Origin of the sequence: Streptomyces sp. NPDC051582 (assembly GCF_040681715.1) — a bacterium.
Lineage (GTDB): Bacteria > Actinomycetota > Actinomycetes > Streptomycetales > Streptomycetaceae > Streptomyces.
In genome coordinates this window covers 1-112,903 of sequence record NZ_JBFAZJ010000004.1, presented here as the reverse complement: position 1 = coordinate 112,903, position 112,903 = coordinate 1, and the positions used below count along the sequence as shown (strand labels likewise).

The following is a 112,903-nucleotide window of genomic DNA, read 5'->3' as shown; positions in this document are numbered from 1 at the left end:
GGAAGGCGTCGTACGCCTCCTGGTAGTGCAGGACCGGCCCGCTGTTGCGGACGATCACCGCGTCGAAGTCCGCCATGACGGCCGCCGCGTCCAGCGGATGGCACAGGGCGAGCGGGAAGTGCTCGCGCAGGCGGGAGGTGAGGAAGATGTCCTCGTCGCAGTAGCGGCGGCCGCGCGCCGGGTACGCCAGGTCGGTCACATAGAGCAGGGGCATGACGGCAACCTATCGCGGGCATCGATCCGGGCATGAAATACCTGGTTCGGGACAAAATGCTGGCCGTCGGGGACGACTACTGGATCGAGGACGAGGACGGCAGGCACGCCTTCCTCGTCGACGGCAAGGCACTGCGCATCCGGGACACGCTGGAGCTGAAGGACCCGGACGGGCACATCCTGATCACGCTGCGGGAGAAGCTGTTCAGCCTGCGCGACGCGATGACCCTGGAACGCGACGAGCGGCGGCTCGCCGTGATCCGCCGCAAGCGGCTCTCCCTGCTGCGGGGCCACTACCTCGTCACGCTGGTCGAGGGCACCGAACTGGACGTGAGCGGGCGGCTCCTGGACCGGGAGTTCAAGATCGAGTACGAAGGGGAGCTGCTCGCGCTGATCTCCCGCCAGTGGTACCGGATCCGCGAGACGTACGCCGTCGACGTGATCCGGGAGGACGCGGACGCGGCGCTGCTGATCGCGGTCGCCGTGTGCGTCATCCGGCTGGCGGAGAAGGAGCGGGAGGGCGGGACCGGTCCCGATGGTGGTTCCGGGCCGTGAGCTGGCCCTGGACGTAGGCGTCGGTGTCCGGTGCGTACGGGCCTCCGTGGTCGAGCAGGAGGTCGGCGATGCGCTGCCATTCGGCGGCCTCGGCGCGGACGGCGGCGTCCGCGGACTCCAGGCCGCCGGCGCCGGCGTCTGCACCGGCGTCTGCACCGGCGTCCGAGAGCACGGCTTCCAGGGCGGCCTGCGCCTCGTGGTGGGTCATTCCGGTGGCCCGGTCCCGCACGCGCCGGCGGGCCTCGATCTCCGCCGCGTCGGGCTCGTGCGGCTCCAGGGCGGCCTCCAGCACGTCCTCCGCCTCGTTCGTCACGGCGCACCCGCCTCCTCGTCGCTTCGTCGTCACCTCGTCGCGGAAGCGGCGTCCGGCGCCGCCCGCTCCTCCCCTCTGCCCGCGAACCCCGGCGTCAACCGGGGCCTTCCGGGGACCCGCGGCCCGCGGGCCCCGGGGCGACGATCAGTGCAGCCGGCGGTCCTTCAGGGCCGGGAACTGCTCGCGGGTCTCGGCCACCTTCGCCGGGTCCAGTTCGACGGTGAGGACGTCCTCGCCGGGGCCCGCCTCGGCCAGGACCTCGCCCCACGGGTCCACGACCAGGCTGTGCCCGGCCTGCTCGACGCCCGCGTGCGTACCGGCCAGCCCGCAGGCGAGCACGTACGACTGGTCCTCGACGGCCCGTGCCCGGTTCAGCAGGGTCCAGTGGGCCCGGCGGCGGGCCGGCCAGCCCGCGGCCACGACCATCGTGGTGGCCCCGGCGTCCACCAGGCCGCGGAACAGCTCGGGGAAGCGCAGGTCGTAACAGGTGGCGATGCCGAGGACCTGCTCCGGCAGGGTCACGGTGGTCAGGGACTCCCCGGCCGACATCAGGACGGCCTCGCCCTGGTCGAAGCCGAAGCGGTGGATCTTGCGGTACGTGGCGGCCAGCTCGCCGGCCGGGGAGAGGACGAGGGCGGTGTTGTAGAGGGAGCCGTCGCCCGCGCGCTCCACGACCGAGCCGGCGTGCAGCCAGACCCCGGCGTCGCTCGCCGCCTTCGACATCGCCTCGTAGGTCGGGCCGTCCAGCGGCTCGGCCTCGGTTTCGAACTGCTCGTAGGCGAAGGCGCCCACCGTCCACAGTTCGGGCAGCACGACCAGGTCCGAGCCGGACTGCTCCCGTACGATATCGGCCACTCGGGCTCGGCGTGAGGCGACCGACTCCCCGTCGGACACCGCGATTTGGATCAGCGAGGCGCGCACAGTACCACCGTCCTGGCATTCAAGCCGTCAACTCCGGCCTACGATCGTCACACGAAAGCACTGCCGGGGTGCTCACCGGCAGCGTAGTTTTGGGAGCAGTCCACACGCTTCCAGAAAACGCGCCACTGAACAGCACGCGAGGGGTCCCGTTGACCGTCCAGCCGCATCCCAGCCTCCAGCCCTATGCCGACGCGTGGACCCACTCCATCGAGGCGATATCCGAGCTGGTCCTCCCCTTGGCGGAGGGCGAGTGGAACCGGGCGACCCCGTGCCCCGGCTGGTCCGTCCGTGATGTGGTGTCACACATCATCGGCATCGAGTGCGAGCAGCTGGGAGATCCGCGGCCGATCCACACCGTGGCGCGGGATCTGCGGCACGTGGTCGACGAGTTCAGCCGGTACATGGAGGTCCAGGTTGACGTCCGGCGCCACCACACCGCGCCGGAGATGACCTCGGAGCTCGAATACACCGTCATCCGGCGGTCGCGGCAGCTGCGCAACGAGAAGCGGGATCCGGACACGATGGTGCGGGGGCCGCTGGGCGACCAGGTGACCCTGGAGCACGCGCTGCGGCTGCGGGCGTTCGACGTGTGGATCCACGAGCAGGACCTGCGGGCGGCGCTGGGCGCGCCGGGGAACTGGGACTCGCCGGGGGCCTACGTGGCGCGGGACATCCTGCTGGCCGGGCTGCCGAAGGTGGTCGCGAAGCTGGCCGGGGCGCCGGCGAACTCGGCGGTCGTGATCGACGTGCACGGGCCGGTGGAGTTCATGCGGACGGTACGCGTGGACGCGGAGGGGCGCGGGACGGTGGACGGGACCCCCTCGCTGGGCCCGGCCGTGACGCTGACGATGGACTGGGAGACGTACGTACGCCTCGCGGCGGGCCGGGTGCGCGCGGGCGCGGGCTCCGTCGCGGACCGGGTGAAGGTCGAGGGTGACGCCGAGCTGGCGGACGCGATCCTGGCCCACTTCGCGGTGACCCCGTGACCTCCTGACCTCGTGACCCCGTGACCCCGTGACCTCCTGACCCCGTGACCCCGCAGCCACCGGGCGGCGCGGGCCGCGCACCGCGATCCCTCCCACCCGGCCGTCACCCGGGCCGAGAACCAGTCCTGCCGCCACCACGTCCTTGTCATGGACTGGACAGCGCAGAGCGGGAGAGGGAGGTTCCGGGGTGTGGTCAAGGATGTCGGCCGCCGCGGTACCGGCGTCGGAGCGGCTCGACTGGTTCACCGACGTGATCGCGCAGGAGCTCGTGCCCACGGCGATCCGCAGCGAACGCGTCCGGGACTTCTGGGCCGAGGCGTCCGTCCTGGACCTCGGCGGCGCGCAGGTGTCCTCGTTCGAGTTCAGCTCGCTGCACTCCCTGCGCACCGCCGCCCACGTGCGGCGCAGCGATCCCGAGCAGTACCAGCTGGGGCTCGTGACCACCGGAGCCATGTCGCTCGCCCAGAACCGGAACGAATCGGGTCTGTTCACCGGGGACATGGTGCTCTGGGACACCTCGCTGCCCATGGAGTCGGACGCCGTCCCGGATGCGGATGCGGATGCGGACGGCGACGGGGGCCGGGTCCGGGCGATCGTCCTGTCCTTCCCCCGCGCCGCGATGCCGCTGCGCGGCGCCCGGGTCGAACGGCTGCTGGCCCACCGGATCCCGGGCGGCCACGGCATGGGGGCGATCCTCGCCCAGTACATGCGGTCGCTGGCGGCGCACGCGGCCGACTGCGGGCCGGCGGAGCTGAACCGGCTGGGAACGGTCGCCCGCGACCTGGTCGGCGCCTGCCTGGCCGGGCAGCTCGGCGCGCAGGAGGAGCTCTCGCCCGAAGCCCGCACCCGCGCCCTGCTGGAGCGGATCGAGGTCTTCGTCCACCACAACCTCGGCGATCCGGAGCTGACGCCGTCCGCCGTCGCCGCCCGGCACGGCATCTCGCTGCGCCACCTCCAGCAGCTGTTCCGCGACCGGGGCGAAACGGTGGCGGCCGGGATCCGGCGGCGCAGGCTGGAGGGGTGCCGCTCCGATCTCGCGGACCCGGGGCTCCTGACCAGCCCCGTCCACGCCGTGGCGAGGCGGTGGGGGTTCACCAACGCCTCCGTGTTCAGCCGGACGTTCCGGGAGGCGTACGGGACGAGCCCCACCGAGTTCCGGCACCGGGCGGTCCGGGACGCCCTTGCGCGCAAGATCAACGAGCCCTGCGCGCAGTGCACATCCGGGGGTCTCGCCCGGCCCTAGGGTCGGCTGTGCCGTACCGGCAGGGGGAGGTTCGGCGGGACTGGACGGGGGTCTGTCCCGCCGGACCCCTGCCGGGGAGCGGATCCGCACGGAGCGCCGGCGTGCGCTCTACGCGGGCGCCGGCCTCGGGGAGTCCGCCGGGGCCGCCGGTGCGGCGGCCTCCTCAGGTGCCGCGGACGGTGCGGGGGCCGCGGCGGCCGCGGCGGCGGACGGGGCCCGGGTCGCGGCCAGGCGGGTGCGCTCGCGGGCCAGGGCCCGGGGCCGCAGGCGCAGGATCTGGGTCAGGCCCAGGAGTTCCACCGCGAAGACCGACGAGAAGGCGATCCGGTAGTCGTCGCCGGTGGCGTCCAGGAGGAGGCCGATCGCCAGGAGGGTCGTCATCGACGCCAGGAAGCCGCCCATGTTGGTGATGCCCGACGCCGTGCCCTGGCGGTCCGGCGGGTTCGCGGGACGGGCGAAGTCGAAGCCGATCATCGAGGCGGGACCGCAGGTGCCCAGGACGACGCACAAGGCGACGAGGAGCCACATCGGGGCCTGCGGGCCCGGGTAGGCCAGGGTCGAGGCCCACAGCAGCGCCGTGAGCGCCACCGTGCCCAGCGCCAGCGGGATCCGCGCCGACTGGCGGCGGCCGATCAGCTGGCCGTAGAGGAGGCCGAAGCCCATGTTCGAGGCCACCACCAGGGTCAGCAGCCCCGCCGCGGTGGTCCGCGCCAGCCCCTGGTCCTCGACCAGGAACGGCATGCCCCACAGCAGCAGGAACACCATCGCCGGGAACTGCGTCGTGAAGTGCACCCACAGGCCCAGGCGGGTGCCGGGCTCCTGCCAGGAGTCGCGTATCTGGCGGCGTACGAAGCCCCCGTCCCCCGCACGCACCGCCGGTTCGTGGCCTTCCGGGTGGTCCTCCAGGAAGAGGACCAGCGGGACCAGCACCACCACGCCCGCCACCGCGCTGCCCGCGAACGCCTGCACCCAGCCGACCCCGTGCAGGACGGGCGCCAGCACCAGCGTGGAGACCAGGTTGCCGGCCATGCCGACCAGCCCCGCCAGCTGGGCCATCAGCGGACCGCGCCGGGCCGGGAACCACCGGGTGCCCAGCCGCAGCACGGAGATGAAGGTCATCGCGTCGCCGCAGCCCAGCAGGGCGCGGGCCGCGAGGGCCATCCCGTACGAGGGCGAGAGCGCGAAGCCGACCTGGCCGGCGGTGAAGAGGACCGCGCCCAGCGTCAGCACCTTCTTGGTGCCGAGCCGGTCCACCATCAGCCCCACCGGCACCTGCATGCCCGCGTAGACCAGGAGTTGGAGGATGGAGAAGGTCGAGAGCGCGGAGGCGTTGACGTGGAAGCGGTCCGCCGCCTCCAGTCCGGCCACGCCCAGGCTCGTACGGAAGATCACCGCGACGAAGTAGACCGCGACCCCGATGGACCAGACGGCCACCGCCTTCCGGCCGCCCGGTGGATCGCGGAAGACGCCGTTCCCGCTCACCGGCCCGACCCCCGCACCAGGGCCTCGACCCGGCCCACGTGACCCCGTACGGCGGCCGCCGCCGTCTCCGCGTCCCCGGCCCGCAGGGCGTCCAGGATCTCCGCGTGCTCGGCGATCGAGCGCTCCGCCCTCTCGGGGTGCGCGTGCAGCAGGGCCACGCCCATCCGCAGCTGCCGATCGCGGAGCTGGTCGTAGAGGCGGCACAGGATCGCGTTGCCGGCGCTGCGCACGATCTCGGCGTGGAAGCCCCGGTCGGAGGCCATCATCGCCGCGAGGTCGCCCCCGGCGGCGTGCCGGCGCTGTTCCTCCAGCAGTTCCGCGAGCCGCTCCAGCAGCCCGGGCGGGGCCGGTACGGCCCTGCGCACCGTGAACTCCTCGACCAGCAGCCGGGTTTCTATGACATCGGCGATCTCCTGCGCGGAGACCGGCAGCACCAGCGCGCCCTTCTTCGGGTACAGCTTCAGCAGCCCCTCGGTCTCCAGCCGCAGCAGCGCCTCGCGGACCGGCGTACGGGACACCCCGACGGCGTCGGCGAGTTCGCCCTCGGTGAGGAGGGTGCCGCCCTCGTAGCGGCGGTCCACCAGCACGGCCTGCTTGACGTGTCGGTACACGCGCTCGGCGGCGGGGACGGCGGCGGTCGGCGGAGCGGCGGAGGCGGTCCCGGAGGAGGGCGCGGAAGAGGTCGCGGACGGGGGCGCGGAGGGGGCGGCTGGCGGCATGCGCACAGGATAGATACATGAAGGGTGCACGGGTCCCCCCGTCCGGGATGTGGACAGCCGCCCGCCGCCGCTGCATCGAAGGATGTACCGGGGCTTCGTCCGGCCGCAGGAGGCAACGGGCCACCGGCGCCGGGACGCTGGGGTCATGGCCCACACCGTCCACACCGCCGTCGTCGCCCCGGGGACGACCTCGACCCGGCTGCCCCTCCTCGACGTCCTGCGCGGCGCCGCCATCCTCGGCACGCTCATGACCAACGTCTGGATCTTCGCCTCGCCCGGCTCCGAACGGGCCGTACTGAACGGCGGTCTGGACGCACCCGACCCGCTCGCCGACCCCTCCGCCGCGAACATCGCCGAGAGCGTCTTCCGCTTCCTCGCCGACGGGAAGTTCCTCTCCCTGCTGACGATCCTGTTCGGGGTGGGCCTGGCCGTCCAGTACGACTCCGCCGCCCGCCGCGGCGAGCCCTGGCCCGGGCGCTACCCGCGGCGGGCCGCGTTCCTCTTCCTCGAAGGGACCGTCCACTTCGTCCTGGTCTTCGCCTGGGACGTGCTGATGGGGTACGCCGTCACCGCCCTGCTGGTGGCCCGGCTGCTGACCCGCTCCGAGAAGGTCCGCCGGGCCGCGATGTGGACGGCGGGCGGGCTGCACCTGGCCCTGATCGGCCTCGTGACGCTCGGAGACCTGGCCAAGGCGGATTCCGGACCGGGGACCCCGGATCCGGCCGCGGTCCGGCTGTACGCCCACGGCGGCTACCTCGACCAGATCTCCTTCCGGCTCGACCACGCCCTCGCACTGCGCATCGAGCCCGTCTTCACCTTCGGGCTGCTGGTCTTCCTCTTCCTCCTCGGCGTCCGGCTGCACCGCGCGGGGGCCTTCGGGGCGAGCGCCGCGGGGCGCCGGATCCGGGTCCGGATGGCCGCGTGGGGGCTCGGCCTCGGGCTGCCGCTCGGCGCCGCCGCCGCGCTGGGCGGCCCCGACTTCTTCGTCCTGGGCCGGTACGGGATCGCCCCGCTGATCGCCGTCGGGTACATCGGGCTCATCGGCTGCGCCCTGGACCGCTTCCGGATCCCGGGGGCCGGCGCCCTCGGCTCCGTCGGGCGCACCGCCCTGTCCTGCTACGTCGGCCAGAACCTGCTCTGCATGCTGCTCTGCTACGGGATCGGGCTCGGGCTCGCCGACCGACTGGCCGGAAGCGGGCCCTGGTGGGTGATGGGCCTGTGGGCGGGGGTCGGCCTGGTCCTGGTCGCCGCGTCGAGGCTGTGGCTGCGCCGCTTCGCACGGGGCCCGCTGGAAGCCGTGCAGCACCGGGCGCTCAGCCCCCGTCCCGCCCGGGGGCCGCGGCCGTGACCTCCACCTCCAGGACGAACTCGTCGTACGGGGCCTCCTGCGGGTACGGCGGCCGGATCTGCGCGAAGCGGATCGTGGCGCGCCCGCCCGGGCAGCGGCCCCGGACGAGGTACGTCCGCTCCAGCGCGGCGCCGGGCAGCACCTGCGCGGGCGGCTGCGGGGGTCCGCTCACGTCGCCGGCATCGCGGACATCGCCGGCATCGCGGACATCGCCGGCATCGCTGACGTCGCTCACCGAGACGGCGTCCGCGTCCCCGGTGACCTGCCAGGTCCACACGTACCCGCGCGCCCCGCGCCCGGTGAGCCGCAGCTCGTACGACTCACCCGCGCCCAGGGCGATGCTGCGTACCTCCACCCGCGAACACCTCCCGGCTCAGGCGGGGCCGATCACCGGCCCCTCGTGCCAGCCTGCCGAGTCCCGCCAGTAGTGCTGCAGCTGCCGGTCGGTGCGCAGGACGATGACTTCCAGGTTGAACCCGAAACTCCCCTGGAGCATCCCGGTGACGGCGAGCGCGTCGTGGCCGAAGACGGCGCCGCGGCTCCAGGCGGAGCCGGCGGCGTTGCCGCGCCACCAGTGCTCGACGCGGCCGCCCCCGCCGACCGCGCAGAGCTCGTAGTTCCCGGCGGTGTCCTCGTCGGCCGCCCCGTACTGGGCCTCGATCAGACAGGGCGCGGAGGTGATCGCGCTGCCGAAGACCTCCCCGGGGCGCCAGGCGAAGCCGTTCGGGTCGTCCCGCCACCACAGCTGCATCCGCCCGTCCGTACGGGTGGCGACGAGGTCGAGGTGGCGGCTGCGGGTCTGGACGAGGGCGGGGCCGTAGTGGGCGATGCCGGAGCCGAAGCGGCCGCCGTCGTTCCAGGTCCAGGGGGCGCCGTTGATCCGCCACCAGTGGTTCAGGCGGCCGTCGGCGGTGCGGACGACCGCCTCGAAGTTGCCCGGCTTGCCGTAGTCGCTCTGGATGAACCCCGGCGTCGAACCGATCGCCGCGTCGCCCGGCCCGAACGCGCCGCCGTCGCGCCAGACGCCGGCGGACTGCTCGTAGTACCAGTGGCGCAGCCGACCGCCGGTGGTCACGTGCAGGGACTCCATGTTCCGGTTGTACGTGGTGCCGGTGAAGGCGGGCTGGCCGGAGGCGTCGTTCGCGTACGACCGGGCGCGGGCCCACGCGAAGGGGGCGTCGCCCTCGCGCCACCAGTGCTGGAGACGGCCCCCGCCGGCGGCCGCGCACAGCTCGAAGTTGCGGTGGGCGCGGCCGTTGCCGCTCTCGTAGACGTTGCCGGCGTGCAGGCGGCGCTTGCTCCACGGGTCGATGTTCGTGCCGCGCAGACCGCACTTGGCCCAGTGGTCGATGTTGACCTCGCCGTAGGCGATCCGGCCGTGGCCGCCGACGTGGTATCCGGTTCCCCAGGAGTTCTTGAACAGCCAGCAGCCCGCGGCGTCGTCGTAACCGGTGATCAGGACGCAGTGGCCGCCCGCGAGGTGGTCGGCGGTGCGGTGGTAGACGCCGGAGCCGAGGCCGAAGAAGTCGTCGTACACGTCGAAGCAGGCGGTGAGCGGGCCGACGGTGTCGAGCCAGACCTTCTGCTGCTCGACGTCGCCCAGGCGTACGTAGTCGGTGATCCGGACGGTCCGGCCGGACCGGTCCCAGCTGGGCGTGTACTCGGCGCGCCAGGCGTCGCGGCGATCGGCCGGGACGGTGGGCGGGGGCGGGGAGTAGGGCCAGCAGTCGGGATCGGCGAGTCCGCCGTTGTCCTTGACCCAGTCGAGGGCGGTCTCGGGGTTGGAACCCTGGCCGCAGGTGAACTTCAGACCGTCGTGGACGTCCCCCTCGGAGCGCTCCGCCCAGACGTTGTGCTCGATGCGGGCCATGGACTCGACGAGGGCCGCGGCCCCGAAGGCCCAGCAGGAACCGCACGGGTTCTGGTCCTTGACCTTGGTGATCCAGGGCCAGCCCCAGCGAACGCGCCAGTCGACGGCGGCGGGGCGGGCGACGGGCCCCGCGGACGGCGCGGCGGGCAGCAGGCCGTGGGCGGCGCGGCGGCGGGTGAGGTGCGGATTGGCGCTCTCGTGGCCGATGAGCGCCCGCAGGTCGATGGCGCCGATCTGCGCCGCGGGCGTGAGGTTCGCGCCCGGTTCCAGGCCGAGGGAGGGCCGGGGTACGGGCTCCTCGTCGGCGAGGTGCTCGATGACGGACCACCGCGCTCGCCGCGCCGCGAGCCGCGCGCGCAGCTCCCCCGCCGTCTGGACAGACTGCTCCGGCATGACCGGCCCCCCAGCGTCAACCGTTGTGTGCAGACCCGGGAGCGTCCATCGGGCGGCGGGGCGCGTCAAGGGAGTCCGCACGGTCGCGCGGTCGCACAGGGGGTCGTACGGGACAGCCGTCCGCCCCCGGCGTCGGAGGGACGCCGGGGGCGGGGGCGGGGCCGAGTGGCCGAACGGGGCCTATTCCGCCGGGGCGGGGGCGGCAGCCGGCATTCCGGGCATGCCGAGGCCGGTGAAGAGGGCGACCATGGTGGCGCCGAGGTCGTTCACGACGTCTTTGGCCTCTGCCTTGGCGTCGGCCTTGGCGTCGGTGGTGCCGGCGGCCTTGACGACTTCGTCGACGGAGGCCTTGAGGTGGTCGACGGCGGCGATGACGAGGTCCACGCGGGCGCGGTCGACGGCCCGGGGCTTGGCCGCGGCGACCGGGGCGACGGCCGGCAGCGTGACGGGCTGCGCGATGGCGGCCGGCGGCTTGACCGCGGGGGCGGCCGGCTTGGCAGCCTCGACCGGAGGCTTCGCAGCCTCCACGGGCGGCTTCGCAGCCTCCACCGGAGGCTTCGCAGCCTCCACGGGCGGCTTCGCAGCCTCCACCGGCGGCTTCGCGGCCTCCACGGGCGGCTTGGCGGCTTCCACCGGAGGCTTCGCGGCCTCCACGGGCGGCTTCGCAGCCTCCACCGGCGGCTTCGCAGCTTCCACGGGCGGCTTGGCGGCTTCCACCGGCGGCTTCGCAGCCTCCACGGGCGGCTTCGCAGCCTCCACGGGCGGCTTGGCAGCCTCCACCGGCGGCTTCGCAGCCTCCACCGGCGGCTTCGCAGCCTCCGCCGGAGGCTTCGCCACCGCTCCCGGAGGCTCGTCCGCCGGCTGCTTCGGCAGGACCACCGGGGTCACCGGCACGGTCGCCGGCGGCTTGACCGCCGCCTCCGGTACGGCCGGAGCAGCCGGGGCCGCCGCCGGAGCCGCCGCCGCGAAGGTCTTCTTCATGGAGGCCAGTGCCGCGTCGATCTTCTGCTTGTGCGCGGCCAGGTCAGCCTCCGGCAGCTTCCCGTCCGGGGACTTCAGCACCTCCCCGAGGAAGTTCGTGACGGGGGTGATCATGCTGCCGGCGGCCCCCAGGGAAGCCACCTGCGCGGTCAGCGCCTCGGCACCGGGGACGGCCTTCTTGGAGACCGGCGCCGGCGCCTTCGCCGGGGCGTCGGCCGCACCGGCCAGACCGGGGGTCACGGAGATCAGCGTCACGCACAGGGCGGCGGGGAGGGTGTAGCGGGTGATGCGGTGCAAGATTTCTCTCCTGTTCAGAGTCGCGGGGCAGGGGGTGTGCCCCTGTCCACTCACCGCCACCCGGTCACATTCGGCAACCGCAAACCGGCCCGCGCACCCCCGAAACCACCGCCTCCACGCCCGCCACCTGCATGGATGCCTTCCCCGTTCAGCTCCACCGCCGGTGCTGCACCCTCGTGAATCCCTCACCCTGAGTGACGGCCCTACGCGATGATCACAGCGTGCGCGCGAAGGCCGCCCAAACGGTGTCGGTGACCTCGATCGCGGGCCCGTCGCCCCGCTTGCTGTCCCGGACCGCGACGGTCCCGGCCACGTTCGTGGCCACCTCGACGCATTCCGAGTCGGTCGTGACGCTGCTGTAGGTGGACTTCACGAATTCAAACCGGCTCATGAGCCCGTATACCCCTTGCCGATGGCCTCGATCAGGTTCAGGGAGTCATGCGGCGAGAGGCTCATCCGTGACACACGGTCAAACGCGCGGGCATACGCCTCGTTGCCGTCCGCACCCTCGACCCACACAGTAGTCGCGATTCCTTCTGAATAGCCGACGTCCAGGGCTCCGGGTTCATCGAACGACACGATGCTGAACCCACTCGCGACCGCGTGGTGCGACCCGACCCGGAACGGCAGTACCTGTACGTGGACATGGGGCCGCTTGGCCATGTCCAGCAAGTGGTTCAGCTGCCCGCACATCACCTCGGGACCGCCGATCCGCTGGCGCAAGGCGGCCTCCCAGACAATCGCGTGGAATTCAAGCGGCTTGTCGTCCCAGAGCCTCGCCTGCCGTTTGATCCGCGACGTCACCAAGACTTCGATCTCATCGGGGTGTTGCCACGATTCCGAACTGACGCCCAAGGCACGGATGTAGTCGGCCGTCTGAAGCAGTCCCGGGATCAGCGCCGGTTGCCAGGTACGGATGCGGGTGGCGATGTCCTCCATCGCCACGTATTCGGCCAGGCTGCCCATGGAGGGCACCTGCCGCCACCAACCCTTCGCCTTGCGGCGCTCACGGTCCAGTCGGGCAAGGTCCAACAGCCCGCCCACGACCTGTTCGTCCGTCACGCCGTAGAACTCGCAGAGCACGCGGATGTCCGGGTCTCGCATCGGCACCCAGCCGCTCTCCATCTTCACGATCTTCGTCGCCGTGGCGGTGATCTCCCGGGCCGCCTGCAACTGGGTCTTGCCCGCCGCCGTGCGCAGCCTGTTCAGCTCGCCACCCAGCCTGCGCCCCAGCACCGTCGACACCCGGTTGCCCTGGCCTTCTCGCATCCCCTGGTTCACCGGCTCAGTTTTGCGCCCCTCCGTGGTCGAAGTCGACACCGTAATCCCTTCGGGGAACATCTTCCCCGAAGCACTTGCCCCGGTACTTCAACGCTCCTACCGTCGGTGACGAACTGCTCACTGCTCAGCCACAGTTGGCGGAAGTGCACCGTGCTGCCCGCACGGCGGAGCCACCGCCCCATCGGAGGTGCACGTACAGATGAACGAGCCGACGCGAAGCGACGTACGGAACTACCCGCCCCGACAGGACTCGGTGCCGGCGGCGCGGCGGCGGGCCGCGTGGCTCGCGGTGGCGTGGGGGCTGCCCCAGCTGGCTTCGGACGCGGCCCTGCTGACCAGCGAGCTCACCACCAACGCACTGCTCCACGGCTCGCTGCGGGACCGGTACCTGCGGGTCGAGGTGCAGCTCACGGAAGCAGTGCTCCGCATCGCGGTCACCGATCCGAAAGGCGAGCGGCACCCCGAACCGCGAGCGGCGGCCGACGACGAGCAGTACGGCCGGGGACTGCACATCGTGGGCGCCGTCGCCGAGCGGTGGGGGGCCGCCGAGAGGACCGTCGGCAAGACGGTATGGGCCGAGCTCGGGCTCGGAGGGCCCCGTTAGGGTTTCCCGCATGGGGACCTGGATCGCGCCGAGCGCCATCGAACGAGAGCTGTACGAGGCCAAGCTCGGCAACGACTGGCCCGCCTACTTCGACACCCTGGCCGGCGCCTGGCTGTTCATACCCGTGGCCCGCGGCTACGTCGACGCGCACCCCACCTCGGTACCCCTCGAACCCGCGTACTTCCCGCAGGCCCGCGCCCGCTGCTACGTCGCCTACACGGCCGGCATGCTGCCCGCCCCCACCGCCGACGTGGTCTTCAAGCGCCAGAGCCTCGCCTGGTTCGCCGCCAATCTGGAGCCCGGCGATCCGCCGTTCCTGGCCGTCAACCCCGGCAGCCCCTGCGAGGCCTTCCTGCCCTCCTCCCCCGCCGACCGCGCCGTGTGGAACGCCCACTGGGACCGGGCGCCCCGCTACGGCCTGGAGCAGAACAAGGTCCACGCCCTGCACGTCGGGGGCCCGCTGCGCGGCCCCGCCGCCTTCGGGCTCGCCTGCGGCGCGCACCTCTCGGTACGCAACGGGCTCTTCTGGAACGCCCTCGGCTACCACGGCGAGGGCTACACGAAGGAGCGCGAGAAGCTCAAGGAGTACTGGGGGATCACCACCCGCGAGGAGTGGCTCGTCAGCATCGAGCAGCTGCTGACGGCGGACATGGTCAGCGCGGTGTGGGAGTTCACGCTCCGGATCCGCACGGCCCTCGCCAAGGAGTTCGCCGGGCCGGTGGACATCGAGCACTGGCGGCACGCCACGGAGGCGACCCTGCGGGCCAACGCCGAACGGGCGGCCGAGCCCCGGATCACCCCCGAGGGCGTCACCGTCGCCCGGCCCCGCTCCACGGCCGAGATCGAAGGCGAGGTCGCCGGCGTACAGCGGGTCATCGGCCGCATCGCGCGCTACGAGCAGCGCTTCCGGGCCGACGGGATCCTGGGCGAGGGCCGGTACGTCCGGTCCGTCGAGGCCTGGGACTACGGGCGGGCCTCCCAGATGGCCCGCTGGGGACTCGGCGCCCGCCTGTGCACGCTCCAGGAGGCCGAGGACGCCGTGGTGAGGGCCGGGAGGGTCTGCCGGCTCGCCTACCGCTCCTGGGAGGACCTCTCCGCCGGTTTCATCCTCGGACGCTGCCTCCAGTTCGACGAGGAGGAGTACGGCCACTGGTACACCGAGATGGCCGCCACCCACCAGGCGCTGATGAGCGACCCGGGCAGTCCCTGGCTCAACATCCCCTGGGACTAGCGGAAATCGGGGCAGATGACGCCGTTCGCCGACTTTTCCCAGTCGCGGAGAAATCTTGGACGGGTCCGGAATACCCCAACTAGCCTCGCCCTCATGACCATTGTTCTGAACGACACGGTACGCAAGCTGCTCGACTCCCCGCACCCGGCGGTGCTGACCACGCTCAACCCCGACGGCGGCCCGCAGAGTTCGGTGGTCTGGGTGGCCCGGGACGGCGACGAACTGCTGATCTCCACCGAGCAGGGGCGCCGCAAGGAGCGCAACATCGCCCGTGACGCGCGGGTCGGTCTGACCGTTTTCGACACCGCCAACCCCTTCTCCTACGTCGAGGTCCGCGGCACGGCCACCCTCGCCGAGGACACGGGCCGCGAGGTCGCCGTCCTCATCGCGGAGCAGTACATGGGACCGGGCGGCGGCAAGGAGTACGCCGAGGCCCCGGCCGAGAACGTGCGCCTCGTCGTGCGCATCACCCCGACCAAGGTGCTCGGCAACGCGGCCAAGGCCGGCTAGCGGAACTCCCTCCCGGCACTACGGCAGCTGCGGGCGGACCTCCGACCAGGCGTCGACCGCCGCCGCGAGCGGGTCGCCGTCCGCGAGGTGGGGCCGTACGAGGGCCGTCCACGGCAGCAGGAGCTTGATGCGCCGCAGGTGCTGGATGCGCGGTCGCGGCAGGTCGCGCCAGGTGCGGGCCTCCGCGGCCGCCTCCGCCGGGGTCAGGTCGACCAGCGCCAGCGCGTCCCGGCACAGCTCCGCCGGGTCGCCGCCGCGGCCCGGGCCGAACTGCCCGATCAGGTAGCCGCGTACGGCGGCCATCTCGACCGCGCGGTCCAGCGGGTGCGAGCCCTCCCACTCCGCCCTGCGGTGCGTCGCGGCCAGCGCCACCGCGCCCCAGCGCAGCCGGATCTCCTCGGGCAGCCAGTCCCCTTGCATCCGGCCCACGGCCAGCGTCCGCAGGGTCAGCGGATGCGGCTCGTCCAGCAGCGGCGGGTCGGTGGCCAGCCAGGCCTCGATGTCCTCCAGCGCGTGCCCGCCGGGCGGGACGGCGGTCAGCACCTGGCCCCGGGTGAGGAGCGCGACCAGGGCTCCCGTGAGGTGCACCTTGGCCACGTGGCCCGCGTCGAAGAAGGCCACGGTGCGCCCGTACCGCTCGATCCGGCGCAGCCCGAGCCGCAGCTCCCCGACGGCGTAGACCTGCCCGGCGCGCGCGACCCCGCCGAGGCACCGCACCACGCACACCCCGCCCGTGACGTCGGCCTCCTCGACGGAATACACCTGCAACTCGGCGATGGCCACTCCCGCCCCCCTTCCCCGGCGGGGAGGCTACCGCCTACCGGTGTCAGGGCGCCCCTCGGAGCCCGACCCGGACCCGGGTCACCCGCGACCCGGCCGCCGAGAAGCGGATCGAGCGCGTCCCGCCGGCCATCGCCACCTCCACCCGGCCCGGGGCCGTCCCGGTGATGCGGACCTCGTGTTCGGCTTCGGCGCGGATCCCCGAGATCCGCAGGTCCCGTACGCCGGTGAACACCAGCGTGAAGTAGAGGGTGTTGTACGCCGCTCCCGGCTCGCCCCATTCGGGCAGGGGATGGTCGGGGAGGCTCGCCGTCTCGAAGCCGAAGGTGACGGAGGTGTCCCGCTCGTCGATGTGGACGTCGTAGAGGTCACAGGAGCCCAGCTCCGGCGGGACCTCGTAGAGCGCCGCCAACCCGGTCCGGGCGCTCATCCCATGACCCGTACGTAGTAGGTGTTCTCGTACGTCGGCGGCACCGTCGGGTACCGGCGCTGCCAGAACGCGTTCGTGCGCCGGTGCGGTCCGTCGTCGGCGCCGTCGCCGGAGCGGGTGAACACGCTCAGGGTGCCGGCCAGGAGCGACGCGCTCGCCGTGAACGACACGTCCGCGCCCGCCGCCGTGATCCGTACGGCCAGCCGGTGCCGGGGCAGGGCGGTCAGGGCGATGTCGGCGGTGACCGGCGGCTGCCAGCCCGCCATCTCGAAGTCCTCCACGTGCGAGAACGCGAGCTGGCACTGCAGGGTGTCGCCGGGCTCGCCGCCGTCCCCGCGGTCCGGGCACCTCGGCAGGTCGAGCCGCAGGACGACGGCCGGGGCCCAGCCGTCCAGGTGCACCGACCGCAGCCGGACGCCGACCAGATCGGGCACCTCGTCGTAGTACGGCGCGAAGACGTCGCCGTTCGCGATGAAGCGGTCCCACCGCACGGCCTAGGCCTCCGGCTCCAGGACCAGGCGGATCTCCGTGACCTCGTAGCCGGCGCGGTCGAAGGCCGCGGCCATCGGGGTGTTGACGGTGTCCGTCGTCGCGGTGATGCGCTCGGCGCCCGCGGCCGCGTGGAAGCGGGTGATCTCCGCCAGGACCTCGTCGATCAGGCCGCGGCCGCGCTGCTCCGGGACGACGCCCAGGTACCCGACGTTGCGGTGGTACGGGGTCGCGGACGGGATGGCCATGCCCGCGAGGGTGCCGTCCGGGAGCTCGGCCAGGCGCCACCAGGAGCGCTCGCCGGGGCAGTCGAGGTAGAACGCGACGTCCTCCCGGGCCAGCTGCCCGGCGTCCATCGAGCCCAGCTCGTTCTGCGTGTGCAGGTCCAGGCTGCCGGCCGAGAGGCGGGCGAAGGCGTCGAGGAACTCCTCGTCCGTGCCCTCGCGGAAGACCAGCCGCCCGGTGGGCCCGGCGGTGCCCGCCGCCGGGGTCCACTCGTAGCGCAGCCGCTCGATCTCCCGGGTCAGCCCCGCCCCGTACGCGGCCTTCTGCCGCCAGGCGACGGCCCCGACGAGGTCGGGGCGGGCCCGCCAGTCGCCGGGCAGCGAGACGTTGTAGAGCGGGAGCGTCCCGAAGGCCGCGTGCCCGGCGGCGAGCAGGGCGGCGGCGAGCGCGGCCGGGTCGGCGACGGATTCCCGTACCTGGAGGCAGTCGAGCGCGATGGGCCGCTCGCTGTCCGCACGGCCCCACCACAGCGCGCGGCCCAGGACCTCGCCGTCCTCGTCCTCGGCGAACCAGACCCACTCGGGCCGCAGCCGGTTCCCGGCGAGCTCCTCGCGGATCCGCTCGGCGGACAGTGCCGCGACGGGCCCGTCGGCCGCGTAGGCGAGGGCGCGGTCGACGCCGGCGGGGTCTGCGGAGGCGGCGCGGAATCTCATACGTTGATCATCTCCCGGGGCGGGGCATCTGGCCAGGACCCTTCCGTACGCTTCCGGGCCCTTCAGGCACGCCGAAGCCCCCCTCGCGGTGCGGTGGCGAGGGGGGCTCCGGTACCGGTCGGGACGGGGCTACGCCCAGGTGACCAGGCGGCGCGGGTGTTCCAGGACGGCCGCGATGTCCGCCAGGAACTTCGAACCGAGCGCACCGTCGATGAGGCGGTGGTCGAACGACAGCGCCAGGGTGGTGACGTGACGCGGCTTCACCTTGCCCTTGTGGACCCACGGCTGGAGCTTGATCGCGCCGACCGCGAGGATCGCGGACTCGCCGGGGTTCAGGATGGGCGTACCGGTGTCGACGCCGAAGACGCCGACGTTGGTGATGGTGATGGTGCCGTTCTGCATGTCGGCCGGGGAGGTCTTGCCGTCGCGGGCCGTGGCGACCAGCTCGGACAGGGCCGTCGACAGCTCGCCGAGGCTCTTGGCGTGCGCGTCCTTGATGTTCGGGACGATCAGGCCGCGGGGGGTGGCCGCCGCGATGCCCAGGTTGACGTAGTGCTTGAGCACGATCTCCTGGGCCGCCTCGTCCCAGGACGCGTTGACGTCCGGGTTGCGGCGGATGGCCACCAGCACCGCCTTGGCGATGAGCAGCAGCGGGTTGATCCGGAGCCCCGCGAGGTCCGGGTCCGCCTTGAGCTCCTGGACCAGCTTCATCGTGCGGGTCACGTCGAAGGTGATGAACTCGGTGACGTGGGGCGCGGTGAACGCCGAGTTGACCATCGCCTGGGCGGTGACCTTGCGGACGCCCTTGACCGGGATGCGGGTCTCGCGGGCTTCCCCGGCCGCCGATGCCGACACCGACGCCGAGGCCTCTGCCCGGGCCGGGACCGCGACCGGTGCGGCCGGAGCCGGCGCGGACGCCGCGGCCTGCGGGGTGATCGCGGCCGCCGCGGCCGCGTGCACGTCCTCGCGGGTCACGACCCCGCCCTCGCCCGTGGGCACCACGGAGGCGAGGTCGATGCCGAGGTCCTTGGCCAGCTTGCGCACCGGCGGCTTCGCCAGCGGACGCTCCCCGGCGGCGGGAGCGCCGCCGTTGCCGTTCAGCGCGGCGGGAGCGGCCGGCGCGGCCGCGGCCGCCTCCGGCTGGGCCGGTACGGCCGGCAGGGCCACCGGGGCGCTGCCGTTCTGCGCGGCCGGCGCGGCCTTGCGCGGGCGGCGCTTCGTCGAGGCCTGGGAGACCCCGTAGCCGACCAGGACGGGCTGGCGGGCGGCGGCGGCAGGCTCCTCGGCGGCCTCGGCCGCGACGGGAGCCGCGGCGGCGGCCGGGGCCGTGGCCTCGACGGCGGCGGCGGCCGCGGGGGCCTCCGCCTCACCCGTCTGCACCGAGATGATCACCTGGCCGACGTCGACCGTGGTGCCCTCCTCGAAGAGGAGGGCGTGCACGGTCCCGTCGAACGGGATCGGCAGCTCCACGGCCGCCTTCGCCGTCTCGACCTCGCAGACGACCTGGCCGTCGGTGACGGTGTCACCCGGCTGGACGTACCACTTGAGGATCTCGGCCTCGGTCAGGCCCTCGCCCACATCGGGCATCTTGAATTCGCGGATCGTCACGGGAACGCTCTCCTCAGTACGCAAGCGAGCGGTCGACGGCGTCGAGCACCCTGTCCAGGCCCGGCAGGTACTCGTCCTCCAGGCGGGCCGGCGGGTACGGGGCGTGGAAGCCGCCCACGCGCAGCACCGGCGCCTCCAGGTGGTAGAAGCACCGCTCCGTGATGCGGGCGGCGATCTCCGCGCCCGTACCGAGGAACACCGGGGCCTCGTGGACGACCACGAGCCGGCGGGTCTTCTCCACCGAGACCTGCAGCCCGTCGAAGTCGATCGGGGACATCGAGCGCAGGTCCACGACCTCCACCGACTTGCCCTCCTCGGCCGCCGCGGCCGCAGCCTCCATGCAGACCTTCACCATCGGGCCGTAGGCCGCCAGGGTGATGTCGGAGCCCTCGCGCGTCACGCGCGCCTTGTGCAGCTCGCCGGGGATGGCGTCGGTGTCGACCTCGCCCTTGTCCCAGTAGCGCCGCTTCGGCTCGAAGAAGATCACCGGGTCGTCGCTGAGGATCGCCTGCTGGAGCATCCAGTACGCGTCGCTCGCGTTCGAGGGCGAGACCACCTTCAGGCCCGGGACGTGCGCGAACAGCGTCTCGGGGGATTCCGAGTGGTGCTCGACCGCGCCGATGCCGCCTGCGTACGGGATGCGCACGACGACCGGCATCTTGACCTTGCCCAGCGCCCGCGCGTGCATCTTCGCGAGCTGCGTGACGATCTGGTCGTACGCGGGGAAGACGAACCCGTCGAACTGGATCTCCACCACGGGCCGGTAGCCGCGCAGGGCCAGGCCGATCGCCGTGCCGACGATGCCGGACTCGGCGAGCGGGGTGTCGATGACCCGCTCCTCGCCGAAGTCCTTCTGCAGGCCGTCGGTGATCCGGAAGACACCGCCCAGCTTGCCGACGTCCTCGCCCATGATCAGGACCTTCGGGTCCTGCTCCAGGGCCTTGCGCAGGGACTCGTTGAGCGCCTTCGCGATCGACATCTTCTCGACGGCCATCAGTGACCCTCCTCGGCCTCGAAGGATGCGAGGTAGGCGGCGAACTGGGCGCGCTCCTCGTCGACGAGCGCGTGCCCGTCCGCATAGACGTTCTCGAAGATCGCCATGGTGTCCGGGTCGGGCATGGCGCGCACGACCTCGCGCACCCGCTTGCCCAGCGTCTCGCTCTCGGCTTCCAGCGACTCGAAGAAGGCCTCGTCGGCCCCGCCGCTGGCCAGCAGGTACGTCTTCAGGCGCAGGATCGGGTCCTTCGCCTCCCACGCCTGCGTCTCCTCGTCCCGGCGGTACTTCGTCGGGTCGTCGGAGGTGGTGTGCGCGCCCATGCGGTACGTGAACGCCTCGACCAGGGTCGGGCCCTCGCCCGCGCGGGCCCGTGCCAGCGCCCAGCGGGTGACCGCGAGGCAGGCCAGGACGTCGTTGCCGTCCACGCGGACGCCCGGGAAGCCGAAGCCCTGGGCGCGCTGGTACAGCGGCACGCGCATCTGGCGCTCGGTCGGCTCGGAGATCGCCCACTGGTTGTTCTGGCAGAAGAACACCACGGGGGAGTTGTAGACGGCCGAGAAGGTGAACGCCTCGGCAACGTCGCCCTGGCTGGACGCGCCGTCGCCGAAGTAGGCGATGACCGCGGAGTCCGCGCCGTCCTTGGCCACGCCCATCGCGTAACCGGTCGCGTGCAGCGTCTGCGAGCCGATCACGATCGTGTACAGGTGGAAGTTGTTCGTGTTCGGGTCCCAGCCGCCGTGGTTCACGCCGCGGAACATGCCGAGCAGGTTCGTCGGGTCGACGCCGCGGCACCAGGCCACACCGTGCTCGCGGTACGTCGGGAAGACGTAGTCGTCGTCGCGCAGCGCGCGGCCGGAGCCGATCTGGGCGGCCTCCTGGCCGAGCAGCGAGGCCCACAGGCCCAGCTCGCCCTGGCGCTGGAGGGCGGTCGCCTCGCCGTCGAAGCGGCGGGTCAGGACCATGTCGCGGTAGAGCCCGCGCAGGTCCTCGGTGGTGATGTCCTCGACGAAGGAGAGGAACTCCGCGGCGTCGGGATTGTCCGCTGCGCTGACCCGTTCACCCTCGGGCGTCAGCAGCTGTACGAGCTGGGGCTCGGCGTTCTGCGCGGTGGCGGCAGCCTTGGCAGCGGGGGCCTTGGCGGCGCTCGCCGCGCCTGCCGCCCGCTTGGTGCCGCCGCTGCGTCGCGGCTTGCGCGCGGCAGTGCTCTCCACGGTCACGTGTTGCTCCTCCGTCGGTCCGGCTCCCGGGTTCTCCGGGGTCCAGTGCGGCTCACCCGGATTCGTACCAGCGCACAAGGGTGGGTGCGCGTCATGTACGGATTCGGGCGTGACAGGTGCCCCGGCAAGTGCCCTGCGCAATGCACGTTACCCAGTGCGCCGCATAACTGCGAAACCCCACTTGACCTGCGTTTTTGCTTGGATTTCCAAGTAAATCCGCCGGGTGGGGAACAAGCACTGGTCACAGCCTTGCAGGGGGCCGGAACAACGGCACGTTATCCCGGGTAACGACGCCAGGGAAGGGGTGAGTGTGTGAAACTGAGTTCGTGCGCGAAGACGGAAAAATCAAGGTATTCCTCCTGGACGACCACGAAGTGGTACGTCGGGGTGTCCATGAGCTCCTTTCGGTCGAAGAGGACATCGAGATCGTCGGCGAGGCGGGTACCGCCGCGGACGCCTTGGTGCGCATCCCCGCCACCCGTCCCGACGTCGCCGTGCTCGACGTGCGCCTGCCCGACGGCAGCGGGGTGGAGGTCTGCCGCGAGGTCCGCTCGCAGAACGAGGACATCAAGTGCCTGATGCTGACCTCGTTCGCGGACGACGAGGCACTGTTCGACGCGATCATGGCCGGAGCCTCCGGTTACGTGCTCAAGGCGATCCGCGGCAATGAGCTGCTCAGCGCCGTGCGGGACGTCGCGGCCGGCAAGTCGCTGCTGGATCCGGTGGCCACGGCGCGGGTGCTGGAGCGCCTGCGCGACGGCAAGAACGGCAAGGGCGACGACCGCCTGGCCAACCTCACGGATCAGGAGCGCAAGATCCTCGACCTGATCGGCGAGGGCCTGACCAACCGGGTCATCGGCGAGCGTCTGCACCTGGCCGAGAAGACCATCAAGAACTACGTCTCCAGCCTGCTGTCCAAGCTGGGCATGGAGCGCCGCTCGCAGGCCGCCGCGTACGTGGCCCGCCTCCAGGCCGAGAAGCGCGCCTGAGCCTCGGTACGACAGGAGCCGCGAGCCGGCCCACGGTCCGGCGTACGGCCTGAACTGGCCGTTTCGCCGGCGGCCCCGTTCATTCGGGACCAACGTCCCCGATCGTCGGGGCGGCCTCCTCTTTTCGGACGAGTGTCCGTACCGGACAGTGGACGCATGTCTCCGGAGGAACTCCACGCCATCGAACTGCTGCGCCGGGTGCCGTACGGCAGGGTGGCGACCAGCATGCGCGCGCTGCCCTTCCTCGCCCTCGCCCGCCACATCGTGGTGGACGGCAACGTCGTGCTGAGAATGCACGCGGGCTTCGGCTACCACCAGGCGTGCAACGGCAGCGTGGTGGCCTACGGCGCCGACAACTTCAATTCCGGCGACCCGCGCCTGTGGTCGGTGCAGTTCACCGGAACGGCCCAGATCATCGAGCCCGGGACCCGGGAACTGGAACTGTTCGGACCGGTTCCGCATTTCGTGGACGGCGCGGTCTTCGACCCCGTCTACATGCGCATCGAGCCCCAGTTCGTCACCGTGCACTCCCTGGTCGGAAATCCGGACAGGGAGTATCAGCACGCCCTCTGATCACGCCCTCCGAGTACGCACTCCGAGTACGCCTCTGAGCTGCTGAGCTGCTGAGCTGCTGAGCTGCTGAGCTGCGAATTCCCCTACTGGTCGTCCAGCGGGTTGTTCGGCGGGTCCACCGGCGGGCTCACGCTCTTCGACGCCGACGGAGACGGCGACTTCGACTTCGAAGCACTGCTCGACGGCGAGCTCGACGGGCTGTTGGACGGCGAGTTCGACGGGCTCGCGCTCTGCGAGAACCTGCTGCGGCTCGGCGACGGCGTGAACTCGTCCGACTGGCGCGTCGACGGCGTCTCCTGCGAGGGCGTGACCTGCTGGTCGGACGGGCTGCTCGGCTGGCCGCTCGAAGAACTCTGGACGGCGGGCGGAGTGCTGTCGTCGTTGTTCCTGCCCGAAGACATCGAGTTGACGGCGTACGCCACGCCGCCCGCGATCGCGATGATCGCCAGGACCGCGAACAGCCACAGCTTCCAGCGGCTGCCGCCGCGGTCGTCGTAGCCCTCGTACCCGTCGCGGCCGCCCTGCCCGCCGCCGTGGCCGCGGTTGTCGTACCCGCCCCCGCCGGGGAAGGCCGAGCCGTCGTCCGGGTTCAGCGGCGGCACCATCGGCTGCTGGAACTGCGAGGTCGTGGAGTGCGCCGCGTACGGCTGCTGCCCGCCGGGCTGCCCCATCGGCATCGCCGTGGTCTGCGCCGCCCCGCCCCGCCCGTGCGGCAGGGCCATGGTGACCGGTCCGGTGTTCCAGGTGCCGGTGTTCGCACCCTGGTCGTGCAGCATCTGGAGCGCGTACTGGACCAGCCCGCGCATCTCCTCGGCGCTCTGGAACCGGTCGTCCGGGTCCTTGGCGAGGGAGCGCATGACGAGCCCGTCGAGCTCCTGCGGGATGTGGTGGCCCTCCGGCAGCTGCGAGGGCGGGACCGGCGCGTCCTGTACGTGCTGGTAGACCACCGACAGCGGGGTCTCGCCGGTGAACGGGGGCCGCAGCGAGAGCAGTTCGTACAGCAGGCAGCCGGTGGCGTACAGGTCGGAGCGGTGGTCCACCGCCTTGCCGAGCGCCTGCTCGGGCGAGAGGTACTGCGGGGTGCCCATGACCATGCCGGTCTGGGTCATCGTCGACTGGACGCCGTGCAGGGCGCGCGCGATGCCGAAGTCCATCACCTTGACCGCGCCGGTCTCGGTGATGATGACGTTGGCGGGCTTGATGTCGCGGTGCACGATGCCGTGCTGGTGCGAGTACGCGAGGGCTTCCAGCACGCCCGAGGTGATGATGAGCGCCTGCTCCGGGCCCGGGGCCTCGGCGCTGATCAGCAGATCGCGGATGGTGCGGCCCTCGACGAGCTCCATCACGATGTACGGGACGGTATTGGGTCCGACCCTGTCCTCGCCGGAGTCGTACACGGCGACGACGGCGTGGTGGTTGAGCCCGGCGACCGACTGCGCCTCGCGCGTGAAGCGGGCCTTGGAGACCGGGTCCTCCGCGAGGTCGGCGCGCAGCAGCTTCACGGCGACGGTCCGGCCCAGCCGCACGTCCTCGGCGGCGAACACCTCCGCCATGCCGCCGCGGCCCAGGCGGTGGGTGAGCCGGTAGCGGCCGTCGCCGACCAGGCCGCCGGCGCCCCAATGCTCAGGACCATCGGCCATCCCGGCGCCGTTTCCCTCGGGTTCGGGTGCCATCAGTCCTCGCCGTCGTCTCTCTCGGCCGCCGCTCAGCGGTAGGTCCTCTTCGGGTGCTCCGATGAACGCTACAGCCTCGGAACAGGTCGCCGTTCGGACTATGGCGCGCCGTGGCCCCGTGGTCACGGAACGGGCACCTGGCTTGACGTGTGCTTGCCCTCCGGCAGACTGGGCGCCACATGCGCTCAGCCAGAGGCGTTGGGACACATCCCGAGGGGAAGCAACAGTCATGAGCCAGGACGGCACTCAGGGCCAGTACGCGGGCGGCTCTTTGGCCGGTGGCCGTTACCAGCTAAGGGACTTGCTGGGTGCGGGCGGCATGGCGTCCGTCTACCTGGCGTACGACTCGGCGCTCGACCGGCAGGTCGCCATCAAGACCCTGCACAGTGATCTGGGACGGGAGCAGTCGTTCCGCGAGCGCTTCCGCCGTGAGGCGCAGGCTGTTGCCAAACTGTCGCACACGAACATCGTCTCGGTATTCGACACGGGCGAGGGCGAGGTCACGTTCAGCGGCCCCGGGGCGGGCGACGCGGCGGTGATGCCGTACATCGTCATGGAGTACGTGGAGGGACAGCCGCTCGGCTCGGTGCTGGAGGCGGACGTCCGCCAGTACGGGGCGATGCCGGCCGACAAGGCGCTGAAGGTGACGGCCGACGTGCTGGCGGCGCTGGAGGTCAGCCACGAGATGGGCCTGGTCCACCGCGACATCAAGCCCGGCAACGTGATGATGACCAAGCGCGGCCTGGTCAAGGTGATGGACTTCGGCATCGCCCGTGCCATGCAGTCGGGGGTCACCTCGATGACGCAGACCGGCATGGTCGTCGGCACCCCCCAGTACCTCTCGCCCGAGCAGGCGCTGGGGCGCGGGGTCGACGCCCGGTCCGACCTGTACTCGGTCGGCATCATGCTGTTCCAGCTGCTGACGGGCCGGATCCCGTTCGACGCGGACTCGCCGCTGGCCATCGCGTACGCGCACGTCCAGGAGGAGCCGGTCGCCCCGTCCTCCATCAACCGCTCGGTCACCCCGGCGATGGACGCGCTGGTGGCGCGGGCCCTGAAGAAGAACCCGAACGAGCGCTTCCCCACGGCCGCCGCCATGCGCGACGAGGTCGCGCGGGTGATGTCGGCCGGTCAGACCGGGGCGCCGGCCATCGTGCCCGGCTCGCACGCGGGCGGCAGCGGGGCGGGCGTGGGCTCGGCCGTGTTCCCGCCGGTGGACTCCGGGTTCCAGGCGCCGCCGGCCCAGTCCGTGCAGCAGCCGTACGCGCCGACGCCGGCGCCGTCCCCGTACGCGCCGACCCCGGCGCCGGTGGCGCACCAGCACGCGCAGGGCGGGTACGCGTACCCGCCGCAGCACCAGGTCGCGCACCAGCAGCAGTACGGGCCGCAGACCCCGCCGCCGTTCACCATCTCTCCGGCCTCGACGACCGCGTCCGGCGGGGGCGGCGGCGACAGGCGGAACATGCCGGTGGTCATCGGCGCGATCGCGGTGGCGCTGCTGGCCATCGGCGGTCTGATCGCGGTGATCTCTATGAACGGCGACGACGATTCGGGCAAGTCCGGCGACACGGCCTCGTCGCCCGGGGCCTCCACGGCCGCGTCGGGCTCGCCCAAGGCCAACTTCAAGGGTCCCGACACTTCGCGCACGATCGACGCCGCGAAGTGCAAGGAGCCGAGCAAGCACTACAGCGACGCCACCAAGTACACGGCGCCGGACCTGCGCTACAAGAACCTGCTGTCGGTCAAGGCGTGCATCCAGGCCTCCGGCGGCAAGTACAAGATCGTCGAAAAGGACGAGGCCGTGTACGGCAAGGACACCGTGCTCGACCAGAACCCGCGGCCCGGGGACAAGATCGACAAGGAAGGCACGGAGTACACGCTGACCGTGTCGACCGGCAACCCGGAGTAGGCCCACCGAGGCACCGGAAGGTCCTCCCGCGACACACCCGGCATCCCGGGCGACCCTGACGGGGCGCCCGGGATGCCGGTTTTGCCCCACTATGTAAACCTGAGCGCAACGTCGGCTGCTCGGGACGGGAGGGGCTCCCCGTGACTCAACGCCTCCGCGCGCAGCGCTGGCTGGCCGGGGCCGCAGTGGCCGCCGCCGCGCTCTCTCCCGCCGCCCCCGCGGCTTCCGCCGCTTCCGCCGCCCGGGCCGCCGCACCGCCCCCGGCCGGCCGGGCCGCGGCCGTCCGCTTCCTCGCACCGGTCCTGCCCGGCAGGGTCCTGCCCGGCAGGGTCCTGCCCGGCAGGGCTCCCGCCGCCGCGCCGAAGGCCGACGAGACCGATCCCGGTGCCGCCGACCCCGACCAGGTGGCCGACGTACCGCACGAGGCGTACGAGGAGCTCGCCGGCAGCGCCGCCGGAGTCGGTCGGGAGCGGCCCGGGCGGCCGGCCGCCGAGCCCGCGAACCCGGAGACCGTCCTCGCCGCCCGCCCCCTCCTCCCGGTCGGCCCGCACCACCGGCCGGACCGTCCGAACCATCCGGACCATCCGGCAGATCCGGCCCATCCCGTCGCTCCCGTCGCTCCGGTTGCTCCGGTTGCTCCGGTCGCTCCGGTCGCTCCGGTCGCTCCGGTCGCTCCGGACGGTCCGGCCAGTCCGCAGTCCGTGCCGCCGGGGACGGCGAGCCCCCCGCCCGTGGTCACCGCGATCGGCACCGGTCCGAACGAGCGCGCCGCCGACCTGGCCGCCCACATACTGCCGCTCGGCACGGGATTCGCCCTGATGGGACTGGGTCTGGGCTACCTGGGGATGCGACTGCGCAAGGGTCTGTAAGACCCCCGCGCCCCCGTCCGCAGCCGGACCGGAGGGCGCCCGTCCCCCCTCCGGCGTACTCCTCAGGATGGTTGCGCGTACCTGCATACTCGGTATACATACTGAGTATGTCGATCCGCCACGGCCTTCTCGCCCTGCTGGAAAGGGGTCCTCGGTACGGCTCTCAGCTGCGTACCGAGTTCGAATCCCGCACCGGCTCCACCTGGCCGCTCAACGTCGGGCAGGTGTACACCACCCTCGCCCGCCTGGAACGCGACGGCCTCGTCGCACCCGGTGGCGAGGACGCCGCAGGGCACACCCTCTACGCCATCACCGACTCCGGACGCGCCGAACTGCACCAGTGGTACGAGCGTCCCGTGGACCGCACCAACCCGCCCCGTGACGAGCTGTCCATCAAGCTCGCCATGGCCGTGGGCGCCCCCGGCGTGGACATCCGCGCCGTCATCCAGTCCCAGCGGCACGCCACGATCAAGGCGATGCAGGACTACACCCGGCTCAAGGCGCAGGCGCTCGCCGCGATCGAGAGCGGGAAGTCCCGTGAACGCGACGACGTGGCCTGGCTGCTGGTCCTGGAGCAGCTGATCTTCCAGACCGAAGCCGAGGCCCGCTGGCTCGACCACTCGGAATCACGGCTCGTACGGCTCTCCCTGCCGGCCGACCGGAGAGCCGAGCCCGATCCGACCCAGGCCACAGACACCGACGCCCCCGCGGCCGCCGCCGCATCGAAGCCCCGCGCCTTCCGCACCCCGCGGGGCTGAAGCCACCACCGTCCCAGGGGGGACCTCCATGCCTGACCAGCACTCCGCACCCCGCATACAGCCCGGACAGCCCGCACCGCATGCGCCCTCCGCGCCCTCCGCACAGCCCGTGCTCCGGCTCGACAGACTCGTCCGCACGCACGGCAGCGGCGCCACCGAAGTGCACGCACTGCGCGGCATCGACCTGTCCGTGTACCCCGGCGAACTCGTCGCCGTCATGGGCCCCTCCGGCTCCGGCAAGTCCACGCTGCTCACCCTGGCCGGCGGCCTCGACACGCCCACCAGCGGCCACGTCGTCGTCGAGGGCACCGACATCACCACCGCGAGCCGGGGGCAGCTGGCCGCGCTGCGCCGCCGCAGCATCGGGTACGTCTTCCAGGACTACAACCTGATCCCGGCCCTCACCGCCGCCGAGAACGTGGCGCTGCCCCGGGAACTCGACGGGACCTCCGCCCGCAAGGCCCGGGTCTCGGCCCTGGCCGCGCTGGAGGAGATGGGCCTCGCCCAGCTCGCCGACCGCTTCCCCGACGAGATGTCCGGTGGCCAGCAGCAGCGCGTGGCCATCGCCCGCGCCCTCGTCGGCGACCGCCGCCTGGTCCTCGCGGACGAGCCCACCGGCGCGCTCGACTCCGAGACCGGCGAATCCGTACTCGCCCTGCTGCGCTCGCGCTGCGACGCGGGCGCCGCGGGCATCCTCGTCACCCACGAACCGCGGTTCGCCGCCTGGGCGGACCGCGTGGTCTTCCTGCGCGACGGCAGCGTGGTCGACGAGACCCTGCGCAGCCAGGCCGACTCGCTGCTCTCGGGGCAGGCGGCCAGCCGGTGAAGTCCTCGTACCACTCCTGGATCGCGGCCATCCGGATCGCCCGCCGCGACGCCTGGCGCGCGAAGGGCCGCAGCGCCCTCGTCCTCGCGATGATCGCCCTGCCGATCGTCGGCGTCAGCGCCGCCGACCTCACCGTGCGCAGCGCCGAGCTCTCGCCCGGGCAGAAGGTGACCCGTCAGATCGGTGCGGCGGACGCCCGGCTGAGCGACTCCCAGCTCACGGGGCCCGTCTTCCAGGACGTCGAGGGCAGGAACTCCATGCCCGTCGGCGGCTACGACAAGTACGTGCCCGGCTCCGAGCCCAATCCGAACCTGCTGGCCTCGGTGATCCCTGCGGGCTCCGAATCCCTCAAGGACAGCACGGCGCACACCAAGATCCGGACCCGCTACGGGCTGCTGGAAGCCGATCTGCGTGAGATCGACGCGGCCAGCCCCCTGGTCAAGGGCATGATCGAGATGAAGCGCGGGCGCCCGGCCCAGGAGGCGGGCGAGGTCGTCGCCACCACCGCCTTCCTGAAGGAGTCCGGGTTCTTCGTGGGCTCCGAGTTCCGCGCACGCGGCTCGGAGACCTGGTACCGGATCGTGGGTGCCTACGAGCTGCCCTCCGAGCTCAGCAAGACCGAGGTCCTCGCCCCGCCCGGCACCCTGCTGGCCCCCCTCGACAAGGCCTTCCAGGCCGCGGGGGTCCCCGGGGTGGTGGCCACCGACAGCTACCTGGTCAAGGTCGGCGGCGATGGTTTCACGTGGAACATGATCAAGGCGCTCAACGCGAAGAGCGTTCAGGTGGTCTCGCGCGCGGTGTTCCTGAACCCGCCGGCCGAGTCCGAGGTGCCGTACATCGCCCAGCAGAAGGAAATGGGCTACTACTCCGCCGACAAGGGGCTCCCGACCACCGAACTGGCCGTCCTGGCCACCGTCGTCGGCCTCGCGATGCTGGAGATCTGCCTGCTGGCAGGGCCCGCCTTCGCGGTCGGAGCCCGGCGCTCGCGCCGCCAGCTCGGCCTGGTCGGCGCCAACGGCGGTGACCGGCGCCACATCCGGGCCATCGTGCTCTCCGGCGGCCTCGTCATCGGCGTCGCGGCCGCGGTCATCGGCACGATCCTGGGCATCGCCCTCACCCTGGGGCTGCGGCCGGTACTGGAGGAGTATCTCGGCGCGCGCTTCGGCGGGTTCACGCTGCAGCCTCTGGAGATCCTCGGCATCGGCCTGCTCGCCGTCGTGACCGGCCTGCTGGCCGCGATCGCCCCGGCCGTCACCGCGTCCCGGCAGACCGTCCTGGCCTCGCTGACCGGCCGTCGCGGGGTCCGCCGGGCCAACCGGGTGCTGCCCGTCCTCGGCCTGATCGCCCTCGCCACCGGCGCCGCGATCGCCCTCTACGGCACGGCCTCCGCCATGGGCTCCACCGTGGTCGCGGGCGGCAGCGCCATCGCCGAGCTCGGCATCGTCGCCCTCACCCCCGTGCTGGTCGGCCTGTTCGGGCGGCTCGGGCGCTGGCTGCCGCTGTCGCCGCGGCTCGCGCTGCGTGACGCCGTCCGCAACCGGGGGCGTACGGCACCCGCCGTCGCCGCCGTCCTCGCCGCCGTCGCCGGCACCGTCGCGGTGGCCACGTACCAGCACAGCACGGAGATCCAGGCGCGCCACGAGTACGTCGCCGACCTCCCGGACGGCTCGGGCTACGTGTCCGTCAACGAGCTCGGCCGCAGCAAGGACATGGGCGCCGTCCGCGAGGCCGTGTCGCAGGAACTCCCGCTGGCCGTAAGGGCGGACGTGGACCAGATCTCGTACGGCAAGCCCGGCTGCGAGCGGTTCACCGGCAACGAGGGCTGCGGCCGGGTCGACATCATGCGGCCCAAGGAGCAGCGCTGCCCGCTCTACGAGGCCAAGAACGGGGCGGACTCGTTCCCTCCCGCGGAGAGGAAGGCGCTGCGCAAGGACCCGCGGTGCACGTACAACCGCCACTCCGTGCAGTTCGGCGTGGTCGTCGCCGACGAGAAACTGCTGACGGCGCTCGCGGTCACCGATCCGGGCGCCGTCGCCGCCCTGAAGGAGGGCAAGGGCGTCTCGTTCGACAAGCGCAACGTCAAGGACGGCAAGGTCACCGTCCGGCTGATCGACAACAAGGACGAGATCTACGAGCCGGGGGTCGATCCCAAGGGCGTGGACAAGGTCTTCGCCGTACACCAGACGCCCGACACCGCCGAGGGCTACGGCCTGGAGCTCGTCCTGCCGCCGACCGCGGCCAAGAGCGCCGGGCTGACCACCCTGCCGTTCGCCTCGTACTTCACCCTGGACGGCAAGGCCACCAGCCGGCAGAAGCAGCGGGTGGCCGAGCGGATCGACCAGATCGGCGTGGAGGCCCCCGTCGCCATCGAGGCGGGCTACCAGGGTGGGGCGGACATCACGGGGCTGGCCCTGACCGTCTTCGCGGGCCTGGTCACCATCGGCGCGGCCGGCATCGCCACCGGACTCGCGCAGGCCGATGCCGAAGCCGATCTGAAGACCCTGGCGGCGGTCGGCGCCCCGCCGCGGGTGCGGCGCACGCTCAGCGGGTTCCAGTGCGGAGTGGTGGCCCTGATGGGCGTGGTGCTGGGCTCGGCGGCGGGCATCCTGCCGGCGGTGGGGCTGCGGCTCGTGCAGCGGCAGGAGACGCAACACCTCATGGAGATGGCCGGCGACGCGAACGACCGGCTGTTCGTGCCGATCGCGGTGCCCTGGGACACCCTCGGCGGGCTGCTCGTCGTGGTCCCGCTCGGAGCGGCCCTGCTGGCCGCCCTGGTCACCAAGTCCAGCGGCGCGATGGCGCGGCGCGAGGCGGGCTGACGGTCACTCTGTGTTCTCGCCCCCGTACAGGGTGGATCACGCCCGTACGGGGGCACACCGTGTGAGTAGGACGGTGTGCGAGAGAATGACGGCATGGAGATGCCGAGGAGTGAACGGTCGCAGGACAGCCCCCCGCCCGGCCTGATCGTGGGACAGGACGGGATGCCGGTCGGCGGCGCCGATGACGAGTCGCGCGAGGTCCCGGTGACGGAGATGGTCGAACAGCCCGCCAAGGTCATGCGGATCGGCAGCATGATCAAGCAACTTCTGGAAGAGGTCCGCGCCGCACCTCTGGACGAGGCCAGCCGGGTCCGTCTGAAGGACATCCACGCAGCGTCCGTGAAGGAGCTGGAGGACGGTCTGGCTCCGGAGCTGGTGGAGGAACTGGAGCGCCTGTCGCTCCCGTTCACCGAGGAGGCGATCCCCTCCGAGGCGGAACTGCGGATCGCCCAGGCCCAGTTGGTGGGCTGGCTGGAAGGCCTCTTCCACGGCATCCAGACGGCGCTGTTCGCGCAGCAGATGGCCGCGCGGGCGCAGCTGGAGCAGATGCGCCGCGCCCTGCCGCCGGGCGCCCCGACGGACGAGGAAGACGGCCACGGAGCCATCCGCTCGGGCCCCTACCTGTAAGCGGCGATGTGACATCAGACCCGGGGTACCGGGGCTTCGGCCCCGGGACCCCGGTCCCGTTTATAAGCACCCGGTAAGTGCGGCCCCCCGCAGGGCACATGGGCCGCGCATACTCATGGGTATGACCTACGACGCGATCGTCCTGGCCGGCGGCGCCGCGAGACGCCTCGGAGGCGCGGACAAGCCCGCCCTCCAGGTCGGCGGACGGGCACTCCTCGACCGCGTCCTGGACGCCTGCGCCGATGCCGCCACCACCGTCGTGGTCGGCGGCCGCCGCCCCACCGCCCGCCCGGTCCGCTGGACCCGGGAGGACCCGCCCGGCGCCGGCCCCGTCGCCGCCCTGGACGCCGGGCTGCGCGCGACCACCGCCGAGCTGGTCCTCGTCCTCTCCGCCGACCTGCCGTTCCTCGACCGGGACACCGTCCGGACACTGCTGCGGGCCCCGTCCGCCGGCGGGGACGGCGCCCTGCTGCGCGACCCCACCGGCCGCGACCAGCCCCTCGTCGCGGCCTACCGCGCCGAACCGCTGCGCCGGGAGATCGCCCTCCTGGCGACCGAGCACGGCACCCTCTCCGGCCTCCCCCTGCGCGCCCTCACCGCCGAGCTCGACCTGGCCAAGGTGACGGATTCCGCGTCGCTCGCCTCCTTCGACTGCGACACCTGGGAGGATCTCGCGGTCGCCAGAGCCCGGATCAGGGAGCATGGAAGCGTGCTGGACCAATGGATCACCGCCGTCAAGACCGAGCTGGACATCGACGTCGCCGTCGACACCAAGATCCTGCTCGACCTCGCCCGTGACGCCGCACACGGCGTCGCCCGGCCCGCCGCCCCCTTGACCACATTCCTGGTCGGCTACGCGGCCGCGCAGGCCGAAGCCGCCGGCGCAGACCCCGCCACCGCCGTCGCCGAGGCCTCCCGCAAGGCCGCCGAGCTGGCCCTGCGCTGGGCCGCCGAAGCCGAGACCGAGGCCCGAGAGAACGGCTCAGGATGACCCCCACCGACGCCGACCACGCCCTCCAGGCCCTCGACGAGGCCCTGGCCCTGGTCAGCCGCGACCCGCGCTCCTGCGAGGCCACCGGCACCGGTGCCTCCGGAAGCCGCCACCGGGCCACCGGCTGGCCGCAGGCCCGGGAGGCCTCGGCCCGGGCCGGATCCGGCATCCGGCCCCGCACCCACCGGGTCCCCCTCGCGGACGCGCTCGGCGAGGTGCTGGCCCAGTCCCTGGAGGCCCTCACCGACCTGCCGTCCTTCGACAGCTCCGCCATGGACGGCTGGGCCGTCTCCGGGCCCGGCCCCTGGACCGTCCGCCCCGGCGGCGGGGTGCTGGCCGGGTCCGAACGCCCCGAGCCGCTGGCCGACGGGGAGGCCGTACGGATCGCCACCGGCGCCCGGATCCCCGCCGACACCACCGCCGTCATCCGCAGCGAACACTCGCGCGAGTCCGGTACCCAGCTCCACGCCGACCGGGCCGTGCTCACCGGCCAGGACATCCGCCCGCGCGGCCAGGAATGCCGCTCCGGCGACCTGCTGCTGCCCGCCGGCTCCCTCGTCACCCCGGCCGTCCTGGGCCTCGCCGCGGCCGCCGGGTACGACGAGCTCACCACCCGGCCGCGGCCCCGCGTGGAGATCCTGGTGCTCGGGGACGAGCTGCTGACCGAAGGGCGCCCGCACGACGGGCTGATCCGCGACGCCCTCAGCCCCATGCTCGCCCCCTGGCTCACCCGGCTCGGCGCCGAGGTCATCGCCACCCGGCGGCTCGGCGACGACCCGGCCGGGGCCAAGGCCCTGCTGGCGGCCGTCACGGACTCCGACGCCGACCTGGTCATCACCACCGGCGGCACCGCCTCCGGACCCGTCGACCACGTCCACCCCGTCCTGCGCGAGGCCGGCGCCGAACTGCTGGTCGACGGGGTCGCCGTACGCCCGGGGCACCCCATGCTGCTGGCCCGGCTCGGCGACCGCGCCGACGGACGCCACCTGGTCGGCCTGCCCGGCAATCCGCTCGCCGCCGTCTCCGGGCTGCTGACCCTCGCCGAACCGCTGCTGCGCGCCCTGGCCGGCCGCCGCCAGCGGCCCCGGTACACGGTTCCGGTGCAGGGCGAGGTGCCGGGCCACCCGTACGACACCCGGCTCGTGCCCGTCCTGCTGACCGACGAGCACGCCGTACCGCTGCGCTACAACGGTCCCGCGATGCTGCGCGGCGTGGCCGCCGCCGACGGGCTGGCCGTCGTACCGCCGCACGGGGCGCGGGACGGACAGGACCTGGAGATCCTGGACCTGCCGTGGGTCTCCGGAGGATGTTTCACGTGAAACTTCACGGCCACGACGCGATGGCCCGGGGCGCCGACGAGAAACTCGTCTCACGGCGCATCAAACTGCCCAAGCGCGTGGTGGAGAAACCTCTCCGGCAGGTCGGCAAACGCCTGTTGATGGCCCTGTTCGTGCTGTTCCTGACGGTCCTGATCGTGTGGCTCGACCGGGCCGGCTATCACGACAACGCCAACCAGACGGTCGACCTCCTCGACTGCGTCTACTACGCCACGGTGACCCTGTCGACGACCGGCTACGGCGACATCGTCCCGTACAGCGACAGCGCGCGGCTGACCAACATCCTGCTGATCACCCCGCTGCGCGTGCTGTTCCTGATCATCCTGGTCGGAACGACCCTGGAAGTGCTGACCGAGAAGACCCGGGAAGAGTGGCGGTTGAACCGCTGGAGGAAGAACTTGCGCGAGCACACGGTAGTCGTCGGCTTCGGCACCAAGGGCCGTTCGGCCCTCCAGACGCTGCTGGCCACCGGCCTCCGCAAGGACCAGGTCGTCATCGTGGACCCGAGCGCCAAGGTGATCGACATGGCCAACGCGGAGGGGTTCACCGGCGTGGTCGGCGACGCCACCCGCTCCGAGGTGCTGCTCCGCGCCGAGCTGCAGAAAGCCCGTCAGATCGTCATCGCCACGCAGCGGGACGACACGGCCGTCCTGGTGACGCTGACGGCGCGGCAGATGAACCGCGGCGCGAAGATCGTCACGGCGGTCCGCGAGGAGGAGAACGCGCCGCTGCTGCGCCAGTCGGGCGCCGACGCGGTCATCACGAGCGCGAGCGCGGCGGGCCGGCTGCTGGGCCTGTCGGTGCTGAGCCCGAGCGCGGGCACGGTGATGGAGGACCTGATCCAGCAGGGCAGCGGACTCGACCTGATCGAACGGCCGGTGCGCAAGGCCGAGGCCGGCAAGGGCGTACGGGAGACGGAGGACCTGGTGGTGAGCGTGCTGCGCGGCCACCGGCTGCTCGCGTACGACGACCCGCACGCCAGCCCGCTCCAGCTGACGGACCGTCTCATCACCATCGTGCGCGCCGCGCCGCCCGCCTCGCCGAAGGTAACGCTCGGGCCCGCCGATTGAGCGCTGTCGTTCGCGGAGGTGGCGTACCCTCCGGGCCATGCATGCGATCACCATCGAAGAGCCCGGCGGCCCCGAGGCCCTCGTCTGGGCCGAGGTAGCCGATCCGGTGGCCGGCGAGGGCGAGGTCCTCGTCGACGTCGCGGCGAGCGCCGTGAACCGCGCCGACGTCCTCCAGCGCCAGGGGTTCTACGATCCCCCGCCCGGCGCCTCCCGCCACCCCGGCCTGGAGTGCTCGGGGCGCATCGCCGCCCTCGGCCCGGGCGTGTCCGGCTGGGCCGTGGGCGACGAGGTGTGCGCCCTGCTCGGCGGGGGCGGGTACTCGGAGCGCGTGGCCGTCCCGGCGGGCCAGCTGCTGCCGGTCCCGGCCGGTGTGGACCTGGTGACGGCGGCGGCGCTGCCCGAGGTGGTCTGCACGGTCTGGTCCAACGTGTTCATGGTGGCCGGTCTGCGCCCCGGCGAGACTCTGCTGGTGCACGGCGGCTCCAGCGGCATCGGCACGATGGCGATCCAGCTCGCGAAGGCGGTGGGCGCGAGGGTGGCGGTGACCGCGGGCGGCCCCGAGAAGCTGGCCCGCTGCAAGGAGCTGGGCGCGGACGTCCTGATCGACTACCGCGAGCAGGACTTCGTCGCCGAGGTGCGGACCGCGACGGGCGGCTCCGGGGCGGACGTGATCCTGGACATCATGGGAGCGAAGTACCTGGCGCGGAACCTGGACGCGCTGGCCGTGAACGGCCGGCTCGCGGTGATCGGGCTCCAGGGCGGCGTGAAGGCGGAGCTCAACCTGGGGGCGCTGCTGGCGAAGCGGGCGGCCATCACCGCCACGTCCCTGCGGGCGCGCCCGCTGGAGGAGAAGGCCGCCATCGTCGCGGCCGTACGGGAGCACGTCTGGCCGCTGGTGGCCGCGGGCCGGGTGAATCCGGTCGTGCACGGGTCGTTCCCGATGCGCGAGGCCCCGGAGGCCCACCGCACGCTGGAATCGAGCACGCACGTGGGCAAGCTGCTCCTGACGACCTGAGCACGGGAATGCGCCCCCCACCTCGCGCGAGGTGGGGGGCGCACCGTTACGGCGAGCGCGTCACAGCGAGCGCAGCAGTACCGCCGGGGACTCCACGCAGTCGGCCACGTAGCGGAGGAAGCCGCCCGCCGTGCCGCCGTCGCAGACGCGGTGGTCGAACGTCAGCGAGAGCTGGACGACCTGGCGGACCGCCAGCTCGCCCTGGTGGACCCACGGCTTCGCCATGATCCGGCCGACGCCGAGCATCGCCGCCTCCGGGTGGTTGATGATCGGCGTGGAGCCGTCCACGCCGAACACCCCGTAGTTGTTCAGGGTGAACGTGCCCCCGGTGAGGTCCGCGGGAGCCAGCTTCCCGGTCCGCGCCACCTCGGTGAGGCGGGCGAACTCCGCCGACAGGGACTCGGCTCCGCGCGCGTGCGCGTCCCGGACCACCGGAACCACCAGCCCGCGCTCCGTCTGCGCCGCGAAGCCCAGGTGCACGGACGGCAGCCGTACGATCTCGTTCGCCGCGAGGTCCACGGTCGAGTTGAGCTCGGGATACTTGGCCAGCGCGGCCGTGCAGATCCGGGCCAGCAGCGCCAGCACCGAGATCTTCGGTCCGCCCACGGCGTTCATCGCGGCCCGCGCCGCCATCAGCTCGGTCGCATCGGCGTCGACCCAGCACGTGGCGTCGGGGATCTCCCGGCGGCTGCGCGACAGCTTCTCGGCCACCGCGCCCCGCAGGCCCTTCAGCGGCACCCGCTCGCCCGCGCCCGCGGCCGCCACCGGAGCGCCGACGGGTGCCGGCGACGGCGCCTCGGGAACACGGAGCGCCGCCTCGACGTCCGCGCGCAGGATCAGGCCTTCGGGCCCGGATCCGCGCAGCCCGCGCAGGTCGACCCCGTTGTCCCGGGCCAGCTTGCGCACCAGCGGCGAGATGACCGCCACCGGACCGGTCACGGCGGCAGCGGGAGCGGGTGCGGGAGCGGTGGCAACGGCCGGCGCTGCGGAGCCGGGTCGCACCCGCCTCCGACGCGCCGTGCGCGAGTGGTCCGTCCCGTAGCCCACCAGGACGTTGCCCGAGCCGGAATCCTCGGGCTCCGCCTCGGGGGCCGTCTCCGCACCCACCGCCACCGTGATCAGCGGTGCTCCGACGGGGAGTTCCGTGCCCTCCTCCCCGAACCTGGCGGTGACCACACCGCCGTACGGGCACGGCACCTCCACCATCGCCTTGGCCGTCTCGACCTCGACCACCGGCTGGTCGATGGCCACGACGTCGCCCACCGCCACCAGCCAGCGGACGATCTCGGCCTCGGTCAGTCCCTCCCCGAGGTCGGGGAGCTTGAACTCCATTACCTGCGGCATCAGTTCTCCCACTGCAGGCGGGCCACGGTGTCCAGGATCCGGTCCACACCGGGCAGATGGTGCTTCTCCAGCATCGGCGGCGGGTACGGGATGTCGAAGCCCGTCACCCGCAGCACCGGCGCCTCCAGGTGGTGGAAGCACTTCTCCTGGATGCGGGCGACGAGCTCCGCGCCCGGTCCGGCGAAGCCGTTCGCCTCGTGGACCACCACCGCGCGCCCCGTACGGCGCACGGAGGCCATGACCGTCTCCTCGTCGAACGGGACGAGCGAGCGCAGGTCCACGACCTCCAGGTCCCAGCCCTCCTCGCGCGCCGCCTCGGCGGCCTCCAGGCACACCGGCAGCGAGGGCCCGTACGTGATCAGGGTGGCGCTCGCGCCGGTACGCCGGACGAGTGCCTTCCCGATCCCCGGCACGGCCGCCGGCTCCGCGGGGTCCCACTGCGCCTTCGACCAGTACAGCCGCTTCGGCTCCAGGAAGATCACCGGGTCGTCGCTCGCGATCGAGGCGCGCAGCAGCCCGTACGCGTCCTCGACGGTCGCCGGGGTCACCACGTGCAGGCCGGGGGTGGCCACGTAGTACGCCTCGGAGGAGTCGCTGTGGTGCTCCACGCCGCCGATCCCACCGCCGTACGGCACCCGGATGGTGATCGGGAGCGGCATCGCGCCGCGCGTACGGTTGCGCATCTTCGCCACGTGCGAGATCAGCTGTTCGAAGGCGGGGTAGGCGAACGCGTCGAACTGCATCTCCACGACCGGCCGCAGCCCGTACATGGCCATGCCCACCGCGGCGCCCAGGATCCCGGCCTCCGCGAGCGGGGTGTCCGTGCACCGCTCCTCGCCGAACTCCTTCGCGAGACCGTCCGTGATCCGGAAGACCCCGCCCAGCGTGCCGACGTCCTCGCCCATGACGTGGACCGTCGGGTCCTCGGCCATCGCGTCGCGCATGGCGCGCTGCAGCGCCTGCGCCATCGTCGCCGGCTTCACGGCCACCGTGGTCACGACTGCTCCTCCGCGTCGAGCTCGGCGCGCAGCATCTCCGCCTGCTCGCGGAGCCGGCCGGTCTGCTCCGCGTAGACGTTTTCGAACAGGTCCATCGGGTCGAGCACGGGCTCGGCGTTCATCCGCTCGCGCAGGGTCGCGGCCATCGCCTCGGCGGCGTCCTTGGCCTCCTGGATGCCCTCGGCGTCCAGCATCCCGCGGGCGGTCAGCTCGCGCTCCAGCAGCTCCACCGGGTCGTGCGCCTTCCATGCCTCGACCTCGGCGTCGCCGCGGTAGCGGGTCGCGTCGTCGGCGTTCGTGTGGGCCTCGATGCGGTACGTGACCGCCTCGATCAGCGTCGGTCCGCCACCGGCCCGGGCCCGCCGGACGGCCTCGGACAGCACCTCGTGCACGGCGGCGATGTCGTTGCCGTCGACGAGGCGTCCGGGCATCCCGTACCCGACGGCCTTGTGGGCCAGGGTGGGGGCCGCCGTCTGCTTGGCCAGCGGGACCGATATGGCGAAGCCGTTGTTCTGGACGAGGAAGACCACCGGGGCCTGCCAGACGGCCGCGAAGTTCAGCGCCTCGTGGAAATCGCCCTCGCTGGTGCCGCCGTCGCCCACCAGGGCGAGCGCGACCACGTCGTCACCGCGCAGCCGGGCCGCGTGCGCCAGGCCGACCGCGTGCGGCAGCTGGGTGGCGAGCGGGGTGCACAGCGGGGCGATCCGGTACTCGCGCGGGTCGTAGCCGGTGTGCCAGTCGCCGCGCAGCAGGGTCAGCGCCTGGACGGGGTCCAGGCCGCGGGCCACGGCCGCGAGGGTGTCGCGGTAGCTCGGGAAGAGCCAGTCCTGCTCCTCCAGGACCAGCGCGGCCGCGATCTCGCAGGCCTCCTGGCCGACGGTGGACGGGTACACGGCCAGTCGGCCCTGCCGGGTGAGGGCGGTCGCCTGGGCGTTGTACCGGCGGCCGCGCACCAGCTCGGCGTAGCAGCGGCGCATCAGCTCGGGGTCGAGCTTCTCGGCGGCCGGCGTGCCCAGCACCCGGTACGGCTCGGGGTCCGGGAGCAGCGGGGCGGCATCCGTACGGGGCCTCCAGGCGGGCGGCGGGGTGGATCGGTGGGATGCACCGGCACCGGGCAGCTCTTGGACCGTCATGGCGGCGTACACCTCCTCGTGGGAAGCGGGCAGGGCGACTCGGCTGTGAGGCGCCTCACCAACCGATTGTTCGGTCGATGGCGCAATTTGGCTACAGGCGGCGCCAGGCTGTGGACAAAGTGACGCCGAGGCCTTGGGATGGGTGCAGGACGTCCAGAAGAGGGAGGCGGTGGGCGATGCCGGATGAACAAATGGCCGCACCGGGTGCGGCGCCCGGTTCCGCTCCGGTGCCGCCCGGCGGTGCGCCTTCGGCCCCGCAGACCCCGCCGGTTCCCCCGCGCCCCCTGGATCCCATCGACCGTTCGATCATGCGCCTGCTCCAGGCGGACGGCCGCGCGTCGATACGGTCGGTGGCCGAGCAGGTCCACGTATCGCGCGCGAACGCCTACGCCCGGATCAACCGGCTGATCGACGACGGCGTGATCCGCGGGTTCACGGCCCGCGTCAACCACGAGCGGGCGGGTCAGGGCGCCTCCGCGTACATCACCCTGAAGATCGTCCAGAACTCCTGGCGCACGGTCCGCGAGCAGCTGCGCGAGCTTCCGGGCGCCGCGCACATCGCCCTGGTCAGCGGGGATTTCGACGTGCTGCTGCTGGTGCACACGCCCGACAACCGCACCCTGCGGGAGCTGGTCCTGACCCGCCTCCAGTCCATCCCGGAAGTGCTGTCGACCCGCACCCTGCTGGTGTTCGAGGAAACGGATCTGCTCGATTCGGGCCCCGGCCCGACCGGCGCCCCGGCGATCTCCGAGGAGTAGCGCTCTCCGCGGGCGCCCGGCGGCCCCGGGGTGCCCCGGGGCACCCCGGGAACGGCAGAGCCCCGGGAGGCCGTCAGGGCCTTCCCGGGGCTCTTCACGAGGCCGGCTGCGCGGTTACTTGGTCTCGTAGTAGCCGAACATGTCGACGATCAGGTCCGTCGTCGCCCAGCTCTGGTTCCAGAAGTCGACGACGCCGTTGACACCGCCGGAGCTCGCCTGGACCAGGTTCGGGACGGTCTGGCCGGCCGTCCAGTTCAGGGTCGACGCCGTGGGCCGCGTCGGGAAGACGTCGGTGCCGTTGTCGTAGGCGCTCGGGTGGTTGGGGTCCGGGGCGACCGACAGGAACCCGTCCTGCTGCGTGTTGGTCACCGTGGTGTTCAGGACGTACCCCGCGATGCCCTCCTCGTCGGTGGAGATGGGCATCCAGATGTAGCCGCGGGCGTACATCGGCCCGTAGCCCCAGGCGCGGGTGTCGAGCATGCGGCGCGGCGCGAGGGACATGAAGGCCCCCGAGCTGTCGGGGCTGTAGTAGCCGACGACGTCGACGATGACGTCGGTGCCCGCCCAGGCGCCGTTGAAGATGTTGACCTTGCCGTCGGGACCGACGGGAACGATCACCGAGTTGGCGACGGTCTGCTTGGCCTTGAAGTTCACGTTGGACGTGTTCGGGGCCTGCTGGCCGCTCGGGTAGGCCGTCAGGTGGCCGTCCTCGCGCGGGTTGGTGACGGTCACGTTCAGCGCCACGGCGGTGGCGCTGGAGGGCACGTACCAGCCGCCGAGCTGCACGCCGATCGTCTTGCGGCCGCCGACCTGGCCCTGGGGCGCGCCCTGGCCCGAGCGGGTGTCCACGGCGCGGACCGGGGTCATCGGCGTGTAGCCGCTGGCCGCGGTGCGGGTGAAGTAGCCCGTGATGTCCGCGATCAGGTCGATCGGCGTCCAGCTGCCGTTGTAGAGCTCGACGGTGCCGTCCTTGCCGACCGGCACGATCACCATGTTCGGGACGGTCTGCGCGGCCACGAAGTTGACGTTGGACGTCGTCGGACGCGTGGTGCCGCCCGGGAACACCGTGACGTGACCGGGGTTGGAGGTGTTGGTCGCGGTGACGTTCAGGGCCACGGCCGTGACGCCCGCCGGGATCTTGCCGTTGCCGGCGATCTTCACCTTGGTCGAGGAGTACGCCTGGACCATGCCCCGCGGGGCTCCGGTGCCCTCCCGGGTGTCCAGGAGGCGGGTCGGGGCGTACGGGGTGAAGTCCGAGCCGACCGTCGAGAGCGGCAGCTCGTTGACGGACTCGGCCTGGTTCACGGTGTCCGTGACGGTGACCTTGACCTTGTACTCGCCGAGCTCGGCGTAGCTGTGCTTGAGCGACACCTCCTGGCCCGGGTAGGCGTCGGTGCCGTCGGTCGTGCCGTCGCCCCAGTCGTAGGTGACCTTGAGGGTGGCGCCCGCGACGCTGACGACCTGGGCGCGCAACTCGATGCCGTGCGCGGAAACGCTCTTCGCGTCCAGGACGAGGCCCAGCTCCGGGTTGCCGGCGGCGGTCTCCGCGCCCTGCGCGGTGGCGCCGGCGGCAGCCTTGCCCTTGGCCGCGGGCAGGGTCTTGCGGACCGAGCGCTCCTTCGGGCTGTGGAAGGTCTTGACGTCGGACGCACCGAGCTTGGCCAGGTCCGCTCCGGGAGCGGACACCCCCTTGGCCACCGGTGCGGACGAACCTGAGGACGAACCTGCGGCCGGACCGGCCGCCTGGGCCATGCCCGGGATGAAACCAACGCTGGCCGCGACGACAACGGCAGCGGAAACTACAAGACGGCGACTGCGCACCGGCCCCCCATTTTCTGTTACTGCTTGAACGCGTTCGAAAGCCCGCTCATCGTACAGAGTTCGCACAGCAATTCATCAGAAAATAATGGCCAAGATCGTACGGAGCATGGCGGGCAGCTAGCCGCGAACCGTCCGCAGGCCGTCCAGGGCCATGTGCACCACGGCGTCGGCCAGCTGGTCCGCGGTCGTGCCGGGGTGCGGGCGGTACCACTCGACCAGCGAGTTCACCATGCCGAACAGCAGCCGGGTGGCCAGCCGGATGTCCACGTCGGCCCGCAGGTCCCCGTCCGCCGCAGCCGCCTTCAGCAGCTCCGCGACCTGGTGGTCGAACTCTCGGCGGCGTTCCAGGGCCCAGCGCTCGGTCCGGGTGTTGCCCCGCACCCGCAGCAGCAGCGTCACGTACGGGAGCTCGGCGACCAGGACCTCGACCGTGCGGCGCGTGACGTACTCGACCCGCTCGACCGCCCGGCCCCGTACCGCGCCGGTCTCCTCCAGGACGGCGAAGAGCCCGTCGAGCGCGCGGCTCACGGCCCGCTGGAGCAGCTCCTCCTTGCCCGCCACGTGGTGGTAGATCGAGGACTTCGAGATGCCCGCCGCCTTGGAGAGGTGCTCCATGGAGGTGCCGTCGTAGCCCCGCTCGTTGAAGACCTGGACGGCGACGGACAGCAGGGTCTCGGGGGTGTAGGTGTCCCGCTTCGCGGTGGTCATGCAGTCTCCTCCGCGGCGCCCGCGTAGCCGTCTTCGCCCTCTTCGCCCTCATTGCCCTCTTCGCCCTCGGTGTAGCCGAGTTTGAACAGCGCCAGCGAGGGCGCGTAGCGACCGCCGGGACAGCGTTCGTCGAGGTGGTGCAGCAGGTCGTACGCCCAGTCCCGGCCGAGCCGGCCGTGCCATTCGGACGGGCCCAGCGGGTAGTTGACGCCGAGCCGCATCGCCGTGTCGATGTCCTCGGCACTGGCCGCCCCGCGCGCGACGGCGTCGGCGGTCAGGTCGATGAGCATCGCGACCGTACGGGCCACGATCATGCCGGGCACGTCGCCGATGACGGAGACCTTCTTGCCGAGCTTCTGGAACAGCCCGACCGCCTCGGCAAGGGTCCGCTCGCTGGTGTCCTCTCCGGCGGAGAGCGCGATCCGGGTGGCGCCGCGGTAGTCGAGCGCGAGGTCGAAGTAGACGACGTCGGCGAACTCGATCGAGGTCTTGCCGTCCGCGAGCACCAGCTGTCCCTCGCCGGGCAGCTGGATGTACGGGCCCCCGTGCTCGGTTTCCGTGACCGCGATCCCGGCCTCCTCCAGCAGCTCGACCAGCCCGGCGGCCGGACCGAGGTCGCCGACCACGGTGACCTTCTCCGGAGCGGCCTCGGGAGAGGCGGTGTGCGGGGCCGGGGCCTGGGCGTCCGGGCCGTACGGGAACCAGCCGTGCCCCGATTTGCGGCCGAGGCGGCCCGACTGGACCAGTCGGCGCTGCGCCAGGGACGGGGTGAACTTGGGGCTCCGGAAGAACGACTCCCACACGGAGCGGGTGACGGCCTCGTTGACGTCCTGGCCGATCAGGTCGGTCAGCTGGAACGGGCCCATCTTGAAGCCGCCGCTCTCGCGGAGCACGGCGTCGATGGTGGCCGGGTCGGCGCCCTGCTCCTCGTACACCGCGAAGGCCTCGGCGTAGAAGGGGCGGGCGATCCGGTTGACGATGAAGCCGGGGGTGTCGGCGCAGCGCACCGGCGTCTTCCCCCAGCCCAGCACCGTGGCGTGCGCGCGCTCGGCGGCGGCCGGGTCGGTCGCGAAACCGCTGACCACCTCGACGAGGGGGAGCAGCGGGGCCGGGTTGAAGAAGTGCAGGCCGAGGAAGCGGCCGGGACGCGCGAGGCCGGCGGCGAGCTCAGTGACGGAGAGGGAGGAGGTGTTGGTGGCCAGCAGCGCGTCCGGCGCAACCACCTCTTCGAGGGATTCGAAGAGCGCGCGCTTGACGGCGACGTCCTCGACGACCGCCTCGATGACGAGCGCGGCGTCCGCGAGGTCTGCGAGGGCGGAGGCCGATTCGATCCGGCCGATCGCGTCCTCGGCCTCGGCGCGATCGAGGCGGCCCTTCGCGGCCATGCGGTCGACGCGGTCCTGGACGATGCCGACGCCGCCGGCGGCGAGGGTGGCGTTGATGTCGTAGATCAGCACCCGGTGACCTGCGAGGAGGGCGACCTGGGCGATGCCCTGCCCCATGGTGCCGGCGCCGACGACCGCCACAGTGCGGGACCGCTCGATTGCTGTCATGTCCTGATCCTCCCGCACCGGGTTATCCACAGGCTTGCCGGGCCCTCTTGTCCCGACCGATCGTTCGGTTACTCTAACTCCAGTCTGCTCTTCTTCACCCGCCCCTGCCTGATCTCAGTCTGCGACCCAGCCTGATCTTGCCCGGCTCAACGAGGAGTTGGTCCCTGATGGCCGCCGAGCTCACCGTCCCCCAGCTGTCCGACAAGCACCGGTCCACCCTGGACCAGGCCTTGGCGGCCATCCGCAGCCGCGCCTACTGGTCGCCGCATCCGGAGCACCCCAAGGCCTACGGGGAGACCGCCCCGGCCGACGGGCTGGCCGCCTTCGAGGCGGTCCGCGGCACCCGGTTCGACCTGGGCCAGCCCGGTACGGACGGCTGGACCGGCGGCGAGGTGTCCCCGTACGGCCCCGAGCTGGGCGTCGAGTACCCGCACGTCGACGCGGACGTGCTGCTGCCCGCGATGAAGGCCGGCATGGGCGCCTGGCGGGACGCCGGGCCCGAGGCCCGCGCCCTGGTCTGCATCGAGATCCTGGCCCGGATCGGCGCGCGGACGCACGAGTTCGCGCACGCGGTCATGCACACCAGCGGCCAGGCCTTCATGATGGCGTTCCAGGCGGGCGGCCCGCACGCGCAGGACCGCGGCCTGGAGGCGGTGGCGTACTCGTACGAGGAGCAGACCCGCGTCCCCGGCCAGGCCGACTGGTCGAAGCCGCAGGGCAAGAAGGACCCGCTGGAGCTCGGCAAGACCTTCACGGCCGTCCCGCGCGGGATCTCCCTGATGATCGGCTGCAACACCTTCCCGACCTGGAACGGCTACCCGGGCCTGTTCGCCTCCCTGGCCACCGGCAACGCGGTGCTGGTCAAGCCGCACCCGCGCGCCGTGCTCCCGCTGGCGCTGACCGTGAAGGTGGCCCGCGAGGTCCTCGCCGAGGCGGGCTTCGATCCGAACCTGGTGGCCCTGGCCGTCGAGCGCCCGGGCGAGGGCATCGCCAAGACCCTGGCCGTCCGCCCCGAGATCAGGCTCATCGACTACACCGGCTCGACCGGGTTCGGCGACTGGCTGGAGACCAACGCCCGCCAGGCACAGGTCTACACGGAGAAGGCCGGCGTCAACACGGTCGTCGTCGACTCGACCTCGAACTACAAGGGGATGCTGTCCAACCTGGCGTTCTCGCTGTCCCTGTACAGCGGCCAGATGTGCACCACCCCGCAGAACCTGCTGATCCCGCGCGACGGCATCGAGACGGACGCCGGCCACAAGTCGTACGACGAGTTCGTCGCGGACCTCGCGGCCTCCGTCGGCGGCCTGCTGGGCGACGACGCCCGGGCCAACGCACTGCTCGGCGCGCTGGTCAACCCGGACGTCAAGAGCCGCCTGGAGGCGGCGGCCGCCCTCGGCGAGGTGGCACTGGCCTCGCGCGAGGTGGTCAACCCGGAGTTCCCGGACGCCGTCGTGCGCACGCCGGTGATGGTCAAGCTGGACGCCGCCAAGCCGGACCCGGAGGCCCCGTACCTGTCGGAGTGCTTCGGCCCGGTGTCCTTCGCGGTGGCCGTGGACTCCACTGCGGACGCCCTGGAGCTCCTGCGCCGCACGGTGCGGGAGAAGGGCGCGATGACGGTCGGCGCCTACACCACGTCGGCGGACACCGAGCGGGCCATCGAGGAGGTCTGCCTGGAGGAGTCGGCGCAGCTCTCCCTGAACCTGACGGGCGGGGTCTACGTGAACCAGACCGCGGCCTTCTCGGACTTCCACGGCTCCGGCGGCAACCCGGCGGCCAACGCGGCGCTGTGTGACGGGGCATTCGTCTCGAACCGCTTCCGCATGGTGGAGATCCGCCGCCAGGCCTGACGGCGACGGAAGCGGCGGGCCCGGCGTGGCGGCGCCGGGCCCGCTGCTTGACCCTCGACCTGGTGGAGGTCCCAGAGTCGGGGGTGTGGAGAGCGACATGCGCAGCATCGGTGAGATGGGCCGGGACAGCGGCCTCGGGGTGAGCGCCCTGCGGTTCTACGACCGCGCGGGCGTCCTCGTACCGGCATGGGTGGATCCGGTGACCGGGTACCGCTGGTACGCCCCCGAGCAGTTGGGCGAGGCCCGGCTGCTGGCGCGGCTGCGGCGCTCGGGGATGCCCCTCGCGGACGTCCGGCTGGTGCTGGCCGGCTGGGCGGGCGGGGACGCCGGCCTGGTGCCCCGGCTGCTCGACGGGCATCTGCGACGGCTCGAACGCGGGCTGGCCGACGCGCGCGAGGAGCTCTCCACGGTACGAGCCCTACTCGGACACAAGGAGACCTCCATGACCACCGCCACCGCCACCGCCACCGCCCGACTGACCCTGGTGGGCGAGGGGCTCGCGGCCGCCCTGGACGCCGTACGGTACGCCGCCGGGACCGATCCGGAGCTGCCGGTGCTCGGCGGGATCCACTTCGACATCGAGGGCGACGCCCTGCACCTCGTGGCCACCGACCGCTACCGGATGGCCGTGGCCCGTACGTCCGCCACCGGCACCGCCACCGCCACCACGTCCGACACCGCGTCCGACACGGCGTCCGACACGGCGTCCGGCGCCACGTCCGACACCGCCGGCCACGGCTGCGGCCGGGTCCGGGTGACCGTGCCCACCCCGCTCGTGGACGCGATGCGCGCCCTGCTCACCGACGGCGCCCCGGCCCGCCTCACCGTGGACGGGCGCAGGGTCGAGCTGGAGACCCAGGGCCGCCAGGTCGCCGGGCAGGGCCTCGGCGAGGACTTCCCCGACTACCGCCGCCTGACCCGACTGCCCGAGGGACGCCGCCTCACCCTGGACGTACCCGCCCTGCGGCGGGTCCTCGGCGCGCAGGAGGCCGAGGTGTGCGTCCTCGTCCTGACGGACACGGTGACCGTCGGCGACGAGGACTCCGCCGGGGAGCGGGTGGGGGTCAACCCCGCCTTCCTGCTCGACGCGCTCGCCGCCGGGGAGGAGCTGCTGCTGGAGTACATCGGCCCCAGGGCCCCGCTCGTCCTCCTGCGCCCCGACGTCGAGGACGCCTTCTCGCTGCTGATGCCGGTCAGTCTTGAGGCGTGAGCTTCGGGCCGCCCCAGTGGAAGAGGGTCATGGCCACGCTGGTGGCCAGGTTGTAGCTGGAGACCTGCGGGCGCATCGGGAGCGCGACCAGGTGGTCCGCCCGTGCGCGCAGCTCGGGTGAGATGCCGTGGCGCTCCGAGCCGAAGGCGAGCAGGGCGTCGTCCGGGAGGGTGAGGGCGCGGATGTCCTCCCCCTCCGGGTCGAGCGCGTACACGGGCCCGGCGGGCAGGGTGTCGATGTCGACCCGGTCCACGGTGGTGGCGTAGTGCAGGCCCGCTCCGGCGCGGACCACGTTGGGGTGCCAGGGGTCGAGGTCGCCGCGGGTGACGACGCCGGTGGCGCCGAAGCCCGCCGCGAGCCGGACGACGGCCCCGACGTTGCCGAGGTTGCGGGGGTTGTCGAGCACGACGACGGGCGCGGTACGCGGCTGCCGGTCGAGCCGGGCCCGCCCTTCGGCCGGGTCGGGCCGCACGGCCAGCGCGGCGACCCCGGTGGGATGCACGCGCGCCACGAGCTCGCCCAGCCCGCCCCCGCGCACCAGCCGCCCCACCTCCGCCGCCACGTCCGGAGCCAGCTCGGCCGCCAGCGCCCGTACGCCGTCGGGATCGTCGGCCACGGCCATCCGCACGTCGGCCCCGAACCGCAGGGCGTGCTTCAGCGCGTGGAACCCGTCGAGCAGCACGAGGTCCCCGCGTCCGACGGCCTCCCGCCACTGCTGCGCGATGTCGTCGGCGCTCCGGTGCAACTCAGTCATACCGCCGAGCGTACGGGCCGGCCCGGGCCCGCCTCCGCCGGGGGAAGCGCCCTGCGCACCCCGCCGGAGGCCCTGGCGCCCAACCAGAGGAGGAACGCCGTCGGCAGGAACACCGCGTCGGCGGCGATCATCGCCAGAGAGAAGAACGGCAGCCCCAGCAGCACCGCGATCCCCGCGTGCTCCAGCATCATCAGCGCCAGCAGTACGTTCTTGATCCGCCGGTTGAACACCGTGAACGGAAAGGCGACCTGCACCGCCACCGTCCCGTACGACAGCAGCATCACCATCGTCCCGCTCCCCGCCAGCACCCCGGACAGCCCCGGCCACGGGGTGAAGTAGTCCAGGCCGAGCGGGTAGTAGAGCGCGGTCCCGTCCTGCCAGCGCGACCCCTGGATCTTGTACCAGCCGGCCGTCGCGTAGATCAGGCAGACCTCCGCCATGATCACCAGCAGCCCGGCGTTGTGCACCAGGTTCGCCAGGACGTCCAGGACGGCCCGCCCCTCGCCCTCCGGTTCGTACCGGTCCACCATCCACCACACCGCGCACACGACCCACAGCGCCGCGAAGGCGGCCAGCCAGCCGTAGCTGAACCGATCCGTCACCGCCCCGTACGCGAACACCGCGCCCAGCACGCCCCACAGCACCGGACCGGCCGCCCCCGCCGAGGCCGAGCCCCGCAGCCGCGCCCGCCGCGCGTCGAGCGACCACACCTGCGCGCACCGGGTCAGCACCAGGTAGATCGCCATCAGGTGGACGACGTTGTCCCCGCCGTCGCCCATGAACACGCTGCGGTTCTGCAGCGACAGCACGCCGACCATGAAGACCACGGAGGTCGCGCGCGTCCGCCAGCCCAGCGCCAGCAGCAGGCTCGACGCCACCGACACCGCGTAGACCGTCTCGAACCAGAGCCCCGAATCCGACCACATCAGCACCGAGAAGGCGTGGTTCGAGGCGATCAGCCGCTCCGCCAGCCCGAAGCTCCAGGGCCCGTCGGGCCCGTACAGCTCGGCGCGGTTCGGGAACTCGCGCAGCAGGAAGAACAGCCAGGTCGCCGAGAAGCCGATCCGGACGACGGCGCTCTGGTACGGGCCCAGTGCCCGCCCGCTGACCTGCGCGACCGCCCGGCCGGCGGCGGCCCGCGCCCGCCTGATCGTCCGCGCGGCCGCCGGCGCCCGTCTCACACCGTCCACCACGGCAGCTCCCGGTAGTACGTCTGGCTGTCGGTCTTCTCGTCGCTCCACGGCGGAGCCGGCACCGCCCGCGTCGCCGAGCGCAGCTGGATCCGTACGATCTCGTCCCGCGCGCCGATCCCGGCCTGTGCGAGCCGGTTCAGCGCGATCCGGCGCAGGTACTGCTCAGACAGTTCGCCGCGCTCGCCGATCGGCTTGTTGTCCTCGTCGTGCGAGCCGGTGAAGAAGTCCCAGGCCCGGCGCAGCTCGTTCTGCCGCGTATGGCTCGGCAGCAGGCCGTGCCGGATGGCGGCGCCGTCCTCGGCCGACAGGTCGCGCCAGCCGACGGCCGTCAGCCGGCCGCCCGGGGCGGGGCGGACCTCGGCCCGCACCTCCACCGCGATGTTCTGCTGGAGCGGGTTGGGGGCGAAGAGCTTCCAGTTCTGCTCGAACTCGGGGTAGATCCAGTCGTCGACCGTCCGCGCGTGCTGCTTGCTCACCGTGTTGGACGGCGCGACGTGCAGGAAGACCAGCGCCAGGTGTCCGCAGGCGGCGAGGCCCACGGCCGCCAGCGCGAGTGCCGCGACGACCCGGTACGGGGCGGACAGGCCCGCGATCCCCGCAGCCCGCGGCGGCTCCGCCTCGTCGGCGGGCGGCTCGGCGGGCCGTTCCACGGGTGGTTCCACGGGCGGCTCGGCCGGCGGATCGGCGAGCGCTTCGGCCGGCGGATCCAGCGGCGTACGGGCCGGGGGGACGGCTGCCGTGGCGACCGGCCGACCGGCCGGCGGATCGATCGGCGGACCGGCCGACGGATCGATCGGCGGACCGGCGGGAACGGCTGCTTCCGCGGGCTCGCGCTCGTTCGATTCCATCCCGCCCCGATCATCCGGCGTCCACAGGGTTGACCTCAGAGGTTGACACCCTACGGGCCGCCGTCCCACCATTGAAGAGTACGAACCGAACGATCGGTCGGTCGGGCGGTCAACAATCTCTGGCAGGGGGCCGGGATGGTGGCAGTGACCCCGGAGACGGGGCAGGACTCAGGCCTCGGGGCTGACCTCGGGGCCCAGCTCGCGGCAGCCTTCGACGCCGCCGTGGCGGCGGACGAGCGCGTCGAGCCGCGCGACTGGATGCCCGAGGCGTACCGCGCCTCGCTCGTACGCCAGATGGCGCAGCACGCCCATTCCGAGATCATCGGCATGCAGCCCGAGGCCAACTGGATCACCCGCGCGCCCTCGCTGCGCCGCAAGGCGATCCTCATGGCCAAGGTCCAGGACGAGGCCGGGCACGGCCTCTACCTGTACAGCGCCGCCGAGACCCTGGGCACCAGCCGTGACGAGCTGCTCGACAAGCTCCACTCCGGCAAGCAGAAGTACTCCTCGATCTTCAACTACCCCACCCTGACCTGGGCCGATGTCGGCGCGATCGGCTGGCTGGTGGACGGCGCGGCGATCACCAACCAGGTACCGATCTGCCGCTGCTCCTACGGGCCGTACGCCCGTGCGATGGTCCGGATCTGCAAGGAGGAGTCCTTCCACCAGCGCCAGGGCTTCGAGCTCCTCATGGCCCTGTCCAAGGGCACCGAGGCGCAGCACGCGATGGCCCAGGACGCCGTGGACCGCTGGTGGTGGCCCTCGCTGATGATGTTCGGCCCGCCGGACGACGAGTCGGCGCACTCCGCGCAGTCGATGGCCTGGCGGATCAAGCGGCACTCCAACGACGAGCTGCGCCAGCGCTTCGTCGACATCGCCGTTCCGCAGGCCGAGGCGCTGGGCCTGACCCTGCCCGACCCGGACCTGAAGTGGAACGAGGAGCGCGGGCACCACGACTTCGGCGCGATCGACTGGGCCGAGTTCTGGGACGTGCTCAAGGGCAACGGCCCCTGCAACGAAGAGCGGATCGGCCGCCGGCGCCGGGCCCACGAGGAAGGCGCCTGGGTCCGCGAGGCGGCCGCGGCGTACGCGGCGAAGCACAGCGCACCACACGCCGTACAGGACACGGCGACGAACGAGGAGGCAGGGGTATGACGCAGAACTGGCCACTGTGGGAGGTGTTCGTGCGCTCGCGCCGCGGCCTCTCGCACACGCACGCCGGCAGCCTGCACGCGCCCGACGCGGAGATGGCCCTGCGCAACGCCCGCGACCTCTACACCCGGCGCGGCGAGGGCATCTCGATCTGGGTGGTGCCCTCCGCCGAGATCACCGCCTCCTCGCCGGACGAGCGGGACCCGTTCTTCGCCCCCTCGGCCGACAAGCCGTACCGGCACCCGACCTTCTACGAGATCCCCGAGGGGGTGCACCACCTGTGAGCAGCACCGATGCCGTTCAGAGCGAGGTCTCTCGCGCCGCTGCCCTCGCGCTCGGGGACGACGCGCTGATCCTCTCCCACCGCCTCGGCGAGTGGGCCGGGCACGCCCCCGTCCTGGAGGAGGAGGTCGCCCTCGCGAACATCGCGCTCGACCTCCTCGGGCAGGCCCGCGTCCTGCTGTCCCTGACCGGCGACGAGGACGAGCTGGCCTTCCTGCGCGAGGAGCGGTCCTTCCGCAACCTCCAGCTGGTCGAGCAGCCGAACGGGGACTTCGCCCACACCATCGCCCGCCAGCTCTACTTCTCCTTCCACCAGCACGAGCTGTACGCGCAACTGGCGGTCGGCGACGGTCCGTTCGCCCCGCTCGCGGCCAAGGCCGTCAAGGAGACCGCGTACCACCGCGACCACGCCGAGCAGTGGACCCTGCGGCTCGGCGACGGCACGCAGGAGAGCCGCGCCCGCATGAGGGCCGCCCTGGACTCGCTGTGGAAGTACACGGGCGAGATGTTCCAGCCGGTCGACGGCATCGAGGGCGTCGACTGGGCCGCTCTGGAGGGCCGCTGGCTGGCCGCCGTGGGCGGCGTACTGGAGCGGGCCGGGCTCGCGCTCCCCGAGGGCCCGCGCACCGGCGCCTGGGCCGCCGGGGCCGGCCGCCAGGGCCTGCACACCGAATCCTTCGGCAGGCTGCTCGCCGAGATGCAGCACCTGCACCGCAGCCATCCGGGGGCGTCATGGTGACGGACCGGGCCCCCGGGGCCGCCGAGGCCGTGACCCGCCTGGAAGCCGAGCTGGCCGAGCTCGCCGGCTCCGTCCCCGACCCCGAGCTGCCCGTCCTCAGCCTCGCCGAGCTCGGCGTGATGCGCGGAGTGCGGATGCACGAGGACGGCCACGTCGAGGTCACCCTGACCCCGACCTACACCGGCTGCCCCGCCATCGAGGCGATGTCCGCCGACATCGAGCGGGTCCTGACCGGCCACGGCATCCCGGACGTGCGGGTGCGCACCGTCCTGGCCCCGGCCTGGTCCACCGACGACATCAGCGCCGAGGGCCGGCGCAAGCTGGCCGAGTTCGGCATCGCCCCGCCGCGCCCGCACGCGGCCGGCGGGCCGGTCCCGATCGCCCTCTCGGTCCGCTGCCCGAACTGCGGGTCGACCGACACCGAGCTGCTCAGCCGGTTCTCTTCCACCGCATGCAAGGCGCTGCGCCGCTGCACCGCCTGCCGTGAACCGTTCGACCACTTCAAGGAGCTGTAGATGGCCGCGTCCACGCCGTCGCCCACGTCGGGCTCCGGGCGCCCCGCGCGCCACGGCGCCTTCCACCCGCTGACGGTGGCGGCGGTCGACCGGCTCACCGACGACTCCGTGGCGCTGACCCTGCGCGTGCCCGAGGAGCTGCGCGGCGAGTACCTGCACGCCCCCGGCCAGCACCTCACGCTGCGCCGCCGGACCCCCGAGGGCACCGAGGTCCGGCGTACGTACTCGATCTGCTCGCCCGCCCCGGCCCCCAAGGGCCCGGGCCCGGCGGCCCTGCGGGTGGGAGTGCGGCTGGTGGAGGGCGGCGAGTTCTCCACGTTCGCCCACAAGGAGATCGCCGCCGGGGACGTGCTGGACGTGATGGTCCCGGCCGGGCGGTTCGTCCTGGAGCCTGCCGCCGCCCCGGCCGCCGGGCACTATGCGGCGATCGTCGGCGGCAGCGGGATCACCCCGGTGCTGTCGATCGCCGCCTCACTGCTGGCGGAGCGGCCCGACGCCCGGTTCTGCCTGGTCCGCAGCGACCGTACCGCCGCGTCGACGATGTTCCTGGACGAGGTCGCCGACCTCAAGGACCGCTTCCCGGACCGGTTCCAGCTGGTGACCGTCCTCTCCCGCGAGGAGCAGGAGGCCGGGCTGCCGTCCGGCCGGCTCGACGAGGAGCGGCTGAAGGCCCTGCTGCCCGCACTGCTGCCGGTCGCCGAGGTGACGGGCTGGTTCCTGTGCGGCCCGTACGGGCTGGTCATGGGAGCGGAGCGGGCCCTGGGCGCGCTCGGCGTCGTGCGGACCCGGATCCACGAGGAGATCTTCCACGTCGAGGACTCGTCCGCCCCGGCCCCTGCCGCGGCCCCCTCCCACGTGCGGGTCACGGCCCGCCTCGACGGCCGCTCGGGGACCTGGCCGGTCCAGGACGGCGAGTCCCTGCTGGACGCCGTGCTGCGCAACCGCGCGGACGCCCCCTATGCCTGCAAGGGCGGGGTCTGCGGCACGTGCCGGGCGTTCCTGGTCACGGGCGAGGTGCGGATGGACCGGAACTTCGCGCTGGAGTCGGAGGAGACGGAGGCCGGGTTCGTGCTGGCCTGCCAGTCGCACGCGGTGACCGAGGAAGTGGAGATCGACTTCGACCGCTGAGGCCGAGCCCCTCCCGCGCTGTCCATTTCCGTCATCCTGCTCTATCTTGACGCACCGTCAGGTCCGGACCGGGCCTGACCGGGATCCGGTGCGCGCGGGAGGACAGGCAGTGGACTTCACCTTCACCGAGGAGCAGCAGGCCGCCGTCGAGGCGGCGAAGGCCGTCTTCGCGGACGTCGCCCCGGACGGCGTGCCCAGCCCCGCGCTGACCCCGGGGGCCGTCGCCGAGGACTTCGACCGGCCGCTGTGGGCCACGCTGGCCGCCTCCGACCTGCTGAGCCTGGTCCTCTCCGAGGAGCACGGCGGCGCCGGCCTCGACGCGATCACCCTGTGCCTGGTGCTGCGCGAGGCGGCGAAGGTGCTGGCCCGGGTGCCGCTGCTGGAGCACTGCGCCACCGCCATGGCGGTCCAGGCCCACGGCAGCCCCGAACTGGCCGCCGCCCTGCTGCCCGGCGCCGGGCGCGGGACGCTCGTCCTCACCGCCGCCGCCCACGGCCGCAGCGGGCACGATCCCGCGGAACTCGCCGTCACCGCCCGCCGCGAGGGCGCGCAGTGGACCCTCGACGGAGTACAGACGGCCGTCCCGTGGGCACACGGCGCCGACTGGATCGCCGTACCGGCGCACACCGGCGAGGGGGAGGCCGTCCTGGCGCTCGTACCGCGCACCGCCGAGGGCCGCACCCTGGCCGACCAGGTCTCCACCAGCGGGGAACGGCTCGCCGAACTCACCCTGGACGGCGTACGGGTGCCCGCGAGCCACCTCATCGAGACCCCGGGCGCCTGGGAGCGGCTGCACCAGCTCCTCGCCACCGGGACCTGCGCCCTGGCCCTCGGCCTGGGCGAGCGCGTGCTCACCATGACCAGCCAATACACCGGCAAGCGCGAGCAGTTCGGCTTCCCGGTGGCCACCTTCCAGGCCGTCGCCGTCCAGGCCGCCGACCGCTACATCGACCTGCGCGCCATGGAGGTCACCCTCTGGCAGGCCGCCTGGCGGCTCGACGCGGCGACCGGCGGGGCCGGCGGCCCGCTGCCGAGCGCCGGGGACGTGGCCGTCGCCAAGATCTGGGCCTCGGAAGGGGTGCGCCGGGTCGTGCAGACCGCGCAGCACCTGCACGGCGGCTTCGGAGCCGACACCGACTACCCGCTGCACCGCTACCACGCCTGGGCCAAGCAGCTGGAGCTCCAGCTCGGCCCGGCCGCAGCCCACGAGGAGGCACTGGGCGACCTGCTGGCCGCCCACTCCCTCGCCTGACGGCCGGCGGCGCCGCGCCGGCCGTTCTAGAGCACGAAGGCCGGGTTCCCGCTGTCGGTCACCATCGGGCGCCCGGCACCGTCCCAGGCCTGCATGCCGCCGTCGATGTTCACGGCATCGATGCCCTGGCGCACCAGGTACTGGGTGACCTGCGCGGAGCGCCCGCCGACCCGGCACATCACGTGCACGCGGCGGCCGTCCTCGACGGCCTCCGTCAGCTCACCGAAGCGCGCCACGAAGTCGCTCATCGGGATGTGCAGGGCACCTTCCACGTGTCCGGCAGTCCATTCGTCGTCCTCACGGACGTCGAGGACAAAGCCTTCGGAGGGCACCGCGGCGGCGTCCACCGAGGGAAGCGGTCCGAAGTTCATACGTCGCCTTCTCTCATCGCAGGTCTGTTCCCCAACCTATCCAACGAGCGCGGCAAGCTCCGCCTCGCGCTTCGCGACATCGGCGAGCAGCTGCTCCGCGATCTCCTCCAGCAGCCGGTCCGGGTCCTCCGGAGCCATCCGCAGCATCGATCCGATCGCGCTGTCCTCCAGCTCCCGCGCCACCACCGACAGCAGCTCCTTGCGCTGCGACAGCCACTCCAGCCGGGCGTAGAGCTCCTCGCTCTCGTTCAGCCGCCGTACCTCCTCGGGCACGGGACCAGCGGCCCACTCCTCGGCCAGCTCGCGCAGCAGCCGCTCCTCACCCCGCCCGTAGGCGGCGTTGACCCGCGCGATGAACGCGTCGCGGCGCTCCCGCTCGGCCTCGTCCCGGGCGAGGTCAGGGTGCGCCTGGCGGACCAGCTCGCGGTAGAGGCGGCGCACCTCCTCCGTCGGCCGCACCCGCTGCGGGGGCCGCACCGCGCGGTCGGTGAGCATCGCGGACGCGTCGTCGGAGATGCCCTGCGAATCCATCCAGTCGTGGAACAGCTCGTCCACCCCGGGCATCGGCATCACCAGCGAGCGGGCGTCCCGGGCCCGTCGCAGATCCTCGGCATCCCCGCTGCGCGCCGCCTTCGCCTCGGCGATCAGCGCATCCAGCTCGTCGAGCCGCGAGTACATCGGGCCGAGTTTCTGGTGGTGCAGCCGGGAGAAGTTCTCCACCTCCACCCGGAAGGTCTCCACCGCGATCTCGAACTCGATCAGCGCCTGCTCGGCGGCCCGCACGGCCCGCTCCAGGCGCGCCTCGGGTCGCTCGTCGCCCGTCTCTTCAGTCTGCTGCTCGCTCACCCGGCCAGCCTAAGGCCGTCCGTGCCGGGTCCATGTTTCACGTGAAACATGGAGCCCGACCGTGACCCGCTCAGACCCCGGCCTCCGCCGCGATCCGCCCGGATTTCACCGCTGCCACGAGGTGAGCGTGATCCGCCTCGCTCCGGTCGGCGTACGCCACCGCGAAGGTGGCCATCGCCTCGTCCAGCTCGTCGTTCTTGCCGCAGTACCCGGCCAGCAGCCGCGGATCGGCGCTGTGCGCGTGCGCCCGGGCCAGCAGGGCTCCGGTCATCCGCCCGTAGTCGTCGATCTGCTCGGGGGCCAGCGCCGCCGGGTCCACGCTGCCCTTGCGGTTGCGGAACTGCCGCACCTGATAGGGCCGCCCCTCCACCGTGGTCCAGCCCAGCAGGATGTCCGAGACCACCTGCATGCGCTTCTGCCCGGCCACCACGCGCCGGCCCTCGTGCTCCTCGGCCGCGCTCTCGAAGCCCAGCGCGGGCAGGTAGGGCAGCAGCACGGACGGCCGCGCCTCCTTCACCTGGAGCACCAGCGGCTCGCCCCGGTGGTCCAGCAGCAGCACCACGTACGAGCGGGTGCCGACGCTCCCGGTGCCCACCACCCGGAAGGCCACGTCATGGATGGCGTAGCGGGCCAGCAGCGGCAGCCGGTCCCCCTGGAGGGTCTTCAGGTACGGGCCCAGCGCGGCCGCCACGGCCGCCGCCTCCCCGTCGCCGACCCGGCGCAGCACCGGCAGTGCGTCCACGAAGCGGCGCTGCCCGTCCGCACCGGCCTCGGTGGACTTGGCGGCGAACCGCGCCGAGGTGTTGTTGCGGGCCTTCTCCGAGACCCGCTCCAGGGTGCCCAGCAGGTCGCGGGCGTCGGTGTGCGAGACGAGCTCCTCGTCCGCGATGGCGTTCCAGGCGTCCAGCGCCGGCAGCTTGGCCAGCAGCCGCATCGTCCTGCGGTACGCGCCCACCGTGTCGTGCGCCGCGGCCCGGCAGGTGTCCTCGTCCGCTCCGGCCACCCGCCCGGCCAGGACCAGCGAGGTCGCGAGCCGCTTCAGGTCCCACTCCCACGGACCGAACACGGTCTCGTCGAAGTCGTTCAGGTCGATGACGAGCCGGCCGCGGGCATCCCCGTACAGACCGAAGTTCGCCGCGTGGGCGTCACCGCATATCTGTGCGCCGACGCCGGTCACCGGACCGCCGGAGAGGTCGTGCGCCATCAGCCCGGCCGCTCCGCGCAGGAACGCGAAGGGGTTCGCGGCCATCCTGCCGACCCGGATCGGCGCCAGCTCGGGGACCCGCCCCACATTGGAGTCCTCCACGGCCCGCACCGCGTCCGGCCGTCCGGCCGGCGCCTCGAAGTGCGCGTGCGCCGAACGCGGCACCCGCAGCCGCAGGGCCTTGCCCGCCTCTTTGGGCGATCCCGCCACGGCCCGCGCCGCGAACCCGCCGACAGCCGGTATCCGCCCGTCGCCGGCCGTCCACCCCGCCGCCCCGTCCGGCCCCGCCACTCGCTGCTCCGGTACCGCCACCATCCGTGCCGCCCCCGCCCGTACCCGTCGTACTGTTTCGGCCGGGCGACACCAATCGCCCAGCTCACCACATGGATTCGGCCCGACCGTACCTACAGCCCGGCGTCCCTGGCCAGCAGGGCGGCCTGAACCCGGTTCTCGCAGCCGAGCTTGGAGAGGATCCGGCTCACGTAGGTCTTCACCGTCGCCTCGCTCATGTGCAGCCGCCGGCCCGCGTCCGCGTTGGACAAGCCCTCGCCCAGCAGCGCCAGCACCCCGCACTCCCGCTCGCTCAGCTCCGCCACCCGCCGCCGGGCCTCCTCGCCGCGCGCCGCGCCCTGCCCCGAGGCCAACTGGTCGACCACGTGCCGGGTCGCCCCCGGCGAGAGGTACGCGTCCCCGGCCGCGGCCGCCCGCACCGCGCCGATCAGCTCACCCGGCGCCGTGTCCTTCAGCAGGAACCCCGCGCCGCCCGAGCCCAGGGCACGCAGCACGTTCTCCTTCTCCCCGAAGGTGGTCAGGACCAGCGCCCGGACCTCCGGCGCCGCCCGCCCCAGCTCACCGAGCGCGGTCAGCCCGTCCATCACCGGCATCTGGATGTCCAGCAGCATCACGTCCGGCGTGTGCGCGCGGGCCAGTTCCACGGCCTCGCGCCCGTTCGCCGCCTCCGCGACGACCTCGATGTCCGGTGCCGAGGTCAGGATCATCCTGATCCCCGCCCTGATCAGCGGCTCGTCGTCAGCGATCACCACTCGGATCACCTTGGCTGTCACCCGCGCTCCTACTGCTCGGACTCGTACGCCTGCTTGTCGACGAGCTTGCCGTCCTTGAAGCAGAACCGGAAAACAGTATTGGTGTTCAGCCCCGAGTCGTCCGACGAAAGCAGTGCCAGACAGTCCGAGCCCGCCGGCCGCTCCGGGCCCTTGCGGTCCAGTCCCTCGGTCATGAAGCTGTTGCCGTCGGGTAGTTTCCGGCGGACCGCCTCCTCCGACTCGCCCACCCGGACCTTGTCGAAGTCCTCCTGGCTGATCATCGCGCTGCCCGCCGATCCGACCAGCATCACCACCCCGGCCCCGATCACGATCACCAGCAGCACCACCGCGGCGAAGGCGATCCCGCAGCCCATCGCGACGCCCCCGGCCCGGCTGCGGCCCCCCACGGCAAGCTCCTTGTCCACCGCCGCCCAGTCCATCGCCGGCGGCGCCACCGCGAACCCCCGGGCCTGTGCCTGGGCCAGGGCCTGGGCCTGCTGCCCGAAGTCGTCGGCGATGTCCTCCACCCCGGCCGGCTCCGCCCCGTACGGAAGCACTCCGGCCACCCGGAAGCCGCCGCCCTCGGTCCCGCCCGCATGCACCATCCCGCCGACCAGCCGGGCCCGTTCCCGCAGTCCGGTGAGCCCCTGGCCGCCCGAGACCACCTCGCCGACGCCCGGCCCGGCCGCCGGCCCGTTGGCGATCTCCACCACCAGCGAATCGTCCTCGTACCGCAGTTCCACCGAGATCGGCGCCCCCGAGGCGTGCTTGTAGGCGTTGGTCAGCGCCTCCTGCACGATCCGGTAGGCCGCGTGGTCGCACGCCGCGACCAGCGGCCGCGGCCGCCCCGTCACGGTCATCCGCACGTCGGTCCCCGCGCTCCGCGCCGCCTCGACGATCCCGGCGATGCCCGCCACCCCGCGCGCCGCGGGCTGCGCCTCCTCGGCCGGCACCGGTGCCTCGACCCCGTCCCGCAGGATCCCGACGACCTCGCGCAGTTCGTGCATCGCCGCCACCGAGGCCTGCCGCAGCACGCCCACCGCCTCGCGCTGGCGCTCGGTCAGCTGCGGGTCCACCTCCAGGGCGCCGGTGTGCACGGCGATCAGCGCCAGTTGGTGGCCCAGGCTGTCGTGCATGTCCTGGGCGATCCTCTGCCGCTCGCGCAGCCGGGCCTGCCCGGCGACCATCACGCGTTCCCGCATCAGCTGCCCGTTGCGCTCCTGGAGGGCCTGGAGCAGGGTCCGGCGCTGCGACCAGTAACGGCTGGCCAGGCCCGGCATCACGGTCATCGCGAGGAACATCAGCGTGGAGAACACGATCACCAGCACGGGCTGCTGTTCGGACCACGCTTGCAGCACGCTGAAGACGACCGCGGCGAGGAAGGCCACGGTGAACGCGGCCAGCGCCCGGCTCACCCCGACGATCCGGCGCCCCGCCGACCAGCCCAGCAGCACGGTGACCAGCAACGACCCCGGCAGGAACGGGGAGACGGCCGAAGCCACGATCAGGGTCGTGGCCGGCAGCCGGCGCCGCGCCAGCGTGAGCAGCACCACGGCGGCGGCGCTGGCCGCCATCCGCTGCACGCTGCCGTGGTCGAGCTCCTCGACGCCCAGCCCGAGCACCGCGAGCACCCCGGCGAGCACCAGATCGCCCGCCAGCATCCGCCGCGTCCACGGCTCGGGCCCCTTCAGCCAGTCCCAGCCCGCCCGCATCCTCGCCGTCGCATCCACGCGCCCGACCCTAGACACCGCCGCCCCCGCGAGGCCGCTCTCTTTCGTCGCGCCCCGTACGACGAAAGTCGACCCCTTCACGCACCGGTCCGGTCCCCGAGGGCTGTAATCCGCATCACGAACGTGTGTGAACGCGCCGCTCGCTCCGAGGCGTACGGATCCTCCACCCCCGTACCGACGGGAACTGACGGGAACTGACGGGACCTGAGGGGAACTGACGGCAAGAATCCCGGGAAACACGAAACGGCCGCCACCACTTTCGTGGTGACGACCGTCTCGTCGATGTGGGCGAGGGGGGATTTGAACCCCCACGTCCCGAAGGACACTGGCACCTGAAGCCAGCGCGTCTGCCGTTCCGCCACTCGCCCGAGCAGCTCCCCAGTGGATCTTCCCTTTCGGTCCGTTCCCCTGGCGACGTCGAAACATTAGCACGTCGGAGGGGGTGGATTCACATCGCTTTCCCAGCCCCCCGGGGGCCCGCCCGGATTGCCCCTCCCGCACCGCGCTCCCGGTGCGGGACACTGTCCTCAGAGCGCCCCTACGATCCCTTGTGAGTACCAACACTCATGCGCATGGGACCCAGGGGGAACCACCCGAATCCGCCACGCGTGGATACGATCAGTAAGCAGTACAGGGCGACAACGACGGAGGAGGTGCCCCATGGGAGTCCTGAAGCGGTTCGAGCAGCGACTCGAAGGTCTGGTGAACGGCACCTTCGCCAAGGTGTTCAAGTCCGAGGTCCAGCCCGTCGAGATCGCCGGCGCCCTCCAGCGCGAGTGCGACAACAACGCGACGATCTGGAACCGGGAGCGGACGGTCGTCCCGAACGACTTCATCGTCGAGCTCAGCACGGGCGACTACGAGCGCCTGAGCCCCTACTCCGGGCAGCTCGGCGACGAGCTCGCGGGCCTCGTGCGCGACTACGCCAAGCAGCAGCGCTACAGCTTCATGGGCCCGATCAAGGTCCACCTGGAGAAGGCCGACGACCTGGACACCGGGCTCTACCGGGTCCGCAGCCGTACGCTCGCCTCCAGCACCTCCCAGGCGCCGCCGCAGGCCGCCCCCCAGAACCAGCAGGGCGGCTACGGCTACCCGCCGGTCTCCGCACCGCCGATGCCGGCCGGACCGCCCCCGGGCGCACCCGCTCGCCGGCCCGGCGCCGCGGCACCGGCCCCCGTAACCACCGGAGGCGCCACCCGGCGCCACTGGATCGAGATCAACGGCACCCGCCACCAGATCTCGCGCCCCACGCTCGTACTCGGCCGAAGCACCGAAGCCGACGTGCGGATCGACGACCCCGGCGTCTCGCGCCGGCACTGTGAGATCCGGACCGGAACGCCCTCGACGATCCAGGATCTCGGGTCCACCAACGGCATCGTGGTGGACGGGCAGCACACCACCCGCGCTACGCTCCGCGACGGCTCGCGGATCGTCGTGGGCAGCACCACCATCATTTACCGGCAAGCCGAAGGGTGAAGCGGGGGCAATGTCAGAGCTGACCCTGACGGTCATGCGGTTGGGTTTCCTGGCCGTTCTGTGGCTGTTCGTCATCGTGGCCGTCCAGGTCATCCGCAGCGACCTGTTCGGTACGCGCGTCACCCAACGCGGCTCGCGCCGCGGGGCCGCGAATCCGTCCGGAGCGCCGGCACAGGGCGGCCGCCAGGCCGCCGCGCCGCCACAGCAGCGCCAGCGCCGCGGAGCGCCCACCAAGCTCGTCGTCTCCGAGGGCACCCTCACGGGCACCACGGTCGCCCTCGCGGGGCAGACGATCACGCTCGGCCGGGCGCACGACTCAACGATCGTGCTGGACGACGACTACGCATCCAGCCGCCATGCCAGGATCTACCCCGACCGTGACGGCCAGTGGATCGTCGAGGATCTCGGGTCCACCAACGGCACGTATCTCGACCGGACCCGGCTGACCACCCCGACGCCCATTCCGCCGGGCGCCCCGATCCGCATCGGCAAGACCGTCATCGAGCTGCGGAAGTAGTACGAGAATGAGCGAGCGGAGCGAGCGAGCCGCGGCAGTCCGGACCACCCAGGACACGGACCCGAGCGCGCTCCCGACCGGAGGGTGGGCAGTGTGGCTCGAGACCGGTTGTACCCGGAGGAAGCGTCGACTGGGCAGGTGCGCATGAGTCTGTCCCTGCGGTTCGCCGCCGGATCCCACAAGGGCATGATCCGCGAGGGCAACGAGGACTCCGGCTATGCCGGTCCCCGTCTCCTCGCCGTCGCCGACGGCATGGGCGGCCAGGCCGCCGGCGAGGTCGCCAGCTCCGAGGTGATCTCCTCCCTCGTGCAGCTCGACGACGACGTCCCGGGCTCCGACATCCTCACGTCGCTCGCCACCGCCGTGCAGCGCGCGAACGACCAGCTGCGCGTCATGGTCGAGGAGGACGCCCAGCTCGAAGGCATGGGCACCACCCTGACCGCGCTGCTGTGGACCGGCCAGCGCCTCGGCCTCGTCCACGTCGGCGACTCCCGCGCCTACCTGCTCCGTGACGGCGTCCTCACGCAGATCACCCAGGACCACACCTGGGTGCAGCGCCTCGTCGACGAGGGCCGCATCACCGAAGAGGAAGCCACCACCCACCCGCAGCGCTCCCTCCTCATGCGGGCGCTCGGCAGCGGTGACACCGTCGAGCCCGACCTCTCGATCCGCGAGGTCCGCACCGGCGACCGCTACCTGATCTGCTCCGACGGGCTGTCCGGCGTCGTCTCGCACCAGACCCTGGAAGAGACCCTCGCCGACTACCACGGTCCCCACGAGACCGTGCAGGCCCTGATCCAGCTCGCCCTGCGCGGCGGCGGACCGGACAACATCACCTGCATCGTGGCGGACGTCCTCGACACCGACAGCGGCGACACCCTCGCCGCCCAGCTGAACGACACCCCGGTCGTCGTCGGCGCGGTCGCCGAGAACCAGCACCAGCTCTTCGACGCGGGCGCCATGCAGACCCCGGCGGGCCGCGCCTCCGGCCTGGGCCGCCAGGCCCCGCCGCCGGCGGGCGCCTTCGGGCCCCCCGGCAGCGGCGAGGCCCCCGGCTACGGATACCCCGACCAGAGCCAGGGCGGCGGCGGCACGTACGGCAGCTTCGGCGAGCCCGATCCGTACGAGGACGACTCGCGCTACGAGGACACGTACGACCACCCCCGCCGGCGCCGCGGCAAAGGGCGCAAGTGGACCACCCGCACCCTGATCCTGCTGATCGTCGCCGGCGCCATCGGAGGCGGCCTCTACGCCGCCCACCGCTGGACCCAGACGCAGTTCTACATCGGCGTCAAGGGCGAGCACGTGGCGCTGTTCCGCGGCATCAGCCAGAACCTCGGGCCGCTGGAGCTCTCCAAGGTGGAGACCGACCGCACCGACATCGAACTGAAGTACCTGCCGCCCTTCAAGCGGAAGCTGGTCGAGGCCACCATCACCGAGACCAGCCTCGACGGCGCCCGTCGGAAGATCGACGAACTCGGCGTCCAGGTCGCCGCCTGCAAGAAGGACGAGGAGCGCCGCGCCGCGGAAGCGCAGAACCCACCAGCATCCGGTCCCAGCCTGACTCCCACGGAGCAGTCGCTGGTCGGCCTCTGCGGCAAGCAGTAGTACACACTCGCGGGCACAGGGGGCCTGCCACACCATGAGCGTAGTCACCAACACGACCACCATCGGCGCCATCGAGCTGCCGAGCCGGCGGAACACCGAGCTCCTGCTGCTCGTGTTCGCCGTGGTCATCCCGATCTTCGCCTACGCCAACGTGGGCCTGTCGATCCACGGCAAGCTGCCGCCGGGCATGGTCGCGTACGGCGGCGGCCTGGCCGTGCTCGCCGGCATCGCCCACTTCGTGGTGCGCCGCTACGCGAAGTACGCCGACCCGCTGCTGCTGCCGATCGGCACGCTGCTCAACGGGCTCGGCTGCGTCCTGATCTGGCGGCTCGACCAGTCGGAGCGGCTGCAGAACCTGGCCAAGCGCCAGTTCGGCCACTTCTCCGAGTCGGCCCCCCGGCAGATGATGTACACGGCGCTCGCCATCGCGCTGTTCGCCGCCGTGCTGCTGCTCCTCAAGGACCACCGCACGCTCCAGCGCTTCACGTACATCTCCATGGCCGCCTCGCTGGTCCTGCTGATCCTGCCCGTCATCCCGGGCCTCGGCGCCGACGTCTTCGGCGCGAAGATCTGGATCAGCGTCGCCGGCTTCTCCATCCAGCCCGGTGAGTTCGCGAAGATCGTCATCGCGATCTTCTTCGCCGGCTACCTGATGGTGAAGCGCGACGCCCTCGCGCTGGCCAGCCGCCGCTTCATGGGCCTCTACCTGCCGCGCGGCCGCGACCTCGGCCCGATCCTGATGATCTGGGCGATGAGCCTGCTCGTCCTCGTCTTCGAGAACGACCTCGGCACCTCGCTGCTCTTCTTCGGCATGTTCGTGATCATGCTGTACGTGGCCACCGAGCGCACCAGCTGGATCGTGATCGGCCTGGTCATGAGCGTGGCCGGTGCGGCCGTCGTCGGCGCGACCGCCAGCCACGTCAAGGCCCGCGTCACCGCCTGGCTCGACCCCTTCGCCTGCTACACCAAGTCGGGCGCCTGCGAGCAGGTCGGCCAGTCGATCATGAGCTTCGGCTCCGGCGGGGTCCTGGGCACCGGCTGGGGTCAGGGCAACTCCGACCTCATCGGCTTCGCCGCCAACTCCGACTTCATCTTCTCCACGGTCGGCGAGGAGCTCGGCCTCGCGGGCGTCATGGCCTTCCTCCTGCTCTACGGCCTGATCATCGAGCGCGGCGTGCGCACCGCCCTCGCCGCCCGCGACCCCTTCGGCAAGCTCTTCGCCATCGGTCTCTCCGGTGCCTTCGCCCTGCAGATCTTCGTGGTCGCCGGCGGAGTCATGGGCCTCATCCCCCTGACCGGCATGACCATGCCCTTCCTGGCCTCCGGCGGTTCTTCCGTCCTCGCCAACTGGGCCCTCATCGGGATCCTCATCCGGATCAGCGACACCGCACGCCGCCCCGCCCCGGCCCCGGCTCCGTCCCCCGACTCCGAGATGACCCAGGTGGTCCGCCCGTCATGAACAAGCCCCTGCGTCGCATCTCGCTCTTCTGCGGGCTGCTCGTCCTCGCGCTGCTGATCCGGACCAACTGGCTCCAGTACGTCCAGGCCGAGGACCTCAGCACCCGCAAGGAGAACCGCCGGGTCCAGATCGCCCAGTACGCCACCCAGCGCGGCAACATCATCCTCGCGAACGGCGAGGCGATCACGGGTTCCGCCGCCACCGACGGCAGCGACTACAAGTACAAGCGGGTCTACAACGACGGCGCGCTGTGGGCGCCGGTGACCGGGTACGCCTCCCAGGCCTTCGGTTCCACCCAGCTCGAATCCCTTGAGGACAAGATCCTCACCGGCAACGACGACCGGCTGTTCTTCGACCGCACCATCGGCATGTTCACCGGCGAGAAGAAGGCCGGCGGCAACGTCGTCACCACGCTGATGCCCGAGGCCCAGAGGGCCGCGTACAAGCAGCTCGACGGCAAGACCGGCGCCGCGGCGGCGATCGACCCGCGCACCGGCGCCATCCTCGCCCTGGTCAGCGCCCCCTCGTACGACCCCTCCAGCTTCGCCGGCAACTCCAAGACCGACGAGAAGGCCTGGGTCGAGCTGAAGGACAGCCCGGAGAAGAAGCTCGTCAACCGCGCCCTGCGCGAGACGTACCCGCCCGGCTCGACGTTCAAGGTGGTCACCGCCGCGGCCGCGCTGGAGCACGGCGTCGTCACCGACATCGACGCGCCGACGGACACCCCCGAGCCGTTCTTCCTGCCGACGACCAAGACCCCGATGGTCAACCACGCCAAGGGCTGCGAGAAGGCGACCCTCAACTTCGCGCTCCAGGTGTCCTGCAACTCCGTCTTCGCCAACGTCGCCGACAAGGTGACCAAGGACAAGATGCTGGAGACCGCGCAGAAGTTCGGCTTCAACAACGACAAGATCGACACCCCGGTCCGGGCGTTCGCCAGCGTCTACGACAAGAACATGGACCGGCCGGGCAACTCGCTCTCCGCGATCGGCCAGTTCAACACCGCCGCCACCCCGCTCCAGATGGCGATGGTCGCCGCCGCCGTCGCCAACGACGGCAAGCTGATGAAGCCGTACATGGTCGACCAGCTCACCGCCCCCAACCTCGACGTCATCGAGAAGCACGAACCGCAGGAGATGAGCCGCCCGCTCTCCCCCGCCAACGCGCAGAAGCTCCAGAAGATGATGGAGAACGTCGTCGAGAACCCGAACGGCACCGGCGGCTCGGCCAAGATCAAGGGCGTCACCGTCGGCGGCAAGACCGGCACGGCCCAGCACGGCGAGAAGAACGCCAAGCGCCCCTACGCCTGGTTCATCTCCTACGCGAAGACCGACAAGGGCTCCCCGGTCGCCGTCGCCGTCGTCATCGAGGACAGCGACGCCGACCGCGAGGACATCACCGGTGGCGGTCTCGCGGCCCCCGTCGCGAAGGCCGTCATGGAAGCCGTTCTGCAGAACCAGAACAAGGGCTGACGGGCGGGAAGCAAGGGGCCCACAGGAGCGCGAAGAGCCGAACCGGAGTGATCCACATCACTGTTCCCGCCCGGATCCGAGCGTACGGTACCGGTCCGGTATCAGCCTGTGGTCACGAACCGATCACCGACGATCGGCCGGTAGCCTTTGCGCGAACAGCACACCGCCGGACCACACACGGGTGCGGTCGGGACTGACGGAGAGGGCTGCAACGTTATGGAAGAGCCGCGTCGCCTCGGCGGCCGGTACGAGCTGAGCCACGTGCTCGGCCGCGGTGGCATGGCCGAGGTCTACCTCGCCCACGACACCCGGCTCGGCCGTACCGTCGCCGTCAAGACCCTGCGCGCCGACCTCGCCCGCGACCCGTCCTTCCAGGCCCGGTTCCGGCGCGAGGCCCAGTCGGCCGCGTCGCTCAACCACCCGGCGATCGTCGCGGTCTACGACACCGGCGAGGACTACGTCGACAACATCTCCATCCCGTACATCGTGATGGAGTACGTCGACGGCTCCACCCTGCGCGAGCTCCTGCACTCCGGACGCAAGCTGCTGCCCGAGCGCACCCTGGAAATGACCATCGGCATCCTCCAGGCGCTCGAATACTCGCACCGCGCCGGCATCGTGCACCGTGACATCAAGCCCGCCAACGTGATGCTCACCCGCACCGGCCAGGTCAAGGTCATGGACTTCGGCATCGCCCGCGCCATGGGCGACTCCGGCATGACCATGACGCAGACCGCGGCCGTCATCGGCACCGCCCAGTACCTCTCCCCGGAGCAGGCCAAGGGCGAGCAGGTCGACGCGCGCTCCGACCTCTACTCCGCTGGCTGCCTGCTGTACGAACTCCTCAGCGTCCGGCCGCCGTTCATCGGCGACTCCCCGGTCGCCGTGGCGTACCAGCACGTACGGGAAGAGCCGCAGCCGCCGTCGAACTTCGACCCCGAGATCACGCCCGAGATGGACGCGATCGTCCTGAAGGCACTGGTCAAGGACCCCGACTACCGCTACCAGTCCGCCGACGAGATGCGCGCCGACATCGAGGCCTGCCTCGACGGCCAGCCCGTCGCGGCCGCGGCGGCCATGGGCGTACCCGGCTACGGCTACCCCGACCAGGGCAACGGGTACGGACACCAGGGCTACGACCAGCCCACCACGGCCCTGCGCACGGCCGACGCCGGCCAGACCTCGATGCTCCCGCCGATGCCCCCGGGCGACGGCGGGTACCCGGGCCAGGGCCAGGGCGGCTACGACCAGGGCGGCCACGGCCGCCGCCAGCAGAAGAAGAGCAAGGCCTCGACGATCCTGCTGGTCACGGCCGGCATCCTCGTCCTGGTCGGCGCGATCCTGATCGGGCGCTCCGTCTTCGGGGGCGGCGCCGACAACCGGCCCACCGTGCCCAAGTTCATCGGCGAGACCCTCGAAGCGGCCCAGAAGGCCGGCGACAACGTCGGCCTCAAGGTCGTGAAGGAAGCCGACGAGGCCTGCGACAACCAGCCCAAGGGCAACATCTGCTCGCAGAACCCGGCACCGGACACCAAGGCCGACAAGGGCTCCACGGTCAACGTCAAGGTCTCCTCGGGCGCCCCGAACCTGCCGGTGCCCAACGTCGTCAACCTGAAGTTCGAGGACGCCGAGAAGGCGCTCAAGGACAAGGGCTTCGCCGTGGACAAGAAGACCCAGGAGTCCGAGCGGCCCGCCGGCACCGTCCTCGACCAGGACCCGAAGAGCGGCCAGGCCCAGAAGGGCTCGACCGTCACGCTGACCGTCGCCAAGGAGCAGTCGAAGGCCGAGATGCCGGACCTCCTCGGGAAGACCCGGGAGGCGGCGATCAAGGCGCTGAACGACGCCAAGCTCAAGCTGGGCAGCCAGACGGAGGTCGACTCTCCCGGAGCCGCGCCGAAGACGATCGTCCAGCAGCAGTACCAGCCGGGCGAGCAGCTCGCGGTGGGCACGACGGTCAACGTCCAGATCGCCAAGGCCTCGCAGCAGACCCAGGTCCCCCAGCTGCAGGGCAAGACGGTCGCCCAGGCCAAGAACGAGCTCGCGAGCCGGGGCCTGAACCTCCAGGTCATCGCCGGCCCGACGGACGACAAGGCGATCATCCTGGCCACCGATCCCCCCGCGAACACCCCCGTCGAAGCGGGCCGGGTCATCAACGTCCAGACGCTGCCCGGCCAGCAGAACGGCGGCAACGACGGCGGAACGCTGTTCGGCGGCCTGACCGGCGGTGGCGGCCGGCGCTAGTCGGCGGCCCTCCACCCCACCAGGACACGGAAAAGCCCCCGTGGGCGGCCTCAGAGCCGCTCACGGGGGCTTTCCCGTGTCAGCGCAGCTCCGCCGGCGGGGTGCGCTGCGCGTCGACCTTCTCCGTCCGCACCAGCTCGCCCCACACGATGTACCGGAACTTCGACGTGTAGACCGGCGTGCAGGTCGTCAGCGTGATGAAACGGCCCGGCGCCGTGCGGCCCGATTCCTTCGGGACCGCCGAGATCACGTCCACGTTGTACTTCGACGTCTGGCGCAGCTCCGCGAACACCTTGTACACGTACCAGGTGTCCCGGGTCTCGAAGACGACGGCGTCGCCGTTCTTCACCTTGTCGATGGCGTGGAACTTCGCGCCGTGCCCGTCCCGGTGCGCCGCCAGGGCGAAGTTGCCCGACGCCTCCCACGGCAGGGCCGCCTTCACCGGGTCCGTGTAGTACCCGGCCACACCGTCGTCGAGGACGTCCGGCGCCGTGCCCTTCTTGACCAGGACCTCGCCGTTCTTCATCGCCGGCACGTGCAGGAAGCCGATGCCGTCCTGGGTGTCCAGCGCCCCCGGCGCCGCGGCGCCGTCCGCCCCCGGGGCGCTCTGCCACTGCCGGCGGACCTCGTGGCCGCGCGCCGACGCCTGCCGGTCCGCGAGCACGTTCGTCCACCACAGCGAGTACGCGACGAACAGGCCGAGGACCAGGCCCACGGTGATCAGGAACTCGCCCAGCAGGCTCAGGAACCCGGCGAGCACACTGCGGCTCGGCGGCGGCGGCGACGCGGCACGTGACACTGCTTGTTCGTCCTTACGGGCTGGCCAGGGCGGGCGGAGCACCCTGGCTGCGGGGGCGTTCGTCGGTCATCCTGCCCCATACGATCATGCGGTAGGTGCTCGTGAACTCGGGAGTGCAGGTCGTCAGCGTGATGTACCGGCCCGGGGCGGTGAATCCCGAGCCCTCCGGCACCGGTTTGATCACCGACACGTTCGTCGGCGGGGTCTGCGCCAGCGACGAGGTGATCTCGTACGTGTAGTAGGCGTCCCGGGTCTCGACCACGACCGGATCCCCCGGCACCAGCCGGTTGATGAAGCGGAACGGTTCGCCATGGGTGTTGCGGTGGCCCGCCAGCGCGAAATTGCCCTGCTTGTCGGCCGGCATCGCCGACTTCAGCGCACCGTCCGCGTAGTGCCCGACCATCCCCTTGTCGAGCACCTTCGGCTTGCTGACCCCCTCCGCCACCGGCACCTTCACGTCCAGCTTCGGGATGTGGAGGATCGCGAAGCCCTGCCCCGGCTCGAACGCCGAGACCTGCGGGGCCGCGGCCCCGCCCTGGTCCCGCTCCCAGTTCTGGCGCAGCGAGCCGGCGGCCCCGTTCGCCGTCCGCTCCGCCAGTACGTTCGTGTACCAGAGCTGGTAGGCGACGAACAGCAGCATCACCACGCCCAGGGTGATGAACAGCTCTCCGGCGAGCCGGCTCAGGACGACCACCGGGCCGCCCGACGCGGGCCGCCTGCGCCGACGGCCCCCGCTGCGCCTGCGCGTGCGCTTCTCGGCCTCCTGCGCTGCCCTGCGCCGCGCGGCCCGGCCCTCCGTGGGCACGGACGGCGCGACCGCGGTCACGCGACGGCCTTGCCCACCACCGGGGCCAGCCCCACCGAGCGCTCGACGGCCCCCGCGTCCCCGCAGCGCACCAGCCAGTTCGCGAGCATCCGGTGGCCCCACTCGGTCAGCACCGATTCGGGGTGGAACTGCACGCCCTCGACGTCGTGCTCCCGGTGCCGCAGCCCCATGATGATCCCGTCCTCGGTGCGCGCGGTGACCTCCAGCACGTCCGGCAGGGTCTGCGGCTCGGCCGCGAGCGAGTGGTAGCGGGTCGCGGTGAAGGGCGAGGGCAGGCCCGCGAAGACGCCGAGCCCCTCGTGCACCACCGGCGAGGTCTTCCCGTGCAGCAGCTCGGGGGCCCGGTCCACGACACCGCCGTACGCCACGGCCATGGACTGCATGCCGAGGCACACGCCGAAGACCGGGACGCCGGTGTCGGCGCAGTGGCGGACCATGTCGACGCAGACGCCCGCCTGCTCGGGCGTACCCGGTCCGGGCGACAGCAGCACGCCGTCGAAGCCGTCCTGCGCGTGGGCGAGCCCGACCTCGTCGTTGCGCAGCACCTCGCACTCCGCGCCGAGCTGGTACAGGTACTGGACCAGGTTGAAGACAAAGCTGTCGTAGTTGTCGACAACCAGAATGCGCGCGCTCACGGAGTGGCTCCCGATCCCTCGTCCACCGTTACGTCGTTGAACGGGAGGAGCGGCTCGGCCCACGGGAAGACGTACTGGAACAGCACGAAGACCACTCCGAGGACCAGTACGAGGGAGATCAGCGCGCGAATCCACACGCTGCCCGGCAGATGCCGCCAGATCCAGCCGTACATGCCGTCTGTTTCCTATCCGTCCACGATCGACCACCGCACCGCGGGGGCGGTACGCGAACAGACTAAAGGCAGCGGCCCGGCCGGGTGGGTCAGCTCGGCAAACCCTCCGGGCGGCCCTGGGCGGCCGAGCGGGTCTGCGTCAGCTCCGCCCAGACGACCAGCCGGTGGCTGTGTCCCCACTCCGGATCACAGGTCGTGAGGGTCAGGTACCGCCCGGGTCCGGTGAAGGGTGAGCGGCGCGGCACCGGGTCGACCACCCCGATGTCGGTGGGCAGGGTGCGCAGCGGTTCGCTGCGGACCGTGTACGTGTACCAGGCCGTGGCGTCCTTGAGGATCACGGCGTCGCCGGGGCGCAGCTCGGGGAAGTCCTTGAAGGGGTCGCCGTACGTGCGCCGGTGGCCCGCGACCGAGAAGTTCCCGGTGCCGCCGAGGCGGGCGGTGCCCGCGTAGTGGCCGAGTCCCTTCTTCAGCAGGTCCGTGCCGGTGCCCTCCAGGACCGGCTTGTTCCAGTCCGGGCCGAAGCGGGGGACGTACATCTCGGCGAAGGCCCGGCCGGGCGGGTATCCGGGCGCGTCCTGCGCCGGCGGCGCGGGCTGCGGTGCGGCCGTCGGCCCGGTGGCGGGAGCGGGGGACGGGACAGCGGAGGGCGCGGAGGGCGCCGGGGCCGGCGCCGGGGCCGGGGCCGCGGCCCAGCGGTCGCGCATCCGGGCCATCTCCCCGTCCATGGCCCGGTCGGCCTTGACGCCGGTCCACAGCAGTACGTACGCCACGAACAGCACGATCAGCGTGCCCGCCGTCAGGCAGACCTCGCTGAACGTCCGCACCACCAGGCGCAGTACGACGTCACGGCGTACTGCTCGCGGAGGCGGATTCCAGCGGCTTCGCATAGTGGAGGTCCACTGTGCCGGAGTAGCCCGGGAGTGTCAGCTCCTTGTGCTCGTCCACTTTCCAGCCGAGCCCGTACGCCGTCACGTACTGCTGGTAGTTCTGCAGGGCCGGGGAGGCGGCGAGCGCCTTGCGCAGCGCGGCCGGGTCCCCGACCGCCGTCACCTTGTAGGGGGGCGAGTAGACGCGGCCCTGGAGGATCAGCGTGTTGCCCACGCAGCGCACCGCGCTGGTGGCGATCAGCCGCTGGTCCATGACCTGGATGCCCTGGGCTCCGCCCAGCCACAGGGCGTTCACCACGGCCTGGAGGTCCTGCTGGTGGATCACCAGGTCGTTGGGCTGCGGCTCGGGCACGTTGGGGATGCGGGCCGTGGCGTTCGGCGGGGCGTCGTTCAGGGTGACCGTGAGGCCCTTCCCGGACAGTGCCTCGGTGCCGGAGGCGACCCGCAGGGCGGCCAGTTTGGCGTCCTCGGCCCTGGTGCTGCCGTCGTCGCGGTCGGCGAGGGCGTCCACCCGGTCGCGGACGGCCGCGGTGCTCTGTTCGAGCAGCGCGTTGCTCTGGCTGCGCTCGTGGATGAGGTCCGAGAGCTTGAGGAGCGAGGCGTCCGTCCGGATGTTCGTACCCTTGGAAGTGTTGAAGCTGGTGACGAAGATGAGACCGGCCAGGGCGAAAACGGCGGCCGTCAGCAGCCGGACCGGCCTGGCCCGGTGACGGGGACCCACGGAGGAGTCGTCGGAATTGCTCAACGTACCCTTCTCCTTCAACGCCACAGGTCCACTACGCTAACGGACGCCCGGGGCAGGCAAGGTCCCCAGCGCATCGACAGGAGAGCCCCTCGTGCCGAAGTCACGTATCCGCAAGAAGGACGACTACACGCCGCCGCCGGCGAAGCAGGCGCAGGCGATCAGGCTGACCAACCGCAGCTGGGTCGCCCCGGTCATGCTGGCGTTCTTCCTGATCGGTCTCGCGTGGATCGTCGTCTTCTACGTGACCGAGACCCAGCTGCCGATCGAGGCACTGGGCAACTGGAACATCGTGGTCGGATTCGGCTTCATCGCGGCGGGATTCGGCGTGTCCACGCAGTGGAAGTGACCGGTCCCCGATCGGGTGCCCGAAAGCACAGTCACACCGGGTCCGACAAGCTCTCCCCATGAGTTATCCACAGCGTCATCCACACCTGAGGAAAAGACAGAAGATCTGTGGATAACTCTGTGGAGTGTTGACGCCGGTGTGATCAGGTGAGTTCGGCCGTACGGATCAGGACCACCGCCGCTGCCAGCAGGAACGCCGCTCCACAGGTCCCCCACTGGACCAGTGTGCGCGTCCTGCCGGCGGCCGGTCCGACCATGCCCAGACCGACCAGCAGACCGGTCACCAGGCCCCCGATGTGGGCCTGCCAGGAGACGGACAGGCTGCCGCCGAAGGGCACGAAGGTCAGTACCAGCATGAGCACGACCATGGTGATGACCGGCCGCATCTCGTAGCGCAGCCGGCGCACCAGCACGACGGTCGCGCCGAGCAGACCGAAGATCGCGCCGGAGGCGCCGAGGGTCGGGGTATTCGGCGCGGTCAGCAGATAGACGAGGGCGCTGCCGCCCAGCCCCGACAGTACGTACACACCGAGGTAGCGGACCCGGCCCAGGGCCGCCTCCAGCGGGCCGCCGATCACCCACAGGGCCAGCATGTTGCCCCCGATGTGCCACCACTCCACGTGCAGGAACACCGAGCTCAGCAGCCGGTAGTACTGGCCGGTGGAGACCCCTTCCACCGGGCCGCCGAAGTATTCGACGTACCGCCCGAGCAGCTCCAGCCGGACGACGACCGCCGGCGCGAGCAAGCCCACAAGGAACACCGCGGCGTTGATCCCGATGAGGATCTTGGTGACGAGGTGCGGATCCGCGGAGACCACCCCGCCCGCGACGGTGCGCGGTGCGCTCGCGGCCGGGGCGTGCCCCGTACCGGAGCCGTCACGGACGCACTCGGGGCACTGGAAGCCGACCGAGGCGCTGATCATGCACTCGGGGCAGATGGGGCGCTCACAACGCGTGCAGCGGATCCCCGTGTCGCGATCCGGGTGGCGGTAGCAGCCCGGCAGACGGTCGGTGTCCATCGGTCCCCTCGGTCAGCGGCGGGACGGGCGGTGCGCCCCGCCGGTCGTCCGGCTGTGGCCCCGGCGGGTTCCACGCATGCAGGACGGACGGGCGGTGCGGAAAGGTTCCCGGGCCGCCCGCGCGGCGGCGGTCAGCGCTTCTCGACGAGGACGGACTGGATGATCACGTCGTCGAGGGGGCGCTCGGTGCGCGGGTTCGTCCGCAGGCCGGCGATGTCGTCCACGATCTTCTGGCTGGCCTTGTCCGTGACCTCGCCGAAGATGGTGTGCTTGCGGGTCAGCCAGGCGGTGGGCGCGACGGTGATGAAGAACTGGGACCCGTTGGTGGCCGGGCCCGCGTTGGCCATGGCCACCAGGTACGGCTTGGTGAAGGCCAGGTCGGGGTGGAACTCGTCGGCGAACTGGTACCCGGGGCCACCGGTGCCGTTGCCGAGCGGGTCGCCGCCCTGGATCATGAACCCGCTGATGACGCGGTGGAAGACGGTGCCGTCGTACAGCGGATCGGTGGTCTTCTGGCCATCGGTGGGACGGGTCCATTCGCGGGCGCCCGTGGCCAGCTCCACGAAGTTCTTGACCGTCTTCGGGGCGAAGTTGGCCAGGAGCTCGATCTCGATGTCGCCGTGGTTCGTCTTCAGGGTGGCGTAGAGCTTCTCGGCCACGGATCTGCCTTCCATAGTCGTCACTGTCGGTTCCAGATCCTCCCACGGAGCGCTGCACGGCACAGAAATCCTCCACCCGTATGCCCTGTCACGCATGCCGCCCGACCGTATGGCAGGCATGATCCGACAAAGGGTGGAAAGGTGAACTGTGTCCGCCACCGAGGAGGAGGATCCTGTGACCCGCAAGGACAGCGTGCACCTGGCCGCCGAAAGCGCCAGGGAAACGGCGAGGCACGCAGCGGAAGCGGTGGCGCCGTACGCAGCGGCCGCCAGGGACGCCGCTGCGCACTACGCGGCCGAGGCGAACGAGCGGCTGGCACCGAAGGTCTCGTACGCGACCTCCGAGGCGGCCCGGCAGGCCCGTACGGCGTACGACGAGCATCTGCACCCGAGGATGAGGGCGGCCCGCACGCACGTGCCCCCGAACGTGGACCGGGCGGCGACGATGGCCGTGCACCACACGCGCCGGGCGGCGCGGCAGGCGGCCGACTACACGCAGCCGAGACTGGAGAGCGCGCTGGCCGCGGCCCAGCCGGTGGCCGAGGAGGCCGCGTCCCGGTCGACGGCGGCCCTGGCCGCGCTGCGCGGTCAGGTGACGGCCAAGGAGGTCCAGCGGCTGGTGAAGCGCCACGAGCGGCGCTGCCGGGCCGGCCGGGCCTTCAAGTTCGTCGCGGTGGCCGGCGTACTGGCCGCCGGCGCGTACCTGGCGTGGCGGTGGTGGGACCAGCAGTCGAACCCGGACTGGCTCGTCGAGCCGCCGGCCGCCACCGAGCTCTCGCGCGAGCGCGAGCCGGCGAGCTTCGACGACGAGCTGGCGGCGAAGGAGCGCGAGTCCTCCTCCGGCACGGCTGAAGAGTGAGAAGAGTGAGCGGGCTCTGAGCGCGGACGGCCCCTGAGCGAGACGGCGGGAGGGCCCGGATCATCGGATCCGGGCCCTCCCGCCGCGTTCCCCGCCGCGTTCCCCGACACCCCCTAGCGGGGCAGGGTGAGCACCTGGCCGGGGTGGATCAGCTCGGGGTTGGAGCCGATGACGCCCCGGTTCATGGCGTAGAGCTCGCGCCAGCGGGCCTCGTTGCCCAGCTCCCGCCGGGCGATCGCGGAGAGCGAGTCGCCCGCCCGCACCGTGTACGTACGCTTCGCGGCGGCCGGCATCGGCTTGGGCTCCGGAGCCGCGGGAACCGCCTTGTGCGCGGCTGACGTGGGCTTCGGCGTGTGCGGCGCGGGCTTCGGCGGCGCCGCCGCGGCCATCCGCTCGGCGGCGGCCTTGGTGGCCGACACGGCTTCGGTGTACTTCGCCGCGTAGTCGGCGGACGCGGCCGCCGCGGCCTTCTCTGCGGCCTCGTGCTTCTTCTTGTCGGACTTGAGGAAGTCGAAGAGTCCCATGTGTCTGTACGCCTCCGGCGTGGTGTCGTCCCCCGGCTCGGTGCCTTCCCCCACTGTCGGCCAGCCCGCGCCGCCCGGCCCTGTGACGGGGCCAACCGGGGGACCCCGGCGCGGGCCGCCCGGCTGTTACCGTCAACGGCATGCCCGAGCTCGTCGCCCCCTCCCCCCGCCTGCACGCCTCCTGGCTGGAAGCCCGTGCGGAATGGGGGCCCGACAGCCACATGGACGGCGCCGGACTCGGCTCCGAGGACGACGTGGACAGCCCCGGGGGCTTCGCGGCCTGGACGGAGCGGCTGCGCGGGTACGGGGACCGGACCCGACCCGTGGAGCAGGGCCGCGTGCACGCCACGTACTGGTGGATCGCCGAGGACGACACCTATCTGGGTGCGATCGACCTGCGCCACTACCTGAACGGCTTCCTCCTCGACGCCGGCGGCCACATCGGTTACGGCATCCGGCCCTCCGCACGCCGGCGCGGGCTGGCCGGCTGGGCCCTCGGCTCGGTCCTGTACGAGGCCCGCCTCCTGGGGATGGACCGGGTGCTCCTGACGTGCGACCCCGGCAACACGGGGTCCGTGCGCACGATCGAGGGGGCGGGCGGGGTCCTGGAGGACCTCCGCGAGACCCTCGTGGGCCCCAAGCGCCGGTACTGGATCGACCTCTGACCGGGGCGCGCCACCGGGCGCACCGCACCACGCGAAGAGGCCACCCGACCCGCGTTTCCGCTGGTCAGGTGGCCTCTGATGCTGTGGAGCTTAGGAGATTCGAACTCCTGACATCTGCCTTGCAAAGGCAGCGCTCTACCAACTGAGCTAAAGCCCCGAAAAGATGGACGCGACCGCCTCCCGTGAAGGTGTGGCCGTTCCGCAGAACAGAGTACCGGGTGTACCCCCGCATCTCGCAAAATTATGGGGGCTCCCGCCACGCGACCACGCTCCGTAAGATGCTCGCGAGGTTCGCACCAGCGAAGTAGGGGAGTACTAAGAGTGGACGCTGTTCAGCAAGAGGCCACGGCCAGAGCCAGAGAGCTTCAGCGCAGCTGGTACGGGGAGCCCCTGGGCGCTCTCTTCCGCCGGCTCATAGATGACCTCGGCTTGAACCAGGCACGCCTCGCTGCGGTCCTCGGGCTGTCGGCGCCCATGCTGTCCCAGCTGATGAGCGGCCAGCGGGCCAAGATCGGGAACCCGGCCGTGGTGCAGCGCGTCCAGGCCCTCCAGGACCTCGCGGGCCAAGTGGCGGACGGAAGCGTCAGCGCGGCCGAGGCCACCGACCGGATGGACGAGATCAAGAAGACCCAGGGAGGCTCCGTCCTCAGCAACAGCGGCCAGACCCCGACCGGTTCGGGCGCACCCACGGTCAAGCGCGTCGTCCGCGAGATCCAGTCGCTGCTGCGCTCGGTCTCCGCGGCCGGCGACATCATCGACGCGGCCGACTCCCTCGCCCCCAGCCATCCCGAACTGGCGGAGTTCCTCAGGGTCTACGGCGCGGGCCGCACCGCGGACGCGGTCGCCCACTACGAGTCCCACCAGAACTGACGCGACACCACACGCACGGGACGCACGCACGGGACGGGGGACGGGCGCAGCGATGGGTGAGATCTTCGCCGGTCGGTACGAGCTGATCGATCCGATCGGGCGCGGCGGCGCGGGCGCCGTGTGGCGGGCCTGGGACCACCGGCGCCGCCGGTACGTCGCCGCCAAGGTCCTGCGGCAGAGCGACGCCCACACCCTGCTCCGGTTCGTCCGGGAACAGGCCCTGCGCATCGACCACCCGCACGTGCTGGCCCCGGCCAGCTGGGCGGCGGACGACGACAAGGTCCTGTTCACGATGGACCTCGTCGCCGGGGGCTCCCTCGCCCACGTCATCGGGGACTACGGCCCGCTGCCGCCCCGCTTCGTGTGCACGCTGCTCGACCAGCTCCTGTCGGGGCTGGCGGCGGTGCACGCGGAAGGGGTCGTCCACCGCGACATCAAGCCGGCCAACATCCTGATGGAGGCCACCGGATCCGGACGGCCGCACCTGCGGCTGTCCGACTTCGGCATCTCGATGCGCAAGGGCGAGCCGCGCCTCACCGAGACCGACTACGTGGTGGGCACGCCCGGGTATTTCGCCCCGGAGCAACTGCTCGGCTCCGAACCCGACTTTCCCGCCGACCTCTTCGCCGTCGGACTCGTCGCCCTCTACCTCCTGAGGGGCGCCAAGCCCGATTCCCGGGCGCTGGTGGAGCACTTCCTCGCCCATGGCACCCCCGCCGCCCCCGAAGGCGTTCCGGCGCCTCTGTGGGACGTCGTCGCGAACCTCCTCCAGCCGGACCCCCACAGCCGGTTCAAGACCGCCACAGGGGCCCGCAAGGCCCTTGCGGAGGCCGTGGAGCTGCTGGCGCCGCCCGCCCTGGGCGAGGAGCCGGTGGAAGTGTTCGACCAACTCGGTCCGCTGCCTCCCGGTTTCGGCCCCCAGGGGCCGCAGAGCACGGCCGCGGTGACCCCCGAGTCCCCCACCGCGGCGGGGGTCCCGGTGCGGGCGGCCGCGGTTCCCGCACCCGTCGCGTCGGCTGGGTTCGGACCGCCGCCGGCCGGGGTGTTCGGGCCGTCGGAGACCGGCAGCTTCCGCCTCCCGCCGCCGGTGCGCTCCGAAGCGACCCCGGCCGCCGCCTCGCCCGCGGCCGCCGCCTCGCCCGCGGCCGCCCCTTCGGTCGCCGGTGCCGCGCCGCACCCGCCGCCCGTACGGACCGGCCGGATCGCCCCGCCGTCGCCGAGGGTCGCCGCCGGGATCCTCACCGCCGCGCTGCTCTGCTTCGCGGTGGGCACCTGGGCCCTCACCCGGATCTGAGCCGCCCTGCGCGCGCTACGCGCCCTGCGCGCGCTGCCCGCGACGGCCCAGCAGGAACCATCCGCCGAGCACGAGCAACAGCACCGTCCCGGTGCCGAAGCCCGCGCCGGACACCACCCGCATCACCGAGCGCCCTCCGGCCGCCTGCGCGGCCTCGGGGGCGGTGAGCCCGTCCTCGGCGGCGGCCCGGTCGTCCGCGCCCACCCCGAACCCGGCCGCGGTCAGGCTCTCCCCGTACGCGGGCGCCTTGGCCGGGCCGCCCGTCACGTCCATGCGCAGCGTCAGCGGCACCGGGCTCGCGTCCTGCGTGAACTCGGCGACCTTCGCGCCCAGGGTCACGGCGATGTAGTACCAGCCCGCGAGCCGGACCCCCCGCACCTCCCCGGTGTCCGAGAAGCGGTTCTCGTACGCCACCGGCGCCGTCCTCGGCAGGGTGACGCCCGCCTGCTTGCCCCCGTACGCGACGCCCTTGTCCTCGATCAGCCCGCGGTACGGGCTGTACAGGGCGACGGTGAGCCCGTTGGAGGCCGACCCGTACGACTTGGTCATCCTGGCGTCGGCGAGCTCGGCGCCGAGCCCCAACTGCTGTCCCCAGTCGAGCGGGACCCGGTAGAAGCGGGTCTGCCCGGGCCGCAGGTCGTCGCGCCAGACCCCGCCGGCCAGCGCCCGGGCGTCGTTGAAGCCGGTGCCCCCGGCGCGCGCCACCGGCTCGCTGCCGGGCAGCGTCGGCGAGGCCGATGGCCAGACGCTGGGGGCGGTGGTGGGGGCGCTGCCGGAGGCGAGGCCGGGTTCGCGCTGGAGCAGCAGTTCCACCGGCCACGCACCCTGGTCGGAGTCCTTGGCGGCGGTGCGGGTGACCTTCGCGAAGTAGACGCCGGCGCCCTGGCATTCGGCGTCCTCCTCCAGCCGCCGCACCGCCACGGCGCCGAGGGGGACCGGGTCGTAGCCGAAGCCGGCCCGGCCGGGGTTGTTCGGGCAGCGCTCGCCCTCCTTGGTCATGATCTCGACCTCAAGGCCGTCGCCGTAGCCGACCTTGGCGCCGCGCGGCGGCTGGAGCACGGCGGAGAAGTACGCGCTGGAGGCGTCGTCGAGGTTCAGCCGGTAGAAGCGCTCGCCCGGGCCGATCGTGTCGGCGTAGGCCTGCCCGACCGCCACGAGCGGCGCGTCCGCGCTGTCGGGCCCGCCCCGGATCCGCTTGGCACCCTCGGCGCCCTGGTACGCCGGCACCGGCTGCGGGGGCGCGGGGGCGGCCGACGCCGCCCCCGCGAGGCCCCCGGCCAGAGTCAGGGCCGCCGCCCCCGCCAGCAGCGTCGTCCGTACCCGCCCCATCACGCCCACCTCGATTTTGCTAACGCAAGCCAAATCTTTGCAAAACGTAATTTTTCGTCACAGAACAGCACAAAGCCCCGGCCGCAGCGGCAGCCGGGGCTTCATGAGATCAGCTTTGGGTCTCACACACCGGAACCAGAGGGCACGGAGTCAGTTGCCTCCGTCCACAGGTCCTGCTCGGCGCGGTCCGCCTGGATCTGGCGGTACACGAGGAGCCCGCCGATGGCGGCCAGTGCGACCAGGAGCAGCTTCTTCACCGCGCGACCTCGTCTTTCGTTGACGTTGGGGACTTCTGACGGCCAACAATACACACGCACCGATACCGTTCGGTGACCTGGGAAGCCCCCAACTGACCGTACGCAGAAGACCCCCAGGCCAAGGGCCTGGGGGTCTTCTTCACTGTGGGGCTAACAGGATTTGAACCTGTGGCCTCATCCTTATCAGGGATGCGCTCTAACCAACTGAGCTATAGCCCCATCCGCGCTGCGCGCTGACTCCTGAAGATTAGCGCACAGACACGGTCACGCCAAAATCCGTTCCGCGGGGCAGTCCCCGCAGGTCAATCAGCGGTCACTCGTCCTCGGCGAGCGTGAGCTCCACACCGCCGACGAAGCCCGCCGACAAGTTGTAGATGAACGCGCCCAGCGTGGCCAGTGCCGTCGCCAGCACCACGTCGATGACCGCGATCACCGACGTGAAGATCAGAACGCGCGGCAGCGACAGGAACGACTGGAGGTCGAAGCCGTTGCTCTCGTTCGACCCGGTCGCCTCGCTGATGGTGCCGCCGACGGTCGAGAAGACGCCCATGGCGTCCATGACCATCCACAGCACCGCCGCCGCGACGATCGTGCACACGCCCAGCGCGATCGACAGCAGGAAGCTGACCTTCATCACCGACCACGGATCGGCCTTGGCCACCCGCAGCCGCGCCTTGCGCGTCCTGGGCGTCGTACGGGCCCCCGTACGCGTCTTGCGCTGCGCGGCGGCGTCCCCGGCGCCCCGCGGCGCACCCGGCGCCTGGGGCGCCGCGTACGCCTGCGGCGGGTGGTACGGCTGCTCCGGCGGCCGGCCGGCCGCGGCGGCGGCCGGAGCCGGAGCAGCGCCCGCTGCGGCCGGCGCGGCCTTCTCCTGCTTCGGCTTGCGGGTGTCCGTCACGGTTCTCCCCCTGCCCTCGGCGGCCTCGGCGCCCCCGTCCGGGGAGTCCGCGGCGGGGCCACGGGTACCGTCCTCCCCCGTCTTGGCCGGTCCGGCGCCCGTGGCTCCACTCACGACTTACTCCTCGTGCTCCCCGGCCGAGGGCTGCGTGCCCTCGGCGGCCTCGGCGGCCTGTCCTTCGGCTGCGTCGGTCTCCTCGACCTCGTCAGCTTCCTGACCGGCCTCGGCGTTACGAGCGATACCGACCACGGCATCGCGCTTGCCCAGGTTGATCAGCTGGACGCCCATGGTGTCACGGCCGGTCTCCCTGACTTCGTTGACTCGCGTGCGAATCACACCGCCGCCGAGCGTGATGGCGAGAATCTCGTCCGATTCGTCCACCACCAGCGCGCCGACGAGCGACCCGCGGTCCTCCACGATCTTCGCGGCCTTGATGCCCAGACCGCCACGGCCCTGGACGCGGTACTCGTCGACCGGCGTCCGCTTGGCGTAGCCGCCGTCGGTCGCGGTGAAGACGAACGTACCCGGCCTGACAACGCTCATGGAGAGCAGTTCGTCACCCTCGCGGAAGCTCATGCCCTTCACACCCGAGGTCGCGCGGCCCATCGGGCGCAGCGCGTCGTCGGTCGCCGTGAAGCGGATCGACTGCGCCTTCTTGCTGATGAGCAGCAGGTCGTCCTCGGCGGAGACCAGCTCGGCGCCGATCAGCTCGTCGTCGCCGCCGGCCTCGGTCTCCCGGAGGTTGATCGCGATGACGCCGCCCGAGCGGGGCGAGTCGTAGTCCTTGAGCGCCGTCTTCTTCACCAGGCCGCCCTTGGTGGCCAGGATCAGGTAGGGAGCGGCCTCGTAGTCGCGGATCGCGAGGATCTGGGCGATCTTCTCGTCCGGCTGGAACGCCAGCAGGTTGGCCACGTGCTGCCCGCGCGCGTCACGGCCGGCGTCCGGCAGCTCGTACGCCTTGGAGCGGTAGACCCGGCCCTTGTTCGTGAAGAACAGCAGCCAGTGGTGCGTGGTCGAGACGAAGAAGTGGTCGACCAGGTCGTCCTGCTTCAGCTTCGTGCCGCGCACGCCCTTGCCGCCGCGCTTCTGCGAGCGGTAGTCCTCGGTCTTGGTGCGCTTGACGTAGCCGCCGTGCGTGATCGTGACGACGATGTCCTCTTCGGCGATCAGGTCCTCCATGGACATGTCGCCGTCGAAGGGGACCAGCTTGGAGCGCCGGTCGTCGCCGAACTTCTCGACGAGGGCCGCCAGCTCCTCGCTGACGATCGAGCGCTGCTTCTCCGGCGAGGCCAGGATCGCGTTGTACTCGTTGATCTTCGCCTGGAGTTCGTCGTGCTCGGCGACGATCTTCTGCCGCTCCAGGGCCGCCAGGCGCCGCAGCTGCATCTCCAGGATGGCGTTCGCCTGGATCTCGTCGATCTCCAGCAGGCCCATCAGGCCCTCGCGCGCGATCTCGACGGTGTTGCTGCGCCGGATCAGCGCGATGACCTCGTCGATCGCGTCCAGCGCCTTGAGCAGGCCGCGCAGGATGTGCGCCCGCTCCTCCGCCTTGCGCAGGCGGAACTTCGTGCGCCGGACGATGACCTCGATCTGGTGCGTCACCCAGTGGCGGATGAACGCGTCGATCGACAGCGTGCGCGGCACGCCGTCCACCAGCGCCAGCATGTTCGCGCCGAAGTTCGTCTGCAGATCGGTGTGCTTGTACAGGTTGTTCAGCACGACCTTGGCGACGGCGTCGCGCTTGAGCACGATCACCAGGCGCTGGCCCGTGCGCGACGAGGTCTCGTCGCGCACGTCGGCGATGCCGCCGATCTTGCCGTCCTTCACCAGGTCGGCGATCTTCTGGGCCAGGTTGTCCGGGTTGGTCTGGTACGGGAGTTCCGTGACCACCAGGCACTGGCGGTTCTGGATCTCCTCGACCTCGACCACCGCGCGCATCGTGATGGAGCCGCGCCCGGTCCGGTACGCCTCCTCGATGCCCTTGCGGCCCACGACCAGCGCGCCCGAGGGGAAGTCGGGGCCCTTGATGCGCTCCAGGAGCGCGTCGAGCAGCTCCTCGTGCGAAGCGTCCGGGTGCTCCAGCGCCCACTGGGCGCCGGCCGCGACCTCGCGCAGGTTGTGCGGCGGGATGTTGGTGGCCATGCCGACCGCGATACCGGCGCTGCCGTTGACCAGCAGGTTCGGGAAGCGGGCCGGCAGGACGGTCGGCTCCTGGTTGCGGCCGTCGTAGTTGTCCGTGAAGTCGACGGTCTCCTCGTCGATGTCCCGGAGCATCTCCATGGCCAGCGGCATCAGCTTGCACTCGGTGTAGCGCATCGCGGCCGCCGGGTCGTTGCCCGGGGAGCCGAAGTTGCCGTTGCTGTCGACCAGCGGCATGCGCATCGACCACGGCTGGGCCAGGCGGACCAGGGCGTCGTAGATCGAGCTGTCGCCGTGCGGGTGGTACGTACCCATGACGTCACCGACGACGCGGGCGCACTTGTAGAAGCCCTTCTCGGGCCGGTAGCCGCCGTCGTACATCGCGTACAGCACGCGGCGGTGGACCGGCTTGAGGCCGTCCCGTACGTCGGGCAGCGCTCGGGACACGATGACGGACATCGCGTAGTCGAGGTAGGAGCGCTGCATCTCCGTCTCAAGCCCGACGGGCTCGATGCGCAGTACGGGCTGCTCCTCCGCGGGATTCTCGGCGTTCTTTGCGGGCTGGGTGGTTTCGTCGGCCATTGCTGGTCAGAAGTCCTTTCAGGCGGTCAGCGGAGGCCGACTCAGATGTCGAGGAACCGAACGTCCTTGGCGTTGCGCTGGATGAAGGAGCGCCGCGCTTCGACGTCCTCGCCCATGAGCACCGAGAACAGGTCGTCGGCCTGGGCCGCGTCGTCGAGGGTGACCTGGCCGAGCACGCGGTGGTCCACGTCCATGGTCGTGACGCGCAGCTCCTCGGCGTTCATCTCGCCCAGACCCTTGAAGCGCTGGATCGAGTCTTCCCTGATCCGCTTGCCGTTCTGCTTGCCGAGCTCCACCAGCGCGTCGCGCTCGCGGTCCGAGTACGCGTACTCGAAGTCGTCCCGGCCCCACTTGATCTTGTACAGCGGCGGGCGGGACAGGTACACGTGACCCGCCTCGACCAGCGGCCGCATGAAGCGGAAGAGGAAGGTCAGCAGCAGGGTGTTGATGTGCTGGCCGTCGACGTCGGCGTCCGCCATCAGGATGATCTTGTGATAGCGGAGCTTCTCGATGTCGAAGTCCTCGTGCACACCGGTGCCGAAGGCGCTGATCAGGGCCTGGACCTCGGTGTTCTGGAGGATCTTGTCGATACGGGCCTTCTCGACGTTCAGGATCTTGCCGCGGATCGGCAGGATGGCCTGGTACATCGGGTTGCGGCCGGACTTCGCGGAGCCGCCGGCGGAGTCGCCCTCGACGATGAAGATCTCGCACTTGGTCGGGTCGTTCGACTGGCAGTCGGACAGCTTGCCCGGCAGCGAGGCGCTCTCCAGCAGGCCCTTGCGGCGGGTCAGGTCGCGGGCCTTGCGGGCCGCGACGCGCGCCGTGGCCGCCTGGATCGACTTGCGGATGATGTCCGCCGCCTCGACCGGGTTGCGGTCGAACCAGTCGTTGAGGTGCTCGTGGACGACCTTCTGCACGAAGGTCTTGGCCTCCGTGTTGCCCAGCTTGGTCTTGGTCTGGCCCTCGAACTGCGGCTCGCCCAGCTTGACCGAGATGATCGCCGTCAGACCCTCGCGGATGTCCTCGCCGGCGAGGTTGTCGTCCTTCTCCCGCAGCAGCTTCTTGTCGCGCGCGTAACGGTTCACCAGACCCGTCAGGGCGGCCCGGAAGCCCTCTTCGTGCGTACCGCCCTCGTGCGTGTGGATCGTGTTCGCGAAGGAGTAGACGCCCTCCGTGTACTGCGAGTTCCACTGCATCGCGATCTCGACCGAGAGCATGCGCTCCTTGTCCTCGGCCTCGACGTCGATGACGGTCGGGTGGATGAGCTCGCCCTTGCGCGAGTTCAGGTACTTCACGAAGTCGACGATGCCGCCCTCGTAGTAGTACGTGACGGTGCGCGCGGTGGGCGGGGCCGTGTCCGCCTCGGGGTCGTCCGCGCCGACGGTCGCCTTGGCCGACTCGCGCTCGTCGGTCAGCTTCAGGGTCAGGCCCTTGTTGAGGAAGGCCATCTCCTGGAAGCGCCGCGACAGCGTCTCGAAGGAGTACTCGGTCGTCTCGAAGATGTCGCCGTCGGCCCAGAACGTGACGGACGTGCCGTGCTCGTCCGTCTCCTCGTTCTTGGCCAGCGGGGCCGTCGGCACGCCCAGCTTGTAGTCCTGGGTCCAGCGGTGGCCGTCCGTCTTGACCTCGACCGCGACCTTGGTCGACAGGGCGTTCACGACGGAGACGCCGACGCCGTGCAGACCGCCGGAGACGGCGTAGCCGCCACCGCCGAACTTGCCGCCCGCGTGCAGGACCGTCAGGACGACCTCGACGGCCGGCTTCCCTTCGGACGGCACGATGCCGACCGGGATGCCACGGCCGTTGTCGATGACCCGCACACCGCCGTCGGCGAGGATCGTCACGTCGATGGTGTCCGCGTGCCCGGCCAGGGCCTCGTCGACGGAGTTGTCCACCACCTCGTACACGAGGTGGTGCAGCCCGCGCTCACCGGTCGAGCCGATGTACATGCCTGGCCGCTTGCGGACCGCGTCCAGGCCCTCAAGGACCTGGATCGCACTGGCGTCGTACGAGGCGGTGACCTCGCCGTTCTCGCCGGCTGTGGACTGGTTGTCGTTGGGGTTGCCGGAATCGGCCACGAAGCGCCCTTTCTGGCACAGCACAGGCCGTACTCCGGGCCAGCAGGCATGCAAGCAGGAGCGGCTGCGTCGATCTGCGTTGTCAGCGTGTATCAGCTAGATCCCGCAAGCGGCGGGATTCGCTTCAGTCTACCGGTACCACGGACATGAATGGGGGTTTGCCGGTACCTGAGTCCGCATGTGCCGCCCTGAACCTCCTCTCTCCGACTCCCCATATCCGGGAAGGGGCTCAAAGAGGCTCACACGGGCGTGCAGCGCTTCGGCCTGTCAACCTCCCGCTACCGTGAGGGACGCCACGCGAGCGCGGCCTATCCGTACGTGTCCCCCGGACCCGTACTGCCCGGCGCGCGCAGCGGTCCGTACCGCTTCGGGCGCCCGCCCGGGCCCTGAACCTTGATCATCCGGACCGTGCCCTGGCCCAGGTCCGCGTTGAGCCGGGCCACGAGCTGCGGGGCCAGCAGCTTCAGCTGCGCCGCCCACGCCGAGGAGTCGCAGCGCACGACCAGTTCACGGTCCTCGTAGCGGTCCGGTTCACAGTGCGCGGCGATCTCCGGCCCGACGATCTCCGGCCAGCGCTCCATCACGCCCGCCACCGCCATCGGCATCTCCCAGCCGTGCTCGGTGCGCAGCCGGTCCAGCGCCGCCATGAGCGGCATCGGGTCGCGGCCGTCGGCGCGGGCGCCCGAGCGCAGGCCCGGCCGGTGCTTGTTCTTCCCGCCGGCCGCGTTGCCGCGGGCGCGGGCCTGCTCGCGGGCGGCCGCCAGCGCCTGCCGGGCGAGGTCCACGCCCGAGGGCTCGGGGATCTTGCGGGGTCCGGTCGTACCGGGTTCCTTCTCTTCGCCGCTCACAGCCGGGTCACCTCACCACCGGACACCCCGAACCGGGTCCCCGCCAGGACCCCCGGGACGTCGTCGTCCACCGCCGCCGTCACCAGCACCTGCTCGCCCGGGGCCACCAGCTCCGCCAGCCGCTCGCGGCGCCGCGCGTCCAGCTCGGCGAACACGTCGTCGAGGATCAGCACCGGCTCGGCGCCCTCCGAGCGCAGCAGCTCGTACGAGGCCAGCCGCAGGGCCAGCGCGTACGACCAGGACTCGCCGTGGCTCGCGTACCCCTTCGCCGGCAGGTCGCCCAGGCGCAGCAGCACGTCGTCCCGGTGGGGGCCGACCAGGGTCACGCCCCGCTCGATCTCCTGCTTGCGCACCTCGGCCAGGGCCGCCAGCAGCACCTCGTACAGGGCCTCGCGGGTGCGGGCTCCGCCCCCGTCCACGGCCTCTCCGGCCTCGCCGGCGGCCGAGGACTTGTACGCGAGCCCCAGCGGGCCGCCGCCGGGCGCGAGCTGCTCGTACGCCTTGTCCGCGAGCGGCTGCAGCGTCGCGATCAGGTCGAGGCGCTGCGCCAGCAGCTCCGCGCCCGCGCGCGCGAGGTGCTGGTCCCAGACGTCGAGGGTGGAGAGGTCCATGGAGCGGCCGCCGTGCCGGCGGGCCATCGCCGCGGACTTCAGGAGGGTGTTGCGCTGCTTGAGCACCCGCTCGTAGTCGGAGCGGACCGCCGCCATCCGCGGCGAGCGGGCGGTGACGAGCTCGTCGAGGAACCGCCGGCGCTCCCCGGGGTCCCCCTTCACCAGGGCCAGGTCCTCCGGCGCGAACAGCACCGTCCGCACGATCCCGAGCACGTCCCGGGGCCTGACCTGCGAGGAGCGGTTGATGCGGGCGCGGTTGGCGCGGCCCGGGTTCAGCTCCAGCTCGACCAGCTGCTGGCGGGCGCCGTGGGTGACGGCGGCGCGGATGACCGCCCGGTCCGCGCCCATGCGGACCAGGGGCGCGTCCGAGGAGACGCGGTGGCTGCCGAGCGTGGCCAGGTAGCCGATGGCCTCGACCAGATTGGTCTTGCCCTGGCCGTTGGGGCCCACGAAAGCCGTGACGCCCGGGTCGAGGGGAACCTCGGCCCGGGCGTACGAGCGGAAGTCGGCCAGTGAGAGATGCGAAACATGCATACGGCGCCGACCTCCCCCGGCTTCCTGCTGCTCTGCTCTGTGCTGCTGTGGTGCTGCGGATCCGTCCGGCTGTGGACCGGTGGTGGACGGCCCGCGGACGGTTGTGGACGGCGGTGGCCGGCTGTGGATTACGCCTTCTCGACCGCGTGGCCGCCGAACTGGTTGCGCAGTGCGGCGATCATCTTCATCTGCGGCGAGTCCTCCTGGCGGGACGCGAACCGTGCGAAGAGCGAGGCGGTGATCGCGGGCAGCGGCACGGCGTTGTCGATCGCCGCCTCCACCGTCCACCGGCCCTCGCCCGAGTCCTGCGCGAAGCCGCGCAGCTGCTCCAGGTGCTCGTCCTGGTCGAGGGCGTTCACGGCCAGGTCCAGCAGCCAGGAGCGGATGACGGTGCCTTCCTGCCAGGAGCGGAAGACCTCGCGGACGTCGGTGACCGAGTCCACCTTCTCCAGGAGCTCCCAGCCCTCGGCGTAGGCCTGCATCATGGCGTACTCGATGCCGTTGTGGACCATCTTCGCGAAGTGGCCCGCGCCGACCTTGCCGGCGTGCACGGCGCCGAACTCGCCCTCGGGCTTGAGGGCGTCGAAGACCGGCTGGACGCGGGCGACGTGGTCCTTCTCGCCGCCGTACATGAGCGCGTAGCCGTTCTCCAGGCCCCATACGCCGCCGGAGACACCGCAGTCGACGAAGCCGATGCCCTTGGCCGCCAGCTCGGCGGCGTGCTTCTCGTCGTCGGTCCAGCGCGAGTTGCCGCCGTCGACGACGATGTCGCCGATCGAGAGCAGCTCGGCGAGTTCGTCGACGGTGGACTGCGTCGCCGCACCTGCCGGGACCATCACCCACACGACGCGGGGGGCCTGCAGGCTGTCCACAAGTTCCCGCAGGCTGTGGACATCGGCAAGGTCCGGGTTGCGGTCGTATCCGATGACGGTGTGGCCTGCGCGGCGGATGCGCTCGCGCATGTTGCCGCCCATCTTGCCGAGACCGACGAGACCAAGCTCCATCAGGTGGTTCCTTAAGCGTTGTGGCCGTCTGTGCCGGGTTCCCCGCGATCGCCGGGGGAACCCAGGCTCCGAGCCTACGCCGGGCGGCGGCGACGGGCGCCACGGGCGCTCCACGACGGCCGTCCGGGGCCGCGCGGGGCTACGTGGGGACTCGGGGGGACCCGTACGGGGCCCTCGTACGGGGACTCCGTACCTGGGGCGAACGCCGTCGGGCCCGGCCCCGCGCCTGCGAGACCGGGCCCGACGTGCGCGCGCGTCAGCCGGACAGGCGGACCGGCATGATCAGGTACTTGTACGCCTCGTCCGCCTCCGCGTCGACGGCCGGACGGCCGCTCAGCAGGGCGGGCTTGGTGGACGTGGTGAAGCTCAGCTGCGCGGCCGGCGAGTCGATCGCGCTCAGGCCGTCCAGCAGGAAGGTGGGGTTGAAGGCGATCGAGATGTCGTCGCCCTCCAGCTTGGCGTCCACACGTTCCACAGCCTGTGCGTCGTCGGAGGAGCCGGCCTCCAGGATCAGCACGCCCTGCTCGAAGCTGAGGCGGACCGGGGTGTTGCGCTCGGCGACCAGGGCCACGCGCTTGACGGCCTCGACGAAGGGGGCGGTCTCGATGACGGCGATGGAGTTGAACTCCGTCGGGAACAGCGTGCGGTACTTCGGCAGGTCGCCTTCGAGCAGGCGGGTGGTGGTGCGGCGGCCCGCGCCCTCGAAGCCGATGAGGCCCTCGCCCGCGCCGGAGCCGGACAGCGCCAGGGTGACCGTGTCACCGCTGGTCAGGGACTTGGCGGTGTCCAGGAGCGTCTTCGCGGGCACCAGGGCCACGGCGGAGGCGTCCGGGTTCTCCGGCTTCCACAGGAACTCGCGGACCGCGAAGCGGTAGCGGTCGGTGGAGGCCAGGGTGACGCGGTCGCCCTCGATCTCGATGCGGACACCGGTCAGCACGGGCAGCGTGTCGTCGCGGCCGGCGGCGATGGCGACCTGGGCGGCGGCGGAGGCGAAGACCTCACCGGGCACGGTGCCGGTCGCGGTCGGCATCTGCGGCAGCGCCGGGTACTCCTCCACAGGCAGGGTGTGGAGTGTGAATCGCGAGGAGCCGCAGACCACGGTCGCCCGTACACCGTCTGTGGAAATCTCCACCGGGCGGTTGGGGAGGGCGCGGCAGATGTCGGCGAGCAGGCGGCCGGAGACGAGGACGGTGCCGTCCTCCTCGACGTCCGCCTCGACGGAGACGCGGGCGGAGACCTCGTAGTCGAAGCCGGAGAGGGACAGCGTGCCCTCTTCGGCCTTCAGCAGCAGGCCCGCGAGAACGGGCACCGGCGGCCGGGCCGGGAGGCTGCGGGCAGCCCAGGCCACCGCCTCCGCGAGTACGTCGCGCTCCACCCGGATCTTCACCGGAACCGCCTCCTGCTGTTGCTCGCTCGTCTGCCGGCCTTCGTTCTCGGCCCGATGCCTCGATGCCCTCGATGGCTCGGAGCCTCGGTGCCGGGGACCAGTCTGACGTACGGCGCCGACAGTCGGTGCTGCCGGAGGTCAAGTCAGGAGCGAGGTGTCGGGGAGGCGTCTCCACCGAGTTGTGCACAGGACCCGCTTGAAAACCGAAACCGGGCTAACTCTCTATGGGGGTAGTAGTAGGGCCTGTGGAAACGGTGGATAAGCCCGTTGCCCCAGGTCAGCCCGCGTTTTTTATCCACCGACCCTGTGGGTGACACCGGTGGACAACCGCCTGTGTCTGTGGAGAACAAAAACTTCTGCACAGGCCATCCCCAGGTGACCCCGACTACTCCACAGGTGTGTCCCCAGGTTTCCCCCAGTACTCCACAGCCCAAACGTCGACTTCCGTGTGACGGCTTTCACTCCGGGCGGTGAGGGGAGGTGGAATGTTGCCGAACAGTGGACAGCGGTGTGGGTAACTCGTCTGAACCTGTGCACAGCGTGCGGGAACCTGTGGGTCGGCGGTGGACAGAGGAGTGGAAGGCCCTGTGGACGAGAGTTCTGTCCACAGGCTGTGGATGACGCTTGCGCACAAATCCACAGGGGTCTGACCAGTGCTGATGGTGCCTCATCCCGCGGCCCTGTGGACAGATTGTGGGTGACGGGATCCGTCCCCACCCTGTGGACGGAAGAAAGTCGGGGAATCTGTGGATGAGTTGCTCCACAGGGGGCGTATTCGAACAGACCAGGGGCGCGCGTACGGGAAAGGGCGCCCCCGAAGTACCCCGGGAGCGCCCTCTGGAAGCGTTTGGAAAGGCCCGTTCGCGCCCGCCGGCCAGGCCGAGAGGCCCCCGGCTCAGCCGTTCTTGATGCGGTTGGTGAGCTCGGTGACCTGGTTGTAGATGGACCGGCGCTCGGCCATCAGGGCCCGGATCTTGCGGTCGGCGTGCATGACCGTGGTGTGGTCGCGGCCGCCGAACTGCGCCCCGATCTTGGGCAGGGAGAGGTCCGTCAGCTCCCGGCACAGGTACATGGCGATCTGCCGCGCGGTGACCAGGACGCGGCTGCGCGAGGAGCCGCACAGATCGTCCACGGTGAGCCCGAAGTAGTCCGCGGTGGCCGCCATGATGTCCGAGGCCGTGATCTCGGGGGCCGAGTCCTCTCCGCCGGGGATCAGGTTCTTGAGGACGTCCTCGGTCAGGCCGAGGTCGACCGGCTGCCGGTTCAGGCTCGCGAAGGCCGTGACCCGGATGAGCGCCCCCTCCAGCTCGCGGATGTTGCGCGAGATGCGGGAGGCGATGAACTCCAGTACCTCCGGCGGGGCGTTGAGCTGCTCCTGTACGGCCTTCTTGCGCAGGATCGCGATGCGGGTCTCCAGCTCGGGCGGCTGGACGTCGGTGATCAGGCCCCACTCGAAGCGGTTGCGGAGCCGGTCCTCCAGGGTGACGAGCTGCTTGGGCGGCCGGTCGGAGGAGAGCACGATCTGCTTGTTGGCGTTGTGGAGCGTATTGAAGGTGTGGAAGAACTCCTCCTGCGTCGACTCCTTGCTCGCGAGGAACTGGATGTCGTCGACGAGGAGGATGTCCATCTCGCGGTAGCGCTTGCGGAACGCGTCGCCCTTGCCGTCGCGGATCGAGTTGATGAACTCGTTGGTGAACTCCTCGGAGCTCACGTAGCGCACCCGGGTGCCGGGGTAGAGGCTCCGCGCGTAGTGCCCGATGGCGTGCAGAAGATGCGTTTTGCCCAGGCCCGATTCCCCGTAGATGAAGAGGGGGTTGTACGCCTTGGCGGGCGCCTCGGCGACGGCCACCGCGGCGGCGTGCGCGAAGCGGTTGGACGCGCCGATGACGAACGTGTCGAAGAGGTACTTGGGGTTGAGCCGGGCGGTCGGCTCCAGCGGGCCCGAGGTCGAGCCGCCCGAGGGGGACGGAGGCGCCGGCCGGCCGGGCGCCTGGCGCGGGGCCGGCTGCTCGTACTGCTGCTGCTCGTACTGATGGGACTGATGGGGCTGCTGCGATTGGCGGGGCTCGTACTGCTGCTGGTCGAAGGAGCCCTGCTCGTAGCCGCCGGGGTCGGACTGCTGGAGGTAGCCCGGCTGGGGGGAGGCGTACGGATCGCGCTCGGGGAAGCCGCCGAGGCGCGGCTGCTGCCAGCCGTAGTCGTCCTGCTGGCCGCCGCGGGGCCAGGAGCCGGGCTCGGGGCGCGACTGCTGGTAGTCCGGGTAGGCGGGGCGGGCGGTCGGGAGCTGGTCGTCGGAGGGGCCGCCGGGGCCGGTGTGGCCGCCGCCGCGCTGGTTTCCGTACGGCTCGTACGCGTCGGAGCGCTGCTGCGTCGCCGCGGGCAGGGGCGCGGGCTCGCCGGCGGAGTCGTCCACGGTGATCGCGATGCGGATGGGGCGGCCGCACTCACGGCTGAGCGCATCGCTGATCAGCGGGGCGAGCCGGCCTTCCAGGACGCGCTTGCCGTATTCGTTGGGGACGGCGAGCAGCGCGGTGTCGGCGACCAGTGCCAGGGGCTGGCAGCGCTCGACCCACTGCTTGTCCTTGGGCTCGATCGCCTGCTGTCCCTCCCCGAGGAGCTTTTCGAGCACCCTTGGCCACACTGCGGCAAGATCGGCAGGTACGTCAGCCACAGAGCACGCTCTCTCACAGGGGTCCCACGAATGTGTGGTTCTTTGGGACGGTCGGGACAAAAAATCCGGGATCAGACAACGGTAGTCAGGCCGACGGGTACGGTTCAAGTCGTTGTCCACAGCCTGTGCACAGTGTGGGGGCACGTCGCCTCGGTTTGACCGGATGGCGTAGCCGCGCGTACCGTAACGAGGTCGAGTTGTCGATGGCTGCTGCCGCCTGCCTACCGATGGGCGAAGATCACCTTTTGTGATCGTTTAGCGGTGCCACTCGGGCGAACACGCGAGTTTCCTCGTGGGCGCACGGTGACAGCCAGGCGATGTCCCGCCACAACGATTCATTCTCTGGAGCCCCCGAGTGAGCAAGCGCACCTTCCAGCCGAACAACCGCCGTCGTGCCAAGACCCACGGCTTCCGTCTCCGGATGCGTACCCGTGCCGGTCGCGCGATCCTGGCGAACCGCCGTGGCAAGGGCCGCGCCGCCCTTTCCGCGTAACAACGCGCAGGTCGTGACGTCGTGCTGTCTCCCGAAAATCGGCTGAGGCGGCGCGAGGACTTCGCGAGCGCGGTACGACGAGGTCGGCGGGCAGGTCGCCCGCTCCTCGTCGTCCACCTACGTACAAGCGGTGCAACGGACCCGCACGAGCCGGGGGAGATCGATCCCTCGACGCGTGCGGGTTTCGTCGTCAGCAAGGCCGTGGGTGGCGCCGTCGTCCGTAACCGGGTGAAGCGCCGTTTGCGTCATCTCGTCCGTGAGCGGCTCTCCCAGCTGCCCGCCGGTAGCCTGGTGGTGGTGCGGGCTTTGCCCGGAGCGGGTGACGCCGGCGCCGACGAACTGGCCCGGGACCTGGATGCCGCTTTGACGCGGCTCCTGGGAGGCGTGGCTCGATGAAGTACCCGCTGCTCGCATTGATCAAGCTGTACCAGTGGACCATCAGTCCGCTGCTCGGGCCGGTGTGCCGTTACTACCCCTCGTGCTCGCACTACGGGTTCACGGCCATCGACCGGCATGGTGCGGTGAAGGGGACGGTCCTGACCGGCTGGCGGATCCTGCGGTGCAACCCGTGGTCCGCCGGTGGTGTCGACCATGTCCCACCCCGTAAACGCCCGCGTTGGCACGAGCAGCTGCGCAGTGCGTTGCGTAGATCTCGCAATGCTCAAGGAGCCTGATTAGTGGACACGATTGCCAGTCTGTTCAGCTTTATCACCACGCCCGTCTCGTGGGTCATCGTCCAGTTCCACAGTCTGTACGGCGCGATCTTCGGGCCGGACAGCGGTTGGGCCTGGGGCCTGTCGATCGTGTCCCTGGTGGTCTTGATCCGCATCTGCCTGATCCCGCTCTTCGTGAAGCAGATCAAGGCGACGCGCGGTATGCAGGCGCTCCAGCCGAAGATGAAGGCGATCCAGGAGCGCTACAAGAACGACAAGCAGCGCCAGTCCGAAGAGATGATGAAGCTGTACAAGGAGACGGGTACCAACCCGCTCTCCTCGTGCCTTCCGATCCTGGCGCAGTCCCCGTTCTTCTTCGCGCTGTACCACGTGCTCGCGGCCATCGCCAACGGCAAGACCATCGGCGTCATCAACGAGTCGCTGCTGGCCAGCGCCCGTCAGGCGCACATCTTCGGTGCCCCGCTGGCGGCGAAGTTCACGGACAGCGAGGAGAAGGTCGCCGCACTCGGCGCCTCTCTGACCGACGTCCGGATCGTGACCGCGATCATGATCATTCTGATGTCGCTGTCGCAGTTCTACACCCAGCGTCAGCTGATGCAGAAGAACGTCGACCTCTCCGTGAAGACGCCGTTCATGCAGCAGCAGAAGATGCTGATGTACATCTTCCCGCTGATCTTCGCCTTCATGGGCATCAACTTCCCCGTCGGTGTCCTCGTCTACTGGCTGACCACCAACGTGTGGACCATGGGCCAGCAGATGTACGTGATCAACCAGAACCCGACCCCTGGCAGCAAGGCGCAGGACCAGTACCTGACCCGTCTGCTGAAGCACGTCTCCACGCACGGGGACGTCAAGGGCCGGGGCAAGAAGAAGATCGTCGCGGCGATCGTGGCCAAGGGCCCGGACCGCAACGACAACGAGCGCAAGTTCATCGCGGCTCTCACGAAGCAGGGTCTGGCTGCGCAGGCGGACGGGTCCGTGATCAAGAGCGCCGAGGCCACGGCCGACGCGGATGCGGCGAGCGGCGGTGCCGCCAAGCGGCAGCAGCCGAAGCGGCAGTCGAAGTCGCAGCGCCAGACGCCCCCCAAGCCCTCTTCCAAGAAGTAAGAAGGAGTCCCTCCCGTGACGGAAGGCACCACCACCGCCGCCGCTGAGAGTGGCGACACCCTGACCCGCCTTGAGCAGGAGGGTGAGATCGCGGCCGACTACCTTGAGGGTCTGCTGGACATCGCCGACCTGGACGGGGACATCGACATGGATGTCGAGGCCGACCGGGCCGCGGTATCGATCGTCAGTGACTCGGCCGGCCGCGATCTCCAGAAGCTCGTGGGGCGCGACGGTGAGGTCCTGGAGGCTCTCCAGGAGCTGACTCGCCTCGCCGTGCACCGTGAGACCGGGGACCGCAGCCGTCTGATGCTGGACATCGCGGGCTTCCGTGCGAAGAAGCGCGAGGAGCTGGCGGTCCTCGGTGCCCAGGCGGCGGCTGACGTGAAGGCGTCCGGTGAGCCGCTGAAGCTGGCTCCGATGACGCCCTTCGAGCGCAAGGTCGTCCACGACGCCGTGGCGGCTGCCGGTCTGAAGAGCGAGTCGGAGGGCGAGGAGCCGCAGCGCTTCGTCGTCGTGCTCCCCGCCTGACCGCAAGCCTGAGTGTTCGGCCCCGTCTGTGTCGCAGGCGGGGCCGATGTTTGTCAGCCTGGCAGTGCCGGCCTGGGCGATGCCAGTTCGAGCAGTGCGTTTTCAACGATCCATGCGGTACGGAAGGACGGTCCCCGTGACGGAGGCAGCGGAGCTTCCCCCGGCGCCTGAAGAGGCGCGCGCGGTGTTCGGCGAGTTTTTCCCGGAAGCTGTGCGGTATGCGGAGCTGCTGGCGGACGCGGGGGTCAAGCGCGGCCTGATCGGCCCGCGTGAGGTGCCGCGCTTGTGGGAGCGGCACCTGCTGAACTGTGCGGTGCTCTCGGAGGTGGTGCCCGAGGGCGTCACCGTCTGCGATGTCGGCTCGGGCGCCGGCCTGCCCGGCATTCCGCTGGCTCTGGTGCGGCGCGATCTGAAGATCACGTTGCTGGAGCCGCTGCTGCGGCGGACGACCTTCCTCCAGGAGGCCGTGGAGCTGCTGGGCCTGGACCACGTCACGGTGGTGCGGGGCCGGGCCGAGGAGATGCTCGGCAAGGTGCAGCCGGTACACGTGGTGACGGCGCGGGCCGTGGCACCGCTGGACCGGCTGGCGGGCTGGGGCGTGCCCTTGCTGCGCCCGTACGGGGAGATGCTGGCGCTCAAGGGCGACACCGCCGAGGAGGAGCTGGTGGCGGCGAAGACCGCGCTGGCGAAGCTGGGTGTGGTGAAGACCTCGGTGCTCCAGGTGGGTGAGGGCGTGGTGGATCCCCTGTCCACGGTCGTCCGGGTAGAGGTCGGAGAAAGCCCCGGTGGGGTGAGGTTCGCGGCCAAGCGGGCTAAGGCCGCTCGTACCAGCCGGACCCGTCGGCGTCGCTGATTTCCGGGGCGTTGAGCCCTATAGGTATGGATTTCGGAGTGTCGTAGCGGCCCGAAGACCCTGTCCGGGCACTGTCCGGGCATCGTGTTTCACGTGAAACGTCGCTCTCTGCTGCACGGAATCATCAGCCGCGGCCGTGCGGCCGCCTCCCCTCGGCACCGTAAGGGCGAAGGGGGGACGGAGTTGTCCACAACGGTGGATTCATCCACAGGAGTACGGGCCCCGCTGGTTCGCGACCCGGGTGTCATGGCAGGCTCTGTTCATCGCGAGCCTGATGCCGAGGAGAGTGACACCGTGCGGTCCGACGCCAACCTCGCGGGGCCGATGGCCGACCCGGTCCCCGGTCCCCGCTCTGAATCAGCGGGGGACGATGTTTCACGTGAAACATCGTCGCCCCTTGTAGACAACGAGACGCCCATCGGCCGTGCTGCCCAGATGGCGGTCGAGGCCCTGGGACGGGCCGGCGAGGGGCTTCCCCGCCCGGCGCAGACCCGGGTCATCGTGGTCGCCAACCAAAAGGGCGGCGTGGGCAAGACCACGACGACCGTGAACCTGGCGGCCTCCCTGGCCCTGCACGGTGCGCGCGTCCTGGTGGTCGACCTCGACCCCCAGGGCAACGCGTCCACGGCCCTGGGTATCGACCACCACGCGGATGTGCCCTCGATCTACGACGTGCTCGTGGACAGCCGGCCGCTCCTGGAGGTCGTCCAGCCGGTGGTGGATGTGGAAGGGCTCTTCTGTGCCCCGGCCACGATCGACCTGGCGGGTGCGGAGATCGAGCTGGTATCCCTGGTGGCTCGCGAGAGCCGGCTCCAGCGGGCCATCCAGGCCTACGAGCAGCCGCTGGACTACATCCTGATCGACTGCCCGCCCTCGCTGGGACTGCTGACGGTGAACGCGCTGGTGGCCGGCGCAGAGGTGCTGATCCCGATCCAGTGCGAGTACTACGCACTGGAAGGCCTGGGCCAGCTGCTGCGCAATGTCGACCTGGTACGGGCCCACCTGAACCCGACACTGCACGTGTCGACGATCCTGCTGACGATGTACGACGGCAGGACCCGGCTGGCCTCGCAGGTGGCGGAGGAGGTGCGCACCCACTTCGGCAAGGAGGTGCTGCGCACGAGCATCCCGCGTTCGGTGCGCATTTCCGAGGCGCCGAGTTACGGCCAGACGGTGCTCACCTACGATCCGGGTTCGAGTGGTTCTCTCTCCTATCTGGAAGCGGCGCGTGAGATCGCGCTGCGGGGGGCCGGAATTTCGTACGACGCCCAGCACGCCCATCTGGGCGCGGGCATGAACAGCACGCAGAGTGTGGCGGAGGGGATCCAGTGAGTGAGCGACGTAGGGGTCTGGGGCGGGGGCTCGGCGCGCTGATCCCCGCCGCTCCGCAGGAGAAGACGCCGCCGGTGATCGGTGCCGGTTCGACGTCTCCGTCGGCGGTGCCGACGTTGCCTTCGGAGCGTGGGGTCGCGGCGGCGAAGCTGGCTTCGCTGGCGCAGGCCGATGGTTCACTGGGGGCACCCCCGGCGGTGGCTGGGGAATCGCTTGCCGCGAAGACCGCGGTCGCCGTGGCGGATGAGCGGGAAGCGGTGGAACCCGAGGCCAATGTGGTGGCAGGGGCGACCTTCGCCGAGCTTCCGATGGACTCGATCACGCCGAACCCGCGCCAGCCCCGTGAGGTGTTCGACGAGGACGCGCTGGCGGAACTGGTGACCTCCATCCAGGAGGTGGGCCTGCTCCAGCCGGTGGTGGTGCGGCAGTCCGTTCCCGGCCGCTACGAGCTGATCATGGGTGAGCGTCGCTGGAGGGCCTGCCGGGAAGCCGGGCTGGAGCGCATTCCGGCGATCATCCGGGCGACGGACGACGAGAAGCTGCTGCTGGACGCGCTGCTGGAGAACCTGCACCGGGCGCAGCTGAATCCCCTGGAGGAGGCGGCCGCGTACGACCAGCTGCTCCAGGACTTCAACTGCACGCACGACCAGCTGGCGGACCGGATCGGGCGTTCACGTCCGCAGGTGTCCAACACGCTGCGCCTGCTGAAGCTGTCGCCGCCGGTCCAGCGCCGGGTGGCCGCGGGTGTGCTGTCCGCCGGTCACGCGCGTGCCCTGTTGTCGGTGGAGCACTCCGAGGCACAGGACAAGCTGGCGCACCGGATCGTGGCCGAGGGCCTCTCGGTGCGTGCGGTCGAGGAGATCGTCTCGCTGATGGGCTCGGAGCCCGAGGGACCCGTGAAGCCGAAGGGCCCGCGGGCCGGTGCCCGGGTGGCTCCGGCGCTCAGCGAACTGGCGACGCGGCTGTCGGACCGGTTCGAGACGCGCGTGAAGGTGGATCTGGGGCAGAAGAAGGGCAAGATCACCGTCGAGTTCGCCTCGATGGAGGATCTGGAGCGGATTCTGGGGACGCTGGCGCCGGGCGAGGGCCGGGTGCTGGAGCAGGGTCTGTCCGGGGAGTGAGTCCCCGGCCGCCGAGGGGCGGATCGTGCCGGTGTGAACCGGCGCGGTCCGCCCCTTTGCCTTGTAGCGGTTTCGCCCGATTCGGGCTGTCGATACGATGCGCTCATGGGGCGTCGGTTGGTACCACTCACGTTGGACAACCTTCAGGACCTGCCTCGGCGTTGCCGGTCCTGTGTCTTCTGGGAGTTGGATCCCGTCAGCGGTGAGGCCGCGGTGAAGGCGGGGACTCCGGCGCTGGAGAAGGAGGCGTGGATCTCCGCCGTCCTGCTGGAGTGGGGCTCGTGCGGCCGCGTGGTCTACGTGGACGAGATCCCGGTGGGATTCGTGCTGTACGCGCCGCCGGCGTACGTACCGCGGGCCGCTTCGTTTCCGACGAGTCCGGTGTCCCCGGACGCGGTGCAGCTGATCACGGCGTGGATCATGCCGGGCTATCAGGGTCAGGGCCTGGGGCGGGTGATGGTCCAGACGGTGGCCAAGGACCTGCTGCGCCGCGGGTTCCGGGCGATCGAGGCGTTCGGGGACGCGCGCTGGGAGGGCCCGGCCTGTCTGCTGCCGGCGGACCATCTGCTGGCCGTGGGCTTCAAGACGGTGCGGCCGCATCCTGTGCACCCGCGCCTGCGGCTGGAGATGCGCTCGACGCTCTCGTGGAAGGAAGACGTGGAGCTGGCGCTGGACCGGCTGCTCGGTGCAGCACGCAAGGAGCCCGCGCTGCGCCCGCTGTGACGTGCGAACGGGGCCGCCCCTCAAAGGGGGCGGCCCCGTTTCACGTGAAACATCCCGGCTGCCGCCGGGGTGGCGGTTGCGACCGTCAGACGGACTTGGCCTGAACGAAGTCGGAGAGGTCACGCAGGATGGCGGCCTTCGGCTTGGCACCGACGATGGTCTTGACGACCTCGCCACCCTGGTAGACGTTCAGGGTGGGGATGGACATGACGCCGTAGCGCGCGGCCGTCCCCGGGTTCTGGTCGATGTTCAGCTTGACGATCTCGATCTCGTCGCCGTACTCGGCCGCGATGGCCTCCAGGGACGGCGCGATCTGGCGGCACGGGCCGCACCACTCGGCCCAGAAGTCCACCAGTACGGGCTTGTCGCTGTTGAGGACCTCTGCGTCGAAGTCGGCGTCGGTCACGCTCTTGAGGGCCACTGCGGCCTCCTAGTTCTTTCCTGCGGGGTGTGAGGTGGTGAGGGTAGGCGAGGGGTCAGACCGTCGCGTGCGCCTTCTCGGCGTCCGCGAGGGCGGAGAGGAAGCGCTCGGCGTCCAGGGCCGCGGAGCAGCCGGTGCCCGCAGCGGTGATGGCCTGACGGTACGTGTGGTCCACGACGTCTCCGGCACCGAACACGCCGGTGAGGTTGGTGCGCGTCGAGGGGGCCTCGACCTTGAGGTAGCCCTCCCCGTCGAGCTCCAGCTGGTCCTTGAACAGCTCGGTGCGCGGGTCGTGGCCGACGGCGATGAAGAGGCCGGTCACCGGCAGCTCGGAGGTCTCACCGGTCTTGGTGTTGCGCAGGGTGAGGCCGGAGAGCTTCTGCTCGCCGTGGATCTCGGCGACCTCGCTGTCCCAGGCGAACTTGATCTTCGGGTCGGCGAAGGCGCGGTCCTGCATGGCCTTGGAGGCACGCAGGCTGTCACGGCGGTGCACGATGGTCACGGACTTGGCGAAGCGGGAGAGGAAGGTGGCCTCCTCGATCGCGGTGTCGCCACCGCCGACGACGGCGATGTCCTGGTCCTTGAAGAAGAACCCGTCACAGGTGGCGCACCACGAGACACCACGGCCGGAGAGGGCGTCCTCGTTGGGGAGCCCGAGCTTGCGGTGCTGGGAACCGGTGGTCACGATCACTGCCTTCGCGCGGTGCACGGTGCCGGCGGTGTCGGTGACGGTCTTGATGTCACCGGTGAGGTCCACGGACACGACATCGTCGGGGACGAGCTCGGCGCCGAAGCGCTCGGCCTGGCCGCGCATGTTGTCCATGAGGTCCGGACCCATGATGCCGTCCTGGAAGCCGGGGAAGTTCTCGACCTCGGTGGTGTTCATCAGCGCGCCACCAGCCGTGACCGCGCCCTCGAAGACCAGCGGCTTGAGCGAAGCGCGTGCGGTGTACAGGGCGGCGGTGTAGCCGGCCGGCCCGGAACCGATGATGATCACGTTTCGTACGTCGCTCACGGGTTTCTTCCTCGTCTCTGTGGACTGCACGCTGCTGCCGAAGGGGCCGGTGTGTTGTCTCACCCCACCCAACGGATCCTACGGCGCATGCATTCCCCGCCCGCTCCCTCGCGGACGCGAAGGTGTCAGCTTCGAGGATATGTCCTGGTCAGCAATGGTTTGTCGGGGGTGGTCGACGGGGTGCTCGTGCACGCGGCGTTCACGAGGTAGGCGTCCACACGGGCGGAGTCGCCGGGGTGCGGCAGGACGAGGAGGTAGACCTCGGTGCCCTGGTAGCTGCCCCGTTCGGCTGCGAGCGGGCTGTCGGGGCGACCCGTGGCGTTCTGGACGCAAGCCGGCACGGAGGAGGCGGTCGTGCGGTTGCCGTCACCGGGGGCGAGCTTCGGGGACGGCGTGGTGTTCTCCAATCCGTACGTGGTGTTCGGCTGTTCCTCCTTCGGGACGGTCTTGGCGCCCGGTCCGGCGGCCATGAGCCGGTGCACGTTGTCCTGGAGGCCTTGCGCGGTGTACGTGCCGTCGGTCGGCGCCTCGGCTGTGGCGCTCGTCGCGGACCTGCGGGCGGCGGTGTCCGGGGAGCCGGTTCCGATCAGGTCGCCCGCGAGGAAGACGCCCAGGGCGCAGGCGGCCGCTCCGGCCAGGCCGGCGATGACGGCGATCCGGCGGCGCGCGCGCCGGCGCCCGGGACCGGTTGCTCCGGACGGGTGACCGGCGGGCCGCCGGGCGTCCGGACCCGAGGGAGCGGCAGGCGATGTTTCACGTGAAACATCGGAGGGCGGGGCGTTCTCCGCGCGGGGGGCGGTGGAGTCGAGGAGGGCTTCGGCGGCGAGGGCCGCGTCGATGCGCCCGGCGATGTCGGAGGGCATCCGGGGCGGCCCCGGCAGGGTGCCGAGGAGCCCCCGGATCTCCTCCAGGGAAGCGAGCACGTCGGCGCACAGGGGGCAGTCGCCCAGGTGGCGGCGCATTTCGGCGGTCCGGACCGGGGAGAGGAGTCCTTCGGCCAGGTCGGAGATCTCCGAGACGTCAGGGTGCCGGATCGTGCCGGTTGCGGGAGTCACGTTCGTCCACCTCCACCCTTCACCGTGTCTGTGTCTGGGGCCGGCTGACTGGAGCCTGCCGCTGGTGGGACGGGTGTCCCCGGCGTCCGGTTCCTTCCCCGCTCGGCGGCGGTGTTATCCCCGGCATTCGAGCGCAGATGAGTGAGCATCGGAAGGAGTTTCGCCCGGCCGCGCGCGCACCGGCTCTTCACGGTGCCGGTGGGGACGTCGAGGATGCGGGCGGCCTCGGCGACGGGGTATCCCTGCATGTCGACGAGGACCAGAGCAGCCCGCTGTTCGGCCGGGAGCGTGCGGAGGGCGGCCAGGAGCTGCCGGTGGAGGTCCTGGCGCTCCGCGGGTGCCTCGGCGGACTCGTGGGGCTCCAGGAGGCGCTCCAGGCGCTCCGTGTCGTCGAGGGGCGAGGTCTTGCGGGAGGCGGCCTTGCGGGCCCGGTCGAGACAGGCGTTGACGGTGATGCGGTGCAGCCAGGTGGTGACGGCCGATTCACCGCGGAAGGTGTGGGCGGCCCGGTAGGCGGAGACGAGGGCGTCCTGCACGGCGTCGGCGGCTTCCTCGCGGTCGCCGAGGGTGCGCAGGGCCACGGCCCACAGCCGATCGCGGTGGCGTCGTACGAGTTCCCCGAAGGCATCGGGATCACCGGCGGCATGCAGCGCCAGCAGCTCCTGGTCGCTCCGCTCGTCTCCCCTTGGTGACTGCATCACACCTCCCCTCCGGAACGGAGCGTACGGGTCGGGCGGGTCGAATACGAGGGACCGCCGCGCAGTCGGCGCAGCGGTCCCGTATCGGTGACGGTCCGGTCCTACTCGGCCGTGCCGAGCACCTTGATCTCGTTGATGCCGCCCCGGTAGCCGCCGCCCGAATCGGAGGGCAGCGCTGTGATGTGGATCACCAGGTATCGGGTCTTCAGCGGGGTCGCCAGGGTGGTCTTCAGGTTCTTCCCCGCGGTGGTCAGCTTGACGACCTCGTGGGAGAAGTCCGAGAGGGAGTGGGCCGAAGAGGCCTCCGGAGACGCGGCCCGGACCTCGACCTTCTGCCCCGCCGCATACATGTCGACGTCGAGGCCGGCCACGTCCTGGACGCTGCCGAGGTCGACGACGATGCCGCTGCCGTCGTCGTAGCTGTCCAGGTTGCCGAAGTTGGCGTAGCCGTAGAACACCTTGGTGACCCAGCCGGTGTCGCCGTTGCCGTCGACGGCCTTGTTCGCGTCCTCCGGCTTGATCGGTTCCTTGCCGAAGGTGGTGGCATTGCCGATGTGCAGGGGCCCTCCGGGGGTGATCGGCTTGGCCTCGGTGGAGGCTTCGCCGGCCTTGGGCTGCTGGTTGGAGCCGTTGCTGCCGGTGTCGCCCTTGACGCGCTCCAGGAGCGTGTCGGCGAGCTGCCAGCTGCCCAGGCCCAGCGCGGCGATGAGAAGCGCGGCCACGCCCCACTTCAGGACGCGACCGGTGCGGCTCTGCAGCGGGGGCGGTGGCACGACGACGGGCATCGTGTGGCCGCCCTGGGCGCCGGGGTGCGTCTGCGGACGGCCGTAGCTGCCCTGCTGGTAGGTGGTGTGCTGGTACTCGGGCGGAGCGGTGAAAGCGGGCTCGGGCGGCCGGATGCGCGGCATCGCGGCGACGGCCTTCGCCAGCTCTTCCGGGGTGGTGCAGGGCGGCTCCTGCCGGGAGGCGGTGGCCCCGTCGTTGGCGAGGGCGCGCATGGCGAGCTCGCCCAGTCCCCGGTGGACTCCGGCACGGACCTGGTCGGGTGCGATCAGGCCGACGCCCTTCGGCAGGCCGGTGAGTCCGTACGCGTCGTCCTCGTAGGGCCAGCGCTGGGTCAGGGCGGCGTACAGGAGGGCGCCGATGGCCTCGGTGTCCGCGCGCTGCGGGGTGTCGCTGGTGATGCCGCGCAAGGCGGCGTTCACGGCGAGCCCCCGGATGCGGTACTGGCCCGTGGACGTGCGCAGTATGGCGCTGGGCGTCAGCCGCAGGTGGGCCAGGCCCTCGCGGTGCGCGGCGGCCATGGCCTGGGAGACCTGGGTGACGAGCTGGTAGGCCTCGTGGGGTTCCAGGGGGCCCGCCGCGAGGATCGCGGTCAGCTCGGTGGCGTCGGGCAGCCACTCGTGGACGACGTAGACGAGGTCGTTCTCCTCGACGGCGTCGAGGACGTGAACGAACCGCGGGTCGCCGAGCAGGGCGGAGGAGCGGGCGGCGGCCAGGACGGCGCGGGCCCGGGGGTGGTCGGCGGGCAGCAGGTGGACGCCCACGGCACGGCGCAGCTTCTCGTCCATGGCGCGCCAGCTGCTGAATCCGTCCAGACGGGTGACGCACTCTTCGAGGCGGTAGCGCCTGGCGAGCTTGTGGCCGCTGTGGAGTTCGGGGGCGGCAGCAGGGGCCGCTTTTCTGCGTTCGCCGTCCTTTTCGGGCATGGGTCCGTCCGCGGCTCGTCCGTTCTGGGTGTCCACCCCGTCGGCCGTGGCCTTCGCCGCATCTGCGGCCGGCGGCTCGTTGCCGCCGTTGTCGGCCACGTCGACGGCAGCCGTGCTACGTTCCGCCACCGTCGTTCCTGCCTCCCCATCCGTTACGCGCTGTCGGCCAGTCTGCGAAGCCATGCCAATTGTGCCCACAGTCCGGCGCTATGCACGACACGCGAAGGGCCCCGACGGTTGTGCGCATCAGCGACCCATACGGCCACGGACCATTCCGACCATGGCGTTGAGCTCTTCGATGCGCATCCGCTTGGCCGCCACGATGAAGACGGCGGCCAGCGCGACACCGCCGGCGGCCAACGCGGCGAGGGAGCCGGTGACTCCGCTGCCGAGCCACTGGGTGACCGCGTAGGCGGCCGCTCCCGCCACGGCTGCCGCGGGGACGCAGGCGCCGGTGAGGCGGGCGTAGGTGCGCATCACGTGGGCGCCGTCGAGGTCGCCGCCCAGCCGGTTGCGCAGGCGCCGCCAGGCGACGCCGACACCGACGGTGTAGCCGAGGCCGTACGCGGCGGCCATGCCGACGACGGCCCAGCGCGCGGGGAGCACGAAGAACGCGGCGGTGGAGACGCCCGCGTTGACGCCGGCGACGATGACGGTGTTGTAGAACGGCGTCCGGGTGTCCTCGTAGGCGTAGAACCCGCGCAGGACGACGTACTGGACGGAGTACGGGATGAGTCCGAGGCCGAAGGCCATCAGGACGTAGCCGATGTTCTGGGCGCCGGATCCGGAACCGGCGTACAGCAGCGTGGCCATGGGGACACCGAGGGCGAGGAACGCGAAGGCGCAGGGCACGATCGCGACGGCCGAGGTGCGCAGCCCGTAGGAGATGTCGTCGCGGACGGCGGCGGCGTCCCCGTCGTGGGCGGAGCGGGAGATGCGCGGCAGCACGGCCGTCATGACGGAGACGGTGATGATCGCCTGCGGCATCTGCCACAGCAGCAGCGCGTAGTTGTAGGCCGTGATGCCGGTTCCGGGGTGGCCCTGCTTCTCCGCGACGGATCCGGCCCAGGTGGCCAGCTGCGTCACGACGACGAGGCCGATCTGGTTGGCCAGGACGAAGAAGAAGGTCCACTTGGCCAGGCGGGCGGCCTTGCCGAGGCCGTGGCCCCGCCAGTCGAAGCGCAGGCGCGGCCGGAAGCCGGCGTCGCGCAGGTAGGGCAGCATCGCGAGGGCCTGGACGGTGAGGCCCAGCAGGGTGCCGAGGCCCAGCAGGCGGACACCCTCGGCGGTGACGGTGGTCGCGTTGACACCGGAGGTGGTGAAGCCGCCGAAGGCCCAGATGAATGCGCCGAACGTGGCGATGACGACGATGTTGTTGAGGACGGGGGTCCACATCATCGCGCCGAACCGGCCGCGTGCGTTGAGGATCTGACCCAGGACCACGTGCACGCCCATGAAGAACATGGTCGGCAGGCAGTAGCGGGCGAAGGCGACCGCGACGTCCATCTGCTGGGGGTCGGACGCCAGCTTCGGCGACATCATCGTGATGAACACCGGCGCCGCGAGGACGCAGATGGTGGTGATGGCCGCCAGCAGCACGACGACGAGCGTCAGGAGGCGGTTGGCGTAGGCCTCGCCCCCGTCGTCGTCCTGCTTCATGGCCCGCACCAGCTGCGGGATGAAGACGGCGTTGAGCGCACCGCCGCCGACCAGCACGTAGATCATCGTCGGCAGGGTGTTGGCGATCTGGTACGTGTCGTTGAACGTGCCGACGCCGATGGCGCCGGCGATCACGAGGGTCCGCAGGAAGCCGGTGATGCGGGAGACGATCGTGCCGGCGGCCATGAGGGCGCTGGACTTGAGCAGGCTGGAGGCGCGGCCGGCGGGCTTGCTCGGAGCCGGTGCGGCGACGGGGGCGTCCTCGACGGGGGTGCCGGGAGCGCCCTGCTGGTCGCGGTAGAGGTGCGCGAAGGCGTCGGGCTCGGGCTTCTCGTCCGCCGCCTTGGTGACCAGGGAGTCCACCCCGACGAACTGGGTGGTCGTCGCGTGGTCGCCGTAGGGCAGGTGCCGTGAGGGCCCGTCCGGCTCGGGCGGCGGGGTCTGGGCCCAGACGTGCGGGTCGGGTGCGTGTGCGGGGGCCTGCGGGGCCGCGTAGAGCGGGCCGGGCTCCTGGTAGGTACCGGGGGGCGGCGGAGGGTGCGAGGCCCGGTCGTAGAGGACCTCGGCGACGGGGTCCTGGGCCGACAGGTCCTGGGACCGGTACGGGTCGTAGTCGTAGGCATCCTCGACGTACGGGTCACGGTCCGGCGCGGGCGCAGGCGCGGGGACCTGCCCGGCCACCGGGGTGCCCGGGGCAGTGCCCTGGTAGGGCGCGGGCCCACCAGTGCCCTGCGCGCGGTCACCGTCGTACGGCGCGTTCATCGAAACCCCACCTCATCGTCCCCAGGCCGACCGGCCACGGCATCGCTCAACGGTCCACTGTCTCACCCGTGCCGGACGGCCCGGTGCTTTGCGCTCCGGTGTCCGGGGTCCCGTCACTCGGCTGCGTGCTCTCCTCGGCCGCCGCCCGGGCCGCGACGCGCTTGCGGCTGGCGTACATCTTGATGCCCGCCAGGACGAGAAGGAGGACGCCGCCGGCGATGACGAGCATGACGGTCGGAGTGATCTCGGTGGCCTCCACGGTGAACTTGCGCGCTTTGCCGTAGGGCACGCCGTCGGTGGTGAAGAGCTGCGCGGTGACCTCGACGGGGCCGCTCGCGGTGGCGTTGGCGGTGAACTTGACCGTCTGGCTGTGTCCTCCCGTGACGGTCACCTCCTGCTCCGCCTGGCCGCTGTCGCCGAACATCAGGCGGGTCGGGTTGGCCGACTTCACCCGCAGGACGAGGTTGTGGACGTCCTGGACGAGGCTGTTCTGGACGCTGACCGGGATGGTCGCGCTGTGCCCGGACAAGGTGGCGTCGGACTTGGGGACGACCTTGACCTTCTCGGTGAGACCGATCAGGTACTCCTGCACCTGCTCCCGGTAGAGCCGGCCCTCATCCGGGCGGCCGCGCCAGGAGGTGGACATCTCGCGGTTGGTGGTGTTGCCGAAGGGGATCTCCACGCGGTCGGGCGCGCTGAGGATCACCTTGAAGTGGTCCAGGGTGTTCTGGGTGGCACGGATCCTCTCGAACGCGGAGACCGGGAGTTCCGTCTTGCGCAGTGCCTCGGGGTACTGGCCGGCGCCCGGGACCTGGGTGTTGACGCCAGGGTCGGGCTTGGCCGCGGCTGCCGCGTCGAGGTCGGCCGGCTGGCTCCAGCGGCCCGCCTGCAAGCCTCGTACGGCGGCCGCCATCGTCTGCGCCTGGCTGGTGGTCGGCATCCGCTGCGGGGTGACGACGAAGCTGCGCTGGCTGTCGGTCTTCTGGAGGTTCAGGGCGAGGCTCTGGGCCAGGAAGCGCTGCACGGCCAGCGTGGCGTCCCCGGCGTTCAGCATGTCGCCCTCGAAGGCGGTCGACAGGTCGGCGTCGGCCACGACCGCGGTGGTGCCCGCGCCGATGGGACGGGCCGCGGAGGGCGTGTAGCCGAGGGCACCCGTCTCCTGGAGGCTGTCGCTGCGCGCCAGGACGTTGTGGGCGCCCGCCGACGTCGCCACGTTGACGATCGACGGGTCGATGGCGCCGTTCACGGGCCAGGAGAAATCGGTGGACGGTGTGACGTGCAGGACGGTCTCCACCGCCTGCTTCGCCTTGTCGGTGGCGGGCCTCAGCTGGCCCAGCGTGCCCGAGACGTCCTTGCCCTGGTGGGCCAGGGAGGCGATGTCGGGGTCGGCGAACGGCAGCGCGACGATCTTCTTGCCCTGGACCGCGGTTTCCAGGGAGCTCAGCCACTGCTCGGCGACGGCCTTGTTCTTGCCCTGGACGATCCGTCCGTCCGGTGTGCGGTACCGGTATCCCTTGGTCATCGCGTCGACCGTGTAGAGCAGGTCGGGGTCGATGACCCAGGTGACGGGCAGGTCCTTGCCGAGGGCGACCATCTGCTGGAGGCGGCCGCCGGGCTTGAGCTCATCGGCGAGGGAGTCGTCGAGGAAGACGGGTGTCTGGAGCTCGTCCGAGCCGGTCTCCGCCGTCAGACGCGTGGTGGAGATCAGCGGCCACAGGTACGTGAGCTGGGAGCGCTTGGCGGCTGCCTCCGGCTGCCAGGGCAGGAAGGTCCGCTTGATGCCCAGCACCTGCTCGTACTGGCGGCTCTCGGTCTCACCGGACAGGGAGACGCCGAGCTGGTAGACGCCGTCCTTGTCCAGCTCCAGCTTGTTCACGGGGACGGTGAGAGTGAAGTCCTGCTTGACCTTGGACGGCAGGGAGGGGATCTTCACGGCGAACGCGGGGTCGATCTCACCGGGATCCGTGCCGGCCCGGAACCCGGCGCGTTCCGCCGCCTCGTCGATGGACGCCCGGTCGCCCAGGGCGGGCCCGACCCGCAGGCCCACGTGTGCGCCGGTGATCGTCTCGCGGCCGTTGTTGACCACGCTGCCGGAGATGGTGAGCGTGTCGCCCTTGACCGGGGCCGTCGGGGCCATCCCGTCCAGCTGCACGTCCACGGTGCCCGCCTCGGCGGCCTGCGCGGCCTGCGGGGCGGGCGAGTACACCAGAGCGGCGAGCACGGGGGTCCCTGCGAGCAGGACGACTGCGCGCCGCAGCCAGCGGCGCCGGGCAGGTGCGGGGGGTGCCCCCTGGATGTCTGCCGCCTCGGCCACGCGCTAGCCCGTCCCTCGAAGTGTCAGTGGTCGTCGTTTGTGCGTCCACGCATGGTAACGAGAGCCGCTGTGCGCGAGTGCCGCGCCTTGCTCCACATGATCGGCGCCGGGCCGCCGGCACCGCATGCCGGGGCGGCCGTAAAGGCGGAAGCCCTCGCCGGGCGGGGCACGTACCCTTTTCTGTTGTGCCGAACGCCAACGAAGACAACCCCAGTGCCCTGAGTCAGGTGCAGCTCCGCGCGGTCAGTGAACTGCTGCGGGTCGCCCCTGTCGCCGACGAGCTCGGCCGCCGGTTCCAGCAGGCCGGCTTCCGCCTCGCCCTGGTCGGCGGGTCCGTACGCGATGCGCTGCTCGGGCGTCTCGGCAACGACCTCGACTTCACCACCGACGCCCGCCCCGAGGACGTCCTGAAGATCGTCCGGCCGTGGGCCGACTCGGTCTGGGACGTCGGCATCGCCTTCGGCACGGTCGGAGCCCAGAAGAACGGCTTCCAGATCGAGGTGACCACGTACCGCTCGGAGTCCTACGACCGCACCTCGCGCAAGCCCGAGGTCTCCTACGGCGACTCGATCGAGGAGGACCTGGTCCGCCGCGACTTCACCGTGAACGCGATGGCGGTCGCCCTCCCGGAGAAGGAGTTCGTGGACCCGCACGGGGGTCTGGAGGACCTCCAGGCGGGCGTCCTGCGCACTCCCGGCACCCCGGAGGCCTCCTTCTCCGACGACCCGCTGCGGATGCTGCGTGCGGCGCGCTTCGCCGCCCAGCTCGACTTCGAAGTCGCCCCCGAGGTCGTGACGGCGATGAAGGCCATGTCGGACCGGATCGAGATCGTCTCGGCGGAGCGCGTGCAGGGGGAGCTGAACAAGCTGCTGCTGTCCGCGCACCCGCGCAAGGGCCTGGGCCTGCTGGTGGACACCGGGCTGGCCGACCACGTGCTGCCCGAGCTGCCCGCCCTGCGGCTGGAGAGTGACGAGCACCACCGGCACAAGGACGTCTTCGACCACTCGCTGATCGTGCTGGAGCAGGCCATCGCGCTGGAGCACGAAGGCCCGGACCTGGTGCTGCGGCTAGCGGCCCTGCTCCACGACATCGGCAAGCCGCGCACCCGTCGGTTCGAGAGCGACGGCCGGGTTTCCTTCCACCACCACGAGGTGGTGGGCGCGAAGATGACCAAGAAGCGCATGACCGCGCTGAAGTACTCGAACGACATGGTCAAGGACGTGTCCCGGCTGGTCGAGCTGCACCTGCGCTTCCACGGCTACGGGGACGGCGAGTGGACCGATTCCGCCGTACGCCGCTACGTGCGCGACGCCGGCCCGCTCCTGGACCGCCTGCACAAGCTGACCCGGTCCGACTGCACCACGCGCAACAAGCGCAAGGCCAATGCCCTCTCCCGCACCTACGACGGCCTGGAGGAGCGCATCGCGCAGCTTCAGGAGCAGGAGGAGCTCGACGCCATCCGGCCCGACCTGGACGGCAACGAGATCATGCAGGTCCTGGGCGTCGGTCCGGGGCCGGTGATCGGCAAGGCCTACGCGTTCCTGCTGGAGCTGAGGCTGGAGAACGGCCCGATGGAGCGTGACGCCGCGGTCACCGCCCTCAAGGAATGGTGGGCGGCGCAGGACTGAACCGTGGTCGGCGGGGTCGATGTTTCACCCATGAGCCGAGTCCTCCGCCACGGCGAGGAGCAGGACCGTCAGACCCGCCAGACGGACCCCCACGCCGCCTACTGGG

At 71.5% G+C, this 112,903-nt stretch carries 104 protein-coding genes, 3 tRNA genes and 3 pseudogenes (1 of these 110 cut by a window edge); 49 read left to right on the top strand and 61 right to left on the bottom strand.

The features are described from left to right. Nucleotides 1-214 carry the beginning of a hypothetical protein gene (locus AB0M92_RS08160; RefSeq protein ID WP_366101259.1) on the bottom strand. Its footprint begins 590 nt before the window's first position, so 214 of the gene's 804 nt are visible here — the first part of the coding sequence; the start codon lies at nt 212-214; its stop codon lies off the left edge, out of view. Nucleotides 215-246: 32 nt separating this feature from the next. Here AB0M92_RS08160 and AB0M92_RS08155 point away from each other — a divergent pair, with 32 nt between their 5' ends. After that, entirely contained in the window at nt 247-768 is a 522-nt protein-coding gene (locus tag AB0M92_RS08155) for an LURP-one-related family protein (RefSeq protein WP_366101258.1), read from the top strand. Here the strand turns inward: AB0M92_RS08155 and AB0M92_RS08150 are convergent. After that, entirely contained in the window at nt 704-1,081 is a 378-nt protein-coding gene (locus AB0M92_RS08150) for a hypothetical protein (RefSeq protein ID WP_366101257.1), read from the bottom strand. The two genes, AB0M92_RS08155 and AB0M92_RS08150, sit on opposite strands and share 65 nt — an antisense overlap. Before the next feature lie 144 nt (nt 1,082-1,225). Beyond that, the gene (locus AB0M92_RS08145) at nt 1,226-2,002 is read right to left on the bottom strand and encodes a carbon-nitrogen family hydrolase (protein WP_366101256.1); all 777 of its coding nucleotides are present in this window, start codon (nt 2,000-2,002) and stop codon (nt 1,226-1,228) included. A 149-nt stretch (nt 2,003-2,151) separates the two neighbouring features. Between AB0M92_RS08145 and AB0M92_RS08140 the strand changes: the two genes are divergently transcribed. After that, nucleotides 2,152-2,988, top strand: a complete 837-nt coding sequence (locus AB0M92_RS08140) for a maleylpyruvate isomerase family mycothiol-dependent enzyme (RefSeq protein ID WP_366101255.1) — start codon at nt 2,152-2,154, stop codon at nt 2,986-2,988. Nucleotides 2,989-3,187: 199 nt separating this feature from the next. Next, a complete protein-coding gene (locus AB0M92_RS08135) occupies nt 3,188-4,231 on the top strand; it encodes a helix-turn-helix domain-containing protein (protein WP_366101254.1) in 1,044 nt (347 codons plus the stop codon). A 108-nt stretch (nt 4,232-4,339) separates the two neighbouring features. Here AB0M92_RS08135 and AB0M92_RS08130 read toward each other — a convergent pair whose 3' ends face one another. Next, nucleotides 4,340-5,713, bottom strand: a complete 1,374-nt coding sequence (locus AB0M92_RS08130; protein ID WP_366101253.1) for an MFS transporter — start codon at nt 5,711-5,713, stop codon at nt 4,340-4,342. Further along, the gene (locus AB0M92_RS08125; protein ID WP_366101252.1) at nt 5,710-6,432 is read right to left on the bottom strand and encodes a GntR family transcriptional regulator; all 723 of its coding nucleotides are present in this window, start codon (nt 6,430-6,432) and stop codon (nt 5,710-5,712) included. Before AB0M92_RS08125 ends, AB0M92_RS08130 begins: the two co-directional genes overlap by 4 nt. Nucleotides 6,433-6,577: 145 nt before the next feature. Here AB0M92_RS08125 and AB0M92_RS08120 point away from each other — a divergent pair, with 145 nt between their 5' ends. Continuing rightward, nucleotides 6,578-7,780, top strand: a complete 1,203-nt coding sequence (locus AB0M92_RS08120) for a DUF418 domain-containing protein (protein WP_366101251.1) — start codon at nt 6,578-6,580, stop codon at nt 7,778-7,780. On the opposite strand, the gene AB0M92_RS08115 is transcribed toward AB0M92_RS08120, so the two are convergent. The 5 genes from AB0M92_RS08115 to AB0M92_RS08095 all read right to left on the bottom strand — a co-directional run bounded on the left by AB0M92_RS08115 (nt 7,746) and on the right by AB0M92_RS08095 (nt 12,590). Next, nucleotides 7,746-8,135: a protease inhibitor I42 family protein gene (locus tag AB0M92_RS08115; RefSeq protein WP_366101250.1), complete on the bottom strand. Its 390-nt coding sequence runs from the start codon at nt 8,133-8,135 to the stop codon at nt 7,746-7,748. The genes AB0M92_RS08120 and AB0M92_RS08115 overlap by 35 nt on opposite strands. An 18-nt stretch (nt 8,136-8,153) precedes the next feature. Then, nucleotides 8,154-10,043: a C1 family peptidase gene (locus AB0M92_RS08110; RefSeq protein WP_366101249.1), complete on the bottom strand. Its 1,890-nt coding sequence runs from the start codon at nt 10,041-10,043 to the stop codon at nt 8,154-8,156. A gap of 180 nt (nt 10,044-10,223) precedes the next feature. Then, nucleotides 10,224-11,321, bottom strand: coding sequence for a hypothetical protein (locus AB0M92_RS08105; protein ID WP_366101248.1), 1,098 nt, complete (start codon nt 11,319-11,321; stop codon nt 10,224-10,226). Between the two features lie 214 nt (nt 11,322-11,535). After that, on the bottom strand, nt 11,536-11,712 hold the full coding sequence (locus AB0M92_RS08100; protein WP_366101247.1) for a DUF397 domain-containing protein: 177 nt from the start codon (nt 11,710-11,712) through the stop codon (nt 11,536-11,538). Further along, on the bottom strand, nt 11,709-12,590 hold the full coding sequence (locus AB0M92_RS08095) for a helix-turn-helix transcriptional regulator (RefSeq protein WP_366101412.1): 882 nt from the start codon (nt 12,588-12,590) through the stop codon (nt 11,709-11,711). Before AB0M92_RS08095 ends, AB0M92_RS08100 begins: the two co-directional genes overlap by 4 nt. A gap of 211 nt (nt 12,591-12,801) precedes the next feature. Here AB0M92_RS08095 and AB0M92_RS08090 point away from each other — a divergent pair, with 211 nt between their 5' ends. The 3 genes from AB0M92_RS08090 (at nt 12,802) to AB0M92_RS08080 (ending at nt 14,947) form a co-directional block, all read left to right on the top strand. After that, complete coding sequence (locus tag AB0M92_RS08090; RefSeq protein WP_366101246.1) at nt 12,802-13,206, top strand: ATP-binding protein; 405 nt, start codon at nt 12,802-12,804, stop codon at nt 13,204-13,206. Nucleotides 13,207-13,216: 10 nt separating this feature from the next. After that, nucleotides 13,217-14,437 carry a DUF1266 domain-containing protein gene (locus AB0M92_RS08085; RefSeq protein WP_366101245.1) on the top strand — a complete coding sequence of 407 codons (1,221 nt, stop codon included), beginning with the start codon at nt 13,217-13,219 and terminating at the stop codon, nt 14,435-14,437. A 93-nt stretch (nt 14,438-14,530) separates the two neighbouring features. Further along, a complete protein-coding gene (locus AB0M92_RS08080) occupies nt 14,531-14,947 on the top strand; it encodes a PPOX class F420-dependent oxidoreductase (protein WP_366101244.1) in 417 nt (138 codons plus the stop codon). Between the two features lie 18 nt (nt 14,948-14,965). Here AB0M92_RS08080 and AB0M92_RS08075 read toward each other — a convergent pair whose 3' ends face one another. From AB0M92_RS08075 to pdhA (AB0M92_RS08045), 7 genes are all read right to left on the bottom strand, one after another. Then, complete coding sequence (locus AB0M92_RS08075; RefSeq protein ID WP_366101243.1) at nt 14,966-15,730, bottom strand: hypothetical protein; 765 nt, start codon at nt 15,728-15,730, stop codon at nt 14,966-14,968. Nucleotides 15,731-15,773: 43 nt separating this feature from the next. Further along, on the bottom strand, nt 15,774-16,157 hold the full coding sequence (locus AB0M92_RS08070; protein ID WP_366101242.1) for an Imm50 family immunity protein: 384 nt from the start codon (nt 16,155-16,157) through the stop codon (nt 15,774-15,776). Further along, nucleotides 16,154-16,648 carry a hypothetical protein gene (locus AB0M92_RS08065; RefSeq protein ID WP_366101241.1) on the bottom strand — a complete coding sequence of 165 codons (495 nt, stop codon included), beginning with the start codon at nt 16,646-16,648 and terminating at the stop codon, nt 16,154-16,156. The genes AB0M92_RS08070 and AB0M92_RS08065 overlap by 4 nt, the downstream gene beginning before the upstream one ends. Nucleotides 16,649-16,651: 3 nt before the next feature. Continuing rightward, nucleotides 16,652-17,584 carry a GNAT family N-acetyltransferase gene (locus AB0M92_RS08060; protein ID WP_366101239.1) on the bottom strand — a complete coding sequence of 311 codons (933 nt, stop codon included), beginning with the start codon at nt 17,582-17,584 and terminating at the stop codon, nt 16,652-16,654. 129 nt (nt 17,585-17,713) lie between these two features. Then, complete coding sequence (locus tag AB0M92_RS08055) at nt 17,714-19,171, bottom strand: dihydrolipoamide acetyltransferase family protein (RefSeq protein WP_366101411.1); 1,458 nt, start codon at nt 19,169-19,171, stop codon at nt 17,714-17,716. A 34-nt stretch (nt 19,172-19,205) separates the two neighbouring features. Beyond that, nucleotides 19,206-20,186 carry an alpha-ketoacid dehydrogenase subunit beta gene (locus AB0M92_RS08050; protein ID WP_366101238.1) on the bottom strand — a complete coding sequence of 327 codons (981 nt, stop codon included), beginning with the start codon at nt 20,184-20,186 and terminating at the stop codon, nt 19,206-19,208. Then, nucleotides 20,186-21,406 carry a pyruvate dehydrogenase (acetyl-transferring) E1 component subunit alpha gene (pdhA, locus tag AB0M92_RS08045; protein ID WP_366101237.1) on the bottom strand — a complete coding sequence of 407 codons (1,221 nt, stop codon included), beginning with the start codon at nt 21,404-21,406 and terminating at the stop codon, nt 20,186-20,188. The genes AB0M92_RS08050 and pdhA (AB0M92_RS08045) overlap by 1 nt, the downstream gene beginning before the upstream one ends. A gap of 326 nt (nt 21,407-21,732) precedes the next feature. Here pdhA (AB0M92_RS08045) and AB0M92_RS08040 point away from each other — a divergent pair, with 326 nt between their 5' ends. After that, nucleotides 21,733-22,395 (top strand): response regulator transcription factor, encoded by a 663-nt coding sequence (locus AB0M92_RS08040; protein WP_366101236.1) that lies wholly within the window; start codon nt 21,733-21,735, stop codon nt 22,393-22,395. 156 nt (nt 22,396-22,551) lie between these two features. Beyond that, nucleotides 22,552-22,968 (top strand): pyridoxamine 5'-phosphate oxidase family protein, encoded by a 417-nt coding sequence (locus tag AB0M92_RS08035; RefSeq protein WP_366101235.1) that lies wholly within the window; start codon nt 22,552-22,554, stop codon nt 22,966-22,968. Nucleotides 22,969-23,051: 83 nt separating this feature from the next. On the opposite strand, the gene AB0M92_RS08030 is transcribed toward AB0M92_RS08035, so the two are convergent. After that, a complete protein-coding gene (locus AB0M92_RS08030) occupies nt 23,052-24,641 on the bottom strand; it encodes a protein kinase (RefSeq protein ID WP_366101234.1) in 1,590 nt (529 codons plus the stop codon). A 229-nt stretch (nt 24,642-24,870) separates the two neighbouring features. Between AB0M92_RS08030 and AB0M92_RS08025 the strand changes: the two genes are divergently transcribed. The 10 genes from AB0M92_RS08025 (at nt 24,871) to AB0M92_RS07980 (ending at nt 36,862) form a co-directional block, all read left to right on the top strand. Further along, nucleotides 24,871-26,550 carry a protein kinase gene (locus AB0M92_RS08025; RefSeq protein WP_366101233.1) on the top strand — a complete coding sequence of 560 codons (1,680 nt, stop codon included), beginning with the start codon at nt 24,871-24,873 and terminating at the stop codon, nt 26,548-26,550. 140 nt (nt 26,551-26,690) lie between these two features. Then, a complete protein-coding gene (locus AB0M92_RS08020) occupies nt 26,691-27,419 on the top strand; it encodes a hypothetical protein (RefSeq protein ID WP_366101232.1) in 729 nt (242 codons plus the stop codon). A 107-nt stretch (nt 27,420-27,526) separates the two neighbouring features. Further along, on the top strand, nt 27,527-28,177 hold the full coding sequence (locus AB0M92_RS08015) for a PadR family transcriptional regulator (RefSeq protein WP_366101231.1): 651 nt from the start codon (nt 27,527-27,529) through the stop codon (nt 28,175-28,177). A gap of 109 nt (nt 28,178-28,286) precedes the next feature. Then, nucleotides 28,287-29,003 carry an ABC transporter ATP-binding protein gene (locus AB0M92_RS08010; RefSeq protein ID WP_366101410.1) on the top strand — a complete coding sequence of 239 codons (717 nt, stop codon included), beginning with the start codon at nt 28,287-28,289 and terminating at the stop codon, nt 29,001-29,003. Beyond that, entirely contained in the window at nt 29,000-31,822 is a 2,823-nt protein-coding gene (locus AB0M92_RS08005; protein ID WP_366101230.1) for an ABC transporter permease, read from the top strand. The genes AB0M92_RS08010 and AB0M92_RS08005 overlap by 4 nt, the downstream gene beginning before the upstream one ends. Nucleotides 31,823-31,915: 93 nt before the next feature. Next, nucleotides 31,916-32,449: a bacterial proteasome activator family protein gene (locus AB0M92_RS08000; RefSeq protein WP_030857605.1), complete on the top strand. Its 534-nt coding sequence runs from the start codon at nt 31,916-31,918 to the stop codon at nt 32,447-32,449. 121 nt (nt 32,450-32,570) lie between these two features. After that, complete coding sequence (locus AB0M92_RS07995) at nt 32,571-33,440, top strand: NTP transferase domain-containing protein (RefSeq protein ID WP_366101229.1); 870 nt, start codon at nt 32,571-32,573, stop codon at nt 33,438-33,440. Then, nucleotides 33,437-34,759, top strand: a complete 1,323-nt coding sequence (locus AB0M92_RS07990; protein WP_366101228.1) for a molybdopterin molybdotransferase MoeA — start codon at nt 33,437-33,439, stop codon at nt 34,757-34,759. The genes AB0M92_RS07995 and AB0M92_RS07990 overlap by 4 nt, the downstream gene beginning before the upstream one ends. Further along, on the top strand, nt 34,747-35,847 hold the full coding sequence (locus AB0M92_RS07985; protein WP_366101227.1) for a potassium channel family protein: 1,101 nt from the start codon (nt 34,747-34,749) through the stop codon (nt 35,845-35,847). Before AB0M92_RS07990 ends, AB0M92_RS07985 begins: the two co-directional genes overlap by 13 nt. A gap of 37 nt (nt 35,848-35,884) precedes the next feature. Continuing rightward, entirely contained in the window at nt 35,885-36,862 is a 978-nt protein-coding gene (locus AB0M92_RS07980; protein WP_366101226.1) for an NAD(P)H-quinone oxidoreductase, read from the top strand. Between the two features lie 60 nt (nt 36,863-36,922). Here AB0M92_RS07980 and AB0M92_RS07975 read toward each other — a convergent pair whose 3' ends face one another. Genes AB0M92_RS07975 through pdhA (AB0M92_RS07965) form a run of 3 tightly spaced genes read right to left on the bottom strand, consistent with a single transcriptional unit; the run spans nt 36,923 to nt 40,337 of the window. After that, nucleotides 36,923-38,206 carry a dihydrolipoamide acetyltransferase family protein gene (locus AB0M92_RS07975; protein ID WP_366101225.1) on the bottom strand — a complete coding sequence of 428 codons (1,284 nt, stop codon included), beginning with the start codon at nt 38,204-38,206 and terminating at the stop codon, nt 36,923-36,925. Beyond that, complete coding sequence (locus AB0M92_RS07970) at nt 38,206-39,174, bottom strand: alpha-ketoacid dehydrogenase subunit beta (protein WP_366101409.1); 969 nt, start codon at nt 39,172-39,174, stop codon at nt 38,206-38,208. Before AB0M92_RS07970 ends, AB0M92_RS07975 begins: the two co-directional genes overlap by 1 nt. 26 nt (nt 39,175-39,200) lie before the next feature. Beyond that, a complete protein-coding gene (gene pdhA / locus AB0M92_RS07965; RefSeq protein ID WP_366101224.1) occupies nt 39,201-40,337 on the bottom strand; it encodes a pyruvate dehydrogenase (acetyl-transferring) E1 component subunit alpha in 1,137 nt (378 codons plus the stop codon). A gap of 191 nt (nt 40,338-40,528) precedes the next feature. Here pdhA (AB0M92_RS07965) and AB0M92_RS07960 point away from each other — a divergent pair. Then, nucleotides 40,529-41,085 (top strand): annotated as a pseudogene (locus AB0M92_RS07960) (Lrp/AsnC family transcriptional regulator); the annotation flags it as partial. 124 nt (nt 41,086-41,209) lie between these two features. On the opposite strand, the gene AB0M92_RS07955 reads toward AB0M92_RS07960, so the two are convergent. The 3 genes from AB0M92_RS07955 to AB0M92_RS07945 form a co-directional block, all read right to left on the bottom strand. Continuing rightward, nucleotides 41,210-42,781 carry a PKD domain-containing protein gene (locus AB0M92_RS07955; RefSeq protein WP_366101223.1) on the bottom strand — a complete coding sequence of 524 codons (1,572 nt, stop codon included), beginning with the start codon at nt 42,779-42,781 and terminating at the stop codon, nt 41,210-41,212. 252 nt (nt 42,782-43,033) lie between these two features. After that, entirely contained in the window at nt 43,034-43,624 is a 591-nt protein-coding gene (locus AB0M92_RS07950; RefSeq protein ID WP_048477950.1) for a TetR/AcrR family transcriptional regulator, read from the bottom strand. Next, entirely contained in the window at nt 43,621-45,177 is a 1,557-nt protein-coding gene (locus AB0M92_RS07945; protein ID WP_366101222.1) for a 3-hydroxyacyl-CoA dehydrogenase, read from the bottom strand. Before AB0M92_RS07945 ends, AB0M92_RS07950 begins: the two co-directional genes overlap by 4 nt. A 167-nt stretch (nt 45,178-45,344) precedes the next feature. On the opposite strand from AB0M92_RS07945, the gene paaN reads away from it, so the two are divergent. After that, nucleotides 45,345-47,027: a phenylacetic acid degradation protein PaaN gene (gene paaN / locus AB0M92_RS07940; protein ID WP_366101221.1), complete on the top strand. Its 1,683-nt coding sequence runs from the start codon at nt 45,345-45,347 to the stop codon at nt 47,025-47,027. A gap of 97 nt (nt 47,028-47,124) precedes the next feature. Continuing rightward, nucleotides 47,125-48,237 carry a MerR family transcriptional regulator gene (locus AB0M92_RS07935; protein WP_366101220.1) on the top strand — a complete coding sequence of 371 codons (1,113 nt, stop codon included), beginning with the start codon at nt 47,125-47,127 and terminating at the stop codon, nt 48,235-48,237. Here AB0M92_RS07935 and AB0M92_RS07930 read toward each other — a convergent pair. Genes AB0M92_RS07930 through AB0M92_RS07920 form a run of 3 tightly spaced genes read right to left on the bottom strand, consistent with a single transcriptional unit; the run spans nt 48,221 to nt 51,032 of the window. Further along, complete coding sequence (locus tag AB0M92_RS07930) at nt 48,221-48,991, bottom strand: TrmH family RNA methyltransferase (RefSeq protein ID WP_366101219.1); 771 nt, start codon at nt 48,989-48,991, stop codon at nt 48,221-48,223. The two genes, AB0M92_RS07935 and AB0M92_RS07930, sit on opposite strands and share 17 nt — an antisense overlap. Beyond that, entirely contained in the window at nt 48,988-50,172 is a 1,185-nt protein-coding gene (locus AB0M92_RS07925) for an HTTM domain-containing protein (RefSeq protein WP_366101408.1), read from the bottom strand. Before AB0M92_RS07925 ends, AB0M92_RS07930 begins: the two co-directional genes overlap by 4 nt. Continuing rightward, nucleotides 50,169-51,032, bottom strand: coding sequence for a DUF5819 family protein (locus AB0M92_RS07920; protein ID WP_366101218.1), 864 nt, complete (start codon nt 51,030-51,032; stop codon nt 50,169-50,171). The genes AB0M92_RS07925 and AB0M92_RS07920 overlap by 4 nt, the downstream gene beginning before the upstream one ends. A gap of 135 nt (nt 51,033-51,167) precedes the next feature. On the opposite strand from AB0M92_RS07920, the gene paaA reads away from it, so the two are divergent. From paaA to AB0M92_RS07890, 6 genes are all read left to right on the top strand, one after another. After that, nucleotides 51,168-52,187 carry a 1,2-phenylacetyl-CoA epoxidase subunit PaaA gene (gene paaA / locus AB0M92_RS07915; RefSeq protein WP_366101217.1) on the top strand — a complete coding sequence of 340 codons (1,020 nt, stop codon included), beginning with the start codon at nt 51,168-51,170 and terminating at the stop codon, nt 52,185-52,187. Continuing rightward, nucleotides 52,184-52,468 carry a 1,2-phenylacetyl-CoA epoxidase subunit PaaB gene (gene paaB, locus AB0M92_RS07910; protein ID WP_132758176.1) on the top strand — a complete coding sequence of 95 codons (285 nt, stop codon included), beginning with the start codon at nt 52,184-52,186 and terminating at the stop codon, nt 52,466-52,468. The genes paaA and paaB overlap by 4 nt, the downstream gene beginning before the upstream one ends. Continuing rightward, on the top strand, nt 52,465-53,205 hold the full coding sequence (gene paaC, locus AB0M92_RS07905; protein WP_366101216.1) for a 1,2-phenylacetyl-CoA epoxidase subunit PaaC: 741 nt from the start codon (nt 52,465-52,467) through the stop codon (nt 53,203-53,205). Before paaB ends, paaC begins: the two co-directional genes overlap by 4 nt. Beyond that, nucleotides 53,199-53,720, top strand: a complete 522-nt coding sequence (paaD, locus tag AB0M92_RS07900; RefSeq protein WP_366101215.1) for a 1,2-phenylacetyl-CoA epoxidase subunit PaaD — start codon at nt 53,199-53,201, stop codon at nt 53,718-53,720. The genes paaC and paaD overlap by 7 nt, the downstream gene beginning before the upstream one ends. Then, complete coding sequence (locus AB0M92_RS07895) at nt 53,721-54,848, top strand: 2Fe-2S iron-sulfur cluster-binding protein (protein ID WP_366101214.1); 1,128 nt, start codon at nt 53,721-53,723, stop codon at nt 54,846-54,848. Between the two features lie 109 nt (nt 54,849-54,957). Beyond that, nucleotides 54,958-56,100: an acyl-CoA dehydrogenase family protein gene (locus AB0M92_RS07890; RefSeq protein ID WP_366101213.1), complete on the top strand. Its 1,143-nt coding sequence runs from the start codon at nt 54,958-54,960 to the stop codon at nt 56,098-56,100. Between the two features lie 26 nt (nt 56,101-56,126). Here the strand turns inward: AB0M92_RS07890 and AB0M92_RS07885 are convergent, their stop codons facing one another. From AB0M92_RS07885 to AB0M92_RS07860, 6 genes are all read right to left on the bottom strand, one after another. Then, nucleotides 56,127-56,471 (bottom strand): rhodanese-like domain-containing protein, encoded by a 345-nt coding sequence (locus AB0M92_RS07885; RefSeq protein WP_359170118.1) that lies wholly within the window; start codon nt 56,469-56,471, stop codon nt 56,127-56,129. A gap of 36 nt (nt 56,472-56,507) precedes the next feature. Beyond that, the gene (locus AB0M92_RS07880; protein ID WP_366101212.1) at nt 56,508-57,317 is read right to left on the bottom strand and encodes a J domain-containing protein; all 810 of its coding nucleotides are present in this window, start codon (nt 57,315-57,317) and stop codon (nt 56,508-56,510) included. Between the two features lie 70 nt (nt 57,318-57,387). Continuing rightward, nucleotides 57,388-58,836 carry a DUF2252 domain-containing protein gene (locus AB0M92_RS07875; protein WP_366101211.1) on the bottom strand — a complete coding sequence of 483 codons (1,449 nt, stop codon included), beginning with the start codon at nt 58,834-58,836 and terminating at the stop codon, nt 57,388-57,390. Nucleotides 58,837-58,925: 89 nt separating this feature from the next. Beyond that, entirely contained in the window at nt 58,926-59,573 is a 648-nt protein-coding gene (locus AB0M92_RS07870; protein WP_366101406.1) for a response regulator transcription factor, read from the bottom strand. A gap of 20 nt (nt 59,574-59,593) precedes the next feature. Next, nucleotides 59,594-61,294, bottom strand: a complete 1,701-nt coding sequence (locus AB0M92_RS07865) for a histidine kinase (RefSeq protein WP_366101210.1) — start codon at nt 61,292-61,294, stop codon at nt 59,594-59,596. A 285-nt stretch (nt 61,295-61,579) separates the two neighbouring features. Next, nucleotides 61,580-61,662 (bottom strand) — tRNA-Leu (locus AB0M92_RS07860). 292 nt (nt 61,663-61,954) lie between these two features. On the opposite strand from AB0M92_RS07860, the gene AB0M92_RS07855 reads away from it, so the two are divergent. The 6 genes from AB0M92_RS07855 to pknB all read left to right on the top strand — a co-directional run bounded on the left by AB0M92_RS07855 (nt 61,955) and on the right by pknB (nt 70,067). Continuing rightward, entirely contained in the window at nt 61,955-62,770 is an 816-nt protein-coding gene (locus AB0M92_RS07855) for a DUF3662 and FHA domain-containing protein (protein ID WP_366101209.1), read from the top strand. A 10-nt stretch (nt 62,771-62,780) separates the two neighbouring features. Continuing rightward, complete coding sequence (locus tag AB0M92_RS07850; protein ID WP_366101208.1) at nt 62,781-63,287, top strand: FHA domain-containing protein; 507 nt, start codon at nt 62,781-62,783, stop codon at nt 63,285-63,287. Between the two features lie 144 nt (nt 63,288-63,431). Beyond that, complete coding sequence (locus AB0M92_RS07845) at nt 63,432-64,895, top strand: Stp1/IreP family PP2C-type Ser/Thr phosphatase (RefSeq protein WP_366101207.1); 1,464 nt, start codon at nt 63,432-63,434, stop codon at nt 64,893-64,895. A 34-nt stretch (nt 64,896-64,929) separates the two neighbouring features. Continuing rightward, nucleotides 64,930-66,354, top strand: coding sequence for an FtsW/RodA/SpoVE family cell cycle protein (locus tag AB0M92_RS07840; RefSeq protein WP_359170094.1), 1,425 nt, complete (start codon nt 64,930-64,932; stop codon nt 66,352-66,354). Continuing rightward, a complete protein-coding gene (locus AB0M92_RS07835; protein WP_366101206.1) occupies nt 66,351-67,826 on the top strand; it encodes a penicillin-binding protein 2 in 1,476 nt (491 codons plus the stop codon). The genes AB0M92_RS07840 and AB0M92_RS07835 overlap by 4 nt, the downstream gene beginning before the upstream one ends. A 216-nt stretch (nt 67,827-68,042) precedes the next feature. Next, nucleotides 68,043-70,067, top strand: coding sequence for a Stk1 family PASTA domain-containing Ser/Thr kinase (pknB, locus tag AB0M92_RS07830; RefSeq protein WP_366101205.1), 2,025 nt, complete (start codon nt 68,043-68,045; stop codon nt 70,065-70,067). Between the two features lie 79 nt (nt 70,068-70,146). Here the strand turns inward: pknB and AB0M92_RS07825 are convergent, their stop codons facing one another. The 6 genes and pseudogenes from AB0M92_RS07825 to AB0M92_RS07800 form a co-directional block, all read right to left on the bottom strand. Then, nucleotides 70,147-70,866 (bottom strand): class E sortase, encoded by a 720-nt coding sequence (locus tag AB0M92_RS07825; RefSeq protein WP_366101204.1) that lies wholly within the window; start codon nt 70,864-70,866, stop codon nt 70,147-70,149. A gap of 13 nt (nt 70,867-70,879) precedes the next feature. Beyond that, a pseudogene (locus AB0M92_RS07820) lies at nt 70,880-71,677 on the bottom strand (class E sortase); the annotation flags it as partial. Nucleotides 71,678-71,688: 11 nt separating this feature from the next. Then, complete coding sequence (locus AB0M92_RS07815) at nt 71,689-72,327, bottom strand: aminodeoxychorismate/anthranilate synthase component II (RefSeq protein WP_366101203.1); 639 nt, start codon at nt 72,325-72,327, stop codon at nt 71,689-71,691. Further along, entirely contained in the window at nt 72,324-72,500 is a 177-nt protein-coding gene (locus tag AB0M92_RS07810) for a hypothetical protein (RefSeq protein ID WP_366101202.1), read from the bottom strand. Before AB0M92_RS07810 ends, AB0M92_RS07815 begins: the two co-directional genes overlap by 4 nt. 89 nt (nt 72,501-72,589) lie before the next feature. Then, nucleotides 72,590-73,387 carry a class E sortase gene (locus AB0M92_RS07805; protein WP_366101201.1) on the bottom strand — a complete coding sequence of 266 codons (798 nt, stop codon included), beginning with the start codon at nt 73,385-73,387 and terminating at the stop codon, nt 72,590-72,592. Beyond that, nucleotides 73,344-74,132, bottom strand: coding sequence for a DUF881 domain-containing protein (locus AB0M92_RS07800; RefSeq protein ID WP_366101200.1), 789 nt, complete (start codon nt 74,130-74,132; stop codon nt 73,344-73,346). Before AB0M92_RS07800 ends, AB0M92_RS07805 begins: the two co-directional genes overlap by 44 nt. Before the next feature lie 91 nt (nt 74,133-74,223). On the opposite strand from AB0M92_RS07800, the gene crgA reads away from it, so the two are divergent. Then, nucleotides 74,224-74,478 (top strand): cell division protein CrgA, encoded by a 255-nt coding sequence (crgA, locus tag AB0M92_RS07795; RefSeq protein ID WP_359170072.1) that lies wholly within the window; start codon nt 74,224-74,226, stop codon nt 74,476-74,478. A 142-nt stretch (nt 74,479-74,620) separates the two neighbouring features. Here crgA and AB0M92_RS07790 read toward each other — a convergent pair whose 3' ends face one another. Beyond that, nucleotides 74,621-75,496, bottom strand: coding sequence for a rhomboid family intramembrane serine protease (locus AB0M92_RS07790; RefSeq protein ID WP_366101199.1), 876 nt, complete (start codon nt 75,494-75,496; stop codon nt 74,621-74,623). A gap of 131 nt (nt 75,497-75,627) precedes the next feature. After that, on the bottom strand, nt 75,628-76,155 hold the full coding sequence (locus AB0M92_RS07785; protein WP_366101404.1) for a peptidylprolyl isomerase: 528 nt from the start codon (nt 76,153-76,155) through the stop codon (nt 75,628-75,630). A 175-nt stretch (nt 76,156-76,330) separates the two neighbouring features. On the opposite strand from AB0M92_RS07785, the gene AB0M92_RS07780 reads away from it, so the two are divergent. Further along, nucleotides 76,331-77,014 carry a DUF5324 family protein gene (locus AB0M92_RS07780; protein ID WP_366101198.1) on the top strand — a complete coding sequence of 228 codons (684 nt, stop codon included), beginning with the start codon at nt 76,331-76,333 and terminating at the stop codon, nt 77,012-77,014. A gap of 113 nt (nt 77,015-77,127) precedes the next feature. Here the strand turns inward: AB0M92_RS07780 and AB0M92_RS07775 are convergent, their stop codons facing one another. Beyond that, a complete protein-coding gene (locus AB0M92_RS07775; RefSeq protein WP_366101197.1) occupies nt 77,128-77,538 on the bottom strand; it encodes a LysM peptidoglycan-binding domain-containing protein in 411 nt (136 codons plus the stop codon). A 140-nt stretch (nt 77,539-77,678) separates the two neighbouring features. On the opposite strand from AB0M92_RS07775, the gene AB0M92_RS07770 reads away from it, so the two are divergent. After that, the gene (locus AB0M92_RS07770) at nt 77,679-78,203 is read left to right on the top strand and encodes a GNAT family N-acetyltransferase (protein ID WP_366101196.1); all 525 of its coding nucleotides are present in this window, start codon (nt 77,679-77,681) and stop codon (nt 78,201-78,203) included. An 84-nt stretch (nt 78,204-78,287) separates the two neighbouring features. On the opposite strand, the gene AB0M92_RS07765 is transcribed toward AB0M92_RS07770, so the two are convergent. Next, nucleotides 78,288-78,360 (bottom strand) — tRNA-Ala (locus tag AB0M92_RS07765). Nucleotides 78,361-78,524: 164 nt separating this feature from the next. On the opposite strand from AB0M92_RS07765, the gene AB0M92_RS07760 reads away from it, so the two are divergent. Together AB0M92_RS07760 and AB0M92_RS07755 are read left to right on the top strand one after the other, a co-directional pair. Further along, entirely contained in the window at nt 78,525-79,073 is a 549-nt protein-coding gene (locus tag AB0M92_RS07760) for a DNA-binding protein (RefSeq protein ID WP_366101195.1), read from the top strand. A 52-nt stretch (nt 79,074-79,125) separates the two neighbouring features. Then, the gene (locus AB0M92_RS07755) at nt 79,126-80,367 is read left to right on the top strand and encodes a serine/threonine-protein kinase (RefSeq protein ID WP_366101194.1); all 1,242 of its coding nucleotides are present in this window, start codon (nt 79,126-79,128) and stop codon (nt 80,365-80,367) included. 15 nt (nt 80,368-80,382) lie between these two features. Here the strand turns inward: AB0M92_RS07755 and AB0M92_RS07750 are convergent, their stop codons facing one another. From AB0M92_RS07750 to dnaA, 11 genes are all read right to left on the bottom strand, one after another. Beyond that, nucleotides 80,383-81,696, bottom strand: a complete 1,314-nt coding sequence (locus AB0M92_RS07750) for a hypothetical protein (protein WP_366101193.1) — start codon at nt 81,694-81,696, stop codon at nt 80,383-80,385. Between the two features lie 122 nt (nt 81,697-81,818). Beyond that, nucleotides 81,819-81,953, bottom strand: coding sequence for a DLW-39 family protein (locus tag AB0M92_RS07745; RefSeq protein WP_208809277.1), 135 nt, complete (start codon nt 81,951-81,953; stop codon nt 81,819-81,821). Nucleotides 81,954-82,098: 145 nt separating this feature from the next. Beyond that, nucleotides 82,099-82,172: transfer RNA gene (locus tag AB0M92_RS07740), tRNA-Ile, on the bottom strand. A gap of 94 nt (nt 82,173-82,266) precedes the next feature. Further along, nucleotides 82,267-82,965, bottom strand: a complete 699-nt coding sequence (locus AB0M92_RS07735) for a DUF3566 domain-containing protein (RefSeq protein WP_366101192.1) — start codon at nt 82,963-82,965, stop codon at nt 82,267-82,269. A gap of 3 nt (nt 82,966-82,968) precedes the next feature. After that, nucleotides 82,969-85,572: a DNA gyrase subunit A gene (gyrA, locus tag AB0M92_RS07730; RefSeq protein WP_366101191.1), complete on the bottom strand. Its 2,604-nt coding sequence runs from the start codon at nt 85,570-85,572 to the stop codon at nt 82,969-82,971. Between the two features lie 41 nt (nt 85,573-85,613). Beyond that, nucleotides 85,614-87,674, bottom strand: a complete 2,061-nt coding sequence (gene gyrB, locus AB0M92_RS07725; protein ID WP_366101190.1) for a DNA topoisomerase (ATP-hydrolyzing) subunit B — start codon at nt 87,672-87,674, stop codon at nt 85,614-85,616. 284 nt (nt 87,675-87,958) lie between these two features. Beyond that, a complete protein-coding gene (locus AB0M92_RS07720; RefSeq protein WP_366101189.1) occupies nt 87,959-88,498 on the bottom strand; it encodes a DUF721 domain-containing protein in 540 nt (179 codons plus the stop codon). Further along, on the bottom strand, nt 88,495-89,643 hold the full coding sequence (gene recF / locus AB0M92_RS07715; protein ID WP_366101188.1) for a DNA replication/repair protein RecF: 1,149 nt from the start codon (nt 89,641-89,643) through the stop codon (nt 88,495-88,497). The genes AB0M92_RS07720 and recF overlap by 4 nt, the downstream gene beginning before the upstream one ends. 128 nt (nt 89,644-89,771) lie before the next feature. After that, nucleotides 89,772-90,761 carry a phosphogluconate dehydrogenase (NAD(+)-dependent, decarboxylating) gene (gnd, locus tag AB0M92_RS07710; RefSeq protein ID WP_366101187.1) on the bottom strand — a complete coding sequence of 330 codons (990 nt, stop codon included), beginning with the start codon at nt 90,759-90,761 and terminating at the stop codon, nt 89,772-89,774. A 142-nt stretch (nt 90,762-90,903) separates the two neighbouring features. After that, nucleotides 90,904-92,034, bottom strand: a complete 1,131-nt coding sequence (gene dnaN, locus AB0M92_RS07705; RefSeq protein ID WP_030153167.1) for a DNA polymerase III subunit beta — start codon at nt 92,032-92,034, stop codon at nt 90,904-90,906. A gap of 895 nt (nt 92,035-92,929) precedes the next feature. Continuing rightward, the gene (gene dnaA / locus AB0M92_RS07700) at nt 92,930-94,705 is read right to left on the bottom strand and encodes a chromosomal replication initiator protein DnaA (protein ID WP_366101186.1); all 1,776 of its coding nucleotides are present in this window, start codon (nt 94,703-94,705) and stop codon (nt 92,930-92,932) included. 355 nt (nt 94,706-95,060) lie between these two features. Between dnaA and rpmH the strand changes: the two genes are divergently transcribed. The 9 genes and pseudogenes from rpmH (at nt 95,061) to AB0M92_RS07655 (ending at nt 101,536) form a co-directional block, all read left to right on the top strand. Next, a complete protein-coding gene (gene rpmH / locus AB0M92_RS07695) occupies nt 95,061-95,198 on the top strand; it encodes a 50S ribosomal protein L34 (protein ID WP_008741645.1) in 138 nt (45 codons plus the stop codon). A gap of 21 nt (nt 95,199-95,219) precedes the next feature. Beyond that, nucleotides 95,220-95,594 carry a ribonuclease P protein component gene (gene rnpA, locus AB0M92_RS07690; RefSeq protein WP_078621799.1) on the top strand — a complete coding sequence of 125 codons (375 nt, stop codon included), beginning with the start codon at nt 95,220-95,222 and terminating at the stop codon, nt 95,592-95,594. Continuing rightward, nucleotides 95,591-95,845: pseudogene (yidD, locus tag AB0M92_RS07685) on the top strand (membrane protein insertion efficiency factor YidD); the annotation flags it as partial. The gene rnpA and the pseudogene yidD, both read left to right, overlap by 4 nt. A 30-nt stretch (nt 95,846-95,875) precedes the next feature. Continuing rightward, the gene (yidC, locus tag AB0M92_RS07680; protein WP_366101185.1) at nt 95,876-96,979 is read left to right on the top strand and encodes a membrane protein insertase YidC; all 1,104 of its coding nucleotides are present in this window, start codon (nt 95,876-95,878) and stop codon (nt 96,977-96,979) included. 15 nt (nt 96,980-96,994) lie between these two features. Continuing rightward, a complete protein-coding gene (locus AB0M92_RS07675) occupies nt 96,995-97,507 on the top strand; it encodes a R3H domain-containing nucleic acid-binding protein (protein WP_366101184.1) in 513 nt (170 codons plus the stop codon). Between the two features lie 112 nt (nt 97,508-97,619). Continuing rightward, a complete protein-coding gene (rsmG, locus tag AB0M92_RS07670) occupies nt 97,620-98,360 on the top strand; it encodes a 16S rRNA (guanine(527)-N(7))-methyltransferase RsmG (protein WP_037835282.1) in 741 nt (246 codons plus the stop codon). Nucleotides 98,361-98,606: 246 nt separating this feature from the next. Beyond that, nucleotides 98,607-99,692, top strand: coding sequence for a ParA family protein (locus AB0M92_RS07665; protein WP_366101183.1), 1,086 nt, complete (start codon nt 98,607-98,609; stop codon nt 99,690-99,692). Beyond that, on the top strand, nt 99,689-100,813 hold the full coding sequence (locus AB0M92_RS07660) for a ParB/RepB/Spo0J family partition protein (RefSeq protein WP_366101182.1): 1,125 nt from the start codon (nt 99,689-99,691) through the stop codon (nt 100,811-100,813). The genes AB0M92_RS07665 and AB0M92_RS07660 overlap by 4 nt, the downstream gene beginning before the upstream one ends. A gap of 105 nt (nt 100,814-100,918) precedes the next feature. Continuing rightward, on the top strand, nt 100,919-101,536 hold the full coding sequence (locus tag AB0M92_RS07655) for a GNAT family N-acetyltransferase (protein ID WP_030857720.1): 618 nt from the start codon (nt 100,919-100,921) through the stop codon (nt 101,534-101,536). An 85-nt stretch (nt 101,537-101,621) separates the two neighbouring features. On the opposite strand, the gene trxA is transcribed toward AB0M92_RS07655, so the two are convergent. The 7 genes from trxA to AB0M92_RS07620 all read right to left on the bottom strand — a co-directional run bounded on the left by trxA (nt 101,622) and on the right by AB0M92_RS07620 (nt 111,169). Beyond that, complete coding sequence (gene trxA, locus AB0M92_RS07650) at nt 101,622-101,957, bottom strand: thioredoxin (protein ID WP_366101181.1); 336 nt, start codon at nt 101,955-101,957, stop codon at nt 101,622-101,624. 55 nt (nt 101,958-102,012) lie between these two features. Beyond that, on the bottom strand, nt 102,013-102,972 hold the full coding sequence (gene trxB, locus AB0M92_RS07645; protein ID WP_366101180.1) for a thioredoxin-disulfide reductase: 960 nt from the start codon (nt 102,970-102,972) through the stop codon (nt 102,013-102,015). Between the two features lie 125 nt (nt 102,973-103,097). Continuing rightward, nucleotides 103,098-104,027 (bottom strand): zf-HC2 domain-containing protein, encoded by a 930-nt coding sequence (locus AB0M92_RS07640; protein WP_366101179.1) that lies wholly within the window; start codon nt 104,025-104,027, stop codon nt 103,098-103,100. Then, the gene (sigM, locus tag AB0M92_RS07635) at nt 104,024-104,725 is read right to left on the bottom strand and encodes an RNA polymerase sigma factor SigM (RefSeq protein WP_366101178.1); all 702 of its coding nucleotides are present in this window, start codon (nt 104,723-104,725) and stop codon (nt 104,024-104,026) included. Before sigM ends, AB0M92_RS07640 begins: the two co-directional genes overlap by 4 nt. A gap of 101 nt (nt 104,726-104,826) precedes the next feature. Continuing rightward, nucleotides 104,827-106,563: a protein kinase family protein gene (locus AB0M92_RS07630; protein WP_366101177.1), complete on the bottom strand. Its 1,737-nt coding sequence runs from the start codon at nt 106,561-106,563 to the stop codon at nt 104,827-104,829. 117 nt (nt 106,564-106,680) lie between these two features. After that, the gene (murJ, locus tag AB0M92_RS07625) at nt 106,681-108,855 is read right to left on the bottom strand and encodes a murein biosynthesis integral membrane protein MurJ (RefSeq protein ID WP_366101176.1); all 2,175 of its coding nucleotides are present in this window, start codon (nt 108,853-108,855) and stop codon (nt 106,681-106,683) included. A gap of 46 nt (nt 108,856-108,901) precedes the next feature. Continuing rightward, a complete protein-coding gene (locus AB0M92_RS07620; RefSeq protein ID WP_366101175.1) occupies nt 108,902-111,169 on the bottom strand; it encodes a DUF6049 family protein in 2,268 nt (755 codons plus the stop codon). Between the two features lie 185 nt (nt 111,170-111,354). Here AB0M92_RS07620 and AB0M92_RS07615 point away from each other — a divergent pair, with 185 nt between their 5' ends. After that, nucleotides 111,355-112,797 carry a CCA tRNA nucleotidyltransferase gene (locus AB0M92_RS07615; RefSeq protein WP_366101174.1) on the top strand — a complete coding sequence of 481 codons (1,443 nt, stop codon included), beginning with the start codon at nt 111,355-111,357 and terminating at the stop codon, nt 112,795-112,797. The last annotated feature ends 106 nt before the right edge of the window (nt 112,798-112,903 follow it).

Bases quoted from the DNA above. Each gene is read 5' to 3' on its own strand.
- AB0M92_RS08080 (WP_366101244.1), top strand. From the start codon at position 14,531: ATGACCATTGTTCTGAACGACACGGTACGCAAGCTGCTCGACTCCCCG.
- AB0M92_RS08035 (WP_366101235.1), top strand. From the start codon at position 22,552: ATGTCTCCGGAGGAACTCCACGCCATCGAACTGCTGCGCCGGGTGCCG.
- AB0M92_RS07920 (WP_366101218.1), bottom strand. From the start codon at position 51,032: ATGGAATCGAACGAGCGCGAGCCCGCGGAAGCAGCCGTTCCCGCCGGT.
- AB0M92_RS07945 (WP_366101222.1), bottom strand. From the start codon at position 45,177: ATGACAGCAATCGAGCGGTCCCGCACTGTGGCGGTCGTCGGCGCCGGC.
- AB0M92_RS07875 (WP_366101211.1), bottom strand. From the start codon at position 58,836: ATGGTGGCGGTACCGGAGCAGCGAGTGGCGGGGCCGGACGGGGCGGCG.
- AB0M92_RS07855 (WP_366101209.1), top strand. From the start codon at position 61,955: ATGGGAGTCCTGAAGCGGTTCGAGCAGCGACTCGAAGGTCTGGTGAAC.
- gyrA (WP_366101191.1), bottom strand. From the start codon at position 85,572: ATGGCCGACGAAACCACCCAGCCCGCAAAGAACGCCGAGAATCCCGCG.
- AB0M92_RS08060 (WP_366101239.1), bottom strand. From the start codon at position 17,584: ATGAGATTCCGCGCCGCCTCCGCAGACCCCGCCGGCGTCGACCGCGCC.
- AB0M92_RS08055 (WP_366101411.1), bottom strand. From the start codon at position 19,171: ATGCCCGATGTGGGCGAGGGCCTGACCGAGGCCGAGATCCTCAAGTGG.
- AB0M92_RS08120 (WP_366101251.1), top strand. From the start codon at position 6,578: ATGGCCCACACCGTCCACACCGCCGTCGTCGCCCCGGGGACGACCTCG.
- AB0M92_RS08030 (WP_366101234.1), bottom strand. From the start codon at position 24,641: ATGGCACCCGAACCCGAGGGAAACGGCGCCGGGATGGCCGATGGTCCT.
- paaN (WP_366101221.1), top strand. From the start codon at position 45,345: ATGGCCGCCGAGCTCACCGTCCCCCAGCTGTCCGACAAGCACCGGTCC.
- AB0M92_RS07850 (WP_366101208.1), top strand. From the start codon at position 62,781: ATGTCAGAGCTGACCCTGACGGTCATGCGGTTGGGTTTCCTGGCCGTT.
- AB0M92_RS08095 (WP_366101412.1), bottom strand. From the start codon at position 12,590: ATGCGAGAAGGCCAGGGCAACCGGGTGTCGACGGTGCTGGGGCGCAGG.
- AB0M92_RS08085 (WP_366101245.1), top strand. From the start codon at position 13,217: ATGGGGACCTGGATCGCGCCGAGCGCCATCGAACGAGAGCTGTACGAG.
- AB0M92_RS07930 (WP_366101219.1), bottom strand. From the start codon at position 48,991: ATGACTGAGTTGCACCGGAGCGCCGACGACATCGCGCAGCAGTGGCGG.
- AB0M92_RS08100 (WP_366101247.1), bottom strand. From the start codon at position 11,712: ATGAGCCGGTTTGAATTCGTGAAGTCCACCTACAGCAGCGTCACGACC.
- rsmG (WP_037835282.1), top strand. From the start codon at position 97,620: ATGCGGTACGGAAGGACGGTCCCCGTGACGGAGGCAGCGGAGCTTCCC.
- AB0M92_RS07985 (WP_366101227.1), top strand. From the start codon at position 34,747: ATGTTTCACGTGAAACTTCACGGCCACGACGCGATGGCCCGGGGCGCC.
- recF (WP_366101188.1), bottom strand. From the start codon at position 89,643: ATGCATGTTTCGCATCTCTCACTGGCCGACTTCCGCTCGTACGCCCGG.
- pdhA (WP_366101224.1), bottom strand. From the start codon at position 40,337: ATGACGGTCCAAGAGCTGCCCGGTGCCGGTGCATCCCACCGATCCACC.
- AB0M92_RS07755 (WP_366101194.1), top strand. From the start codon at position 79,126: ATGGGTGAGATCTTCGCCGGTCGGTACGAGCTGATCGATCCGATCGGG.
- AB0M92_RS08015 (WP_366101231.1), top strand. From the start codon at position 27,527: ATGTCGATCCGCCACGGCCTTCTCGCCCTGCTGGAAAGGGGTCCTCGG.
- AB0M92_RS07970 (WP_366101409.1), bottom strand. From the start codon at position 39,174: ATGGCGCAGGCGCTGCAGCGCGCCATGCGCGACGCGATGGCCGAGGAC.
- AB0M92_RS07885 (WP_359170118.1), bottom strand. From the start codon at position 56,471: ATGAACTTCGGACCGCTTCCCTCGGTGGACGCCGCCGCGGTGCCCTCC.
- AB0M92_RS07935 (WP_366101220.1), top strand. From the start codon at position 47,125: ATGCGCAGCATCGGTGAGATGGGCCGGGACAGCGGCCTCGGGGTGAGC.
- AB0M92_RS07895 (WP_366101214.1), top strand. From the start codon at position 53,721: ATGGCCGCGTCCACGCCGTCGCCCACGTCGGGCTCCGGGCGCCCCGCG.
- murJ (WP_366101176.1), bottom strand. From the start codon at position 108,855: ATGAACGCGCCGTACGACGGTGACCGCGCGCAGGGCACTGGTGGGCCC.
- AB0M92_RS07950 (WP_048477950.1), bottom strand. From the start codon at position 43,624: ATGACCACCGCGAAGCGGGACACCTACACCCCCGAGACCCTGCTGTCC.
- AB0M92_RS07975 (WP_366101225.1), bottom strand. From the start codon at position 38,206: ATGCCGCAGGTAATGGAGTTCAAGCTCCCCGACCTCGGGGAGGGACTG.
- AB0M92_RS07770 (WP_366101196.1), top strand. From the start codon at position 77,679: ATGCCCGAGCTCGTCGCCCCCTCCCCCCGCCTGCACGCCTCCTGGCTG.
- AB0M92_RS07790 (WP_366101199.1), bottom strand. From the start codon at position 75,496: ATGGACACCGACCGTCTGCCGGGCTGCTACCGCCACCCGGATCGCGAC.
- AB0M92_RS07835 (WP_366101206.1), top strand. From the start codon at position 66,351: ATGAACAAGCCCCTGCGTCGCATCTCGCTCTTCTGCGGGCTGCTCGTC.
- AB0M92_RS07810 (WP_366101202.1), bottom strand. From the start codon at position 72,500: ATGTACGGCTGGATCTGGCGGCATCTGCCGGGCAGCGTGTGGATTCGC.
- AB0M92_RS07840 (WP_359170094.1), top strand. From the start codon at position 64,930: ATGAGCGTAGTCACCAACACGACCACCATCGGCGCCATCGAGCTGCCG.
- AB0M92_RS07655 (WP_030857720.1), top strand. From the start codon at position 100,919: ATGGGGCGTCGGTTGGTACCACTCACGTTGGACAACCTTCAGGACCTG.
- AB0M92_RS07665 (WP_366101183.1), top strand. From the start codon at position 98,607: ATGGCAGGCTCTGTTCATCGCGAGCCTGATGCCGAGGAGAGTGACACC.
- AB0M92_RS07805 (WP_366101201.1), bottom strand. From the start codon at position 73,387: ATGCGAAGCCGCTGGAATCCGCCTCCGCGAGCAGTACGCCGTGACGTC.
- AB0M92_RS08135 (WP_366101254.1), top strand. From the start codon at position 3,188: ATGTCGGCCGCCGCGGTACCGGCGTCGGAGCGGCTCGACTGGTTCACC.
- paaD (WP_366101215.1), top strand. From the start codon at position 53,199: ATGGTGACGGACCGGGCCCCCGGGGCCGCCGAGGCCGTGACCCGCCTG.
- AB0M92_RS08125 (WP_366101252.1), bottom strand. From the start codon at position 6,432: ATGCCGCCAGCCGCCCCCTCCGCGCCCCCGTCCGCGACCTCTTCCGCG.
- pknB (WP_366101205.1), top strand. From the start codon at position 68,043: ATGGAAGAGCCGCGTCGCCTCGGCGGCCGGTACGAGCTGAGCCACGTG.
- AB0M92_RS07990 (WP_366101228.1), top strand. From the start codon at position 33,437: ATGACCCCCACCGACGCCGACCACGCCCTCCAGGCCCTCGACGAGGCC.
- AB0M92_RS07750 (WP_366101193.1), bottom strand. From the start codon at position 81,696: ATGGGGCGGGTACGGACGACGCTGCTGGCGGGGGCGGCGGCCCTGACT.
- AB0M92_RS08070 (WP_366101242.1), bottom strand. From the start codon at position 16,157: ATGAGCGCCCGGACCGGGTTGGCGGCGCTCTACGAGGTCCCGCCGGAG.
- AB0M92_RS08050 (WP_366101238.1), bottom strand. From the start codon at position 20,186: ATGGCCGTCGAGAAGATGTCGATCGCGAAGGCGCTCAACGAGTCCCTG.
- sigM (WP_366101178.1), bottom strand. From the start codon at position 104,725: ATGCAGTCACCAAGGGGAGACGAGCGGAGCGACCAGGAGCTGCTGGCG.
- AB0M92_RS08110 (WP_366101249.1), bottom strand. From the start codon at position 10,043: ATGCCGGAGCAGTCTGTCCAGACGGCGGGGGAGCTGCGCGCGCGGCTC.
- AB0M92_RS08090 (WP_366101246.1), top strand. From the start codon at position 12,802: ATGAACGAGCCGACGCGAAGCGACGTACGGAACTACCCGCCCCGACAG.
- paaB (WP_132758176.1), top strand. From the start codon at position 52,184: ATGACGCAGAACTGGCCACTGTGGGAGGTGTTCGTGCGCTCGCGCCGC.
- AB0M92_RS08155 (WP_366101258.1), top strand. From the start codon at position 247: ATGAAATACCTGGTTCGGGACAAAATGCTGGCCGTCGGGGACGACTAC.
- paaA (WP_366101217.1), top strand. From the start codon at position 51,168: ATGGTGGCAGTGACCCCGGAGACGGGGCAGGACTCAGGCCTCGGGGCT.
- AB0M92_RS07845 (WP_366101207.1), top strand. From the start codon at position 63,432: ATGAGTCTGTCCCTGCGGTTCGCCGCCGGATCCCACAAGGGCATGATC.
- AB0M92_RS07995 (WP_366101229.1), top strand. From the start codon at position 32,571: ATGACCTACGACGCGATCGTCCTGGCCGGCGGCGCCGCGAGACGCCTC.
- AB0M92_RS08025 (WP_366101233.1), top strand. From the start codon at position 24,871: ATGAGCCAGGACGGCACTCAGGGCCAGTACGCGGGCGGCTCTTTGGCC.
- AB0M92_RS07980 (WP_366101226.1), top strand. From the start codon at position 35,885: ATGCATGCGATCACCATCGAAGAGCCCGGCGGCCCCGAGGCCCTCGTC.
- AB0M92_RS07775 (WP_366101197.1), bottom strand. From the start codon at position 77,538: ATGGGACTCTTCGACTTCCTCAAGTCCGACAAGAAGAAGCACGAGGCC.
- AB0M92_RS08000 (WP_030857605.1), top strand. From the start codon at position 31,916: ATGGAGATGCCGAGGAGTGAACGGTCGCAGGACAGCCCCCCGCCCGGC.